98 protein-coding genes, 6 tRNA genes and 3 pseudogenes (2 of these 107 running past the window's edge) are annotated in these 112,751 nt (G+C 68.5%); 46 read left to right on the top strand and 61 right to left on the bottom strand.

From position 1 onward, the window contains the following. The 11 genes from gyrA to ACTJIL_RS05715 all read right to left on the bottom strand — a co-directional run. Window positions 1–342 carry the beginning of a DNA gyrase subunit A gene (gene gyrA, locus ACTJIL_RS05665; RefSeq protein WP_440754585.1) on the bottom strand. Its footprint begins 2,253 nt before the window's first position, so 342 of the gene's 2,595 nt are visible here — the first part of the coding sequence; its start codon is at window positions 340–342; its stop codon lies beyond the left edge, outside the window. Window positions 343–687: 345 nt separating this feature from the next. After that, entirely contained in the window at window positions 688–1,755 is a 1,068-nt protein-coding gene (mtnA, locus tag ACTJIL_RS05670; protein ID WP_440754586.1) for an S-methyl-5-thioribose-1-phosphate isomerase, read from the bottom strand. A gap of 77 nt (window positions 1,756–1,832) precedes the next feature. Next, entirely contained in the window at window positions 1,833–2,414 is a 582-nt protein-coding gene (locus ACTJIL_RS05675) for a DUF3011 domain-containing protein (RefSeq protein ID WP_440754587.1), read from the bottom strand. 95 nt (window positions 2,415–2,509) lie between these two features. Further along, on the bottom strand, window positions 2,510–3,493 hold the full coding sequence (gene epmA, locus ACTJIL_RS05680) for an EF-P lysine aminoacylase EpmA (RefSeq protein ID WP_440755856.1): 984 nt from the start codon (window positions 3,491–3,493) through the stop codon (window positions 2,510–2,512). 67 nt (window positions 3,494–3,560) lie between these two features. Continuing rightward, the gene (gene ligA / locus ACTJIL_RS05685; RefSeq protein WP_440754588.1) at window positions 3,561–5,909 is read right to left on the bottom strand and encodes an NAD-dependent DNA ligase LigA; all 2,349 of its coding nucleotides are present in this window, start codon (window positions 5,907–5,909) and stop codon (window positions 3,561–3,563) included. A 235-nt stretch (window positions 5,910–6,144) separates the two neighbouring features. Next, complete coding sequence (gene zipA / locus ACTJIL_RS05690) at window positions 6,145–6,891, bottom strand: cell division protein ZipA (protein ID WP_440754589.1); 747 nt, start codon at window positions 6,889–6,891, stop codon at window positions 6,145–6,147. Between the two features lie 13 nt (window positions 6,892–6,904). Beyond that, window positions 6,905–10,423 carry a chromosome segregation protein SMC gene (gene smc / locus ACTJIL_RS05695; RefSeq protein ID WP_440754590.1) on the bottom strand — a complete coding sequence of 1,173 codons (3,519 nt, stop codon included), beginning with the start codon at window positions 10,421–10,423 and terminating at the stop codon, window positions 6,905–6,907. 269 nt (window positions 10,424–10,692) lie between these two features. Then, window positions 10,693–12,060: an alpha,alpha-trehalose-phosphate synthase (UDP-forming) gene (gene otsA / locus ACTJIL_RS05700; protein ID WP_440754591.1), complete on the bottom strand. Its 1,368-nt coding sequence runs from the start codon at window positions 12,058–12,060 to the stop codon at window positions 10,693–10,695. Further along, window positions 12,057–13,859: a glycoside hydrolase family 15 protein gene (locus ACTJIL_RS05705; RefSeq protein WP_440754592.1), complete on the bottom strand. Its 1,803-nt coding sequence runs from the start codon at window positions 13,857–13,859 to the stop codon at window positions 12,057–12,059. Before ACTJIL_RS05705 ends, otsA begins: the two co-directional genes overlap by 4 nt. A 4-nt stretch (window positions 13,860–13,863) precedes the next feature. Then, complete coding sequence (otsB, locus tag ACTJIL_RS05710; RefSeq protein ID WP_440754593.1) at window positions 13,864–14,679, bottom strand: trehalose-phosphatase; 816 nt, start codon at window positions 14,677–14,679, stop codon at window positions 13,864–13,866. A 43-nt stretch (window positions 14,680–14,722) separates the two neighbouring features. Beyond that, window positions 14,723–15,820 (bottom strand): ABC transporter ATP-binding protein, encoded by a 1,098-nt coding sequence (locus tag ACTJIL_RS05715; RefSeq protein ID WP_440754594.1) that lies wholly within the window; start codon window positions 15,818–15,820, stop codon window positions 14,723–14,725. Between the two features lie 189 nt (window positions 15,821–16,009). Here ACTJIL_RS05715 and ACTJIL_RS05720 point away from each other — a divergent pair, with 189 nt between their 5' ends. The 4 genes from ACTJIL_RS05720 to pgl all read left to right on the top strand — a co-directional run bounded on the left by ACTJIL_RS05720 (window position 16,010) and on the right by pgl (window position 20,790). Beyond that, on the top strand, window positions 16,010–17,395 hold the full coding sequence (locus ACTJIL_RS05720; RefSeq protein ID WP_440754595.1) for a GH1 family beta-glucosidase: 1,386 nt from the start codon (window positions 16,010–16,012) through the stop codon (window positions 17,393–17,395). Between the two features lie 166 nt (window positions 17,396–17,561). Beyond that, window positions 17,562–19,028 (top strand): glucose-6-phosphate dehydrogenase, encoded by a 1,467-nt coding sequence (zwf, locus tag ACTJIL_RS05725; protein WP_440754596.1) that lies wholly within the window; start codon window positions 17,562–17,564, stop codon window positions 19,026–19,028. Beyond that, a complete protein-coding gene (gene glk, locus ACTJIL_RS05730; RefSeq protein WP_440754597.1) occupies window positions 19,025–20,050 on the top strand; it encodes a glucokinase in 1,026 nt (341 codons plus the stop codon). Before zwf ends, glk begins: the two co-directional genes overlap by 4 nt. Continuing rightward, entirely contained in the window at window positions 20,047–20,790 is a 744-nt protein-coding gene (gene pgl / locus ACTJIL_RS05735) for a 6-phosphogluconolactonase (RefSeq protein WP_440754598.1), read from the top strand. Before glk ends, pgl begins: the two co-directional genes overlap by 4 nt. Window positions 20,791–20,893: 103 nt before the next feature. Here the strand turns inward: pgl and ACTJIL_RS05740 are convergent, their stop codons facing one another. The 10 genes and pseudogenes from ACTJIL_RS05740 to ACTJIL_RS05785 all read right to left on the bottom strand — a co-directional run bounded on the left by ACTJIL_RS05740 (window position 20,894) and on the right by ACTJIL_RS05785 (window position 34,387). Next, the gene (locus tag ACTJIL_RS05740; RefSeq protein WP_440754599.1) at window positions 20,894–21,193 is read right to left on the bottom strand and encodes a hypothetical protein; all 300 of its coding nucleotides are present in this window, start codon (window positions 21,191–21,193) and stop codon (window positions 20,894–20,896) included. A 166-nt stretch (window positions 21,194–21,359) separates the two neighbouring features. After that, window positions 21,360–24,512, bottom strand: coding sequence for a discoidin domain-containing protein (locus ACTJIL_RS05745; protein ID WP_440755857.1), 3,153 nt, complete (start codon window positions 24,510–24,512; stop codon window positions 21,360–21,362). 133 nt (window positions 24,513–24,645) lie between these two features. Continuing rightward, window positions 24,646–25,467 carry a carbohydrate ABC transporter permease gene (locus ACTJIL_RS05750; RefSeq protein WP_440754600.1) on the bottom strand — a complete coding sequence of 274 codons (822 nt, stop codon included), beginning with the start codon at window positions 25,465–25,467 and terminating at the stop codon, window positions 24,646–24,648. Continuing rightward, window positions 25,464–26,342 carry a carbohydrate ABC transporter permease gene (locus ACTJIL_RS05755; RefSeq protein WP_440754601.1) on the bottom strand — a complete coding sequence of 293 codons (879 nt, stop codon included), beginning with the start codon at window positions 26,340–26,342 and terminating at the stop codon, window positions 25,464–25,466. The genes ACTJIL_RS05750 and ACTJIL_RS05755 overlap by 4 nt, the downstream gene beginning before the upstream one ends. Further along, a complete protein-coding gene (locus ACTJIL_RS05760; protein WP_440754602.1) occupies window positions 26,339–27,526 on the bottom strand; it encodes a sugar ABC transporter substrate-binding protein in 1,188 nt (395 codons plus the stop codon). Before ACTJIL_RS05760 ends, ACTJIL_RS05755 begins: the two co-directional genes overlap by 4 nt. A gap of 265 nt (window positions 27,527–27,791) precedes the next feature. Further along, window positions 27,792–29,171, bottom strand: a pseudogene (locus ACTJIL_RS05765) (glucoamylase family protein); the annotation flags it as partial. 270 nt (window positions 29,172–29,441) lie between these two features. Then, on the bottom strand, window positions 29,442–32,483 hold the full coding sequence (locus ACTJIL_RS05770; RefSeq protein WP_440754603.1) for a TonB-dependent receptor: 3,042 nt from the start codon (window positions 32,481–32,483) through the stop codon (window positions 29,442–29,444). Window positions 32,484–32,604: 121 nt separating this feature from the next. Then, complete coding sequence (locus ACTJIL_RS05775; RefSeq protein WP_440754604.1) at window positions 32,605–33,636, bottom strand: LacI family DNA-binding transcriptional regulator; 1,032 nt, start codon at window positions 33,634–33,636, stop codon at window positions 32,605–32,607. A gap of 161 nt (window positions 33,637–33,797) precedes the next feature. Beyond that, entirely contained in the window at window positions 33,798–34,091 is a 294-nt protein-coding gene (locus ACTJIL_RS05780) for a BolA family protein (protein ID WP_440754605.1), read from the bottom strand. Continuing rightward, a complete protein-coding gene (locus tag ACTJIL_RS05785) occupies window positions 34,088–34,387 on the bottom strand; it encodes a YciI family protein (protein WP_440754606.1) in 300 nt (99 codons plus the stop codon). Before ACTJIL_RS05785 ends, ACTJIL_RS05780 begins: the two co-directional genes overlap by 4 nt. A 343-nt stretch (window positions 34,388–34,730) precedes the next feature. Between ACTJIL_RS05785 and ACTJIL_RS05790 the strand changes: the two genes are divergently transcribed. The 4 genes and pseudogenes from ACTJIL_RS05790 to ACTJIL_RS05805 all read left to right on the top strand — a co-directional run bounded on the left by ACTJIL_RS05790 (window position 34,731) and on the right by ACTJIL_RS05805 (window position 38,772). Further along, on the top strand, window positions 34,731–35,645 hold the full coding sequence (locus tag ACTJIL_RS05790) for a segregation and condensation protein A (protein WP_440754607.1): 915 nt from the start codon (window positions 34,731–34,733) through the stop codon (window positions 35,643–35,645). Between the two features lie 164 nt (window positions 35,646–35,809). Then, window positions 35,810–36,736: pseudogene (gene scpB, locus ACTJIL_RS05795) on the top strand (SMC-Scp complex subunit ScpB); the annotation flags it as partial. A 38-nt stretch (window positions 36,737–36,774) separates the two neighbouring features. After that, window positions 36,775–38,349, top strand: coding sequence for a pseudouridine synthase (locus tag ACTJIL_RS05800; RefSeq protein ID WP_440754608.1), 1,575 nt, complete (start codon window positions 36,775–36,777; stop codon window positions 38,347–38,349). 12 nt (window positions 38,350–38,361) lie between these two features. Then, entirely contained in the window at window positions 38,362–38,772 is a 411-nt protein-coding gene (locus tag ACTJIL_RS05805) for a hypothetical protein (protein WP_440754609.1), read from the top strand. An 18-nt stretch (window positions 38,773–38,790) separates the two neighbouring features. Here ACTJIL_RS05805 and ACTJIL_RS05810 read toward each other — a convergent pair whose 3' ends face one another. Beyond that, a complete protein-coding gene (locus ACTJIL_RS05810) occupies window positions 38,791–39,078 on the bottom strand; it encodes a DUF3247 family protein (protein WP_440754610.1) in 288 nt (95 codons plus the stop codon). Between the two features lie 176 nt (window positions 39,079–39,254). On the opposite strand from ACTJIL_RS05810, the gene ACTJIL_RS05815 reads away from it, so the two are divergent. Beyond that, on the top strand, window positions 39,255–40,355 hold the full coding sequence (locus ACTJIL_RS05815) for an NAD(P)/FAD-dependent oxidoreductase (protein ID WP_440754611.1): 1,101 nt from the start codon (window positions 39,255–39,257) through the stop codon (window positions 40,353–40,355). Window positions 40,356–40,578: 223 nt separating this feature from the next. On the opposite strand, the gene ACTJIL_RS05820 is transcribed toward ACTJIL_RS05815, so the two are convergent. Together ACTJIL_RS05820 and ACTJIL_RS05825 are read right to left on the bottom strand one after the other, a co-directional pair. Next, window positions 40,579–41,388, bottom strand: coding sequence for an amidohydrolase (locus ACTJIL_RS05820; protein WP_440754612.1), 810 nt, complete (start codon window positions 41,386–41,388; stop codon window positions 40,579–40,581). Window positions 41,389–41,505: 117 nt separating this feature from the next. Further along, window positions 41,506–42,660: a pyridoxal phosphate-dependent aminotransferase gene (locus tag ACTJIL_RS05825; protein ID WP_440754613.1), complete on the bottom strand. Its 1,155-nt coding sequence runs from the start codon at window positions 42,658–42,660 to the stop codon at window positions 41,506–41,508. 73 nt (window positions 42,661–42,733) lie between these two features. On the opposite strand from ACTJIL_RS05825, the gene ACTJIL_RS05830 reads away from it, so the two are divergent. The 19 genes from ACTJIL_RS05830 to ACTJIL_RS05920 all read left to right on the top strand — a co-directional run bounded on the left by ACTJIL_RS05830 (window position 42,734) and on the right by ACTJIL_RS05920 (window position 59,566). Continuing rightward, entirely contained in the window at window positions 42,734–43,234 is a 501-nt protein-coding gene (locus tag ACTJIL_RS05830; RefSeq protein ID WP_440754614.1) for a DUF3293 domain-containing protein, read from the top strand. A 252-nt stretch (window positions 43,235–43,486) separates the two neighbouring features. Then, complete coding sequence (ccmA, locus tag ACTJIL_RS05835) at window positions 43,487–44,131, top strand: heme ABC exporter ATP-binding protein CcmA (RefSeq protein ID WP_440754615.1); 645 nt, start codon at window positions 43,487–43,489, stop codon at window positions 44,129–44,131. Between the two features lie 115 nt (window positions 44,132–44,246). After that, a complete protein-coding gene (gene ccmB, locus ACTJIL_RS05840; protein ID WP_440754616.1) occupies window positions 44,247–44,918 on the top strand; it encodes a heme exporter protein CcmB in 672 nt (223 codons plus the stop codon). Between the two features lie 246 nt (window positions 44,919–45,164). Next, window positions 45,165–45,608, top strand: coding sequence for an azurin (gene azu, locus ACTJIL_RS05845; protein WP_440754617.1), 444 nt, complete (start codon window positions 45,165–45,167; stop codon window positions 45,606–45,608). Between the two features lie 270 nt (window positions 45,609–45,878). Next, entirely contained in the window at window positions 45,879–46,643 is a 765-nt protein-coding gene (gene ccmC, locus ACTJIL_RS05850) for a heme ABC transporter permease CcmC (RefSeq protein ID WP_440754618.1), read from the top strand. Continuing rightward, entirely contained in the window at window positions 46,640–46,822 is a 183-nt protein-coding gene (gene ccmD / locus ACTJIL_RS05855) for a heme exporter protein CcmD (RefSeq protein ID WP_440754619.1), read from the top strand. The genes ccmC and ccmD overlap by 4 nt, the downstream gene beginning before the upstream one ends. Beyond that, window positions 46,819–47,304: a cytochrome c maturation protein CcmE gene (gene ccmE / locus ACTJIL_RS05860; RefSeq protein WP_440754620.1), complete on the top strand. Its 486-nt coding sequence runs from the start codon at window positions 46,819–46,821 to the stop codon at window positions 47,302–47,304. The genes ccmD and ccmE overlap by 4 nt, the downstream gene beginning before the upstream one ends. A gap of 14 nt (window positions 47,305–47,318) precedes the next feature. Next, window positions 47,319–49,280 (top strand): heme lyase CcmF/NrfE family subunit, encoded by a 1,962-nt coding sequence (locus ACTJIL_RS05865; protein WP_440755858.1) that lies wholly within the window; start codon window positions 47,319–47,321, stop codon window positions 49,278–49,280. Beyond that, window positions 49,277–49,849: a DsbE family thiol:disulfide interchange protein gene (locus tag ACTJIL_RS05870; RefSeq protein ID WP_440754621.1), complete on the top strand. Its 573-nt coding sequence runs from the start codon at window positions 49,277–49,279 to the stop codon at window positions 49,847–49,849. Before ACTJIL_RS05865 ends, ACTJIL_RS05870 begins: the two co-directional genes overlap by 4 nt. Window positions 49,850–49,866: 17 nt before the next feature. Further along, window positions 49,867–50,313: a cytochrome c-type biogenesis protein gene (locus ACTJIL_RS05875; protein WP_440755859.1), complete on the top strand. Its 447-nt coding sequence runs from the start codon at window positions 49,867–49,869 to the stop codon at window positions 50,311–50,313. Continuing rightward, entirely contained in the window at window positions 50,313–51,329 is a 1,017-nt protein-coding gene (locus tag ACTJIL_RS05880; RefSeq protein ID WP_440754622.1) for a tetratricopeptide repeat protein, read from the top strand. Before ACTJIL_RS05875 ends, ACTJIL_RS05880 begins: the two co-directional genes overlap by 1 nt. 126 nt (window positions 51,330–51,455) lie before the next feature. Further along, entirely contained in the window at window positions 51,456–52,571 is a 1,116-nt protein-coding gene (metX, locus tag ACTJIL_RS05885) for a homoserine O-acetyltransferase MetX (RefSeq protein ID WP_440754623.1), read from the top strand. Between the two features lie 186 nt (window positions 52,572–52,757). After that, a complete protein-coding gene (locus tag ACTJIL_RS05890) occupies window positions 52,758–53,354 on the top strand; it encodes a cysteine dioxygenase (RefSeq protein WP_440754624.1) in 597 nt (198 codons plus the stop codon). 97 nt (window positions 53,355–53,451) lie between these two features. Next, the gene (locus ACTJIL_RS05895; RefSeq protein WP_440754625.1) at window positions 53,452–54,135 is read left to right on the top strand and encodes a TetR/AcrR family transcriptional regulator; all 684 of its coding nucleotides are present in this window, start codon (window positions 53,452–53,454) and stop codon (window positions 54,133–54,135) included. 130 nt (window positions 54,136–54,265) lie between these two features. Continuing rightward, a complete protein-coding gene (locus ACTJIL_RS05900) occupies window positions 54,266–55,321 on the top strand; it encodes a DmsE family decaheme c-type cytochrome (protein WP_440754626.1) in 1,056 nt (351 codons plus the stop codon). Window positions 55,322–55,332: 11 nt separating this feature from the next. After that, window positions 55,333–57,858 carry an MtrB/PioB family outer membrane beta-barrel protein gene (locus tag ACTJIL_RS05905; protein WP_440754627.1) on the top strand — a complete coding sequence of 842 codons (2,526 nt, stop codon included), beginning with the start codon at window positions 55,333–55,335 and terminating at the stop codon, window positions 57,856–57,858. Next, complete coding sequence (locus ACTJIL_RS05910; RefSeq protein WP_440754628.1) at window positions 57,855–58,682, top strand: c-type cytochrome; 828 nt, start codon at window positions 57,855–57,857, stop codon at window positions 58,680–58,682. The genes ACTJIL_RS05905 and ACTJIL_RS05910 overlap by 4 nt, the downstream gene beginning before the upstream one ends. A 313-nt stretch (window positions 58,683–58,995) precedes the next feature. Further along, on the top strand, window positions 58,996–59,448 hold the full coding sequence (locus ACTJIL_RS05915) for a DUF2214 family protein (RefSeq protein WP_440754629.1): 453 nt from the start codon (window positions 58,996–58,998) through the stop codon (window positions 59,446–59,448). A 31-nt stretch (window positions 59,449–59,479) separates the two neighbouring features. Continuing rightward, window positions 59,480–59,566: transfer RNA gene (locus ACTJIL_RS05920), tRNA-Leu, on the top strand. Between the two features lie 43 nt (window positions 59,567–59,609). On the opposite strand, the gene ACTJIL_RS05925 is transcribed toward ACTJIL_RS05920, so the two are convergent. From ACTJIL_RS05925 to ACTJIL_RS05935, 3 genes are all read right to left on the bottom strand, one after another. Next, the gene (locus ACTJIL_RS05925) at window positions 59,610–59,822 is read right to left on the bottom strand and encodes a hypothetical protein (RefSeq protein WP_440754630.1); all 213 of its coding nucleotides are present in this window, start codon (window positions 59,820–59,822) and stop codon (window positions 59,610–59,612) included. Window positions 59,823–60,057: 235 nt separating this feature from the next. Further along, the gene (locus tag ACTJIL_RS05930) at window positions 60,058–60,327 is read right to left on the bottom strand and encodes a hypothetical protein (protein WP_440754631.1); all 270 of its coding nucleotides are present in this window, start codon (window positions 60,325–60,327) and stop codon (window positions 60,058–60,060) included. Window positions 60,328–60,438: 111 nt separating this feature from the next. Beyond that, entirely contained in the window at window positions 60,439–61,428 is a 990-nt protein-coding gene (locus tag ACTJIL_RS05935) for an RluA family pseudouridine synthase (RefSeq protein WP_440754632.1), read from the bottom strand. A 453-nt stretch (window positions 61,429–61,881) separates the two neighbouring features. Here ACTJIL_RS05935 and ACTJIL_RS05940 point away from each other — a divergent pair, with 453 nt between their 5' ends. After that, window positions 61,882–64,944 (top strand): Rne/Rng family ribonuclease, encoded by a 3,063-nt coding sequence (locus ACTJIL_RS05940; protein ID WP_440754633.1) that lies wholly within the window; start codon window positions 61,882–61,884, stop codon window positions 64,942–64,944. Window positions 64,945–65,028: 84 nt separating this feature from the next. Here the strand turns inward: ACTJIL_RS05940 and ACTJIL_RS05945 are convergent, their stop codons facing one another. The 3 genes from ACTJIL_RS05945 to ACTJIL_RS05955 form a co-directional block, all read right to left on the bottom strand. Next, window positions 65,029–65,685 carry a response regulator gene (locus ACTJIL_RS05945; RefSeq protein WP_440754634.1) on the bottom strand — a complete coding sequence of 219 codons (657 nt, stop codon included), beginning with the start codon at window positions 65,683–65,685 and terminating at the stop codon, window positions 65,029–65,031. Window positions 65,686–66,003: 318 nt separating this feature from the next. Further along, window positions 66,004–66,093 (bottom strand) — tRNA-Ser (locus ACTJIL_RS05950). Between the two features lie 36 nt (window positions 66,094–66,129). After that, window positions 66,130–67,149, bottom strand: coding sequence for a LysR family transcriptional regulator (locus tag ACTJIL_RS05955; RefSeq protein WP_440754635.1), 1,020 nt, complete (start codon window positions 67,147–67,149; stop codon window positions 66,130–66,132). Window positions 67,150–67,262: 113 nt separating this feature from the next. Between ACTJIL_RS05955 and ACTJIL_RS05960 the strand changes: the two genes are divergently transcribed. The 3 genes from ACTJIL_RS05960 (at window position 67,263) to ACTJIL_RS05970 (ending at window position 69,671) form a co-directional block, all read left to right on the top strand. Further along, the gene (locus ACTJIL_RS05960; protein ID WP_440754636.1) at window positions 67,263–67,859 is read left to right on the top strand and encodes an FMN-dependent NADH-azoreductase; all 597 of its coding nucleotides are present in this window, start codon (window positions 67,263–67,265) and stop codon (window positions 67,857–67,859) included. Between the two features lie 161 nt (window positions 67,860–68,020). Then, complete coding sequence (locus tag ACTJIL_RS05965) at window positions 68,021–68,707, top strand: hypothetical protein (protein ID WP_440754637.1); 687 nt, start codon at window positions 68,021–68,023, stop codon at window positions 68,705–68,707. Window positions 68,708–68,774: 67 nt separating this feature from the next. Beyond that, entirely contained in the window at window positions 68,775–69,671 is an 897-nt protein-coding gene (locus ACTJIL_RS05970) for a hypothetical protein (protein ID WP_440754638.1), read from the top strand. Window positions 69,672–69,692: 21 nt separating this feature from the next. Here ACTJIL_RS05970 and serS read toward each other — a convergent pair whose 3' ends face one another. Next, window positions 69,693–70,985, bottom strand: coding sequence for a serine--tRNA ligase (serS, locus tag ACTJIL_RS05975; RefSeq protein WP_440754639.1), 1,293 nt, complete (start codon window positions 70,983–70,985; stop codon window positions 69,693–69,695). Window positions 70,986–71,094: 109 nt separating this feature from the next. On the opposite strand from serS, the gene ACTJIL_RS05980 reads away from it, so the two are divergent. Together ACTJIL_RS05980 and ACTJIL_RS05985 are read left to right on the top strand one after the other, a co-directional pair. Next, window positions 71,095–71,748 (top strand): energy transducer TonB, encoded by a 654-nt coding sequence (locus ACTJIL_RS05980; protein ID WP_440754640.1) that lies wholly within the window; start codon window positions 71,095–71,097, stop codon window positions 71,746–71,748. Window positions 71,749–71,849: 101 nt separating this feature from the next. Continuing rightward, the gene (locus tag ACTJIL_RS05985) at window positions 71,850–72,395 is read left to right on the top strand and encodes an energy transducer TonB (RefSeq protein WP_440754641.1); all 546 of its coding nucleotides are present in this window, start codon (window positions 71,850–71,852) and stop codon (window positions 72,393–72,395) included. A 22-nt stretch (window positions 72,396–72,417) separates the two neighbouring features. Here ACTJIL_RS05985 and aroA read toward each other — a convergent pair whose 3' ends face one another. The 4 genes from aroA to serC all read right to left on the bottom strand — a co-directional run bounded on the left by aroA (window position 72,418) and on the right by serC (window position 77,319). After that, on the bottom strand, window positions 72,418–73,734 hold the full coding sequence (gene aroA, locus ACTJIL_RS05990) for a 3-phosphoshikimate 1-carboxyvinyltransferase (RefSeq protein WP_440754642.1): 1,317 nt from the start codon (window positions 73,732–73,734) through the stop codon (window positions 72,418–72,420). Next, window positions 73,731–74,927 (bottom strand): histidinol-phosphate transaminase, encoded by a 1,197-nt coding sequence (gene hisC, locus ACTJIL_RS05995; protein ID WP_440754643.1) that lies wholly within the window; start codon window positions 74,925–74,927, stop codon window positions 73,731–73,733. The genes aroA and hisC overlap by 4 nt, the downstream gene beginning before the upstream one ends. Window positions 74,928–74,936: 9 nt before the next feature. Beyond that, window positions 74,937–76,130 (bottom strand): prephenate dehydratase, encoded by a 1,194-nt coding sequence (gene pheA, locus ACTJIL_RS06000; RefSeq protein ID WP_440754644.1) that lies wholly within the window; start codon window positions 76,128–76,130, stop codon window positions 74,937–74,939. 91 nt (window positions 76,131–76,221) lie between these two features. Further along, window positions 76,222–77,319 (bottom strand): 3-phosphoserine/phosphohydroxythreonine transaminase, encoded by a 1,098-nt coding sequence (serC, locus tag ACTJIL_RS06005; protein WP_440754645.1) that lies wholly within the window; start codon window positions 77,317–77,319, stop codon window positions 76,222–76,224. A gap of 189 nt (window positions 77,320–77,508) precedes the next feature. Between serC and msrP the strand changes: the two genes are divergently transcribed. Continuing rightward, entirely contained in the window at window positions 77,509–78,477 is a 969-nt protein-coding gene (gene msrP / locus ACTJIL_RS06010) for a protein-methionine-sulfoxide reductase catalytic subunit MsrP (protein ID WP_440754646.1), read from the top strand. 85 nt (window positions 78,478–78,562) lie between these two features. Further along, on the top strand, window positions 78,563–79,204 hold the full coding sequence (msrQ, locus tag ACTJIL_RS06015) for a protein-methionine-sulfoxide reductase heme-binding subunit MsrQ (RefSeq protein ID WP_440754647.1): 642 nt from the start codon (window positions 78,563–78,565) through the stop codon (window positions 79,202–79,204). A 61-nt stretch (window positions 79,205–79,265) separates the two neighbouring features. Here the strand turns inward: msrQ and ACTJIL_RS06020 are convergent, their stop codons facing one another. Next, a complete protein-coding gene (locus tag ACTJIL_RS06020) occupies window positions 79,266–80,081 on the bottom strand; it encodes an FHA domain-containing protein (protein ID WP_440754648.1) in 816 nt (271 codons plus the stop codon). Between the two features lie 86 nt (window positions 80,082–80,167). Between ACTJIL_RS06020 and ACTJIL_RS06025 the strand changes: the two genes are divergently transcribed. Continuing rightward, entirely contained in the window at window positions 80,168–80,443 is a 276-nt protein-coding gene (locus tag ACTJIL_RS06025) for a polyhydroxyalkanoic acid system family protein (protein WP_440754649.1), read from the top strand. Between the two features lie 121 nt (window positions 80,444–80,564). On the opposite strand, the gene ACTJIL_RS06030 is transcribed toward ACTJIL_RS06025, so the two are convergent. Further along, window positions 80,565–81,275, bottom strand: a complete 711-nt coding sequence (locus ACTJIL_RS06030; RefSeq protein ID WP_440754650.1) for an FFLEELY motif protein — start codon at window positions 81,273–81,275, stop codon at window positions 80,565–80,567. Between the two features lie 93 nt (window positions 81,276–81,368). Between ACTJIL_RS06030 and ACTJIL_RS06035 the strand changes: the two genes are divergently transcribed. The 3 genes from ACTJIL_RS06035 to ACTJIL_RS06045 all read left to right on the top strand — a co-directional run bounded on the left by ACTJIL_RS06035 (window position 81,369) and on the right by ACTJIL_RS06045 (window position 84,469). Continuing rightward, on the top strand, window positions 81,369–82,655 hold the full coding sequence (locus ACTJIL_RS06035) for a patatin-like phospholipase family protein (protein WP_440754651.1): 1,287 nt from the start codon (window positions 81,369–81,371) through the stop codon (window positions 82,653–82,655). An 80-nt stretch (window positions 82,656–82,735) separates the two neighbouring features. Beyond that, window positions 82,736–83,314 carry a phasin family protein gene (locus tag ACTJIL_RS06040; RefSeq protein ID WP_440754652.1) on the top strand — a complete coding sequence of 193 codons (579 nt, stop codon included), beginning with the start codon at window positions 82,736–82,738 and terminating at the stop codon, window positions 83,312–83,314. Between the two features lie 207 nt (window positions 83,315–83,521). Then, a complete protein-coding gene (locus tag ACTJIL_RS06045) occupies window positions 83,522–84,469 on the top strand; it encodes a restriction endonuclease (RefSeq protein WP_440754653.1) in 948 nt (315 codons plus the stop codon). Between the two features lie 201 nt (window positions 84,470–84,670). Here the strand turns inward: ACTJIL_RS06045 and ACTJIL_RS06050 are convergent, their stop codons facing one another. Next, entirely contained in the window at window positions 84,671–86,662 is a 1,992-nt protein-coding gene (locus tag ACTJIL_RS06050; RefSeq protein WP_440754654.1) for an SDR family oxidoreductase, read from the bottom strand. A gap of 176 nt (window positions 86,663–86,838) precedes the next feature. Here ACTJIL_RS06050 and ACTJIL_RS06055 point away from each other — a divergent pair, with 176 nt between their 5' ends. Both ACTJIL_RS06055 and ACTJIL_RS06060 read left to right on the top strand, forming a co-directional pair. Continuing rightward, entirely contained in the window at window positions 86,839–87,096 is a 258-nt protein-coding gene (locus tag ACTJIL_RS06055; RefSeq protein WP_440754655.1) for an acyl-CoA-binding protein, read from the top strand. 219 nt (window positions 87,097–87,315) lie between these two features. Further along, the gene (locus tag ACTJIL_RS06060; RefSeq protein ID WP_440754656.1) at window positions 87,316–87,945 is read left to right on the top strand and encodes a TetR/AcrR family transcriptional regulator; all 630 of its coding nucleotides are present in this window, start codon (window positions 87,316–87,318) and stop codon (window positions 87,943–87,945) included. Window positions 87,946–88,221: 276 nt separating this feature from the next. Here ACTJIL_RS06060 and ACTJIL_RS06065 read toward each other — a convergent pair whose 3' ends face one another. Then, entirely contained in the window at window positions 88,222–88,650 is a 429-nt protein-coding gene (locus ACTJIL_RS06065) for a hypothetical protein (RefSeq protein ID WP_440754657.1), read from the bottom strand. 250 nt (window positions 88,651–88,900) lie between these two features. Between ACTJIL_RS06065 and ACTJIL_RS06070 the strand changes: the two genes are divergently transcribed. Next, window positions 88,901–89,752, top strand: a complete 852-nt coding sequence (locus ACTJIL_RS06070) for a hypothetical protein (RefSeq protein WP_440754658.1) — start codon at window positions 88,901–88,903, stop codon at window positions 89,750–89,752. A 211-nt stretch (window positions 89,753–89,963) separates the two neighbouring features. Here ACTJIL_RS06070 and ACTJIL_RS06075 read toward each other — a convergent pair whose 3' ends face one another. Further along, window positions 89,964–90,602, bottom strand: a complete 639-nt coding sequence (locus ACTJIL_RS06075) for a response regulator (RefSeq protein ID WP_440754659.1) — start codon at window positions 90,600–90,602, stop codon at window positions 89,964–89,966. Window positions 90,603–90,673: 71 nt separating this feature from the next. Here ACTJIL_RS06075 and ACTJIL_RS06080 point away from each other — a divergent pair, with 71 nt between their 5' ends. From ACTJIL_RS06080 to ACTJIL_RS06090, 3 genes are all read left to right on the top strand, one after another. After that, window positions 90,674–92,206: a histidine kinase gene (locus ACTJIL_RS06080; protein ID WP_440754660.1), complete on the top strand. Its 1,533-nt coding sequence runs from the start codon at window positions 90,674–90,676 to the stop codon at window positions 92,204–92,206. 251 nt (window positions 92,207–92,457) lie between these two features. After that, a tRNA-Val gene (locus tag ACTJIL_RS06085) sits at window positions 92,458–92,532 on the top strand. Between the two features lie 311 nt (window positions 92,533–92,843). Then, window positions 92,844–93,059, top strand: a complete 216-nt coding sequence (locus tag ACTJIL_RS06090; protein ID WP_440754661.1) for a hypothetical protein — start codon at window positions 92,844–92,846, stop codon at window positions 93,057–93,059. Between the two features lie 109 nt (window positions 93,060–93,168). Here the strand turns inward: ACTJIL_RS06090 and ACTJIL_RS06095 are convergent, their stop codons facing one another. The 21 genes and pseudogenes from ACTJIL_RS06095 to sdhA all read right to left on the bottom strand — a co-directional run. Beyond that, complete coding sequence (locus ACTJIL_RS06095; RefSeq protein WP_440754662.1) at window positions 93,169–94,791, bottom strand: FMN-binding glutamate synthase family protein; 1,623 nt, start codon at window positions 94,789–94,791, stop codon at window positions 93,169–93,171. Window positions 94,792–94,894: 103 nt separating this feature from the next. Further along, a tRNA-Leu gene (locus ACTJIL_RS06100) sits at window positions 94,895–94,981 on the bottom strand. Between the two features lie 158 nt (window positions 94,982–95,139). Then, a tRNA-Cys gene (locus tag ACTJIL_RS06105) sits at window positions 95,140–95,213 on the bottom strand. Window positions 95,214–95,323: 110 nt separating this feature from the next. After that, window positions 95,324–95,399 (bottom strand) — tRNA-Gly (locus ACTJIL_RS06110). Next, a complete protein-coding gene (gene pgsA / locus ACTJIL_RS06115; RefSeq protein WP_440754663.1) occupies window positions 95,390–96,034 on the bottom strand; it encodes a CDP-diacylglycerol--glycerol-3-phosphate 3-phosphatidyltransferase in 645 nt (214 codons plus the stop codon). Before pgsA ends, ACTJIL_RS06110 begins: the two co-directional genes overlap by 10 nt. A gap of 9 nt (window positions 96,035–96,043) precedes the next feature. Next, window positions 96,044–97,909 carry an excinuclease ABC subunit UvrC gene (gene uvrC / locus ACTJIL_RS06120; RefSeq protein WP_440754664.1) on the bottom strand — a complete coding sequence of 622 codons (1,866 nt, stop codon included), beginning with the start codon at window positions 97,907–97,909 and terminating at the stop codon, window positions 96,044–96,046. Between the two features lie 251 nt (window positions 97,910–98,160). After that, a complete protein-coding gene (locus tag ACTJIL_RS06125; protein ID WP_440754665.1) occupies window positions 98,161–99,585 on the bottom strand; it encodes a thioredoxin-like domain-containing protein in 1,425 nt (474 codons plus the stop codon). A gap of 42 nt (window positions 99,586–99,627) precedes the next feature. After that, window positions 99,628–100,092 carry a low molecular weight protein-tyrosine-phosphatase gene (locus ACTJIL_RS06130; RefSeq protein WP_440755860.1) on the bottom strand — a complete coding sequence of 155 codons (465 nt, stop codon included), beginning with the start codon at window positions 100,090–100,092 and terminating at the stop codon, window positions 99,628–99,630. Next, entirely contained in the window at window positions 100,092–100,868 is a 777-nt protein-coding gene (kdsB, locus tag ACTJIL_RS06135) for a 3-deoxy-manno-octulosonate cytidylyltransferase (RefSeq protein ID WP_440754666.1), read from the bottom strand. The genes ACTJIL_RS06130 and kdsB overlap by 1 nt, the downstream gene beginning before the upstream one ends. A gap of 151 nt (window positions 100,869–101,019) precedes the next feature. Further along, the gene (gene lpxK, locus ACTJIL_RS06140) at window positions 101,020–102,021 is read right to left on the bottom strand and encodes a tetraacyldisaccharide 4'-kinase (protein ID WP_440754667.1); all 1,002 of its coding nucleotides are present in this window, start codon (window positions 102,019–102,021) and stop codon (window positions 101,020–101,022) included. Window positions 102,022–102,042: 21 nt separating this feature from the next. Further along, a complete protein-coding gene (gene msbA / locus ACTJIL_RS06145) occupies window positions 102,043–103,803 on the bottom strand; it encodes a lipid A export permease/ATP-binding protein MsbA (RefSeq protein WP_440754668.1) in 1,761 nt (586 codons plus the stop codon). Continuing rightward, a complete protein-coding gene (locus ACTJIL_RS06150) occupies window positions 103,800–104,243 on the bottom strand; it encodes an ExbD/TolR family protein (protein WP_440754669.1) in 444 nt (147 codons plus the stop codon). Before ACTJIL_RS06150 ends, msbA begins: the two co-directional genes overlap by 4 nt. Before the next feature lie 6 nt (window positions 104,244–104,249). Then, window positions 104,250–104,885 (bottom strand): MotA/TolQ/ExbB proton channel family protein, encoded by a 636-nt coding sequence (locus ACTJIL_RS06155; RefSeq protein ID WP_440754670.1) that lies wholly within the window; start codon window positions 104,883–104,885, stop codon window positions 104,250–104,252. Continuing rightward, window positions 104,779–107,296: pseudogene (locus tag ACTJIL_RS06160) on the bottom strand (DNA internalization-related competence protein ComEC/Rec2); the annotation flags it as partial. The gene ACTJIL_RS06155 and the pseudogene ACTJIL_RS06160, both read right to left, overlap by 107 nt. A gap of 40 nt (window positions 107,297–107,336) precedes the next feature. After that, window positions 107,337–108,047 (bottom strand): lipoprotein-releasing ABC transporter ATP-binding protein LolD, encoded by a 711-nt coding sequence (gene lolD, locus ACTJIL_RS06165; protein WP_440754671.1) that lies wholly within the window; start codon window positions 108,045–108,047, stop codon window positions 107,337–107,339. A 19-nt stretch (window positions 108,048–108,066) separates the two neighbouring features. After that, window positions 108,067–109,308, bottom strand: coding sequence for a lipoprotein-releasing ABC transporter permease subunit (locus ACTJIL_RS06170; RefSeq protein WP_440754672.1), 1,242 nt, complete (start codon window positions 109,306–109,308; stop codon window positions 108,067–108,069). 24 nt (window positions 109,309–109,332) lie between these two features. Further along, window positions 109,333–109,785, bottom strand: coding sequence for a hypothetical protein (locus ACTJIL_RS06175; RefSeq protein ID WP_440754673.1), 453 nt, complete (start codon window positions 109,783–109,785; stop codon window positions 109,333–109,335). Continuing rightward, window positions 109,736–109,933 carry a succinate dehydrogenase assembly factor 2 gene (locus ACTJIL_RS06180; RefSeq protein WP_440755861.1) on the bottom strand — a complete coding sequence of 66 codons (198 nt, stop codon included), beginning with the start codon at window positions 109,931–109,933 and terminating at the stop codon, window positions 109,736–109,738. Before ACTJIL_RS06180 ends, ACTJIL_RS06175 begins: the two co-directional genes overlap by 50 nt. 62 nt (window positions 109,934–109,995) lie before the next feature. After that, window positions 109,996–110,415, bottom strand: a complete 420-nt coding sequence (locus tag ACTJIL_RS06185; RefSeq protein WP_440754674.1) for an MAPEG family protein — start codon at window positions 110,413–110,415, stop codon at window positions 109,996–109,998. Between the two features lie 235 nt (window positions 110,416–110,650). Further along, entirely contained in the window at window positions 110,651–111,442 is a 792-nt protein-coding gene (locus tag ACTJIL_RS06190; RefSeq protein ID WP_440754675.1) for a succinate dehydrogenase iron-sulfur subunit, read from the bottom strand. Window positions 111,443–111,549: 107 nt separating this feature from the next. Further along, window positions 111,550–112,751 carry the 3' portion of a succinate dehydrogenase flavoprotein subunit gene (sdhA, locus tag ACTJIL_RS06195; protein ID WP_440754676.1) on the bottom strand. Its footprint extends 592 nt past the window's final position, so the window shows 1,202 of its 1,794 coding nt (coding positions 593–1,794); the start codon falls outside the window, past its right edge; the stop codon is at window positions 111,550–111,552.

The following is a 112,751-nucleotide window of genomic DNA, read 5'->3' on the forward strand; positions in this document are numbered from 1 at the left end:
GCCGTCCACCGAACCGAAGTTGCCCTGCCCGTCCACCAGCATGTAGCGCAGCGAGAACGGCTGCGCCATGCGCACCAGGGTGTCGTACACCGACTGGTCGCCATGCGGGTGGTATTTGCCGATCACGTCACCGACGATGCGTGCCGACTTGAAGTACGGCTTGTTGCTGTGCGCACCAAGTTCGGTCATTGCGAACAGCACGCGGCGGTGGACGGGTTTCAGGCCGTCCCGGACATCCGGGAGCGCGCGCCCCACGATCACGCTCATGGCGTAATCGAGATAACTGCGGCGCATCTCGTCTTCGAGATTGACGGGGATGATTTCCTTGGCGAGCTCGGCCATTGCAACTCTTTTCGGTGTGGATCGGGAGCGTGTCGGGCATCGCGCGAAACGGCTCCGCGCAAGCATCGGCACAAGGGCGGAATTGTATCACAAAAGCACCCTTCGATGGCAGCCGATTCCCACGTGGAAACAAGGGTTTGCGGTGGTTTTTTGAGTGCCTGCGCGGTGCTTGCGAAAAGCAGCGCCAAGCCGGGTGACGGCTGCATGCGGAGCGGCGGGTCTGGACCCGCCCTGCGCGTCGCCAAATCCCCGTGAGAAGGGTTTCAGCCGCGTGCTCTTGATCTCGCGAACCCGTTTCCCGGAAAGCTCGCGGCTGAAGCCGCTCCCCCCGGGTTTGTCGTTGCCTTAGCCGAACATCGCGCGCATCGCGGCTTCGTCTGGATGCTCGACGATGCCCTGTTCGGTGACGATCGCATCGATCAACGCGGCCGGAGTGACGTCGAACACCGGGTTCCATGCCTGGATGCCGTCGGCAACGATGCGGTTGCCGCCGACGCCGAGCAGTTCGGCCGGGTCGCGTTCCTCGATTTCGATCAGGTCGCCGGAGGCTGTGTCCATGTCCACCGTCGACGACGGCGCCACCACCATGAACTTCCGCCCGTGGAAGCGCGCGGCGATGGCCAGCTGGTAGGTGCCAATCTTGTTGGCGACATCGCCGTTGGCGCAGATGCGGTCGGCGCCGACCACCACCCAGTCCACCTGCCCGTCTTTCATCAGGTGCGACGCCGCCGCGTCGGCGATCAGGGTGGCATCGATGCCGTCCTGCTGAAGTTCCCAGACGGTCAGGCGCGAGCCCTGCATCCATGGCCGCGTCTCGTCGGCGAACACCTTGCCGATGCGACCCTGGGCGACGCCGGCGCGGATCACGCCCAGCGCGGTGCCGAACCCCGCGGTGGCCAGCGAGCCGGTGTTGCAATGGGTGAGCACGCCGCTGCCCGGTGCGATCAGGCCGGCGCCGAGTTCGCCCATGCGGCGGTTGGCGGCCAGGTCCTCGGTTTCGATCGCGCGGGCCTCGCGTTCCAGTACGTCGCGCCAGTCCTTGCCGGTGCCGGCGAGCGCGCGCCGCATCCGCGCCAGTGCCCAGGCCAGGTTCACCGCCGTGGGTCGCGCGGCGTTGAGGCGCTGCAGTGCCGGCTCGATCGACGCCAGCGCCGTGTCGCCATCCACGGCGTCGATTTCGCGCGCCGCGAGCACCGTGCCCCAGGCCGCGGCGATGCCGATCGCCGGCGCGCCGCGCACCGCCAGCGCATGGATGGCCGCCGCCACTTCGTCGCTGGTGGTGCAGGCCACGTAGTCGACGTCGAACGGCAGGCGCCGCTGGTCGAGCAGTTCAAGCGATTGGCCCGTCCAGCGAATCGGGCGGATGCGGTCGTAGCGCGCGTAGTCGATGGTGGAAGCTGCGGTGTCGTGCATTGGGCCAGTTTACCGGGCACGACGCGACGTGGCGTGTGCCCAGGGCGGATATCAGGCCCGAAGCAGCGGAGGCCTGATCAGCGGACCCGGAACTCCGCGCGGCAACCGCCGCTGACCCAGATTCCGCCGCGGTCCCAGCCCCAGTTCTGGCCCTGCACGCAACGCGTTTTCGACAGTTGGCGAACGATGTCAACGCCGCGGCGAACGCTGACGTTGCAGCGGCGCTGGCGCCTTTCCTGCGACTCGCAGCGCACGGTCTGCCCGTAGTCGCCACCGGCCCCGGGCCGGTCGCCCGGGCGGTAACCGCCACCCGCGCCGACCACGAACTCGGCGCGGCACCCCTGGGAGACCCAGATGCCGCGGCTGTCGTAGCCCCAGCTCCGGCCCTGGACGCAGGGCGCGTCCGAGAGCCTGCGGCTGATGCGCACGCCGCCGCGCGTGTCGACGTTGCAGTGGCGGGTGCGCTTGTTGTCGGACTCGCAGCGGATGCTGCTGCCGTAGCCGTCACCCGGGTAGGCATTGCCGCCCGGATAGGCATTGCCGGGATATCCGTAGTCGCCCGGATAACCGCCGTAACTGTCCCCTGGATATCCGTAACCCACGCAGCCTGCAAGGCAGGTGGCTGCCAGGGCGATGACAATCCGAATGGCCATGTTCATGGACAACCCCTCGTGGCGGATGGGATGAATCTACAACCTCTGTGTGAACGAGAACGCAAAACCACGGGTTCCGATGACAGCGCCGATTCCGCCGTTCAGGCACGCGTAAAGTCGAACGCGAGCACGTCCGCGATCGCAGGCGTGCGCAACATCGCCATCAACAGCCGGTCGACGCCCAATGCAACGCCGGCGCACGCCGGCAGGCCATGCGCGAGCGCGTCGAGCAGGCGCGCATCGACGGCCGGCGCCTGCGCGCCGCGATTGCGCCGGACCATGAGGTCGCGTTCGAAACGGCCCCGCTGCTCATCGGCATCGGCAAGCTCGTGGTAACCGTTGGCCAGTTCCAGCGGACCGAGATAGAGCTCAAAACGCTCGGCGACCGGCGGGTCTCCTGCATTCGTGGGCGGGCGGATGCGCGCAAGCGCGCACTGCGACGCGGGATAGTCGCGGACGACGAGAATCCGGTCAGGCGACAATCCCGGCTGGATGCGATGGGTCATCAGCAGGTCGAGCCAGTCGTCGCGCACGAGGCCCTCGGGATCGATGGTGACGTCGCCGAGCGCGTTGCGCAGGGTCTCGTCCGGTGCCGTCATCGGATCGATGCCGAGCTCGCGCCGGTACAGCTCGCGGTAGGTCACCGACTCGTCGCTGGCGTCGCGCCCCACCAGCGCCAGCGCCATGCGCACGACCTCCACGGTTTCGGCAGCGAGTTGTACATGGTCCATGCCGAGGCGGTACCACTCGAGCATGGTGAACTCGGGGTTGTGGCGGCCACCGGCTTCGCCGTCACGGAACACACGACCGAGTTCGTAGCAGTCGCCGAAGCCGGCGCAAAGCAGGCGCTTGAGCGGATGTTCCGGCGACGTGCGCAGCCAACGCGTGCGCGGCGCGCCGTCGGTGCGGCCGGAGAATTCCAGCGAAAACGAGGCGATGTTGGGCTCGGTGTTGCCGGCCACGGACATCATCGGCGTTTCGACCTCGATCACGTCGCGCCGGGAGAAGAAATCGCGGACCGCGGCGTTGAGCCGGGCGCGCAGGCGCAGCGCGTCGAACGAGGCCGAGGGTTTCCAGCCGGTCATGTGCGACAGGTCACCGATTCCGGCGGCAATGGCTCCCGCCACGACTGCCATGACCCGCTTCCACTGTTCATTCGTGCTCCTGCAGGAACGCCAGCAGCTTCGCCTCGTCCCAGATCTCGACGCCCAGTTCCTGCGCCTTGGCCAGTTTGCTGCCGGCGGCCTCGCCCGCCACGACGAACGAAGTCTTCTTCGACACACCACCCGAGACCTTCGCGCCCAGCGCTTCGAGACGTTCCTTCGCACCGTCGCGCGTCAGCGATGCGAGGGTTCCGGTAAGCACCACCGTGCTGCCGTCGAGCGGGCCGGCTTCCGCTTCGCAAACGCCGGCGGTTGCTTCGCGCAGGCTGGCGAGCGCGCGCGTCGTGCGCTGGACCAGCGCAAGGCCGTCGTGTCCGGCCAGGAACGCGCGCACGGCCTCTGCGGTGTCTTGCGGCAACCCGGCTGCCGCGAGCGCTGCGACCTCGGCGCCGGCCACCGCCTCGATCGAATCGAAGCCGGCTTCGAGCTGCTCCGCGCGCTTCGCGGTCAGCCTGGGGATGTTCATCTGTGCAAGCACGCGGCCGGTCGCAAGCGCGGCGCGCAACTTCGCACTCGGCGGATGGGTGTCCGCGATCCGCACGCCACGCGCGAGCAGGTCGTCGATCACCTTCTGGTTCCCGGGCTGCTCGAAGAACGCATCGATCGCGCGCGCGACTTCGTCGCCGATGTCCGGCACCAGCTTCAGCAGCGGCCATGGCGTGTGGCGGACGAGCGCCAGATCGCCGAACCAGGCGGCGAGCGCCTTGGCGGTGCTCTCGCCGACGTGCTGGATCCCGAGTGCGTACAGGAAGCGTTCCAGCGTGGTCTGCCGGCTGGCATCGATCGCCTCGATGAGGTTCTCGGCCCACCTGGTGGCGACCTTGCCTGCCTTGACTGTTTCGGGCGTGGTGCCATCGCGCTCATCGGCGCGCCGCTTCATCTCCAACAGGTCGTCGAGTTCCAGCCGGTAGAGATCCGCGACCGATTCGAGATAGCCGAACTCGCCCAGCGCTTCGATATAGCGTTCACCGAGGCCATCGACGTCCATCGCCCGCCTGCTGGCGAAATGGAACACCGATTGCGTGCGCTGCGCGGCGCAGGCCAGCTCGCCGGTGCAGCGGGCGACGGACTGCCCTTCCTCGCGCACGATGTCGGAGCCGCAGATCGGGCAATGCGCGGGCATCGCCCACGGCGTCGTGCCCGCCGGTCGGAGCTCGGGAATCACCCGCACCACTTCCGGGATCACGTCGCCGGCGCGGCGGACGATCACGGTGTCGCCCACGCGCACGTCCAGGCGCGCGACCTGGTCGGTGTTGTGCAGCGTCGCGTTGGTGACGGTGACGCCGCCGACGAACACCGGCACCAGCTTCGCCGCCGGCGTGGCCGCGCCGGTCCTGCCGATGTTGATGATGATGTCCTCGACGACCGTCGTCTGCTCCTGCGCCGGGAACTTGTGCGCGATCGCCCAGCGCGGCGTGCGACCGACGAAGCCCAGCTCGCGCTGCGAGGCCATGTCGTCGACCTTGTAGACGACACCGTCGATGTCGAACGGCAGCGCATCGCGCTGCGCCCCGATCTTCGCGTAGTAGGCAAGGCAGCCCCTGACGCCGCGCGCCGTCGACACCAGCGGGCTGACCGGAAAGCCCCATTCGCGCAGCTTCCCCAGGACTTCGGAATGCCGGTCCGGCATCGCCCCGCCCACGACCGCGCCGAGCGCATAGGCGTAGAACGACAGTGGCCGCTGCGCGGTGATGCGCGGATCCAGCTGGCGCAGACTGCCGGCCGCGGCGTTGCGCGGGTTGACCAGCGGCTTGATGCGTCCGTCCGAGGCGCGCGCCTTCTCGTTGTAGGCCTCGAAGCCGGCACGCGGCATGTAGACCTCGCCACGCACTTCCAGCACCCGCGGCCAGTCCTCGCCGCGCAGCTTCAGCGGGATGGTCCGGATGGTGCGCAGGTTGGCGGTGACGTCCTCGCCGCTCTCTCCGTCGCCGCGCGTCGCGCCCTGCACGAACACGCCATCCTCGTAGCGCAGGCTAATCGCCAGGCCGTCGAACTTGGGTTCCACCGAGAACAACGGATCGGCCACGTCCAACCGCCCCTCGATCCTGCGTTCGAAGTCCTCGACCTCGGCCTCGCTGAAGGCGTTGGCCAGCGACAGCATGCGGACCTCGTGGCGAACCTCCGCGAACCCGCGCGACGGCGCCGCACCCACCCGCTGCGTGGGCGAGTCCGGCGTGGCCAGGCCAGGGTGTTCGGCCTCCAGCGCCTCGAGCTCGCGCATCAGACGGTCGTACTCGGCATCGGGGATGCCGGGATCGTCGAGGACGTGGTAGCGATGGTTGGCGTCGTCAATCAGGCGACGCAGTTCGGCGGCATGGGCGGCGGCTTTGGCAGGCATCGGGGAATTCTATGGCACCTGTGCCCGACACCTGTAGGAGCGGCTTCAGCCGCGAGCTTTTTGCCGTCCCGCGAAGGTCCATGGCCCCCCGCGTGACCAGACATGCGCCTGTTGAAAGCCGCGGGGATGACGGGCGGCTTGGCTTGTAGGAGCGGCTTCAGCCGCGAGCTTTCTACCGGCCTGGGAAGAGCTCGCGGCTGAAGCCGTCCCTACGAGTCCAGCAGGGTTCCGCGGGCTACCAGCGCGGCGAGCGGGTGATCGGCGGCGCTTCGTGCTGGCGGTCGTAGGTGCGCAGTTCCTCGCGCAGGTGGGCGATGCGCTGGCGGCCGAGGGCGTTGCGCGATTCGTCCAGCACCACGCCGTCAAGCAGTTCGGCCATCCGCCGGGCGGTCGGTTCCATCGCTTCCCAGGCGTCGAGCGCGTTGATCGGCGCCGGCAGGGTCAGGAAGAAAGCGATCGCGGGGGTTTCCAGCGACTGGATCTGGGCCATGTCGAAACTGCCCGGCTTCATGATGTTGGCGACGCTGAACACCGGGCCACGTTCCGGGTGGGCCTCGACCAGGCGGTGGAACACGTTCATGTGGCCGTAGGTCAGCCCGGCCTTCTCGGCAGCCACCACGATGTCCGGCCCGCGCAGCACCTCGCCGGCCTTGGCGGCGATGTACAGGGTCACGATCTTGTCGAAGTCGTCGTCGCCGCGCTTGCCCACTTCGCTGGCGGCCATCGCGGCGGTGCTGCCCACGGCGCGGTCGAGCAGTTCCATTTCCGCCTGCACCACGGTTTCGCTGCCGGTGTCCGGCGCTTCGGCCAGTTCGTTTTCGATCTGCGCGCCGAGCGTGGGCTCGGTGCGGCCGCCGCGTTCCTCCGGCTTGAGCCGGCGGCCCTGCCCCTTGCGGCGCGGCCGGCCGAAGAAATAGATCGCGGCGATCAGGACCACGCCGGCGACGAGGATCCCGAGGCGCAGCAGCCAGGCGTCGGACATTGTGCGGTTCTCCTTAGGCGGCGCCGGCCAGGCGTGCGGCTTCGGCGAGGTCGACGGATACCAGGCGGCTGACGCCCGGCTCGCGCATGGTAACGCCGGACAGCTGCTGCGCGGCTTCCATCGTTGCCTTGTTGTGGGTGACGAACAGGAACTGCACCTGCTCGCTCATCTCGGACACCATCGCGGTGAAGCGGCCGACGTTGGCTTCGTCGAGCGGCGCGTCGACCTCGTCGAGCAGGCAGAACGGCGCCGGGTTGAGGCGGAAGATCGCGAACACCAGCGCCACCGCGGTCATCGCCTTCTCGCCGCCCGACAGCAGGGTGATGTTGGACACGCGCTTGCCGGGCGGGCGCGCCATGATCGTGACGCCGGTGTCGAGCATGTCCTCGCCGGTGAGCTCGAGGTAGGCGTGGCCGCCGCCGAACAGGCGCGGATACAGCTCCTGCACGCCGGAATTGACCCGGTCGAAGGTGTCCTTGAAACGGCCGCGGGTCTCGCGGTCGATCTTGCGGATCGCGTCTTCCAGCGTCTCCAGCGCGGTGGTGAGGTCGGCGTCCTGCGCGTCGAGGTAGTCCTTGCGCTGCGCAGCTTCGGCGTGTTCGGCGATCGCAGCGAGGTTGACCGGTTCCAGCCGGCGCAGCTTGGCGTCGAAGTCGGTGACCATCTTCTCCCACGCGGAGACTTCGGCCTCGGCGGACAGGCCGGCGACCACGTCGTCGAGCACGAAGCCGGCCTCGGTCACGGCGGTCGACAGCTGTTCGGCGTGGATCACGAGCGCCTGCTGGTCGAGCTTGCGCTGCGAAATCGCCTCGCGCTGGGTGAGGGACTGCTCGTCGCGCTTGTGGCGGATCTGCTCGAACTCGCGCAGTTCGTTGTCGATGCCCTCGAGCGCGGCGCGCGCCGAGGCCAGCGCCTTCTCGGCGGTGACGCGCTGTTCGAGCACGACCTGACGCTGGCGTTCCAGCGCCTCGGCCGGGTCTTCCTCGCCCGAGGACAGCTGCGTGGCGAGTTCGCCCAGCCTGTTGTCGAGCTGGCCGCGCTGGCTGCCCATGCGCTCGAGCGACTGCGCGAGCGCATTGACCTGGGTGCGCTGCGATTCCAGGGTCAGCGCCAGCGCGTGCGCGGTTTCGCGCGACTCGCGGGCGACGGTGCGGGCCTGGTCCCGGGCATCGACCAGGCTGCGGCGTTCGGATTCCAGCGCCTGCCGCGTGCCTTCCAGCTCGGCCATGCGCGACACGGCATCTTCGAGCTTGGTGCGCGCCTCGCGCGACTGCTCGCGGCTGGTGTCGAGGGTCTCGACCAGTTGCTCGACATCGGCGTCGATCCGGGCGATGCGGTTGCGCGCGGATTCCAGTCGGCCCTGCTGGCTTTGCAGCTGGCCGGCGAGTTCGGACACGCTGCGGTGGGCCATGTACAGCCCGCGCTGCGCGTCCTCGCGCTGCTGCTCGGCGGCGAGCAGGCGGTCGCGCCAGGCGGCGATGCCGCGTTCGAGTTCGTGTTCACGTTCCTGCAGGGTTTCGATCTCGACCCGCAGTGACTGGATCTCGCGTTCGCGCAGCAGCGCACCCTGCTTCGCGGCGCCCGAGCGCAGCACGCGCACCCAGCCGGCACCGAGGCGCTCGCCGTGGCGGGTGATGACCGAATGGTCGGCGTGCCCGCCTTCGACCAGTCGCGCCTGCAGGGCGCGTGCTTCGTCCAGCGTTTCGGCGACATGCAGCCGGCCCAGCAGCTGGCGGATGGCCAGCGGGCCCTGGACCTTTGCGGCGAGCGAGGTCGGCGCGAAGTCGGCATCGCCGGCCGCGGACGACACCAGCGCGAGCCGGCCTTCGCCGAGGCCGCCAAGCGCCTCGACCAGCGCTTCCGGGCTATCGACCAGCACGCCTTCGATCAGCTGTCCGAGCGCGCCTTCGACGGCGTTCTCCCAGCCGGCTTCCACCTGCAGGCGCTCGCCCACGCGTGCAGCGGAGTCCAGGCCATGCTGGCGCAGCCACTCCACCGCGGCGCCCTGCTCCTGGCCGAGCGCGGCGTGCTGCAGGGTTTCCAGCGACGACAGACGGCCGCGTTTTTCCTGCGCCTGCTTGCGCACTTCGGCCAGCTCGGTCTGCGCGGTGCGCTGCTGGTCCTGTAGTTCGGTGACCGCCTGCTTGCGCTGTTCCAGTTCGCTGCCGAGGGTGTCGAGTGAGGCTTTCTGTTCTTCGTGCTGCACCTCGATGCCGGCGAAGGCTTCGGCCAGCGCGGCGAGGTCGAGCGCTGCGCGTTCGCTGGCCAGCTGTTCGCGGCGGCGGTCGGCTTCGAACGCCTGGCGATCGAGGTAATCGACGCGGGTGCGCTCGACGTCGCCGGCGCGCGCGGCCTCGGCCTGTTCGCGGGCGTGGGCGTCCTGGCGCTGCTGCCAGTCGGCGAGCGCGGCCTCGGCATCGCGCAGGGCATCCTGGCGGACGCTGTCTTCCTCGCGCAGCTGTTCGAGCTGCGGTTCGGCGTCCGCAATCGCTTCCTGCAGCACCTGCAAGCGCGATTCGTCGCCCTGGATGTGCTGGCCGATCTCGGCCAGCGCGGCCTGGGCCTCGTCACGGGCGCGCTGCAGGCGCTGGGCCATCTCGCGCTGGTGCGCGATCTGCTGCTCGATCCGGGCGAGGTTGCCGCCCACTTCGTAGCCTTCGGCCTGCGCCTTGTTCAGCGCTTCCATCGCTTCCTCGCGGCGCACGCGGCCGGTCTCGATCTCGCGCTCGGCCTCGCGCTGTTCGGCGATCAGTTGCTGCAGCCGGGTCTCTTCCTGCGACAGGCCCTCGCGCAATGCGGCGAGCTGGGCGTCGAGGCCACGGTATTCCAGCGCCTTCCATTCGGCGTCGCGGATCCTGCGCTCGGCCTGGATCTCGGTGTACTGCTCGGCCTGCTTCGCCTGCCGCGCGAGGTGCTGCAACTGCTTGCCGACCTCGTCGCGCAGGTCGGTCAGGCGTTCGAGGTTCTCGCGGGTGTGGCGGATGCGGGTCTCGGTTTCCTTGCGGCGCTCCTTGTACTTGGAGATGCCGGCGGCCTCCTCCAGGTACACGCGCAGATCTTCGGGGCGCGCCTCGATGATCTGGCTGATCATGCCCTGCTCGATGATCGAGTAGCTGCGCGGACCCAGGCCGGTGCCGAGGAACAGGTCGGTGATGTCGCGCCGCCGGCACTTGCCGCCGTTGAGGTAGTAGTTGCTCTGGCCGTCGCGCGAGACCGAGCGCTTGACCGAGATCTCGTTGAACGCCCCGTACTCGCCGCTGATGGCGTGGTCGGAGTTGTCGAAGATCAGCTCCACCGTGGCCTGCGACACCGGCTTGCGCGCGGTGGAGCCGGAGAAGATCACGTCGGTCAGCGAATCGCCGCGCAGGCGGCTGGCCGAGCTTTCGCCCATCACCCAGCGCACCGCGTCGATGATGTTGGACTTGCCGCAGCCGTTCGGACCGACCACGCCGGTCATGTTGGTCGGCAGGTGCAGCGTGGTGGGATCGACGAAGGATTTGAAGCCGGACAGCTTGATCGTGGACAGGCGCATGCGGCGGTCGGGTGCCTCGGCGCGGCGCCGGAAACCGGGGCTGCGCTAATGGTTGAGAATCTGGATTGTGTTCAGGCGCCAAGTCATTGATTCAACTAAGGCGCCGCAGTCAATAACCCTGCGTTGACTGCGAGTATAACGGCCCGCGCCCGGGAGCAACGGATCGGGCGCGGCGCAGGCCGCGCCGGCCTGCGGCTGGCGCCTGCGCGCCGCCGCGCCCCGGAATCATGCTGCTGGCCCCGCCGCACGCCAGGCCGCCACCGCCGCGCCTACGCGGCACCGAGGGCTTCGAGATACCGCCGGCGCCAGGCGTCGATGTCGTTCTCGCGCAGGTAATCCATCATCGCCTGCCAGCGCTCGATGCGCTGCAGCCGCGGCATGTGCGCCGCGGTGGCGATGGCATCGGCCACGCCGTCGAAGTCGTACGGGTTGACCAGCAGCGCCTGGCGCAGTTCGTAGGCCGCGCCGGCCAGCAGCGACAGCACCAGCACGCCCGGGTCTTCCGGGTCCTGGGCGGCCACGAACTCCTTCGCTACCAGGTTCATGCCGTCGCGCAGCGGGGTCACCAGGCCGATCCGCGCCATCCGGTAGAAGCCGGTCAGCGTGGCGTGCGCGAAGTTGCGGTTGACGTAGCGCAGCGGCGTCCAGTCCGGCGCCGCGTGCTGGCCGTTGATGTGGCCGGCGATCTGCTCGAGTTCGTTGCGCAGGACCTGGTATTCGGCGACCTCACCGCGCGAGATCGGCGCGATCTGCAGGTACGTCAGGCCGCCCTTCTGGTCGCCGTGCCGCGACAGGTAGCGTTCGAAGCCATGGAAGCGCTCGGGCAGCCCCTTGGAGTAATCGAGGCGGTCGACGCCGATGACCAATTGGCGCGGCTTCACGCTCTCGCGCAGCGAACGCACCGTGGGTTTCGACATCGCCTGCCGCGACTGGGCGGCGATGTGCCCGGTGTCGATGCCGATGGGAAACGCAGCAGCGCGGAAGCGGCGCCCGCCCGGCGCTTCCAGCACGCCCCCTTCGAGCACCCGGCCGCCGCCGAACAGGCGCACGTAGTCCTGGAAGCGTTCGACGTCCCGGCCAGTCTGGAAACCCACCAGGTCGTAGGCATACAGCGTCGAAAACAGGTGCGCATGGTCCGGCAGTGCCGCGGCCATGTCCGCCGAGGGCATCGGCACGTGCAGGAAGAAGCCCATCCGGCAGTCGATGCCGCGCGCGCGCAACAGGCTGGCCAGCGGGATCAGGTGGTAGTCGTGGATCCACACGATGTCGTCGTCGCGCAGCAGCGGCGCCAGCTTGTCGGCGAACAGCTCGTTGACCCGGCCGTAGCCGACCCGCGTCTTGCGGTCGTAGTCGACCAGGTCGAGCCGGAAGTGCAGCAACGGCCATAACGTGCGGTTGGAGAAGCCGTTGTAGTAGGCGTCCAGGTCGGCGCGCGACAGGTCCATGGTGACGTAGCGGATGTCGCCTTCGCGCGCTTCGTGCAACGCGCCGCTGGCTTCCCGCACGGACTTGCCGCTCCAGCCGAACCAGAGCCCGCCGCGCTCCTGCAGCGCGGCCTCCAGCGCCACCGCCAACCCGCCGGCACGGCTCACGCCCGGCGCGGCGACGCGATTGGACACGATGACCAGCCGGCTCACGAGAAATCCTGCCAGGGCCGCGACAGCCGCATCGCGGCCATCACCAGGCCGACGTGCGAGTAGGTTTGCGGGAAATTGCCCCAGGCCTCGCCGGTGTCGAACGCCAGGTCCTCCGACAGCAGCCCGAGGTGGTTGCGACGCGCCAGCACGCGTTCGAACAGCTCGCGCGCTTCGTCCTTGCGGCCGATGGCGGCGAGCGCGTCGATGTACCAGAACGTGCAGATGGTGAAGCTTGTTTCCGGCGCGCCGAAGTCGTCCTCGGCGAGGTAGCGGTACAGGCCGTCACCGCGCTTGAGGGTGCGGCCGATCGCCTCGACGGTGGCGACGAAGCGCGGATCGTCGGCCTTCACGAACCCCAGGTCCGCGAGCAGCAGCAGCGAGGCGTCCAGGCGCTCGCCGTCGAATACGTCGACAAAGTGGCCCAGCGCCTCGTTCCAGCCGCGTTCGAGCGCCAGCTTGCGGATGGCATCGGCGCGCTCGCGCCAGAGCCGGTGTCGGTCTTCCAGCCGCAGCGCGTCGGCGATCATCGCCAGCCGGTCGCAGGCGGCCCAGCACATCACGCTGGAATAGGTGTGCACGTCGGCGCGGCCGCGGAATTCCCACAGCCCCGCGTCAGGCTTGTCGTGCAGCGCCCAGGCGCGTTCGCCCAGCGGCTCCAGGCGGCGGAAGGTTGCCTCGTCGCCGGTGTTCTCCAGCCTGCGGTCGAAGAACATCTGCGCCGAGGCCAGCATCACGCTGCCGTAGGTGTCGTGCTGCTTCTGCAACCAGGCCAGGTTGCCGCGGCGCACCGGCCCCATGCCGCGGTAGCCGCGCAGCGCCGGCATTTCCTCCTCGGCCAGTTCGCCCTCGTAGGCAATGCCGTACACCGGCTGCATGTCGCCATCCTCGCCGGTGGCGAGGTTGAAGATGTAGTGGATGTATTCCTCCATTGACCGGGTCGCGCCGAGCCGGTTGAGCACCCGCACCACGAACCCGGCGTCGCGCAGCCAGCAGTAGCGGTAATCCCAGTTGCGCTGCGTGCCGGGCGCCTCGGGAATGGAAGTGGTCAGCGCGGCGATGATGCCGCCGCTGTCCTCGTACTGGCAGAGCTTGAGCGTGATCGCGCTGCGGATCACCGCCTCCTGCCATTCGGCCGGGATCGACAGGTAGCGCACCCATTCGTGCCAGTACTCGCGGGTGCGCAGCTCGGCTTCGCGAACGAATTCCGCGACCGGCCGGGTCAGGGTTTCGTCCGGGCCGAGCACGAAGTGCAGGTCGCGATCGAGCACGATCGACAGCTCGTCGCGCAGTGCGCGCAATGGCATGTCGGTGGTCACGCGCAGCACCATGCCGGGCAGCAGGAAACGCATGTGGTTGCTGCCCCAGGTGTGCTCCGGCACGCGCGCGCCCCAGTCGGCCAGCGGCCGCAGGCGCACGCGGATCCGCGGGCTTCCGGACAACACGCGCACCCGGCGCGCCAGCATCACCGGGCGATAGAAGCGCCCGTGCTGCCGCCAGCGCGGCGCGAAGTCGATGATCTCGATCGCGCCGTCGTCGCCATCGCGCAACACCGTGCGCAGGATGGCGGTGTTCTTGTCGTAGGCCTGCTCGGACGACGCCAGCCCGTCCAGTTCGATGTCCCAGGAGCCGCCATCGAGCCGCGGCTGCAGCAGCGCGCAGAACGCCGGGTCGCCGTCGAACGCGGGCAGGCAGCACCAGACCAGCCGTGCCCGGGCGTCGAACAGCGCGCCGAAGCTGCCGTTGCCGATCAGGCCGAGCGCCAGGTCCTGGGTCTGTTCGCGTTGAACGGAATCGGACATTGGCTTACCCCGCCCCGCGCTCCACGCCCAGCCACGCGCGCACCGCCGCCGGATCGCACAGCCGATGGCGCGCGACGCTGGGCGTGCGATCACCGACCAGCACGCTCAGGCCACCGTGCGCATTGACCACCTCGAAGCCGCTCTCGTCGGTGAGATCGTCGCCGGCGAAGACCGGCATTCGCCCCTGGAACGGGGGCGTATCCAGCAATTCCGCGATCGCGCCGCCCTTGTCGATCCGTTCGCCGTCGTCGGCACTGCCCGGGTACAGCTCGACGACCTGCTTGCCGTGCTGCAGCCGGTAGCCGGGCAGTTGTTCGAGCGAATGCGCGGCGAACGCGAGCAGCGCCGGCTCCGCGTCGGGCGCGCGCCGCCAGTGCAGCGCCAGTGCCGGCCCCTTGTCCTCGACCACGGTGCCGTCATAGACGGCGGCCAGGCGCGCGGCGGCCTTGCGGACGCCGGCCAGTTCCGGCGGCGCCTCCCCGGCGACGAATTCGACTCCCGCGTGACGCTGCTCCACGCCGTGCAGCCCCACGGCATTGAAACGCGACGGCACGAACAACGCGTCGAGCGTGGCGATGGTGCGGCCGCTCACCAGGGCGAGCGCGCCGTCGAGACGCGATTGCAACGCCTCGAGCCGTTCGCGCAGCCCATCCGGCACCACGACCGCATCCGGCGTGCTGGCCAGGTCGAGCAGGCAGCCATCGACATCGAGGAACAGCGCCCAGTCGTCGGCCGGCGGTGGCGGTGGCGGTAGCGCGTCGTGGAGCAACACGTCGTCGATGCCGGAAGCACCGATTTCTTTCAGATCATTGTTCTGCATCCGCACCATCATGGCGCGTGCGGCCGTAAACCGATGTGAATCGTCAGCCCAGGCGCTTCCCGCTTTCTCCATCGAAGAAGTGCGCGCGCGCGGGCACGTGGGCGAGATGCACGATATCGCCGGGCACGGGCAGGTCGTGCGGCGGCTGGCGCAGGATGATCTCGCTGTCGCCGCAGCGCAGGTTGACGAACGCTTCGTTGCCGACCGGTTCCACCGCCTCCACCTGCGCAGGCAGCACGCCTTCGCCCTCGCCGTCGATGCGCATGTCCTCGGGCCGCAGGCCCACCGTCAACGGTCGCCCGACCTGCGCCCGCAGCGCGTCGCGCACCGCATCGTGCGGGGACAGCGGCAGCTCGACGCCGTCGCCGACGCGCAGCCACAACCGCTCGCCGTCGCCTGCAAGCTCGCCCTGAAACAGGTTCATCTTCGGGCTGCCAAGGAACGTGGCGACGAAGACGTTCGCCGGCTTCTCGTACAGTGCCATCGGCGTGTCGAGCTGCTGGATCTCGCCGTCCTTGAGCACCACGATGCGCTGGCCGAGGGTCATCGCCTCGATCTGGTCGTGGGTGACGTAGACCATGGTCGCGCCGAGCTGGCGGTGCAGGCGCGCGATCTCCACCCGCATCGACATGCGCAGCTTGGCGTCGAGGTTGGACAGCGGCTCGTCGAGCAGGAACACCTGCGGCTTGCGGACCAGGGCACGGCCGAGCGCGACGCGCTGGCGCTGGCCGCCGGACAGCAGGCCGGGCTTGCGGTCGAGCAACTGGTCCAGTTCCAGCGTCTTCGCCGCCTCGGCCACGCGTCCGGCAATCGCGGCCTTGTCGTGGCCGCGCAGCTTCAGCCCGAACGCGAGGTTCTCGGCCACCGTCATGTGCGGGTACAGGGCGTAGTTCTGGAACACCATCGCGATGTCCCGGTCCTTCGGCGAAACCTCGTTGACCACGCGATCACCGATTTTCAGCGTGCCGGAAGTGATCGTTTCCAATCCCGCGATCATCCGCAGCAGCGTCGACTTGCCGCAGCCCGACGGCCCGACCAGGACCAGCAGCTCGCCGTCGGCGACCTCGAAACTGGCGTCGGCGACGCCGACGTAGCCGTTCGGATACACCTTGCGCAACTTGTCGAGCTCGACGCTGGCCATGCGTTCTCCGGTTCGCGGGTCGATGGACCCTTTGTTGTCGACCGTCGCGGTTCTGGCAACGGCCGGATGAATACGTTGTCAGCTCGCCGGTTTCCGGCCTCCCGGACATTACACTCGCGCGATTCGATACGGTATTCTGGCATGTAATCGTTTTCATGCCGCAACAGTCCACGCGAGGAATCATCACCGATGGTGCAGGCGCAACAGAAGGATTTTTCATTTCCGAAGGGATTCCTGTGGGGCGCGGCCACCGCGGCCCACCAGATCGAGGGGTCGCCACTGGCCGACGGCGCCGGGCCCAGCATCTGGACCCGCTTCGCGCACACCCCCGGCATGACCGTCAATGGCGACACCGGCGACGTGGCCTGCGATCACTACCGGCGCTGGAAGGACGACGTGCGCCTGATGCGCGACCTGGGCCTGCAGGCCTATCGCTTCAGCGTGTCGTGGTCGCGCATCCTGCCCGAGGGCACCGGCCGGGTGAACCAGGCCGGCGTGGACTTCTACTCGCGCCTGGTCGACGAACTGCTGGCCAACGACATCGAGCCCCTGCTCACCCTCTACCACTGGGACCTGCCGGCGGCGCTCGACGACCGCGGCGGCTGGCTCAACCGCGACTGCGCGGACTGGTTCGCCGAATACGGCAGCGTGCTGTATCGCGAGCTCGACGGCCGGGTGAAGAAGTGGGTCACGCTCAACGAGCCGTGGGTCGTCACCGACGGCGGCTACCTGCACGGCGCGCTGGCGCCCGGTCATCGCAGCAAGTACGAGGCGCCCATCGCCAGCCACAACCTGATGCGCGCGCACGGCGCCGCAGTGCAGGCCTATCGCGCCTCCGGCAAACACGAGATCGGGCTGGTGGTGAACATCGAACCCAAGTACGCGGCCACCGATTCGGCCGACGATGCGGCCGCGGTGAAACGCGCGCACGCCTACATGAATGAGCAGTACCTGCACCCTGCCCTGCTCGGCCGCTATCCGCCGGAACTCAAGGAGATCTTCGGCGACGCATGGCCCGAGTTCCCGCCCGACGACTTCAAGCTGATCACCCAGCCGCTGGATTTCATCGGCATCAATTACTACACCCGCAGCGTGACCAAGGCCACGGAGAGCTATCCGCTGGACGCTTGCGCCGTGAAGCAGCCGCTGGGCACGTACACCGAAACCGGCTGGGAAGTTTTCCCGCAGGGCCTGACCGACCTGCTGCTGTGGTTCAAGCAGACCTACGGCGACACGCCGCTGTACGTCACCGAAAACGGTGCGGCATTCTTCGACCCGCCGGTGGCCGGTACGGATGCCTCGGGCGCCCGCCGCGTGCGCGATCCGCTGCGCACCGACTACCTGCGCCAGCACCTGTCGGCGATCCACGACGCGATCGCCGCGGGCGTCGACATCCGCGGCTACATGGCGTGGTCGCTGATGGACAACCTTGAATGGTCGCTGGGCTACGGCAAGCGCTTCGGCCTCGTGCACGTCAACTACGGCACCCAGGAGCGCACCCCGAAGGACAGCGCACACTGGTACTCTCGGGTGATCGAGACACATGGCGGTTCACTGGCCGAACCGCTGCCGTGAGATCCGGGAATCGGAAATGAAGCATCAGGAACCGGAAGCATCGCTTCCGGCACGGACACGACCAATGCCATGCCGCGCATCCATTGGCGCGCTCGCCGCCCTGGATTCCTGATCGCTTTTCCGATTCCCCATTCCCGACTTCCCATTCCCGCGAGCGTAGCGAGCCATGCACGACACCCTGCTGCTGTTCGGCGCGACCGGTGACCTGGCCCAGCGCTACCTGTTCCCGTCGCTGCTGCACCTGCTGCGCGACCGGCTGCTGCCGCCGACGTTCCGGGTGGTGGCGGTCGGGCGCACGGAGCACGACGACGAAGGGTTCGGGCACTGGCTGCGCGAGCGACTGGGCGATGTCGATGCCCGCGACGCGGACGCACTTGACGACCTGCTCGCGCGCATCCGATACCTGTCGCTGGACCTCAACGACGCCGAGGCGATGGCCGCGGCGCTGTCGCAGTATTCGGACCGGCCCAGCGTCAGCTACCTGTCGACGCCGCCCGACCTGTTCGAACCCGCCTGCCGCGGGCTGAAGGCGGCAGGCCTGCTGGAGGGGCAGTCGCGGCTGGTGCTGGAAAAGCCCATCGGCCGCGACCTGGCCAGCGCCTGCGCGATCAACGCCACGCTCGGCTCGGCGCTCGACGAATCGCGGATCTTCCGCATCGACCATTACCTGGGCAAGGCGCCGGTACAGAACCTGCTGGCACTGCGCTTCGGCAACACGCTGATGGAAGCGGTGTGGCAGCACCGCTGGATCGCGTCGGTCGACATCCTGGTTGCCGAGACCGCCGGCGTCGACGGACGCGAGGGCTACTACGCCAACTACGGCGCCCTGCGCGACATGGTGCAGAACCACATGCTGCAGCTGCTGGCGCTGATCGCCATGGAGCCACCGTCGGAGCTGTGTGCCGACTGCGTCCGCGACGAGAAGACCAAGGTGCTGCGCGCGCTGCGGCCGATGACTGTGGCGGACGTTGCTGTCGACAGCGTCCGCGGGCGCTACGCAAACGGCGTGGTCGACGGCGAAGCGGTCAACGGCTTCACCCACGACAGCGATGTCGAAACCTTCGTCGCCCTGCGCGCCTACATCGACAACTGGCGCTGGGCCGGGGTGCCGTTCCGCCTGGTCACCGGCAAGCGCATGCCCTCGCGCACCACCGAGGTGGTGGTGTCGTTCAAGCCGGTCTCGCACTGGGTGTTCGAACGCCCCGACCGCGAACGCGCAAGGCCCAACCGCATGCGCATGCGCCTGCAGCCTGAAGAAACGATCGAACTCGGGCTGATGGGCAGCCTGGCGGCGCCGGAATGGGGCGCCACCGAACTGCAGCCGATGTCCCTGGACCTGTCGATGTCCTCGACACCCACCCGGCGCATCGCCTACGAGCGCCTGCTGGTCGACGCGCTCAAGGGCGACCAGACGCTGTTCGTGCGCGATGACGAGGTCGAGGCGGCCTGGCGCTGGATCGACAGTGTCAGCAGCGCGTGGCAAGCGGCATCGACACCTGCGCAGGACTATCCCGCCGGCTCCTGGGGACCAGCTGCGGCATCGGGCTTCCTGCCGGTGACCCTGTCGGGCAACGGGCATCGGAAACAAGCCGGGAAACAAACCGGGGGACGATCCGGAGAACTGGCAAAGTGAGCGACACCGGCCAGCACGTGCTGCTCGCCGACATCGGCGGCACCAACGCGCGCTTCGCGCTGGCCGACACCACGGCCCGGATGCCGCTGCGCGAGGACAGCGTGAAAAAATACGCTGTCGCCGATTTTCCGTCGCTGGGCGATGCCGCGCAGCACTACCTCGCCGATGGCGGCACCGCATGGGCCAGCGGCGAACCGGTCCGCAGCGGTGTCTTCGCCGTGGCCGGCCGCGTCGAGGATGGGCAGGCGCGCATCACCAACCATCCATGGGTGATCTCCGCACCGCGCATCCGCGAGATGATCGGCTTTTCCGTCCTGCGCCTGGTCAACGATTTCGCCGCGCAGTCGATGGCCATCCTGGCGCTGCGCGACAGCGACGTGGTCGCTATCGGAGGCGCGACCTGGAGCCCCGAAACCGAAGCAGCGGCCGATCGCACCTACGCCGTCATCGGCCCCGGCACCGGCCTGGGCGTCGGCATCCTGGTGGTGCGCGACGGCCACCACTGGCCGCTCGAAACCGAAGGCGGACACGTCAGCTTCCCGCCCGGGACGCCGGAGGAGATCGCCATCCTCGAACGCCTGTCGGCGCAGTTCGGCCGTGTCTCCAACGAGCGCCTGGTCTGCGGGCCCGGCCTGGTCAACATCCATCGCGCACTGAGCGAGATCGCCGGTGTCGATCCCGGTCCGATGCAACCGGCCGACGTCACCGCTGGCGCCGAGGCGGGCGATGCCCGCTGCATGCGCGCGGTCGACGTGTTCTGCGCGGTGTTCGGCGCGATCGCCGGGGACCTGGTGCTGACCACCGGCGCCTGGGACGGCGTGTTCCTCACCGGCGGCGTGGTGCCGAAGATGCTCCATGCGCTGCAACATTCCGGCTTCCGCCAGCGTTTCGAGCACAAGGGACGGTTCTCGCCGAACATGGCCCGGGTACCATCGATGGCGGTGCTGCATCCGCATGCGGGCTTGCTCGGTTGTGCGGTCATTGCACGACAATCGACGGCGACAACAATGGCCACGACATGAACGAGCACGCCGACTACAAGCCGGACATGGAGATCGCGGGCCCGCGCGTGCATTTCCTGTCCTACCAGAGCGCCGAGCAATGGGCGTGGGCAGGCGCCGTCACCCTCGCCGCCGAGCTGCGCCGCGCGCTGGAACAGCGCCCGCGCGCGCGGCTGTTGCTGTCCGGCGGCTCGACGCCGGGGCCGGTGTACCAGGCGCTTTCGCGCGCACCGCTGGCCTGGGATCGCATCGACGTGGCGTTGGTCGACGAGCGTTGGCTGCAGCCGGACGACCCCGACAGCAATTCCCACCTCGTGCGCACCACGTTGCTGCACGACAAGGCGGCCAACGCGCGCTTCGAGACGCTGACCCGCACTGGCCGCAGCATCGAGGAGGCCGTGGCCGCGGCCAACCTGCACGCCGCCCAGGTGCCTGACGCGGTGGTGCTCGGGATGGGCGACGACGGCCATACCGCATCGCTGTTTCCCGGCCTGCGCGGGCTGGACCAGCTACTCGCCAGCCCCTATCCCTATGTCTCCGTCGATGCCGCCGGCTGTGCCGGCGCCGGCCCGTGGCCGCGTCGCATCAGCCTCACGCCGGCCGGGCTGGCGCCATCGCGGATGCGGCTGCTGCTGATCCGCGGCGAGCACAAGCGCCGCCTGTTCGAACGCGCGCTGGACGGCATCGATGCGCTGGAACTCCCGATCCGCCTCGCCTTCACTACCCCCGGCGCGCGGCTGCGCGTGCACTGGTGTCCGTGACCGCGGCGCGCGCTGGCCGTCGGCGCGGTCGCTCTTTACCACATTGCCTGGAACAACCGCGGCCCTTCTTTCGAAGGGCCGCGGCATTCGTTGCCAGGGATTGCTAGAGCTCGGGCAGCGTCGGCCCACCTTCGCCCTCGCAGGCGTAGAAACTGATAGACGAATACTGGGTCCGGGAACCCCAGTCGATCGGATATGGTCCGTTACGGCAGGTTGCATCGCCGTAGACATCGACGCCCACGATCTGGTCCCGGGCGGCCGTCGCGTAGTAAGTCGTCACCAGCAGCGAGCCGTATGGCGGCATCGGCAATGCCATGCTCGCTCCCGATGACAGTGCCGCAGTAATGACCAGAGCCGGCAGCAGCTTCCTGCGGCCGGTTCCCGAAGTTTCCTTTCGTTTCATGTCGGTACTCCTCCCTTTTTGTCCGAATGGACGCGGCCACCTATAGCGCGGTCCATGCGCAAGGTTCCATGACCGTCTTCCGGTTTCGAAGCCGCTCCTCTCGTGCAACTGCGACCCCGTTCGCACTGCGGCGCGACGCGTTCGCTACAAAAGCCGCTGCCACCTGCTACTCGACCCGGATCGTCACCTTCGCCGGTACGGCATGGATCCGCAGTGCATGGATGCCCAACTCCCCGCCCTGCCAGCGCACCGGCTTGCCATTGATCGTCGCCTTGCCCGGCTCGCCGGCGTAGGGCCACGTAAACACGAGCCCCCCGGTCGGCATCTCGGTCCCGGCATCGATATCAAGCTGCAACAGGCTCCCCTCGCGTCGCAATGAGTATCCCAGCGCACCCTGCGGTGTGCGCAATCCCCGGATCGCCACACCCTTTCCTTCGAACCACTCGACCGGGATCCCCGCCGCCAGCTCGATGCTGTCGTCGGACTCGCGCGTGTACGCGAACATGTCCAGCGCAGAGCGTACGAAATCCGACGCCACCCAGGCGTGCGGCAGGTCACCGACGAAGAACGGCTTGCGCGGGGTGCGCGAGACCACTTCCGCCCACTGGTTCCAGGCCAGCGGCGCGCGATCCTCGAAGAAGAACTGCACCGCGTCCCATGCGCGTTCGCGCCACCCCAGGCGCACGAAGGCCGAGACGTTGCGCCACTCGTAGGGCGTGTAGTCCTTCCATTCGCGCTGACCCGTCTCGCGCTGGCGGAACTCGCGCCAGTAGCGTTCGAAGGTGCTCTGCAGAAGCGCGGTGTAACGCAGCCGGTCGCTGGGCCGTCCCACGGGCTCGGCGCCCAGCGCCAGTGCCATCGTGGTGGAGGTCGGATCGAAATCGCCCAGCTCGGCGGCGCCCGGCAGGTAGTCGATGTCGTGCTGCGCCACCGCCGCGAACAGGGAGGCCTGGAGGTCGGCGTGGAACTGGTCGCGCGAAGCCGCCATCCGTCGCGCGTCCTCGTCCTTGCCCAGCGCCTGCGCGATCTGGACCGCGTCCTTGTAGCCGCGCAGTGCCCAGAAGTCGTCCCAGTACGAATGCATCGGCTTGGCCGAATAGCCCTCATGGCTGATCGAGACCGGCATCAGCCCGTAGAACGCCGGATTCTTCGCGCGATTGGCTTCGGTGCGTTCGCTCAGGCGCAGCTTTTCCATGTACCCGAATGCAGCGGCCACATGCGGCCACATCTTCGCCAGGAACGCCTTGTCGCCGTCGTAGCGGTACAGCTCGGCGATGTTGAAGATCAGCTCGCCATGGCTGTCGTTCTCCGGCACCGGGTCGCTGCCGCGGTCGTCGACGCAGCACGGCACCATGCCGTCCTTGAACTGGTACGGCGCATACCAGTCCACGTACTCGCGCACCGCGTCGGTCCGGCCCATGCGCAGCAGGCCCTCGGAAATCATCGCGCCATCGCGGATCCAGCTGCGCGCGTACGAGCGCGTGCCCGGCTGCAGGCGCGGACCGATGCGCGAGATCAGCATGTGCGCGGTGGCGGTGCGCAGGGTGTCGGCAAGCGCCTGCCCTTCTGGCGGAACGTCGATGCGCACGTCGCCGAGCCGGTCGCGCCAGGCCTTCGCGGCCTGGGCCTGCAGCGCCGAGGCGTCCCACTCGTTGCTCTTGAACGGGATGTCGCCGATCAGCGGCGCGAGCAGGTCCACTTCGCGCGATTCGCCCGGCGCCAGCTGCATCCGGTAGAGCAGCGCGCCGGACGCCAGCCCGGTGGGATCCTCGACCTGCGTGGTGGCAGGCAGTTCGCCGCCGGCCAGCAGGCTGGCCGCCATGCCGGCATCGAACGTGCTCGCGAAGCGCGCATCCGGAAGCTGCCGCGCGAACAACCGCGGCTCGCCGTCGACCTCGGTCACGATGCGGCCCAGTGCAAGGCGATCAATCCGGCTCACGCCGCCGATGGTGTTGAGGAACTGGCTCGGCGGGTTCACCTGCAGCGGCCGGAGCGCCAGCGCCAGCGTGTACGTGCGCGGCTGGTCGGTGGTGTTCTCCAGGCGATAGCGCGCCACCAGCTGCGCCAACTGCGCATTGCCATGGGCGAATGCTGTGACCCGCAGGCCAAAGGCCGGATGGCTCCAGTCCACCGCCGGTATCGGCAGGTAGCCGTCCTGCAGCGACTGCGAAGCCTTCACTCCGGCCCAGCCGACGAGTTCATGGTCGAGCAGCACGAACGGTTCGATGCTGAAGCCGCCCTTCGCCACCTCGATCGCGCCGTCCTCGCCGATCAGCCCCTGCTCGCTGCCGCCGTCGACGCCGAGGATCGTCCAGTACGGCTGCTCGCCGCTGAAGCCGCGCGGGAACCAGCCACGCGGCGAATGCGCGGCCACGGACTTGATGAAATCGTTGGGAATCGCCGCGAACGCGAGCGGCTCGACCTGCACATCCTCCAGCATGCGCGCCTGCCCCGGCCCGTCCTGGACGAGGATGCCGACATAGCGCGCCTCGGATTCGGGCAGCGCGATCCAGTCCGTGCTGCCGTTGCCATCGACCACCGTGCGGACGTCGCGGAACGTTTGGGCATCGTCCGACAACTGCACGACGTAGCGCGATGCCTGCGCACCCCCGCGCCAGCGCAAGGTCAGCCCGCCGAACTCGCGCACGCTGCCCAGGTCGAGCAGGAGCCGCTCGCCATCCTTGCCGTTCCACGCAGTCTTCGCATTGCCGTCGATCGCGGCGCCCGCATCGCCGGTCGTGGCCGTCGCAGTGGCGGTCAACGGGCTGTCGTCGGCCTTTTCCAGACGCTGCATCCGCAGCGAGTCGAAGCAGACCGAGCCCTTGCCGCCAACGCGGTTGTAGACGGTGAACTCGAGCTTCGCGCTGTGGCGCAGCACGCGATCCGGGCTCGGGCCCCAGGCCTTGTCGATGTGGCGCTTCTTGTAGCGCACGCCCGTCCATCGGTCCTGGAAGTCGACGCCGGTCCGATTCACCCACCACACGTTGTCGCCGCTGTCATCGACGAACTTCATCTGCAGGTCGTTGGCCGGGGAATCGCCGCGCAACTGGAAGGTGAAGGCATAGTTCTCGGGGTAATCGATCGGCAGGTCGCGCTGGATGCCGGCGTAACCGGACACGCCATTGAAGTCGTAATCCAGGCACAGTGCCCTGCCCTCCGCGCCATCGACCAGGCGCAGCTTGCCGCTGACCTGGTTGGAGGTGACCAGGCGCCAGGGAGTGGTGTCCTCGAAGCCGTCGAGGAGCCGTGACTCGCCGATGAGCTGCTGGGCGAATGCGGGGGTGGAAACCAGAACAAGCAGCATGCCAATGATCTTCATCGCACGTTTCAATTCACACTCCTTGGATTGCTGCCATCCATGGCATGACTTCACAGGCGCGGATCGCCCGGCCCGCCCATCCGTGGCCGGGCGTTCGCCATCGCGCGAACCCATGGTTCGCAAGCGCGATGGCTCACCCCTTCACGCTCCCGAGCAGCAGCCCCTGGATGTAGTGGCGCTGAAGCGCCAGGAACAGCAGCAGCACCGGCACGATGGTCACCACCGATCCTGCCATCATCAGTTCATTGTCCTGCACGTGCTCGCGCGACAGCGAGGCCAGCGCCACCGGCAGGGTCTGCAGGCTCTGGTCGCTGAGCACGATCAGCGGCCACATGAAGTCGTTCCATGCGGCCATGAAGCTGAAGATCGCCAGCGTGACGATGATCGGCTTCAACGCCGGCAGCACGACCTGGAAGAAGATCCGCATCTCGCCGGCGCCGTCGATGCGCGCAGCCTCGAGCAGTTCGTCCGGGATCGAGCGCGCGTACTGCCGCACCAGGAAGATGCCGAAGATCGTCGCCATGCCCGGCACGATTGCGCCCATGTAGGTGTTCACCAGCCCCATCTGCTTGAGCAGCAGGAACAGCGGCATCATCGCCACCTGCGCCGGGATCACCAGCGCCGCCAGCAACAGCCGGAACGTGCGCTCGCGCCCGGCGAACTTCAACTTCGCGAACGCGTAGCCGGCCATGGTGTTGAACAGCAGCGCCAGCAGCGTGACGCAGGTCGAGACCAGGAAACTGTTGAACAGGTAACGCCCCATGCCCGCCTTGGCGAACAGTTCGTGATAGTTGCCAAGCGTGGGCGTCGCCGGTAACAGCGGCGGCGGGAAATGCGCGGCCTCGCCGGTCTGCATGAACGAGACCGACAGCATCCACAGCAGCGGCGCCAGGCTGAGCACGGCCAGTGCGAGCAGCAGGCCGTTGACCACGGCAGTGGCGAGGGGGCGATTCATTCCACCCCCTTCCTGCGTGCGAACCACAGCAACCCACTGGTCACCGCGACCATCAGCACGAACAACAGGAACGCCACCGCCGATGCGTTGCCCAGGTTCCACCACTTGAAGCCCTCGTCGTACATCAGGTAGAGCACGCTCTTGGTGCTTTCCAGCGGCCCGCCCTGGGTCATCACGTAGGGTTCGGCGAACAGCTGGAAGTAGCCGGACATGGTCAGGATGCCTACCAGCAGCAGCACAGGCCCCAGCATCGGCAGGGTCACGTGGCGGAACTGCCGCCATACACCGGCGCCGTCGATGCGCGCGGCTTCGTATAGATCTTCCGGGATCGACTGCAGCCCGGCGAGGAAGATGATCATGTTGTAGCCGAAGTTCTTCCACACCGCGAACAGGATGATGGTCGGCATCGCCCAGTGCGGGTCGCCGAGCCAGTCGACCGGTTCGATGCCGATCGACGACAGGCCCCAGTTCACCAGCCCGTAGCGGGTGTGGAACAGGTAGCGCCAGATCACCGCCACCGCGACGACGGTGGTCACCACCGGGGCGAAGAATGCGGTTCGGTAGAAGCCCTTGAAGCGTCCGAGCTTCGAATGCAGCAGCACCGCGGCGCCCAGCGACACCGCGATCGACAGCGGCACGCCGACGACCACGAAATACAGCGTATTGCCCAGCGTCTTCCAGAACAGCGGGTTGTGCAGCAGGCCGATGTAGTTGTCGAAGGCGACGAAGCGCAGGTTGTCGATGTCGGCCAGCGCGTAGATGTCGAAGTCGGTGACGCTCAACGCGAGCGCCGCGACCACCGGCAGGAAGAAGAACACCGCGATCACCAGCAGCGCCGGCGCAGCGAAGGTCCAGCCGGCGAGCGCGCGGGTCACGGCATCGCTCCGGTCGCTGCGCGACCACTGCCCTGCTCCAGCATCCACCGCCGCTTCTCCAGGATCGCATCGGTGCGCCGGTCGAGTTCCACCGCTGCCTCGTCCACGCTCAGGCGCCCGTTGGCCACCAGTTCCCCCACCAGCTTCAGCTCGGTGGCGATGCGCTCCCACTCCGGCACCTTGGGCGTCGAGACCGCGCGCTCGAGCTGGATGCGGAACGCACGCGCGTACGGATCATTCGCCAATGCCGGGTTCTCCCACGGCGACCGCCGCGGCGGCAGGTTCCCGGTCATGCCGTGGAACTTCACCTGCACCGCCGGATCGGACAGGTAGGCGATCAGCTTCCAGGCAGCCTCCTTGTGCTCCGACTTGCGGAACACGACGAAACTGGTGCCACCGGCTACCGATGCACCGGGGCCGTCGGGCCCGGGCAGCGGCATCGTCATCCAGGTGTCCGCCAGCGCCGGGGGCAGGCGCTTCTTGAACTCGGCGATGTTCCACGGACCGTTGATGTAGAACGTGTAGTAGCCCTTGCCGAACTCGTCCCAGACATTGGAGATCGCGGTGTTGCCGACCCTCGGCGCCCAGTCCTTGTCGAAGATCTCCTTGTAGAACGCCAGCGTGCGCTTGAACCCTTCGCTGCGGAAATTGCCGTAGCGACCGCCGTCGCGCAGCAGCGGGTCGTGGATGGCGAGGTTGAGCAGCGGTTCGAACTCGTTGAGCGGCAGCAGGATCGCGTAACGCTTCGGCCCGACCTCGCGCTTGACCGCGGCCATCGCCGTGCGCCATTCGTCCCAGTCCGTCGGCGGCTTGTCGATGCCCGCCTCGCGCAGCAGGTCGGCGCGGTAGAACGGCAGCCGCGTTTCCACGTACCAGGGCACGGCGTAGGTGACGCCATCGATGACGCCGCTGTCCCACGCGCCGGCGTAGTAGTCGGCGGCATCGAAACCGGGCGTGGCGGAGATCCGGTCGTCCAGCGGCGCCAGCGCGCCGAGCAGCGCGAACTCGGGGATCCAGGTGTTGCCCAGCGGCGTCACGTCCGGCAGCGAGTCGCCGGCGAACGCGGTCAACAGTTTCTCGTGCGCCGAGAGCACCGGCATCTGCTGCAATTCGACATGGATGCCGGGATTCTGCCGCTCGAATTCAGGCAGCAGCCGCGCGACCTGTTCGCCCTCGAAGCCCATGACCCAGAACGTGATGGTCTCGCGCGCCGGCTCCTGCCGTGCGCAGCCCGACAGCAGGGCGACGAGCAGGCATGCCGAAGCGCGCCAGACCGGCCAGGTTCCCGGCGCAGGAAGGGAACGGCGGCGTGGCGATGGCTTGGATTGGCGCATGTCGGCAGTGTATCCGCTGCGATTGCAGGTTCGATTTGGCGGCTTGCGGTGCCTTCAGCGGCGGCCTCACCGGCGCTGGCGCGTTGTCGCCGCCGGGCTCGCCCGCCTTCGTTCCGCCAGTCTGTCCAGGTGCCGCAGCCTCCGCATCGCCCTGCGGCTTGTCCTTCTCCGCATCCAACCAACCGCCGGTGAAGCCCGCGCGTTCCAGCCCGGCGCGGACATAGGGATCGCGCTTGATGACGTTCCAGACGAACTCGTTCCGATAGTTCGCGATCATGGTCAGGATCGGGCCCTGGTCGATGCCGATGTAATCGCTCGCCACCCAGCCCTTGTCCGGGACCAGGCGCCCGGTCTTGAGCGGGATGTCGTAGTTGAAGCTGGGATTGAAGGAATCGAGGAATCCGTAACTCGAATACAGGAAATCACCATAGCGCTCGTGCATTTCCACGGTCGCCGGGATCACCACTTCCGGCGCGAACACCAGCGAGCCGATCGCCGCGGTCGGCGCGATGGTGCCGTCGTCGTAGGCGTCGCGCAGGCCGGCGCCGCGTGCGCTGTAATGGCGGAACTCGCGCTCCTCGCCGTTGTACAGCTGCATCGTGCGCTGCGGACCGTCGCTGGCGGTCAGGCCCCAGACGTTCTCGCCGTAACCCTTCCACTTCATCGGGTTCTCGATGGCGTAGGTGCGCTGCGCCAGCGTCGCCCGGCGGCTGTTCTCGAAATAGTCGATGCCTCGCGCGCGCATGTACTCGTCCTGGATGCCGCGGAAATCGATCCACACCTCGCTGTACTGGTGGCCGAACTGTGGCGCGAAACTCAGGTATTCCTGGCCTTCGTAGTGGCCCCAGCCCCGGTCATAGGTGCTGGTCCAGGCGGCCCAGGCGTCCGGCTCGATCGGATGGGTGGGCGACCCCAGCGCCAGGATGTAGACCAGCATCGCCTCGTTGTAGCCTTCCCAGTCGTGCTCGATGAACCCGGTCTCCGGATACCAGCCCATCGAGATCAGCGGCGAGCGCACCTGCAGCCAAGGCCACTCGACACGCCGGTAAAGCTCATCGGCGATCTCCCGGATCGCCTGTTCGCGCGGGTCGTCGCGGTCGTAGTACCCGCGCGTGAACAACACGCCCATCATCATCAGCGCCGTGTCCACGCTCGACAGCTCCACCCAGGGCTCGTAGCGCTGTCCCTTCTGCATGTCGAGGAAGTGGTAGTAGAAACCGTGGTAACCCGAGGTGCCCTCCTTCTGCGGCCCCATCTTCGCGTCACGCAGGAATTCCAGCGTGGTCAACGTGCGGTCGACCGCCTGGCGCCGGCTCACCCACCCGTTTTCGATGCCGATCGGATACGCAGTCAGCGCGAACCCGATCGAGGCGATGGAAGCGAACGGCCGCGACGGGAAGCGGTCCGGCGTCATCCCGTTGACCTCGTTGGTCGTATCCCAGAAGAACTGGAACGTGCGCTTCTCGATGTCCTTGAACAGCGGCGGCAGCGCGGGCTGCGCACCAACCGCCACCTCGCCTGGCTCCTGCGACGGCGGTTGCGGCACCTGCACCACCGGCTCGGCCGGGCGCTCTTGCTGCTGCACGGATGGCCGCGCTTCCGGTTCGTCGATCTTCTTGCATGCCGCAAGCGGAAGGACAAGGCATGAAATCAGGACCAGCGTGAAGGAAAAACTGCGGTGTCGCATTGCGCCAGGGCACCTCTTGTGCATTCGTGGAACGGGAAAAGCCAGGCCGCCCGGTGCGGGCGGCCTGTCATCGATCGATCACCAGTCGAGGCCGAACGAGAGCTTGAACATCCTTGGCGGCCAGATCGTTCCAACGCCGTTTCGATTTCCGAAGTTGGGGTTGGGCGCGCCTGGCGTGCCACGCCAGTTGTCGTAGTCGGTGTAGTTCTTCCAGTTGAAGACATTGAAGACGTCGCCGCGCACGTAGAAGCTCAGGTCGGTTCCGGTGTTCCAGGTCTTCTGCAGGGCGATGTCGAGCTGCTTGAAGCCGATCGTTTCGTCGGCGATGAAGGAATCGAAGTAGCAATTGTCCGTGCTGGTGGTGTTGTAGCAGTTCGTCGAATCCTTCGGGTTCGGGCTCGCCAGCGTCAGTTTGCTCGAGAGCGTCATGCCCCAGAAATCCCCGAACGCCGTTGCGACGAGGCGATGCTTCGGAATCCCAACGGAGGTGATGAAGGGCAACCCGTCGAGGTTCGGGTAGTCGAAGGTGAAATGTTCATCGTTGTTTGCCGCGTTGAGGCGATTTTCCTTCGCATCGCTATAGGTGTACGCGATGGTGCCCCCCCACGGCGACTCCTCCGAGTAGGGCTTGTCGATCGAGAGCAGCAGCTGGTTGAGCTTGGTCTCGATGCCGTTGTCGCCGACCAGCAGCCTGCCATAGCCAGGGATCCCGAAATCCCAGGGCTGGTGCCCCCAGGTAGCGTCGGGAAAAGCCGGGTCGCGATAGCTGCCATCCGGCCAACGGTTGCCAAGCGCGAAGACGACGCCGTCGTAGCTGCGCACATGGGCGATTGTCGCCGATGTATTCCAGTCGTGGTTCCACACCGTGACCGTGTTGCGCATGCCCAGGCTGAACTGGTCCGAATACGGAGTCTCAAGATCGTTGTTGATCATGAACACCTCGGCGCCCAGGTTCGGGTTCGCCGCGACCAGTGCGTAGAGGTTGGCCGGATCGTAGTAGGCCGGATCCCATGCCACGCAGGTGCCGGTTCCGACCGTGCACGGATGGTCGGGCGTATTGAAGGAGTAGCGATAGCCCGGGAACGTCGACTTGGATTGCTCGAGCGCCAGGTAGTCGAACAGGTTGCGGTCATAGGAGCGCCCTGCGCCGCCGAAGATCACGTGGCGCTGATCCGCGAAGAGGTCGTAGGAGAAGCCCAGTCGCGGCGCCCAGTTGTTCTTGTCGGGCTTGCGGTTGCTGCCGTCGCTGATGTAGTCCTCGATGTCGTAGTCGACATTCGGCCCGTGGACGTTGCTCCAACCGCGCAATGCGGCGACCAGGCCGGGATCTGTCACGTAGTCCTCGAAGCCAGGCGTTTCTTCGTAGTCGTACCGGATGCCGAGGTTCAGCGTCAGCTTGTCCGTGACCTCCCAATCGTCCTGGAGGTAGATTCCGTACTGCTTGTTGCGTGAACTGATGTTGCGGTCGCCGATGCCGGGCAGCGGCGCGCCGAACTCCACGTCCCAAGGAATGAAGTCGTCGATCGCCGTCCGCCCTGCGTCGATGTTCTCGCCCAGGTCGTAGCGGAACTGCGGGTTGTAGGGCTGCTGCTCGAAGGCGTTGATCTTGACCGACTTGTACTTGATGCCCGCCTTGATCGTGTGCCCCTCCAGGCCAGTGAAGGTGAAGTCGTTCTGGATCGATTCGCCCTTCTGGCCCTTGTCCTGAAAGTCGCGGCCACCGCCGATGTTGAGCAGGGTGTCGCCGTCATTCTGGTTGGCCAACGTCGACCGGATGGACCTGCCCGGTCCCATCGTGATCGGGCGCGGGCTCCATTCGTCGTCCTCGGAAGTCAGGTGCAGGTCGTTCAACCAGCTCATCCCGCTCCATTGCCAGCGCAGGTCGACGCGGGTGCTGTCGTTGGTCTTGGCGGTTCCGTAGGAGGGAACATTCGGGCCGTCGCCGACACCCGTGATCTCCGTTTCCTCGCGCTTCTTCGCGGACAGCTCGACCAGATGGGCATCTCCAGCCTGCCAGGTCAGCTTGCCGAAGTAGTTGTCCTGCTTGAATGGCGCATTGGCCGCACCAAGGTAGGACAGGATCTCCGGCGTCAGGTAGGCCGGATCGAAGTTGCTGGTTCCCAGGCGAACCGTGCGCGGGCGATCGATCTCCTTCGCCTCGTATGTCACGAAGAAGAACAGGTTGTCGCGGACGATCGGCCCGCCGAACGAGGCGCCGTACTGCTCCTCCTTGGAAGGCACCTTGAAATCGCCCTTTTCTTCGGCAAACGTCGGCTGGCGCCAACCGTCGTTCGTGTAGTCCCAGAAGAAGTGGCCTTCGAATTCATTGGTGCCCGACTTCGTGACCGCCGTGACCGCGGCGCTGGAAATCTGGTCGTACTCGGCCTTGTAGTTCGACGTGATGACCTTGTACTCGCCGATGGCCAGCTGCGGGAACGGGCTGCCGCTGGAAGAGTCCTGGCCGCTGACACCGCCCTTGAGCACGTAGTTCTTCTGTCCGATGCCGTCGATGAAGACGTTGATGCCGTTGGAATTCTGCGCGCCGCCCCGCAGCTTGCTGGTACCGTCCGAACCGGTTTCGAAGATCATGCCCGGCACGGTGTCCGCGAACGCCAGGAAGTTGCGCGACGCCTGCGGCAACGCCTCGATCTGCTTCTGGGTGACATAGGTGGCCACCTCGGATGTCTTCGTTTCCACGACCATCGGCGCCGTGACGGTCACGGTCGCCAGGTCGGTCGCCTCGCCCGTCGGCGCCGTTTCGGCCACGCCGCCCACGCCCAGGTTCACCGTCGCGGTCTGGCCGATCTGCACGGTGATGTTCTGTGAACTGGTCTGGCCGTTGGCAGTGACATCCAGGCGATAGCTGCCCGGCGGCAGGCCGTTGAGCGAATAGCTGCCATTGCCCGTGCTTTGCACACTGCGTGTCAGCCCCGTCGCCAGGTTGGTTGCCGTCACCGTGGCGCCGCCCGCGGGCGTCGAATCAGCGGAGACCTGGCCGCGGATCGTGGCCGAGGTGGATTGCGCCAGGACCTGTGGCGCGGCCAGCAGCATGCAGCTGGCCAGTGCACAGGCCAGCAGCGTGCGGTTGTGTCTGCGTGTGGAACGATGCGTGGACTTCATGACGTCTCCCCTCCCAGGGCCGGTCAATGTGGGACATCTGCCATCGGTGATCTTTTTGTAGTGGCCGTGATCGTTGTGTTCACACGCCCCCGGGCCGCTCAGGCAACAACGTGTTTGCGGATTAGCGCGTCTTCCTCCCGCTCGCTCCGGCGACGCTCGAGTCGCGCACCATCAACTTCGGAACCAGAGGCTCCATCTGGCCCATGTCATCGCCCGGATCGGCGTCCGGCGCCATGCTGTCCAGGAGCGTGCGCAGGGCGCGGCCGCCGAGTTCGGCGATGTCCACGCGCATCGTGGTCAACGACGGGTGCACGTAACGCGCAAGCGGGATGTCGTCGAAGCCGGCGATGGCGATGTCGCGCGGCGCCTGGACGCCGGCGTGGTTGAGCGCGAACAGGCAACCCAGCGCCATCATGTCGTTGGCGGCGAAGACCGCGTCCGGGCGATCGGCGCCGGCCAGCAGTTCGCCGCCCGCGCGATGGCCGGAAGCCTCGTGGAAGTCGCCTTCGAGGATCCATGGCCGCGCATCGGGCAGGCTCGCGGCGAGTTCGTCGCGATAGCCACGCAGGCGCTCGGAGGCGTCGAAATTGTTGTCGGGGCCCGAGATGAAGGCGATCCGGCGATGCCCCGCCGCCACCAGGTGCCGCACCATCTCGCGTGCGCCACCATAGTTGTCCACGCTGACCGCCCGCAGGTCCGTCTCGGCGAGGCTGCTGTTCATCAGCACGGCCGGCATGCCGGGGCTGAGGTTGTCGCGGACCATCCCGGTGTCGCCCACGAACGGCGACATGACCAGCAGGCCATCGACGCGGCCACGCATGGCGCGCAGCGCCGCGCCCTGTTCGGCCGGGTTGCCGTGGTAGCTGGACACCAGCAGGTGCAGGCCGCGCTCGCGGGCGCCGTGGTCGATGCCGCGCATCAGTTCGGAGAAGAACTCGCCATACAGGTCCGGCAGCACCACGCCGATGGTGTGGGTGCGGCGGCTGCTGAGGCTGCGCGCCGCGTGGTGCGGGCTGTAGCGCAGTTCATTGGCGACGCTCAGTACGCGCTGGCGCACGGCCTCGGCCACGTTCTCGTGCCCGTTGAGGGCCCGCGAGACCGTCGCCACCGATACGTTCGCCTGCTTCGCGACGTCTTTGATCGTGACGCTCACCCGCCCTCCCGTGCCCGGTTGACTGCGGCGGACTGTAAACGTTTCCAGAGATCAAAGTAAAGCCAGGGTAAAACCCTTGAAGCCAAGGCCTCGCAGGCTACGACACCCCGTAAAAACAGGGCTCGCGCATGCTGCAACGCAGCAGCCGCCATCGCCGCCGATCACATGCCGGCGGGCGTCCGGGCGTGAATGGACAAAGCGTGGATGTCGGTTGTCATCAGGGCGCCGAGCGCGTCATAGATGGCGCGATGCCGCGCCAACGGCGACAGGCCGGCGAATGCCTCGCTGACGATTTCCACATCGAAGTGCCCGCGTCCATCACGCGCGCCGGCATGACCGGCATGGCGATGACTGTCGTCGCGCACTTCGAGCACGGTCGGCGCGAATGCCACCTGGAGGGCGTCGCGGATGGCGGCGACGCGCTGTTCGCGTGGCAACGGCCCGGCGGCGGTCATGGCAGGACGACGTTGAACGGGCGCACGTCGACCCGGGTGTAGACGCCCGCGGCAACATAGGGGTCCGCGTCGGCCCAGGTCCGCGCCTCCTCCAGCGATCCGAACTCGGCGATCACGATGCTGCCGCTGAAACCGGCCGGGCCGGGATCGACGGCATCGATGGCCGGGCACGGGCCAGCCAGCAGCAGGCGGCCGGCATCGCGCAGGGCGGTCAAACGGCCCAGGTGTTCGGGGCGGGCCTGCTTGCGCTGCGCGAGCACATCGGTGCCGTCGTGGCCTTCGATCGCATACCACATGTCGTGCGTTTCCCTGGGGACTGGAGGAAGCCGGAATTGTAGCCACCTGCGTTCAGCCACGCGCTGGACACGATCTGTGCGAGCCCGTACCCTAAACTCCAGTTCCACTGACCGGGAAACCCGCAGCGGCCCGTCCCCAGACGCCCGACCCGCTGTTTCCAACCGGTCCAGTCCGACGACCTTCCACCGTCCCACGCCGCGACATCTTGCGGCGCGAGCCGCACATGGCGTCCGGCTGCCATCCGCTTCGAATGGCGACTCCCATCGCCGCAATGCTGCAAACCGGCCGCGGCCCCGTCGCGCGCCAAAGCCCATCATGTGGCCCAAGGGGGCTGCGAACCGCATGACCGAAGACACCGCGTCCGCTACGCCTGTGCAAAGCCAGGCGGCCTTGCACCCGCAGCAGCAGGAAATGCCGCTGGCAGTGGTGCACGGCCAGGCCGTGCTGCAGATCCCGCAGGACCTGTACATCCCGCCGGACGCGCTGGAAGTCATCCTCGACGCCTTCGAGGGGCCGCTGGACCTGCTGCTGTACCTGATCCGGCGCCAGAACCTCGACATCCTCGATATCCCGGTGGCCGAGATCACCCGCCAGTACGTCGACTACATCGGCGTGATGCAGGAGATGCGCTTCGAACTGGCCGCCGAGTACCTGGTAATGGCCGCGATCCTGGCCGAGATCAAGTCGCGCATGCTGCTGCCGCGCTCGACCGAAGAGGAAGCGCTGGAGGACGATCCGCGCGCCGACCTCGTCCGGCGCCTGCAGGAGTACGAGCGCTTCAAGCAGGCCGCCGAGGACCTCGACGCCCTGCCCCGCCAGGACCGCGACACCACGCCGGCCGCCGCATTCGTTCCCGACCGCGCCAGCGTCAAGGCGCCGCCGCCGGTGGACCTGCGCGAGATGCTGCTGGCACTGCACGACGTGCTCAAGCGCGCCGAGTTGTTCACCGGCCACGCGATCAAGCGCGACGCCCTCAGCGTGCGCCAGCGCATGGGCGAGCTGCTGACCCGGCTCGAGGACGGCAGCTTCCACCGCTTCGAGTCGCTGTTCGAGGCGCGCGAAGGCAAGCTCGGCGTCGTGGTCACCTTCCTGTCGATCCTGGAGCTGGCTAAGGAGCGCCTGCTGGAGATCGTGCAGGAAGTCGCGCTCGGGCCGATCTACCTCAAGTCGCTGGCCACGCGCGACGGCGACACCGCCGCGCTGGAGCTGTCGAGCGAGTTCGACGAGGACGACGGCGCGGCCAATGACGATGCGTGACTGCTTTTCTCCTTCCCCTTCAAGGGGAAGGCCGGGATGGGGATGGGTGTCCGTGACGCCGCGACTCTGCTAGCCGCGACTGCCCCGGCGAATAACCCATCCCCACCCAACCCTCCCCTTGAAGGGGAGGGCTTTTCCACCCCATGACCCATGACCGAGTCCCGATGGACCCACAACTGATCAAACGCATCGTCGAGGCGGCCCTGCTCGCCGCCAACCAGCCGCTGACCGCGGTGCAGCTGCACGCGTTGTTCCCGCTGGATGAGCCCGCACCCGATGGCAGCATCATCCAGGCGCTCGAATCGCTGCAGGCCGACTGCGCTGAACGCGGCGTGGAGCTGGTCGAGCTGGCCTCCGGCTGGCGCTACCAGGTCCAGGCCGACGTGCACGCCTGGGTGGCGCGGCTGTGGACCGAGCGCCAGACCAAGTACACCCGCGCCACGCTGGAAACCCTGGCCCTGATCGCCTACCGCCAGCCGATCACTCGCGGCGAAATCGAACAAGTCCGCGGCGTGGCGGTGAACAGCAACATCATCAAGGCGCTGGAAGAGCGCGAGTGGATCCGCGTCGTCGGCCACCGCGACATCCCCGGCCGCCCGGAACTGCTCGGCACCACCAAGGGCTTCCTCGATTACTTCGGCCTCAAGCGCCTGGACGAACTGCCGCCGCTGTCGGAACTCAAGGACTTCGGCGAGCTCGACCCGCAACTGCAGTTCGACGGCAAGCCCGGCACGGCCATGCCGGTCGGCGACATCAGTGCCGACGGCGCGGATGCCGAACAGGCCGAAGGCGATGATGCCGATGACGGGCATGGCAAAGGGGAGGACGCGCAAGGCATCGCCACCGACGGCACCGATGGCGCCGGCAACGGTGACGACGCGGGCGACGCTTCCATCGACACGACCGACCTGGCAAGCGAAGCCGAACACGATATCGACGACCCGGACACGGGCGACGACGAAGCCGCCGCAGCGGACGCCGACGCAGGCGCGGACATGGATGCCGACAACGACACCAACAACACTGACACCGACGCTGACACCGTCGACGACCCCCACATCAATCCGTCGCAAGACGACACGAACACAGATGCCCTCGCCGACGAAGGCGACAGCACCCGGAGCACGACATGAGTGACACACAGAACAACGGCCGCAAGCTTTCCCTGAAGCGCGGCACCGACAACACCGCGGACAGCCCGCGCCTGGAAGAGCGCCTGCACAAGGTGCTGGCGCAGGCCGGGCTCGGCTCGCGCCGCGCGCTGGAGCAACGCATCGCCGACGGCCTGGTCAAGGTCAACGGCGAGCTCGCGCAGACCGGCATGAGCATCAAGGGCGGCGACCGCGTCGAGATCGACGGCAAGACCTTCGTCGCCAGCGCGCTGACCGACCCCAGCCGCGTGCTGATCTACAACAAGCCCGAGGGCGAAGTCACCACGCGCGAGGATCCTGAAGGCCGCCCGACCATTTTCGAAGCCCTGCCCGCGCTCAAGGGCGCGCGCTGGATCGCGGTCGGCCGCCTGGACATCAACACCACCGGCCTGTTGCTGCTGACCACCGACGGCGAACTGGCCAACGCGATGATGCACCCCTCGTTCGAGGTTGAACGCGAGTACGTCTGCCGCGTGCGCGCGCCCGAGGGCGAGGAGACCGTGTCGGAGAAGATCGTCGACCGCCTGCGCCGCGGCGTGGCGCTGGACGACGGCCCGGCGAAGTTCGACGAGATCAAGCGCATCGGCGGCACCGATTCCAACGAATGGTTCCAGGTGCTGGTCAAGGAAGGCCGCAACCGCGAGGTGCGCCGGCTGTGGGAGTCGCAGGGCTGCCAGGTCTCGCGCCTCAAGCGCATCCGCTACGGTTCGGTCGAACTGCCGCAGCCGCTGCTGCGCGGACATTCGCAGGAACTGGCGGACGACAAGGTCGAGGCACTGCGCCGCGAGTTGAAACTCGAGGAAGGCCCGCCGCCGGCACTGACTCTGCAGCCGGTGATCGGCCAGCGCAAGGCGAGCAAGTCGACCGTGCAGGTCGACAGCCAGCGCCGCTCGCCTGGCTATGTCGGTGGCCACAGCACCGCCGACGAAGGCCGCGAGCTGCGCCGCTTCGACCACGTGCGCGAGGATCGCAGCCGTGGCAGGAAGCCGCACAGCGGCCTCACGGTCAGCGGCGAAGCCGCGGCCAAGCAGTCGCAAAAGCCGTTCAAGCAGCGCAAGCAGAAGGGCGCCAACCCGCTTCCGGATGGCAATCCCGCCGCGTTCCGCACCTGGTACGTGCCCGACGGCGTCAGCACCGGCCCCAGCGGCCACCGCAACGCCGACGGCCGCGGCCCCAAGAAGCCTTACGGCAAGAAGCCCGGCGGCGGCCAGGGGCGGCCCGGTGCCGGCGGCAACCGCCCGTTCGGCAACGAAGGCGGCCCGCGTCGGGGGCCCGGCCGCAGCGCGGGTGCCGGCAGCGAACAACGCGGGCCGGGCCAGGGCCAGAATCGTCCCGCCCGTCCCTACGGACACCCCGGCAACGCGCCGGTGTTCCCGTCCGACCACGCCAACCCGGGCGCCAGCCCGTACGAGCGGCCGCGCAGTCCGGGCCCGCGTCCGGCCGGCAACCGTCCCAACGGCCCGCGGGGCCCGCGTCCCGCCGGACCCCGCCCCAACGGCCCCCGCCCCGGCGGTAGCCGCGGCCCGGGCGGCCATCGCGGCGGCAACCGCTGATCGGCCATGCGGGTGACGAACTCCATCCGCGCGTTGTTCATCGGCTGCCTGATGGCGATGTCGTTGCCCGTCGCGGCCGTGGAATCGCCGGTGCAAGCACCGATGGATTTCGCCGCCGCGAAGGCAGCGGCCGACGCCGATGAAGCGTCGCAGGAGGAAAGCGCCCGCGCCGCCACGCTCGAACAGCAAAGCACCTTCCTCGACGCTGGCGTCTCCGCCTGCGCCGATGGGCGCAACACTGCGCAACTGGAGGGCTTCGTGATCGTGGTCGAGCTGGACGACGCCGGCCACGTTGTCCGCACCTGGCGCCGCGGCGATTCACCGCTGGCGCTGTGCATCGAACGCCATTCGCGCGGCAAGCAGATGTTCGTGCCACCAAGGACGCCGTTTTACGCCTCGCTGGAAGTGAGCTTCACGCCCTGACCCGGGGGCCGGGTTGCCTCAGGCCGTCCCGGTGCGCTGGATGTCGACGATGTGGTCGAGCCAGAGATAATGTGCATGTTCCGGATTGGCCGCGTCGTCGATCCGCACCATCGCGTTCATGCCCTCGCGGCCGCTGCCATCGCGGAACACCTGGATCGTCGGCCGCGCGGTCACGAAGCCTTCCACCCGCGCACCGTCGGCGAGCCGGATCGCCACCTTCGCTTCGTCCTCAAGCTGTTCGGCCCACGACTCGATGCGCGCGATGTCGCGCTGTTCGGTATAGACGTTTTCGGCCAGTTGGCTCATGGCGGCGAGGCTCGGCGGATGGGGTCACGGCCATGCTGCGGGCCGCGAAGTAACCGGCGGTGAGGACGGCGTTAAACGCGCGCCAACACTTCTGGACGCGTCGCCTGCCTGACGACTTCGCGCACGCTTCACATTCGCGCCATGCCGCGCACGCGGCGTACGGGCAACGTGTCGGCATGCACGATGAATCGAGCGACGGATGCCAGTGGGACGTGGTGGTGGTGGGCGCGAGCTTTGCCGGCGCGGCATGCGCGCTCGCAGCCAGGCGCGCCGGGCTTCGCGTGTGCGTGCTCGAACGCAAGCGCGATCCTGGCATGCGCCTGCACACCACCGGGATCATCGTCCGCGAGGCCGCCGAAGGCACGCACCTGGGCCGGATGCCGCCCGCGCTATGGCGCCGTGTGGAACACGTGCGCCTGTACGCGCCGAACCTGCGCAGCCTCGCACTGCATTCGCCGGGCGATTACTTCCTCACCACCGACACGCCGAACGTGATGCGCTGGCTGGCCGACGAGATGCGCTCGGCCGGCGTGGAACTGCGACTGATGCAGTCGTTCACCGATGCCCGGCGCGATCGCGACAGCTGGCAGGTCGAAGGGCTCGGGCGCACGCGCTGGCTGGTCGGCGCCGACGGCGCCAAGTCGCGGGTGGCCGCCCGTGCCGGGCTCGGGCGCGTGCGCGATTTCCTGTATGGCGTGGAACACGAATATGCCGGGGCGCAACTGGACGAACCCGGCGCCCTGCACTGCTTCCTCAGCCGCCGGCTCGCGCCCGGTTACATCGGCTGGGCGGCGCAAAGCCCCACCGGCGTGCAGGTCGGACTGGCATTCCGACATCGCGCGACGCGCACCGGCACGCCGGACATGGACGGCCTGTTGCGCAAGGTTGGCGATGGGCTCGGTTTGCCACGCGACTCGATGCCGACGGCGGTCCGCGCAGGCCTGATCCCCTGCGGCGGCCCGGTGGCGCAGCTCGCCGGGAACGGCGTGATCCTGACCGGCGATGCGGCCGGCATCGTGTCGCCGGTGACCGCCGGCGGCATCCATTCGGCGTGGCGCCACGGCGAAGCGGTCGGCGATGCCATTGCCGCGCACGTCCTGCACGGCGGCCCCTGCCCGATGCAGGCGGCCATTGCGGCCGCGCCACGCTTCCGCGCCAAGCGTGCGCTGCGCTGGCTGTTCGACCACGCGCAGCTGGACTGGCCGTTCGACCTGCTGCTCGATACACCACCGCTGCGCTGGGCGGCGCGGCAGGTGTATTTCCGGAGGCGTGCCTGACAGGGGTGTCGATGCTGCCGAAACATCTGGCAGGAGTGGCTTCAGCCACGAGCTTTTGCATTGCCCCCCCTGCAAAGGCGGGGGGAGGTTGAGAGGGGGTACCCACGGATTGCGGTGTTGCTGAAGGCACCCCTCCCCAACCCTCCCCTGCCTTTGCAGGAGAGGGAGAAAAGCTCGCGGCTGAAGCCGCTCCTACGAGGGCAGCGGGAGCCGGGGTTGCCGGCTAGGCCAGCGTGAACCGGTCCCCGTCCAGCATCGCCGGGAAGCGTTCGCGATGGGCGGCAAGTTCGGGCGCCGGCAGCGTGGTGGTCACCACCACTTCCTCGCCGCTGCATTCGCTCAGCGGATGGCCGAGGAAATCGATCACGGCGCTGTCGCCGGAGTAGTGCAGGCCGTTGCCGTCGGTGCCGACCCGGTTGAGGCCGGCGACGAAGCACAGGTTCTCGATCGCACGCGCGCGCAGCAGCGTCTTCCACGCATACGCACGAGCCGACGGCCAGTTGGCGACGTACAGCTGCAGGTCGAAATCCATCGCACCGGCGCGCTCGACGTCGTAGCGGTTGCGTGCGAACACAGGGAAGCGCAGGTCGTAGCAGACCAGCGGATTGATCCGCCAGCCCTTCCATTCCACCACCAGCCGCTCGCGGCCCGCCGAGTAGCGCTCGTGCTCGCGCGCGTAGCGGAACAGGTGGCGCTTGTCGTAGTGGCGTACCTCGCCGTCCGGCGTGACCCAGAGCATGCGGTTGAACACGCCCGGCCCGTCCGCGGCCTCCGCGCGCAACTGCAGGCTGCCGGTGACCGCCGCGCCTAGTGCCGCGGCCTGCGCGCGCATCCATTCGACCGTGGGGCCCTCCATTGTCTCGGCCTGGTCGATCGCGTCGTTGCTGAAGCCGCTGGTGAAGGTTTCCGGCAGCATTACCACGTCAGTGATGCCGTGCAGCGGGGCGATGAGGTCGCCGTAGTAGTCGCGGTTGCCGGCTGGGTCGTGCCAGCGGGTGGCACCCTGGACGAGGGAGATTCGGAGGTCCTGCATGGTCGATGCCCCGGGGATCCTGTAGGAGCGGCTTCAGCCGCGAGCTCTTCGCCGGATTATCCGCGATCCGTGGGGAAAAGCCCCCGGCTCAAGCCGCTCCTGGAAGAGCAATGTGGTTCAGAGTTTCTGCAGGCGCTCGATCGCGGCATCCAGCGTCGCGTCGTTCTTGGCGAAGCACAGCCGCACCAGGCGCTGGCCCGGCGGCGGGCTTTCGTAGAACGGCGAAAGCGGAATCGCGGTCACGCCCTTTTCCATGGTCAGCCAGCGGCAGAACGCGAGGTCGTCCAGGTCGCTGACCGCGGAATAGTCCGCCAGCTGGAAATAACCGCCCGGCACCGGCAGCGGCTTGAGCTTCGTGCCCAGCAACTGTTCCCGGAAGCGGTCGCGCTTGGCTTCGTAGAACGCGCCGAGCTGCTCGTAGTGCTCCGGGTCGGCATCGAGCATGTCCGCGAAGGCGTGCTGCGCCGGGGCGAAAGTGCAGAACACGTTGTACTGGTGGACCTTGCGGAACTCGGCCGACAGCGCCGGCGGCGCGATGCAGTAGCCGACCTTCCAGCCGGTGCAGTGGTAGGTCTTGCCGAAACTCGAGATCACGAAGGCGCGTTCGCGCAGTTCCGGGTAGCGCAGCGCGGACTCGTGGCGCGCACCGTCGAAGACGATGTGCTCGTAGACCTCGTCCGAGAGCAGGAAGATGCCGGTGTCGCGCAGCAGGTCGGCGACGGTCTCCATGTCGGCGGCCGACAGCATCGCGCCGGACGGGTTGTGTGGACTGTTGATCATCAGCATCCGCGTCTTCGGCGAGATCGCATCCTTCACCCGCTGCCAGTCGGGCGCGAACGTGACCGGATCCAGCGCCACGTGCACGGCGCGCGCGCCCGCCAGGTCGATCGCCGGTTCGTAGCAGTCGTAGGCCGGATCGAGCACGATGACTTCGTCGCCAGCCCGGACCACGGCGTGGATGGCGTTGAAGATCGCCTCGGTAGCGCCGCTGGTCACCGTGATCTCGGTGTCGATGTCCGGACGGTGGCCATAGACGCGTTGTGTCTTGGCTGCGATCGCCTGCCGCAGCGACGGCACGCCGGTCATCGGCGCGTATTGGTTGTGGCCATCGCGCATGGCGCGGTCGAGCGCATCCACCAGACGCCCGGGTACGGAAAAATCGGGAAAGCCCTGGCCCAGGTTGACCGCGCCGTGTTCGGCCGCCAGCTGCGACATGGTGGTGAAGATCGTGGTGCCCACTTTCGGCAGCTTGGTTTCGATATGCGGGATCATTGGTTCGTCCGGAAAGATGCAAATCTTGCCAGGACGAGTTTACGGGCCAGGGGGTTTGGGTTAAACAATGGCGATGTCATCCCCCATTGCCGGCAGTGCGCCGACCGCCAATCTCGTACGCGCCTACCTGGCCGCCGAATACCGCTGGCAACACGGTGGCGACTGGCACGACCTGCGCATCGGCCTGCCCGCGCCCGCGCTGGAACTGCTGTATCCCGATGCCGGGAGCTTCGGTCTGCTCTCGGCATGGAACCCGCGCTCGGTCGAATGCACGGAACTGGTCAATCGCGAAGCCGACCGCGCGTTGCACCAGGACCTGGTCGCCACCGGCGCATCCTTCGCCGCCGCATTCGCATCCGCATCCAACCGCAGCTGGCGCGAGCCGAGCTGGGTGGTGATGGGCCTGCCCGTCGAGCGCTTCGACGCACTGTCCCGCAAGTACGGACAGCTCGGCACCCTGTGGTGGACGCGCGGCCGGCCCGGACGCCTGCGCATCGATGCGGTGCGCCCGGTCGATTTCGCCGACGACGAGGAGCATGTCGACTGGTTGCAGCCGCCGCCTGCCGGCGCATGACGCGGGCGGGCCCTGCCCTTCGCACCCGCCGTATTGCTCCATCAGCTGAAACAGCGCCTGCGCTCGGCGTGCTTTCGCTGCCGAAGGAGACAGCACGAGCCGGGGACACTGGTTCCCCGGATCGCATCCTTCCCGACATGGCGGCACCTCGGTATCTGGCCGCTTTCGCTAGCGTGGTTGGAGGCCGCAGGCCGAATCGGTAGCATGCGTGCACGCAAGATTGCCGACCGGCGATCCGCCCCAGGCGTCTGCATGACGAGTCCCCACCCCGCCCACGTTCCGCTGCTCGCCGCGCGCAGGCTATCGTTCGCGCGCAACGAGTCGCGCGTGTTCGGGCCGCTGGATTTCTCGGTCGAGGCCGGCGAGGCGCTGCTGGTGCAAGGCGACAACGGCGCCGGCAAGACCACCCTGTTGCGCGTGCTGGCCGGGCTGCTGCGGGCCGACGGCGGCGAGATCGATATCCGCGGCGAGCGAGCGCAGCCGCTGGCGCGTGCCGCGACCGTCGCCTACCTCGGCCATCTGGCCGCGCTGAAGGCCGACCTCACTGCACTCGAGAACCTGGCCTTCCTCAGCGGCCTGCACGGCCGCCGCGGCACGCAGTCGCCCGAAGGCGCCATGGCGGTGGTCGGCCTGGCCGGTTATGAAGACGCGCTGGCGCGCCAACTGTCGGCGGGACAGAAGAAGCGCCTGTCGCTCGCGCGCCTCTGGCTGTCGCCCGCGCCGCTGTGGTTGCTCGACGAGCCTTACGCCAACCTCGACCTGGCCGGGATCGAGCTGGTCAACCGCATGGTGCAGGCGCACCTGCGCGAGGGCGGCGCGGCGCTGGTCACCACGCATGGCGCCTACGCGGCGCCGCCGGTGCGCACGCGATTGCTGACGCTGGAGAAGCAGGCATGAGCCGGGCCCCATGCGGTCGCCTTGGTCTTGCCAACCCTGTCGTGGGAGCGGCCATGGCCGCGATGCTTCTCAACAAGAGCCACGGATACATGGGTTGCGGCCGGAGCCGCCGCCGATGATCTGGTCGGCCGCCCGCGCCCTGGTCGTTCGCGATCTGCGCCTGCTGTGGCGCCGTCGCGGCGATGCCCTGCAGCCGGCGCTGTTCGCGCTGCTGGTGATCGTGCTGTTCGCGCTGGCCCTGGGCAGCGAGGCGAAGACGCTGGCGAAAGTGGCACCCGGCGTGCTGTGGGTGGCGGTGCTGCTGTCGGGCCTGCTGTCGCTGGACACCCTGTTCCGCGGCGATGCCGAGGATGGCTCGCTGGAACAGTGGATGCTGGCGCCGGTGCCGCTGGCCTGGCTGGTGCTGGTGCGCACGCTCACCCACTGGGCGACGACGGCGCTGCCGCTGATCGTGTTCGCGCCGCTGCTGGCCGAACTGCTGCACCTGCCGCACGCACAGTTACCGGTGCTGCTGGCGTCGCTGCTGCTGGGCACGCCGCTGCTGAGCCTGCTGGGCGCGGTGGTCGCGGCGCTGACGGTGGGCATGCGCCGTTCCGGGATCCTCGTCGCGTTGCTTGCCCTGCCGCTGTACGTGCCGGTGCTGGTGTTCTCGGCCGGCAGCGTCGCGGCCAGCGCGCAGGGGCTCGACCCGGCCGGCGGCCTGCTCTATCTCGCCGCCGGGCTGGCGCTGGCGCTGGTGCTGGCGCCGCTGGCCACGGCTGCCGGATTGCGCATCGCCCACGCTTGAGCCGGATCAAGGCGTTGGCGCACGCGGACCCTATCCTGACGACAGCAGGCCACGGTTCTTCTCGCTCCATCCGATTGCTAACCGGCGCGGGACGCCGCGTTTCGCCAGTGAACGCCCGAAACCGCTGCGAATGGCCCGCCCGGCTGCCACCGCGCCAGCCCGACATGGATATAGAGCGTAATAAACATTATCTTAGTGTCTGCAATGGCCTGCTCCCCGTCTTCACTCCCACGAGAGGTTCTTCCCATGATCCGCAACTTCCTGGTCACCGCCGCACTGCTCATGCTGGCACCGTCCGCGTTCGCAGCCACCTGCTCGGCCAACATCGAGGGCAACGACGCGATGAAATACAACATGTCCAACATCGACATCAGCAAGAGCTGCAAGACCTTCACCATCAACCTCAAGCACAGCGGCAAGATGGCCAAGAACGTCATGGGCCACAACGTCGTCATCGCCAAGACCGCCGACATGAAGGGCATCGACGCCGACGGCATGAAGGCCGGCCTGGCCGCCGACTACGTCAAGGCGGGCGACGCGCGCGTGGTTGCCCACAGCAAGGTGGTCGGCGGCGGCGAAAGCACCTCGTTCACCGTGCCCGTGGCCAAGCTCGGCGACGGGTATTCGTTCTTCTGCAGCTTCCCGGGCCACTCGGCGCTGATGAAGGGCACGATCACGCTGGTTCCCTGACCTGACCTGACGGCGGCCGCGGGCATGCCGTTCGCGTCGCCTGCACGTCTGTTCCGCTCCGCCGCATTCCGGCTTGCCCGCGCGGGCCGGGGAGCGGCGGAATGCCTTCGATGGCGGCGGGGCTGGTATCCTCGTGTGTTGCTGTTGCGACCGGAGCGCACGGAAGTCGGGGCACGCGCATCGCGTCGCCAGCCGGCCCGGGCGGCCGACCGGTAGCGGCGGCGGCCCGCAATCCGTCGAGCTGAACCGTCCCTCCATGAACCCCCTCGCATGAATCGGTTGTTCCGCTGGTTCCACCAACTCGGTTCGCCGCCCTATTTCGACCGTTTCGCCGCGCGCTGGGCGCCCTGGGCGCATGGCATCGGGCTGCTGGTGATGGCATGGGGGATCTGGCAGGGCCTGTTCGTGGTGCCGGCCGACTACCAGCAGGGCGACAGCTTCCGCATCCTCTACATCCACGTGCCCAGCGCCTGGATGAGCCTGGCGGTGTTCGCGCTGATGGCGGTGTACGCGGCCATCGCTCTGGTCTGGCGGATCAAGCTGTGCGAGATCCTGGCCATGGCCTGCGCGCCGATCGGCGCCGGCTTCACCCTGATCACGCTCGCCACCGGTTCGATCTGGGGCAAGCCGATGTGGGGCACGTGGTGGGATTGGGATCCGCGCCTGACCACCGAACTGGTGCTGCTGTTCCTGTATCTCGGGATCATCGGCCTGTACCACGCGATCGACGACCGCCGCGCCGCCGCGCGCGCCGCCGGCCTGCTGGCCATCGTCGGCGTGGTGCTGCTGCCGGTGATCCGCTACTCGGTCGACTGGTGGAATTCGCTGCACCAGGGCCAGACCATCAGCCTGTTGGGCGAGTCGAAGATGGACCCGAGCATGCTGCCGCCGCTGTGGGCGATGGTGATAGGCACCCACGTGTGGTTCGTCGGCTCGCTGCTCGCGCGTGCGCGCGCCGACAACCTCTGGCGCGAGGCGGGCAAGGACTGGGTCCGCAAGCTCGGCCAGACCACGCCCGTCGAGGCGAAGCCATGAGTTACCAGGGTTACGTCACCGCCGCCTACCTGGTCTTCGCCGCGGTGCTGCTGTGGGACTACGTCGCCCCGCGCATCCGCATCCGGCAGCTGCTGCGCACCGCGCGCCTGCTGGCCGCGCGTCGCGCGGCGGCAGTTGCATCCTCTTCCGACAATCCCGCAGGCGAATTGCCACGATGAACCCGACCCGCAAGCGCCGCCTCTGGATGATCCTCGCACTGGTGGTTGCCGCCGGCATCGCGGCGACGCTGGTCGCGCTCGCCCTGCAGCGCAACGTCGCCTACCTCTATACGCCCGCCGAGGTGCTGAGCGGCAAGGCCGGCGAAGGCGTCGCCGCCGGCGATGCGAAGTTCCGCCTCGGCGGCATGGTCGCCGAGCATTCGGTCAAGCGCGCCGACGGCTCGATGCAGGTGCACTTCAGCGTCACCGACGGCGACGCGCAGTTGCCGGTGGTCTACACCGGCATCCTCCCGGACCTGTTTCGTGAAAACCAGGCGGTGATCGCCACCGGCCGCATGCAGGGCGGCACCTTCGTCGCCGAGCAGGTGCTGGCCAAGCACGACGAAACCTACGTACCCAAGGAAGTGGCCGACAAGATGGGCCTCGCCCACCAGAAGCACGGCGTGCAGACGCCTGCCGACGCGCCGGCGGAAACGCGCTGATGCAGTTCTCGCAGATGCTCCCGGAACTGGGACAGGTCGCGCTGATCCTGGCGCTGCTGGTCGCGCTGCTGCAGGCGGCGCTGCCGCTGGCCGGCGCGCAGCGCGGCAAGGCGTCGTGGATGGCGGTCGCGCGCCCCGCGGCATTCGCGCAGTTGCTGTTGGTGTTGTGCGCGTTCGTGGTGCTGACCATCGCGTTCGTGATGCAGGACTTCTCGGTGCGCTACGTGGCCGAGAACTCCAACTCGCTGCTGCCGGTGATCTATCGCTACACCGCCGTTTGGGGCGCGCACGAGGGCTCGCAGCTGCTGTGGGCGCTGATCCTGGCCGGCTGGACCGCGGTGGTCGCCGAGTTCTCGCGCAAATTGCCGGACGAAGTGGTTGCGCGGGTGATCGGCATCATGGGGCTGGTGAGCATCGGCTTCCTGTCGTTCCTGATCTTCACTTCCAATCCGTTCGTGCGACTGCTGCCGGCGGTGATGGAAGGCCGCGACCTCAACCCGCTGCTGCAGGATCCGGGGATGATCATCCATCCGCCGATGCTGTACGTGGGCTACGTCGGCTTCGTGGTGCCGTTCGCGTTCGCGGTCGCGGCGCTGATCGACGGCCGCATGGATGCGCGCTGGCTGCGCTGGACCCGGCCGTGGACCAACATCGCCTGGGGTTTCCTGACGCTGGGCATCGCGCTGGGCTCGTGGTGGGCGTATTACGAACTTGGCTGGGGCGGCTGGTGGTTCTGGGACCCGGTCGAGAACGCCAGCTTCATGCCCTGGCTGGTGGGCGCGGCGCTGCTGCATTCGCAGGCCGTGACGGAAAAGCGCGGCAGCTTCCGCGGCTGGACGGTGTTGCTTGCCATCGCGGCGTTCTCGCTGTCGCTGCTGGGCACGTTCCTGGTGCGTTCGGGCGTGCTGACCAGCGTGCACGCGTTCGCCGCGGACCCCGCACGCGGACTGTTCATCCTGATATTCCTGGCCATCGTGATCGGCGGCTCGCTGCTGCTGTATGCGCTGCGCGCGCCGCGCTTCGAACAGGGCGCCCCGTTCGCCGCCAGTTCGCGCGAAACGCTGCTGCTGGCCAACAACCTGCTGCTCGTGTCCGCCTGCGGCATGGTGCTGCTGGGCACGCTGTATCCGCTGCTGGCGGACGCGCTGGACTTGGGCAAGATCTCGGTCGGCCCGCCCTACTTCGGCTTCCTGTTCCTGCTGTTGATGACGCCGCTGGTGCTGCTGCTGCCGTTCGGCCCGCTGACACGCTGGCAGCGCGAACAACCGTCCAAACCGCTGGCCATGCTGCTGCCGTGGGCGATCCTCGCGCTGGTGCTGGGCGTGGTGGCGTTCTTCCTCGCCCCGCAGGGGCCGTGGAAGACGGCAGCCGGCGTCGTCGGTTCGGCATGGATCGTGTTCGGCACCGGGCGTTTTGTCTGGACCCGCCTGCGCGGCAACGGCCGTTTCACGCCCGAGATGCTCGGCATGACCCTGGCGCATACCGGCATCGCCGTGTTCCTCGTCGGCGCGCTGCTGGTCGAGGCGCAGAACGTGCAGAGCGAACTGGCGATGAAACCCGGCCAGACAGTGGAACTCGCCGGCTACGCGTTCCGCTTCGAGGGCGTGGAGGAAACGCAGGGGCCCAACTACCTCTCCGACCTGGGCCACGTGCAGCTGCTGCGCGACGGCAAGCCGCTGGCGCTGCTGCATCCTGAAAAGCGTGCCTATGCCAGCGGCGGCCAGGTGATGACCGAAGCGGGCATCCACAGCGGCCTGTTCGGCGATGTCTACGTCGCACTGGGCGAACCGCTGGGCGCAGCCGACGACCCGGACCGCGCCGCCGGCGCGTGGGCAGTGCGCCTGCACATCAAGCCGTTCGTCCGCTGGATCTGGCTGGGTGCGGCGCTGATGGCGCTGGGCGCCTTCGCCACCGCCATCGACCGGCGTTTCCGGATGAAACCCGCAGCGACCGACACTACGCGGAGGCATGCATGAACGCCCCCGCCAGTCGCCGCGGCCCGGGCCTTGCCGTCATCATCGGCGCGCTGTGCTTCCTGGGTTTTCTCGCGCTGCTGTTCTACGGCGTGCGCCAGTCCGGCCGCGGCGACCGCGAAGCGCTGCCCTCGCCGCTGATCGGCAAGCCGGCGCCGGAGTTCGTGCTGCCGCTGCTGCACGAGCCCGGCCGACTGGTGACGTCGAAGGAACTGCTCGGCACGCCCTACGTGCTCAACGTCTGGGGCAGCTGGTGCCCGGAATGCCGGGTCGAGCATGCGGTGCTGACGCGTTTCGCGCTGAGCAAGCGCGTGCGCGTGCTCGGCTACAACCTCAAGGACGAACCCGCCGACGCACTGCGCTGGCTGGAACAGTTCGGCAATCCCTACATGCTGGTGCTGGCCGACCGCGACGGGCGCGCGGCGATCGACTGGGGCATCTACGGCGCCCCGGAAACCTTCCTCGTCGACGCGAAGGGTGTCGTGCGCTGGAAGCACGTCGGCGCGCTGGACGACGCGATCATCGATGACGAGCTGGTTCCGCTGCTCGAACAGATGGAGACGGGCAAGTGAGCCGCGTTGCACACTGGATGCTCGCATGTGCGCTGGTGCTCGGGCTGGCGTTCGCGCTGGCGCCGGTACGCACTGCGTCCGCGCAGGCATCCACGGATGTCGCGCCGCTGCAGTTCCACGATGCCGCAGAGGAAACGCGCTTCCACGCGCTGACCAGCGAACTGCGCTGCGTGATGTGCCAGAACCAGTCGCTGGCCGATTCCAACGCCCAGATTGCACACGACCTGCGCCGCGAAGTCCTGGACCTGATGCGCCAGGGCAAGACCGACGACGAGGTGGTGGCGTTCCTGGTGGCGCGCTATGGCGAGTTCGTGCGCTACAAGCCGGCGATCGAACCGTCGACCTGGCTGCTGTGGTTCGGGCCGGCCCTGTTGCTGCTCGGCGGCGGCGTCGTGGTAGCGCGCATCGTCCGCGCGCGCTCGCGGCGCGAGGTGCCCGCGCCAACTGAAGACCAGGAGTGGTGATGGCCGTATTCGTCGCAATCTCGGTGCTGCTGGCGGTGGTCGTGTTCGCGACCGTGCTCTGGCCGCTGTGGCGCGAGTCGCGCGGCATCGCGCTCGGTGCGGTGCTCGCGCTCAGCCTCGCGGCGCTGGCGGCCTACCAACTGGTCGGCACGCCGGCGGCGATCGACGCACCTGCGGTCGCCGCGACGCCGCGTTCGATGGACGAGGCGGTGGTGCAGCTCAAGGCCGAGCTCGAGCGCCATCCCGAGCGCGCCGACGGCTGGCAACTGCTGGCCCGCTCCTACGAAATGCTCGACCGCCGACCCGAAGCTCGCGACGCCTACGCGCGTGCGGTCAAGCTGACCCCCGACGACCCCGACCTGCTGGTGCAGGCCGCGCAGGCGCGGCTGTTCGCCGACCCGGGCAAGAAGATCGACGCAGAGGCGGTGGCGATGCTGCGGCGTGCGCTCGAACTGCAGCCGCAGCAACAGCGCGCGCGCTGGTTCCTCGGCGTCTGGCAGCGCCAGGAAGGCCGCCCCGCGGAAGCGGCGGAAACGTGGGAACCGCTGCTGGCGCAGGTGGATGCAGCGACCGCCAACACCCTGCGGGTGCAGGTCGATGCCGCGCGCAAGGACGCCGGCTTGCCGCCGCTGCCCGCGGCGCAACCGCCGGCGGCCAGCGCCGGCTCGGCAAATGCGTTGACCGTGAAAGTCTCGCTCGACCCGGACTTCGCCTCGCGCGTGCGCCTGCGCGGCGACGCCAGCGTCTTCGTCATCGCGCGCATTCCCGACGGCCCGCCGATGCCGGTCGCCGCGGAGAAGCATGCGTTGCAGGACCTGCCGATGACGATCACCCTCGACGATGCCGACAGCCCGATGCCGACCCAGAAGCTGTCCGCATTGAAGGAAGTCGAAGTCTTCGCGCGGCTGTCGAACAGCGGCGAGGCGATGCGCCAGGAGGGCGACCTCGATTCGAAACCGGTGCGCGTGAAGCTGCCGGCGACGGGGGCAGTCGAGCTGGTCATCGGCGCGAAGTAGCTCGCAGGAGCGGCGGAAGCCGCGAGCTGTTCGGTCAGCGCTGCAGATCAAAAGCTCGCGGCTTCCGCCGCTCCTACACGAGCCACGGCACCCGCGAAGCCGCCGCCGCCCGCTAAACTGGCGCGCATGACCGAATTCATCCCGCCCGGCACGCGCTGGGTCGACCTGCCCTCGCCTTTCCCGATGAAACGCGGCGGCGAGCTGCACGGCGCGCGCATCGCCTACGAGACCTGGGGCACGCCCAACGCGGCGCGCGACAACACGCTGCTGATCCTCACCGGCCTGTCGCCCGATGCCCACGCCGCCGCCAACGAAGGCAACCCGGCGCCTGGCTGGTGGGAAGCGATGCTCGGCCCCGGCAAGCCCATCGACACCGGCCGCTGGCACGTGGTCTGCGTCAACGCGCTGGGCAGTTGCAAGGGCTCGACGGGGCCTGCGTCGATCGATCCGCGCAGCGACGAACCCTACCGGCTAGCGTTCCCGGAACTGTCGATCGAGGACGGCGCCGATGCCGCGCATGCGGTACTCCGCGCCCTCGGGATCGAGCGCCTGGCCTGCGTGATCGGCAACTCGATGGGCGGCATGAACGCGCTGGCCTTCCTCGCGCGCCATCCCGGCATCGCCCGCGCCCACGTCAACATCTCCGGCGCAGCGCGCGCGCTGCCGTTCTCGATCGCGATCCGCTCGCTGCAGCGCGAGGCGATCCGCCTCGACCCGAAATGGAACGAGGGCAACTACGACGAAGACCATTACCCGGAAAGCGGCATGCGCATGGCGCGCAAGCTCGGCGTGATCACCTACCGCTCGGCGCTGGAATGGGACGGCCGTTTCGGCCGGGTGCGACTGGATTCGGACCGCCGCGACGACGAGGATCCGTTCGGGCTGGAGTTCGAGGTCGAAAGCTACCTCGAGGGCCACGCGCGGCGCTTCGTGCGCAATTTCGACCCCAACTGCTACCTGTACCTGAGCCGCTCGATGGACTGGTACGACATCGGCGAATCCTGCGGCGGCACCACCGACCAGGGCCTGGCGCGGATCCGGGTGGAAAAGGCGCTGGCGATCGGCGTGCACACCGACATCCTGTTCCCGCTGCAGCAACAGCAGCAGATCGCCGACGGCCTGCGCGCCGGCGGCGCGCAATCGCACTTCCTGCCACTGGAGTCGCCGCAGGGCCACGACGCCTTCCTGGTCGACTTCGACCGCTTCGGCCCCGCGGTCTCCGGCTTCCTCGAATCCCTGTAGGTCGGGGCCACGCCCCCGACGCGCGGGACCTGCGGGAGCGGTCATAGCTGCGATGAGGCCTTACCAGCCAAATCCATCGCGGCCATGGCCGCTGCCAAGCACCGGATGGCGATCCCGACCTGCCGAAAGGTGGCCGCCGCACCCTGGCGGAGCCCCCCACGCAAGCACGCGCTAGAATGGCCGGCGATGAACACCGCCGCCCTCCCCAATCTTGCCTTCCCCGGTCGCGACAAGTTGATCGCCGCCGTCGATGCCGCCCTTGCCGGGAGCGACGAGCACGCGGTCACCGCCGCGTTGCGCAACAGCATGTGCGCGCTGATCCGCGACCGCGACGTGCAGTTGCCCGACTGCGTCTTCGACCCGATCGACGACCATTACGCGCGACGCGAGCTCTACCGCAGCGCCGAGCACGGCTACAGCGTCGTGGCGATGACCTGGGCGCCTGGCCAGGGCACGCCGATCCATGACCACTGCGGCCTGTGGTGCGTGGAGGGCGTGTGGGACGGCGAGCTGGAGATCACCCAGTACGAACTGCTCGAACGCGACGGTGAGCGTTTCCGCTTCCGCGCCGCCGGCGGCATGCACGCCGGCCCGGGCAGCGCCGGCAGCCTGATCCCGCCGCACGAGTACCACACCATCGCCAACGCCAGCGGCGACACCACCGCGATCTCGCTGCACATCTACAAGGCGCCGATGGAGAACTGTTCGAAATTCCAGCCGCAGTCCGACGAGTGGTTCCTGCGCATCGACAGCACGCTGAAGACCGACAACGCGCCCGCCTGACACGTCATCGCGACCGCATGGCCCGTCGACCGCGGGCCGATGTCGCCACCGTGGCCGCCAGCGGCCAATGCAACAACCGCAGATCCGGTACTTCCCAATGCCCAAGTCGCCAGCCTCGCCTTCGTCCCCATCCGAGCAGGCGCAGGCACCGTTCCGGGCGCGTCCGGACGTGGAACTGTGCCGGCGCGGCGAACTGCGCAGCGAGCGCTTCCTCGACGCGGCGACGGACGCCTTCATCGAGAAGGGCTACCGCCGTGCGTCGCTCAGCGAGATCGTCGGGCGCGCGGGCGGCTCGATGTCCACCCTCTACCGGGTCTTTGGCGACAAGGAAGGCCTGGCGCACGCGATCATCGAACGCCACATGGCGACCGTCACCGAGCGCCTGCAGGACCTGAGCCTGTCGGGGCTCCCGCCGCAGACGGCCCTGCAGCAGGTCGGCGAAAGCATCCTCGACGCCAGCATCAGTCGCGAGTCGCTGCTCGTGCACCGCATCGTGATCGGCGAAGGCCGGGATTTCCCCGAGTTGCGCGACTGGTTCTTCGCCCATGCGGTGATGCCGGCCCAGGCGATCCTGACCGACTACCTCGAAAACGAGATCGCCGCCGGCCGCCTCACGCTGCGCGCGCCCGCGGTCGCCTCGAGCCAGTTCTTCATGATGATCTTCGGCGAGTTGATCATCCGCGTGGCCAGCGGCAACCGCGCCAATCCGGATCCCGCGATCGCGCGCGAAGAAGCGCGCGCGGCCGTCGACCTGTTCCTCCACGGCGCCCTGCCGCGCTGATCGCACAGGCCGCGCCGATGCCCGCCCGGGGTTGACGCCAACTCGGCGAACCTGCACTCTCGACGTAACGAAGATTACGCCCAGCGGCTCGCCAGCAATCCGGCCCGCCAGGCGCATGGGGAATGGAACGATGCGGGTCTTCCTGGCACTCGGCTTGGCAACGGCAGGCATTTTCGCGGTGGCGGCATCGCTGGCGCCCATCGCCGCGCAGGAAAGCGCGGCCGCCGCCAATCCCTACCAACTCCCGCCCACCCACTTCGGCAGCGAAAACCCGCAGGCCGGCCACGGCTTCGACGCCGCGCCGGGCTTCGCAGACGCCCCCATTCCCGCCAATCCCCTGGCCCCGGACGCCAAGCCCGTCGGCCAGCAGGTCTGTACCGCCTGCCACAGCAAGGAAAGCCAGACCTTCGCCCACACCACGCACGCGCTGGGCATGCAGGTCGCTTTCACTGCCAATCCGAATACCGCCACCTGCGAGGCCTGCCATGGCCCGGGCTCGGCGCACGCGCAGAACCCGGCCCAGCCCGGTGCGATCATCGCCTTCACCAAGGACGGCGGCACCCCGATCAAGACCCAGACCGAAAGCTGCCTGGGCTGCCACGCCGGCGGCCCGCGCGACCACTGGCTGGGCTCGATCCACCAGCGCAACCAGCTGTCGTGCAGCGATTGCCACAACCCGATGGCGCAGTTCTCCGGCGAGGGCCTGCAGGCCAAGCAATCGATCAACGAAACCTGCGCCACCTGCCACAAGGACATCCGCCAGCAGTTCAACCGCCGCTCGCACATGCCGCTGCCCGAAGGCCAGATGGCCTGCGTGGATTGCCATAACCCGCACGGCACCATCAACACCGCGCTGCTCAAGACCGACACGGTCAACGAGACCTGCTACCAGTGCCACGCCGAGAAGCGCGGCCCATTCCTGTTCGAACACGCGCCGGTGCGCGAGAACTGCCTGAACTGCCACACCCCGCACGGCTCCAACCAGCACGCGCTGCTGGTCGCGCCGGTGCCGATGCTGTGCCAGCAATGCCATTCGCACACGCGCCACCCTAACGACATGTTCAACGAACAGATGCTCGGCAACGCCATGGCGCCCGACGAGCGCCTGATGGGCCGCGGATGCCTGACCTGCCACTCGCAGATCCACGGTTCCAACAACCCGGCGGGCCCGCGGTTCCACAAATAAGGAGCACGGCGATGCGCAAGCGCGAACGCAAGACCGTCCTGCAGCTCTCGCTGCTCGCCTCGGCGCTGTGGCTTGCGGCGCCCGCGGCCCTTGCGCAGGACTCGGGCCTGGGCACCGACCTGCAGTTCGGCAACGCGCTCGATCCCAGCGGCGGCACCGCGCTGCGGGGCTGCGACCCGGACGGCGCCACCTGGCTCACCGCGCAGCGCAAGCGCACGCCCACCGGCTTCCTCTATCCCTGCCCGCCCGCGTGGCCCGCATTCTCCGGCGACGGCGCGTGGCGCCATCGCGGTTCGCTCACGCTCGGCTACCTCGGCGTCTGGGGCGACGAGAACAACACCGATTGGCGACGCTTTTCCAACTGGGACGACGGCGTCTACGTCGGCGCGGACCTGCGCTTCGAGAACGCCGCCGATGGCCGCTACTTCGACCTGCGCGCCAGCCGCCTCAACGAGGACAGCCAGTACGTGCGCGCAGTGTTCGGCCGCGCCGGCAAGTACCGGGTGCAGGCGTTCGCGCGCAGCCAGGCCAATGTCACCAGCGCCAATGCCCGCTCCATCTGGGACGGCGTGGGCAGCAACCACCTCACCCTCACCGGTGGGCTGGTCCCGGCCGGCAGCAGCAGCGCGCAGGTCGCGGCCGTCTCCGCGGCGCTGCCCGAACGCATCCTCAAGGTGGTCCGCGAGAAGCAGGGCGTGGGCATCAGCTACATGGTCAACCGCCGCTGGACCGCCTACGCCAACGCCAGCCATGAAAGCCGCGAAGGCGCGCGTCCGTTCGGCGGGCCGTTCTTCTTCAACTATCCCTTCGCCGACAACGGCGGCATCTACGAGATCCCGCGGCCGATCGACGACAGCACGGTGAACTTCAACGGCGGCGCGCGCTTCGTCGGCAATGCCTGGCGGATGGATTTCAGCTACTCGGGCTCGGTCTTCCGCCATGCCCACCGCGCCTACGACTACGAGGTGCCGTTCGCGCTGACGCCCGTGGTGCCGGGGCTGGTGTCGCCCGCGCTCACGACCGGCCAGTTTTCCTACGAACCGGAGAACGACTACCACCACCTGCGCGCGAGCGTCAGCCGCAAGATCGCGTGGAACGGCGACTTCTCGCTCACCGCCACAGGCGGGCGGATGAGCCAGAACGACTACATCGTTGCGCCGATGACCTGCCAGGGGCAGTTCGGCATTCCGGTCATCCCCGGCGCCCTGTTCGACTGCGCGAACTGGAACACCACCGACGCCCTCTCGCGCAAGCGCTCGGACCTGGGCATCGATACCCAGATGGTCGATGCGCGCGTGGTGCTGCAGCCGACCGACACCGTGACCTGGCGCGCGAACGCCAAGTATCAGCGCGAGGACTACGACGGCACCTACTGGATGTACAACCCGCTCACCGGGCAGTGGGGCTATCCGGCCGAAAACGGCTCGCAGGGCAGCGTCGTTCCCGGGGAAGCCGGCATCTGGGACCCGGTGTTGAGCCCGGGCGCCCCCACGCGCATCCGCAACCTGCCGCTGGATCGCGAGCTGCACCAGTTCGCCGTCGGCGGAGACTGGCGACTGGGAGACAAGAACACGCTGGGCGCCACCTACACGTTCGAGCGCACCGAGCGTACGCATCGCGAGGTCGCGACCACCAACGACAACTCGCTGAAGATCAGCTGGCACAACCGAGCGCTGGACTGGCTGACGTTCCGTGCCAATTACACCTGGCTGCAACGCACCGGCAGCGAGTACGACTACGATCCGTACGAGTTCACCTTCTCCAGTTCGCTGCCCGGCTACACCGGCGAGGATGTCGCGCACACCGTCTCGGCGCTGCGCAAGTACGACGTCGGCAGCCGCACGCAGAACAAGCTCGACCTGATGGCCACCTTCACCCTGCCGCGCGAGATGACCCTCTATGCCTCGGTCCGCGGCGACTGGAACGACTACGACGCCACCCTGGGCCGCCGCGGCTACGACACCCTCGGTGGCAGCCTGCAATGGGAATGGCAACCCTCGGCCTCCACCGTGGCCAGCGCCTGGTACGGCTACGACCGTTCGGTGCTGGACATCGCCAACGTCAACGACGCCGCGCTGACCGAGGATCCGACGCTCGGTGGCGCCACCTACCCGGATGCCAACCGCTGGTGGATCCACGACCGCCAGCGCAATCACTACGCCGGCGCCAACCTGACCCAGCGCATGGGCCGGGTGACGCTGGACGCGGCGTGGGACTGGACCTATTCGCGAGGCACCACCGGCTACCGCTACAACTCGCCCGGCGCGCTCACCCTGCCGACGCTGGACCCGCTGCTGACCGGGCAGTTCCAGCCGATGATCTACCGCGTCAACGCCCTGACCGTCGGCCTGACGATCCCGCTGCATCCGCGCGTGAGCCTGCGCATTTTCGACCGCTATCAACGCGGCCGGCTGTTCGATTGGCACTACCTGGGATTCGAGGACGGCCGGGTCTACGACCATCGCGTCTACACCGATGGCGGCCCCGAGAACTACAGCGTCAACATGGTCGGCGCGCTGCTGGAGATGAGGCTATGAAGCGCCTGCCCCGCCTGCTCGCGATCATTGCCGCCTGCGCCGTCAGCGCGCTCGCCATTGCGCAGTCGCAGGAGGCGCCACCGGCGGAAGCGGCCGTCGTGGAAGCCGCACCAACGCCGGAACAGGATGCGCCCGCAACGGACACGGCCAGCGCGCCAGCTGACGAACCTGCCGGAGCCCGCTACGTCGACCTGCGCCGCGTGCGGCCGATCACCGGCGACGCGGCGGCCGGCCAGGCCAAGTCCGAACTGTGTGCCGCCTGCCACGGCCCGCAGGGCATCTCGATCGCCCCCATGTTCCCCAACCTCGCCGGCCAGCGCGCCGACTTCCTCTACTGGCAACTGGTGGAGTTCACGCGCAACCCCGACTCGCCGATGTCGCCGCTGGTGGCCGACCTCAGCGACCAGGACATGCTCGACCTCGCTGCCTACTACGCCAGCCTGACGCCGACCGCCACGCCCGCCGAGGTCGAGACCCAAGCTCCGCAGGTGGAAGCAACGCTGGCCCAACGCGGCGAACAGCTGTACCTGTCCGGCGACCCGTCCAAGGGCATCCCCCCTTGCCAGGGCTGCCACGGCCCGGATGCGGGCGGACACGTCGACGCGCTGCGCGCCGATCGCGACGGCCACACGCCATACGCCGCCTACCCCGCGCTGCGCGGCCAGCAGGCGATCTACCTGCAGACCAAGCTGGCCGAGTACCGCGACGGCAAGATGCACGATTCGACCACCGACTTCGTGATGACAGGCATCGGCGAGCAGCTCGACGACGACAGCATCCAGGCGCTGTCCACCTGGCTTTCTTCGCTGCCAGCCGCACAGTAGGGCGGCAACTGCGGACGATACCGCAGTCATTTCGGCCTTGACTGGTTCTTAAGGGAACCTCAAGGATGTCATCCCCGCGGCTTTCAACAGACGCATGTCTGGTCACGCTGGGATCCAGTGACTTCAAGTCGCTGAAGCCAAGGACGCTGACGCTGCCAGCCCACCCCGCTGAGAAGCTCGTCTTCGTTCGCGGGAATAACGATCCCCATCGCGCCCAGGCCAGGATCCCCATCCACGAAGTGACTTGCAGCACTCGTCTGCCGAGCCGACGCCGTTATCTTCGCTACTCCCCCTCGCAAGCCACATCACCACCATGCTGACCGACCTCGTCCTCGCCGCCTTCCACCACCTGCTGATCTTCGGGCTGGTCTCGATGCTCGTCGCCCAGTCCGTGCTGCTGCGCGGCCGGATGGATCGCAACGTGCTGGCGAAGCTGGGCGGCATCGACCGCGGTTACGGCATCACCGCGCTGCTGCTGTTGGTGGTCGGATTGCTGCGCGTCTTCCAGGGCGTCATGGGCCAGGGCTTCTACCTGCACAACCCCTGGTTCCACGCCAAGATCGGCGCCTTCGTGCTGGTCGGCCTGCTGTCGATCTGGCCCACGCTGCGCTTCCTGCGCTGGCGCAAGGCGCTGAAGGTCGATGCCGCCTTCCTTCCGGCCGAGGGCGAGGTCCGGCGCCTGCGGGCCATCGTCCGCTTCGAGCTGATCCTGGTCGCGCTGATCTTCGTCCTGGCCGCCGCCATGGCCCGTCATGGCGGATTCTGAGCCCCATCCATCCGCTATAATCCGCGTCCGCGCCGAAGTGGCGGAATCGGTAGACGCAGCGGACTCAAAATCCGCCGCCCTTAAAAGCGTGTGGGTTCGAGTCCCACCTTCGGCACCAGGCAAAAGGCCACGCCCGGAAGCGTGGCCTTTTTGCTGGTCGCCTAGCCGTACTGCACCTCGGTGATGCTGGTCGTGGCGTCCACGAAGACCGCCAGCGCGCTCGGGATGCCGCCGAACACGAACAACGCGTAGGCCTTCACTTCCCCGATCGCCACGGCACCCTGCCGGGTCCGGAACCACTCGACCGGCCGGCCTTCATCGATGAGCACCCAGCCGTTGCGGTCGGGCTTGACGCAGAGCATGTGACGCTGCATTTCGCACTCCACGTGCGGAAGATGTGCCCCGGCCCGGCGTACGACTTGCTCAAGGTCGCACCCATTTTTCCGTTGCTGAGCGGCATCCGATGCCGTTGCATGGGTGGGCCGCCGGGGCAAATCCAGCATCGCCGGTTTCGCGGGCCGAAACAGTCGGTAAACAGCGCGTCGTCGTGTAGGAAAAATCTTACCCCGCGCGATCCGTGACGAACCGGGATGAGTTGATCCGGCTTTCCTAACGCAGCTCCTGGATATCGACGACGCGGCCGTCGCGGATCTCGAAATTGACCTGCTTGTTGTCCAGGTAGTACTCCCAGCGCTCGCCGACCGCGGCGCCATGGTGGTTCTCGATCCTTACGATGCGATCCGGATCGCGGCCCGCCTTGCGAATCACGGTCGCCGGGCTGTCGCCGGTTGCCACCACGGCATCACCGAAACGGAACGAGAAATCGGCCATGGCCGGCATCATGGCCAGGGCAAGCACGGTCGCGATCAGCAGTTTCATGTCGTCCTCCTTGTCGGGCCCGGCCTCCGGACCCTTGCGTGTCCTGTAACGGGGCCACGATGCGGGCGGTTGACACCGGGCTTGCCGGCAGCGAAACGCTGGGGGTGGCGCTCAGCCCCCGAGGCGATCCAGCACCGCGATCAGTTCCGGCACCAGCGGCGCGTTAAGCACGTAGGGGATGCGCCCGCCGTCGAGCGCGAACTCCATCGACGCAGCATGCAGGAACAGGCGCTTGAGCCCGATCTGTTCGCGCAGGCGCTTGTTGACGTCCGGATCGCCGTACTTGTCGTCGCCGGCGACCGGGTGGCCGATGTGCTGCGCATGCACGCGGATCTGGTGAGTACGACCGGTTTCGATGCGCACCTCGCAATAGGAATGCCCGCCACGCCGTTCCAGCACGCGGAAATGGCTCAGTGATGCCTTGCCGGCATCGTTGACCTGGACGTGGCGCTCGCCGCCCTGGCGCAGGCCCACGTGCAGCGGCGCGTCAACGCTCATCACCCCGTCGGGCATGCGCCCGGCCAGCAGCGCGAGATAGCGCTTGCGCAGGCCCGCGCCGTCCTCGCGCATCAGCGCCTGCAGCTCGGTCAGCGCCGAGCGCTTCTTGGCCACCACCATCAGGCCCGAGGTGTCGCGATCGAGCCGGTGCACCAGTTCCATCGGCTGCTGGGGACGCAGCGCGCGCAGCGTTTCGATCACCCCGAAGCTGATCCCGCTGCCGCCGTGACTGGCGATGCCCGACGGCTTGCTGATCGCCAGCAGCCGGGCATCCTCGAACACGATGCTGGCAGCCATGGCTTCGAGCAGTCCCTTGCCGGGCTGGCCCTTGTCGCCGGGCTCGGTGAGACGGACGGGCGGAATGCGGACTTCGTCGCCCCCTTCGAGCCGGGTATCGGCCCGGACACGGCCGCCGTTCACCCGCACCTGGCCGCTGCGCACGATCTTGTAGACCAGCGACTTGGGCGCGCCCTTGAGCTGGCCCAGCAGGAAATTGTCCAGGCGCTGGCCGGCACGGTCGTCGGACACGCGCACCAGGCGCACGCCTCCGCCCGCGACGGCTCGTGGCGCGCCGGGCGTCACCGGGGAATCTGAATGGGCCATCGGCTCTCTTGGTCTGATACACTCGCGACGCGAGGTAAGGTTCTGATTTCGCGGGGAGTTGCTGCCGTATGCCAAGTGTCCGGCAGACGGCAAATCGGGCCGAAAGCCCACCTCCCGGCGGATAGGTCCGCGCGACACCACTGCCCCCGGGGCATTGATGTTACCAGCGACGGCCCATCGGTTCCGCGCCCTGCCCGGCTTGTCAGAGGCCGGTAGCTGAACATGTCCCGCGCGGCGCCGAGGTCCTGCCCAATGCAGGTTCGAAGCTGCCGCCGGTCCCGCAACACATTCGAACAGAACAAGCGCTCCCGCGGTCCGCCGTGGTGTCGTAGCGCTGGAAAACCAGGCCAGGGGCTGCGCATGCGCGGCCCCCGGCACAAGTCTCCAGGCGAAACGCCCCGGCGTTCCGCGCGCCTGCCGTTTTCGGCAGGGCATAGCGCGCAAGGAACGACCATGAAACGCATGTTGATCAACGCGACGCAGGCAGAAGAACTGCGCGTGGCCATCGTCGACGGACAGGCGCTCTACGATATCGATATCGAGCAGCCGTCGAAGGAACAGAAGAAGTCCAACATCTACAAGGGCCGCATCACCCGGCTCGAACCCTCGCTCGAGGCCGCCTTCGTCGAATACGGCGGCGACCGCCACGGCTTCCTGCCGCTGAAGGAAATCTCCCGCGACTATTTCCAGGCCGGCGTCGACCACAACAAGGCCGGGCTGAAGGAACTGCTGCGCGAAGGCCAGGAAGTGGTGGTCCAGGTCGACAAGGACGAGCGCGGCAACAAGGGCGCCGCCCTGACCACGTTCATCTCGCTGGCCGGCCGCTACATGGTGCTGATGCCCAACTCGCCCACCGCCGGCGGCGTCTCGCGCCGAATCGAGGGCGACGACCGCGCCGAGCTGAAGAAGGCGATGGACGCGCTGGACATCCCGGACGACATGGGCGTGATCATCCGTACCGCCGGCGTCGGCCGCGATGCCGAAGAACTGCAGTGGGACCTGGACTACCTGCTGAGCGTGTGGCGGGCGATCGCCGAGGCCGCGCTGAAGAAGCCGGCCCCGTTCCTGATCTACCAGGAGTCGCGCCTGATCATCCGCGCGCTGCGCGACTACATGCGCGCCGACATCGGCGAGATCCTGGTCGATACCCCGGAGATGTACGAGGAGGCGAAGGAATTCGTCGAGCAGGTGATGCCGCACAACCTGCGCAAGCTCAAGCACTACACCGACGACACCCCGCTGTTCAACCGCTTCCAGATCGAGTCGCAGATCGAGAGCGCCTATGAGCGCACCGTGCGCCTGCCGTCCGGCGGCGCGCTGGTGATCGACCAGACCGAGGCGCTGACCGCGATCGACGTCAACTCCGCGCGCGCCACCAAGGGCGGCGACATCGAGGAGACCGCGTTCAACACCAACCTGGAAGCGGCCGAGGAAGTCGCTCGCCAGATGCGGATCCGCGACCTCGGCGGCCTGGTGGTGATCGACTTCATCGACATGTCGAGCAACAAGCACCAGCGCGACGTCGAGAACAAGCTGCAGAACGCGCTGAAGTTCGACCGCGCGCGCGTGCAACTGGGCCGCATCTCGCGCTTCGGCCTGCTGGAGCTGTCGCGCCAGCGCCTGCGCGCGAGCCTGGGCGAATCCAGCCAGATCGTCTGCCCGCGCTGCGAAGGCCACGGCCGCATGCGCAGCATCGAATCGCTGTCGCTGTCGATCGTCCGCGTCGCCGAAGAGCATGCGATGAAGGAAAACACCGGGCAGGTCCTGGTACAGGCCCCGGTCGACATCGCCAACTACCTGCTCAACGAGAAGCGCAGCGCACTGCGCGAGATCGAGCAGCGCCACGAGGCGCCGATCGTGATCGTCGCCGACGAGCAGCTGCACACCCCGCACTACGAGGTCACGCGCCTGCGCGAGAACGAACTGGGCGAGGAATCGAGCAAGCCCAGCTACCGTCGCGGCACGCCGCGCAAAGCGGCCACCATTGCCCTGACCAAGGCCAACCTCAACGTGCCGCCGCCGGCCGCGGTCACCAACGTGCGCCCGGCCCAGCCGGCGCCGCTGCGCGAGCCGCGCCCGGAGCCGATGCCCGAGCAGGCCGCAGCGCGCCAGGCACCGGCACCCGCGGCGGCAACCGCAAGCGCGGGTGGCGTGATCGGCTGGTTGAAGAGCCTGTTCGGCGGCGACGCGCCCGCGCGCACCGCGCCGGCTAGGCAAGATCGTTCGCAGGGCGAACGCGGCAGTCGCGGCGAGCGCAGCGAACGTGGCGGCCAGCGTCGCGACGGTCGCGGCGGCAAGCCGGGACAGGGGCGTGATCGCGATCGTCCGCGCCGGGACGAACAACCCCGCGGCGATGGCCAGCGCCAGCAACCGCAGGAGGGCCAGGCCAAGGCGCCGCGACAGAACAAGCCCGCCTCCACCCGCCAGAAGCAGCCGAAGCAGAACCAGCCAAGGCAGCAGGGCCAGCCCAGGAACCGGGCCGACGAGCAGCGCAGCGACGCCGCCCAGGAAGAAGCAGCGGTCGAGAAGATCGAGAAGGGCAATTCCGTTACCGAGGTCGCGCAGGCCGTGGTCGCCACCGCAGCCGTCGCCGCACCGGTCGTGGCTGAGACAAAGGCCGCGCCGGAGCACGACACCGCCGTACAGGCCGATGCACAGGCCAGCGCGGATCCGGATTCGAACGATGCCAAGGCCGAGGAAGGCGAAGGCACCGGCCGGCGTCGCCGCGGACGTCGTGGCGGTCGCCGCCGCCGTCGTGGCAACGGCGACGCGGTTGCCGCGATGCCGGCCGACGACGACCAGGCTGCTGGCGATGACGGCGCCAAGGCTGCCGACCGCTCACAGCCGGAATTCGATTTCGACGACGATGTGAAAACGACGGCGCGATCGCCCGCCGAGCCGCCGCAGGCCACCGACATGGCGGCTGCCACACCCGCGCGCGACGAAGTGCCGGTACCCGCGCTGGAAACGCGCGAGCCCGCCGATACGGTCGTGCAGGCAGCTGCGGAAGCTTCGCAGCCGCAGCCGGAGGAAGTAGCCGCGGTGCAATCCGACGCACCCCAGGCCGATGCGACTTCAACCGTGCTCCCGACCACCACGGGCGAAAGCGAACCGCAGGCACAGCCCGCACCGCAGATCCTGCACGGCAACGCCGATCTCGCCGAGCCCATCACAAGGCCCGCGCCGACCGTCGCAGCCGAAACAGAGGCCGTGATCGATACGCCGGTATCGCAGCCAGCCCCCGTCGTCGTGGAAACGGACATCGTGCCGCCACCAGCGGTAGTGCCGGAGCCGGAGGTTGTCGCCACGTCGATGCCGATCGCCCCGGCGCCCGCACCCGCTCCGACGGCAATGGACAGCGACAACCGTGCGCCGGGCCTGTTCGACGAGCCCGTTGCCGCGGACCCCGTGCAGCAGGCAACGATCGACGACGACGCAGTTACCGCGGCAAAGCAGCCCGGCGTGCAGGACACCGCCGACGAGCCGGAAGACAAGACGGCTTCGCACGGCGCCTGAGCCTGCGATCACCCCGGGGCGGAGAAATCCGCCTCGGGGCCAGCTGTCGACTAGTGCCCGCGCCATGAAGAGCGCGGGCTTTTTTTACGGCGAGGTGGCCTGCCCTGGATCGCTGAGGCCGTACTGCTGCGCCAGTCGCGCTAGCGACATGCCATCGTCGATTCCCAGCTTCCCGAACAGCCTGGACTTGTGCGTGTTGACGGTCTTCGCGCTCAGGCTCAGGCGCTTTGCGATGTCTTCCTGGCGCAGCCCCTGCAGCAACAGCATCGCCACTTCGAGTTCACGTCGCGTCAGTGCATCGAACGGCGTGACGCCGCCGCCATTGATGCTGGAAAGCGCAAGGTTCTGTGCGATGCTGCTGGCGAGATAGCGTTTGCCCTGCGCGGCTTCGCGCACCGCGTTCACCAGTTCCATCGGATTGCCGCCCTTGCCGACGTAGGCCGACGCACCGGCCGCGATCACCCGCTTCGGGATCGGGCCGTCCTCGAGCACCGACACGATCACCACGCGCGCGCCGTAACGACCTTTGATGAGCCGCTCGGTCACCTCCAGCCCGCTGATGCCGGGCAGGTGCATGTCGCACACCACCACGTCCGGCCGCAGTTCACGGATCTGCGGCAGCGCCGCCTCGCCGGACTCCGCTTCACCGACGATGTCGATGTCCACGGTGTCCGACAGGATCATCCGGATGCCCGTGCGCACCAGCGCGTGGTCGTCCACGAGAAATGTCCGTATCGTCATTGCCTTCTCCTTTCCGCTCCCCAGCGGATGCGACCCAGACTAAGCGTCGCCCGCGGCCCGGACAAGCGCGGTTTGCCGCGACTTTCCGTCGGAAATTCCTGACAAGCGCGCCTTCCATGCGCGAAGCGCGATTGCCGTCACACCCGGCGCGCCCAGCCGCTGCGATCCGCACACTGGCCGCGCATCGTGGATCGACGGACGCCATCGTGCGCAACAGGGACCGCTGTCTCCCGGAGCCGCACGGTCAAAAACCGGATCCCGACCACCTTCATGGCAGTCGATATGCGAAGCGCCCACTACGGGGCGCTTCGGGCAATCTGGCGGAGAGAGTGGGATTCGAACCCACGGAAGGTTTGACCCTTCGCCGGTTTTCAAGACCGGTGCCTTAAACCGCTCGGCCATCTCTCCGGTGTGAGCCCTGCGCGGTCGGATTGCGCGTCCGGGTCAGCGGATTGTCGCATGCGCGACGGCGCGCGCGTCCGCCTTGCCGTGCTTTGCATTGCCTGCGGCGGCGCCCTGCCCGGCCTTCTTGTGCTCGCAGTTCTGGCAATCCAGGCGCGACTCCTCGATCAGTGCCGGCAGGCGTTCGGCGAGGAAGTCGATGAATACCCGTACTGCCGGCAGCAGCCCGCGACGCGAGGCGAACACGGCGTGGGCGATGCCTTGCGGCAGGCTCCATTCGGGCAACACCACTTCCAGCTCGCCCTTGCGCACGGCCTCGGCGCACAGGGTTTCCGGCAGCATGGTGATGCCCAGGCCCTGCTTGGCCAGTGCCATCAGCATCGGGAAATCGAATCCGGACACGCGCGGCTTGAGGTCGATGCGGCGTACCTCGCCGTCGGCGCCCTGCAGCTCCCAACGCTGGCGTACCTCGTCCTCGCTCATGGTCAGGGTGACGTGGTCATGCAGCTGCTCCGGATCGGTCGGGCGGCCGGCGCGGTCTAGGTATGCCGGGCTGGCGACCAGCAGTTCCTCGATCTGGCCGAAGCTGCGCATCACCAGGCTGCCGTCGTCGTCGAATTTCGAGCGCACGCGCACGGCGACGTCGAAGCCTTCGTTGATGACATCGACGCGCCGGTTGCTCACGTGCATCTGCACCCGCACCTGCGGGTACTTGGCGAGGAATTCGGGCAGCAGCATCGGCATCTGCTGCTGCGCCAGCCCGACCGGAATGCTCACCCGCACCACGCCGCGCGGCTCGGCGCTCAGGCGATCGACCACCTCGCGCGCGGCCTGGGCCTCGGCCAGCATCGACTGCGCGTGCCGGTTCACGCTCTGGCCGACGTCGGTCACGGCGAACCGGCGCGTGGAACGCTGCAGCAGGCGGACACCCAGCTCGTTCTCGAGCTGGCTGATGCGCCGGCTCAGCCGCGACTTGGGGATGCCCAGCGCGCGTTCGGCGGCGGCAAACCCGCCGTGCTCGACGACGGCGGAAAAGTAATAGAGATCGTTGAGATCCTGCATGACGATAGTTCCATATTCAGAACATTGAATGATATTTGATCATGTTTATTCTAGATAAGCAACAATCTACGCTTCCCACTTCGCGGCACCGCCGCATCCGGGACCCCACCACCATGAAACTGTTGCATATCGATTCCAGCGCCCTGGGCGCCAACTCTGCCACCCGTGAGCTCGGTGCGGCCATCGTCGCACGCTGGCAAGCGCAGGTCCCGGGTCTTTCGACCGAATATCGCGACCTGGATTCCGATCCGGTCCCGCACCTGACCGGGGCCTCGCTGGCCGGCGCCGACCCGGCCGCCGCGGCGGAATCCGAGCGCGTGCTGCAGCAGTTCCTCGACGCCGACATCGTGGTGCTCGGGGCGCCGATGTACAACTTCTCCATTCCCTCGACCCTCAAGGCATGGATCGACCGCGTCGCGGTCGCCGGCAAGACCTTCCGCTACACCGCCGAGGGTCCCGAGGGACTGGCGAAGGGCAAGCGCATGATCGTCGCCAGCGCCCGCGGCGGCCTGCACAGCGGCGCTCCCAGCGATTTCCAGGAGCCGTACCTGCGCTTCCTGTTCGGTTTCCTGGGCATCACCGACATCGAATTCATCCGCGCCGAAGGCATCGCGATGTCGCCGCAGCACCGCAGCGATGCGCTAGCCGCCGCACATGCGGCGATCGGTGACCAGGCGACAGTCGGCGAGCTGGTGCTGGAAGCGGCGTAAGGCTGTTCCGCGGGCTCCGCGGCGACGCATCCCCGCACCGACGCCGCACGCGTGCGCGGACTGCAATGTCACGCGTTCGCAATGACGGCCTGCTAGAAGGGACGGTCATCGCCTCCCCACCGCCCGACGTGACCCGGAGGGCGGCTGGCCAGAAGCAGACAATGACCGCCACGCTTTCCGCACTTTTCCACGCGCTTGCCCACCATCCGATCGCGCTGCTGCTCGGGCTCGTGGCCGCGGCAGCGATCGTCGGTTTCCTGGTCCGACGCCGGACCGGAAGCCAGGCGGGTTACGCACTGGTCGTGGTCTCGTTCGTCGCCGGGATGCTCAACATCTTTACCGGCCAGTGGCTCAATGCCGCCTTCCTCGAGGCGGCCGGCATCCGCGGCCAGGCGATCATCGTTGCTTCGCGCGCGACCACCTGGCAACTCAACAATGTCCCGGTGCGGGAGTACGACGCGCTGGTCACGGCCGCCGACGGAAAGGAAGTGGTGGCGACGTTCACCTCGATGTCGGCGAGCATCTGGCCGATCCGCAATGCCATCCTCATCCCGCCCGAGGGGGAGGAATTCGTCGTCAAGTACGTACCGGGGTTCGAGCGCAACATCGCCATCATGAGCGACGAGTCGGATTACGGCCGGCGCAGGTTTGCAGCCGAAGCCGCGGCCGTGGTCGAACGCGCCCGGCGCCTGCACGAAGCCAGCCCCGGCAATCCGCAATTCCTCACCGACTACCAGCGCGAACTGCTCCACTACATCGACCAGCGTCGCGGCACCGCCGACGATCCCCGGATCGCCGCCTACGAACAGGCGCTGCGCAAACTGGATTCGGACGACACCGGGCACTGATGCGGCAATGGTGAAAAGATCCACGAAACCCAAGCGCGGTCCGCTGGGCCTTTCCCGCATCGCGGGCTTGGCCTGCCAGCAGGTACTGCGGCATCGCTCGCCCGTCGTGACCCTGGAAATCCGGACGTTCGCAGGCAGCGTGCTGCACAGCTGCGAACTTCCCGAACCGGTCGCCCACCACCAGCTGCTCCCCGACGGGCATTCGGTCCTGCTCGTGGATACGGTGGGCGTTCGCGACGACCGCACGCTGCAGTACGAGGTGCGCATGCTCGACGCCCGCACGCAGGCAATCCGTCCGCTGGCCACCGCCGACAGCCTGCGCATCGCCGCGTCGGCCGACCGCTTCGCCTGCGTCCGCGGCAGCGCGATCTGCGTCCACGATCTGTCGGGCGAGCGCGTGTTCGAGACGCGCTGCACGCTGGACCCCGAGCAGCATGCGATGGCGTTCCTACCCAACGGCGATCTTGCAGTATCGACCGGCGCGCGCGGCGCGGAATGCGTGGTCGACCTCCTGGTACTCGACGGCGAGACCGGCGACACCAGGCAGGAATATCGGGCACGGCTCGCGTCGAGCTACAACCGTTTCGCACCGGCAAGCGTCCACGTGGCCCCGCACGGCAAGCTGGTGGCCATCACCGGATTCCACGCCGGGCTGGCGGTGTTCGACCTGGCATCGGGCGAACCGGTCGCCGACCGTTTTGCACCGCATCCGCTGGACCTCGCCGACGACCGGGCGACCCTGCACGACCACCACACCTATGGCGACATCGCCTTCGATGGCGACGGGCTGCGCATGGCGGCCGCCTACCGGCCCGGTTGGTTGAGCGCATGGCGCCTCGACGGCACGCCGCTGCTGCAGGCTGCGCCATTCGTCAATCCCAAGGCGGAATACTCCATCGCGTTCGACGGCGACGGGCTGCTCTACATGGACAGTTTTGGAGATCGGGCGCAGTTCGCCCTCTGAGCAACGACCAGCGGTCGTGGCTCAGGCGATGCGTTCGGCGCCGCCCATGTAGGAACGCAGCACCTCCGGCACGTCGATCGAGCCGTCAGCTTGCTGGTAGTTCTCCATCACCGCGATCAGCGCCCGGCCGATGGCCACGCCGGAGCCGTTGAGCGTATGCACGAGCTCCGGCTTGCCGGTGTCCGGATTGCGCCAGCGTGCCTGCATGCGCCGGGCCTGGAAGTCTCCGCAGTTCGAGCACGAGGAAATCTCGCGATAGGTCTCCTGCGACGGCAGCCAGACTTCGAGGTCATAGGTCTTGCGCGCCGAGAACCCCATGTCGCCGCTGCACAGCAGCACCTTGCGATACGGCAGGCCGAGCTTTTCCAGCACGACCTCGGCGCAGCGGGTCATGCGCTCGTGTTCGGCGTCGCTGTCCTCCGGGCGCGTCACCGAGACCAGCTCGACCTTCTCGAACTGGTGCTGGCGGATCATGCCGCGGGTGTCGCGGCCATAGGCGCCAGCCTCGGCACGGAAGCACAGCGAATGCGCCGCCATGCGCAGCGGGAGCGTCGTCGCGTCGACGATTTCGTCGCGCACGATGTTGGTCAGCGGCACTTCCGAGGTCGGAATCAGGTAGCGCTTCGACGCCGCCTCGCCCTCGCCGACCACGGTCGCGAACAGGTCGTCCTCGAACTTCGGCAGCTGCCCCGTGCCGCGCATCGAGTCGGCGTTGACCAGCAGCGGCACGTTGGTTTCCTCGTAGCCGTGCTCACCGGTGTGCAGGTCGAGCATGAACTGCGCCAGCGCGCGATGCAGGCGCGCGAGCTGGCCGCGCAGCACGGTGAAACGCGCGCCGGAAAGCTTCGCCGCAGTGTCGCCGTCGAGCCAGCCGTTGCGGGCGCCGAGCTCGACGTGATCGAGCACCTTGAAGTCGAAGCTGCGCGGCGTGCCCCAGCGCGACTGCTCGACGTTCTCCGACTCGTCCCTGCCGGCCGGCACCGAGTCGTCGGGCAGGTTCGGGATGCCCAGGACGATGGCCTCGAGTTCGCCACGGATACCGTCGAGCTCGGCTTCGGACGCCTTGAGCTCGTCGCCGAAGCCGGCCACCTCCGCCAGCAGGGCGGCGACGTCCTCGCCCTTCGCCTTGGCCTGGCCGATCGCCTTGCTGCGCGTGTTGCGCAGGTTCTGCAACTCCTGCGTGCGCACCTGGATGCGCTTGCGCGCCGCTTCCAGCTGCTCCACCGCGCCGGCGTCGAGGTCGAAGCCGCGCGTGGTGCGCAGGCGTTCGGCAAGGGCGGCGGGGTCTTGGCGCAACAGGCTGGGATCGAGCATGGCAGGCGTGGTCCGGACGGCGGAAGGCGCAATTATCGCGTGTCGCGGCGCAGATTGCCGCTGCAGCGCTATGCCAGAATGCGACGAGCCCCCGAATCCGGTGCGCCGAATGTCCTCACCCGCCAACCCACCATCGCCCGGCCGCCGCACCAGCGTGCTCGGTCTTTCCTTCCGCGCATGGCTCTACGTGGCCGTCGCGTTCGCGCTCGGCGTCGGGCTGTTCCTGCTGATCTGGGCCGGCCAGCGCGGTTCGGACGACTACTACCGCGCAGACAGCAGCCACAAGAGCGTGGAGGGAAGCGAGTTCGAACCGCTGCCGCAGCCGGACAGCGGCGACGCCGGCCTGGACCAGCCGCAGCCGGCGCCACAGGACGACGCCACGCAGTCGGCACGCATCGTCGAGACGTCCCCTGCCCCGGGCCCGGCGCCGACGCCGACAGCCCCTGCGCAGGCACCCGCCGCCACGGCAGCAGGTGGTGCGACCACCGGTGATACCCCGCCCATGGTCATTTCCAGCCCGCCGCCGGTCTATCCACGCGCCGCACTGCGCCGGCGCGAATCGGGCGACGTGCTGCTGCGCGTACATGTCGGCGCCGACGGCGTGCCCCATGCGGTGGATCTGATCCGCGGCAGCGGCTCGCGCTACCTCGACCGCGCCGCCTCCGATGCAGTGCGCAAATGGCGATTCCGTCCGGCCATGCGTGCGGGCCAGCCGGTCAGCGGCCAGGTTCAGGTGCCGATCTCCTTCAATCCGGGCAGATGACGCGCTCCTGAATGGGGCCTGGGGCCGTGACATGGCCTCAACCACGACTGTGGAACGCTCGCTTCGTCTGAAGCAAGAGAGCACCCCCAATGTCGGATCCGATGAACACTCCTCCCGGCAATCCGCCGCCGGACCCCTCGCGCAAGAGCAGCAGTCCGTTGATCTGGATCCTGGTCCTGATCGCGCTGATTGCCTTCGCCTGGTACTTCTACAACCGCAATGCCGGTTCCGAATCCATCAGTGACCTGACCCCGCCGCCCCCGACCAGCGATGCGATGACGCCTGCCCCGAGTTCCCCGGCCGAGGACACCGCCAAGACCGCGAAGGCCAAGGCCAAGGCGCCGAAGAAGACCGCCAGGGCGCAGCCGCGGGATCGCGATGCCGCCCTGCTCAACCAGCCCAGGCCGAGCTATCCGCCCGAAGCATTCCGCGCGCGCGAGGAAGGCACTGTGGTGGTCAGGGCGCAGGTCGACGAGCTGGGCAATGCCAGCCAAGTGGAGATTGTCAGTCGCAGCGGTTCGCGCATCCTCGATCGCGCGGCGATGAACGAAGTGCGCAAGTGGAAGTTCAACCCGGCGATCAGGAACGGCAGGACCGTCGCGTCCAGCGTGCAGGTTCCGGTCGACTACAAGCTCGACGACCAGTAGGGCCGCCAGGCCGCCTGGATCCTCAAGCCGCGCGCAGGCCGAAGCCGGCCTGCCGCGCGAGCGCGTCGAAGCCCGGAAACGACGTGGCGACGTTGGCGACATCGGCGATCGCCACGTCACCGCGTGCCAGCTGTCCGGCCACCGCGAACGCCATCGCGATGCGGTGGTCGCCCAGGCTCGCGATCGTGCCGCCGCGCAGCGCGCCGCCCTCGATCCGCACGCCATCGGGCCGCGTCTCGACCTGCCCCCCCATCGCACGCAGGCCGTCGGCCATCGCCGCGATTCGATCCGACTCCTTGACCCGCAATTCCGCTGCGCCGCTGACCACCGTCGTGCCCTGCGCGCAGGCGGCGGCGACGGCAAGGATCGGGAACTCGTCGATCATGTCCGCCACCAGGGCTTCCGGCACCGCGATGCCATGTAACGATGCGTGGCGCACCACCAGGTCCGCGACTGGTTCGCCTCCATGGCTGGCGTGGCGCTCCTCGGTGATGTCCGCGCCCATCGCGCGCAGCGCGGCCAGCAGGCCCGTGCGACGCGGATTCAGGCCCACCGCGCGCAGGCGCAGCATGGAACCGGGCACCAGCGTCGCGGCGACGATGAAGAACGCGGCCGAGGAAAAATCCGCAGGCACGGCGATATCGACCGCGCGCAGACGCTGGCCGCCGCGCAGGCGCGCAAACCCTGGCGAGAATTCGATGTCGGCGCCGAACGCCGACAGCATGCGCTCGGTGTAGTCGCGGGTCGGGTGTGGTTCGCGCACCGAGGTTTCGCCCTCGGCCTGCAGGCCGGCGAGCAGCACCGCCGACTTCACCTGCGCGCTGGCGACCGGCGATTCGAACGCGATGCCGTGCAGCCTGCGTCCGCCGCGGATGCGCAGCGGCGGCAGGCCGCCGTCTTCCGCTTCGATCCGCGCACCCATGCGCGAGAGCGGCTCGATCACGCGGCCCATCGGGCGCCGCGAGAGCGACGCGTCGCCGGCCAGCACGCTGTCGAACGCCTGCCCGGCCAGCAGGCCCGACAGCAGGCGCATGCCGGTGCCCGCGTTGCCGCAGTCCAGCACCCCGGCCGGCGCACGCAGGCCGTCGATGCCAACGCCATGGACGATCCGCCGCGATGGCGACGGCGCCTCGATGCGAACGCCCATCTGCGCGAAGATCGCCGCCGTGGCGCGCGTGTCCGCACCTTCGAGAAAGCCGTCGATGTGCGAAGTCCCGTCGGCCAGTGCGGCCAGCATCACCGCACGGTGCGAGATGGATTTGTCGCCGGGGATTCCGATCTCGCCCTGTAGCGGCGCACCCCGCGAGGCGATCCAGTCCAGGCGCTGCGATGCGGTCATCGTGCAACTCCGTGTTCATCCGTGGCAACAAGGCCGCTGTCCGAAGCGAACTCGTCCAGCGCCGCCAGCAGCGCACGGTTCTCGGCTGCATTGCCCACGCTGATCCGCGAGCACTGCGGCAGGCCGTAGCCCCCCATCGGCCGCAGCACGACGCCGCGTTCGAGCAACCCCTGCTCGATCCGTGCGGTGTGCCCGCCGAATTCGACCAGCAGGAAATTGGTCTGCGACGGCGAGACCCGCCAACCTCGCTCGCGCAGCCCCGCGGCCAGGGCTGCGCGCTGCGTGGCGTTGGCGGCCAGTGTGTCGCGCAGCCAGTCGTCGTCGCCCAGCGCCGCCCCGGCAGCCGCGAGCGCGACGGCGTTGACGTTGAAGCTCTCGCGTACGCGTTCGAGCAATGCAATCACGTCGGGATGCGCGATGGCATAACCGACGCGCAGGCCCGCCAGCGCATAGGCCTTGCTGAAGGTGCGGGTGACCACGAGGTTGCGATGCGCGGCCAGCAGCGGCAGCGCGGATCCGAAATCCGGCGCGTCGGCGATCTCGGCGTAGGCCTCGTCGACCACGACCAGCGTGTCGCCGGGCACGCGGGCAAGGAATGCGGCGAAGGCATCGTGCGCGAACCACGTCCCGGTCGGGTTGTTGGGGTTCGCCAGGTACACCAGCCGCGTCGCTGGCGTGATCGCCGCGGCGATGGCGTCGAGGTCGTGTCCGCGCGGCATGCCTGCCTCGCACGGCAACGCGGGTGCGACGCGCAGGTTCGCACCAACCGCCTGCGTCGCGATCGCGTAGACCGCGAAGCCGAACTGCGACATCACCACGTCCACGCCCGGCCCGGCGAAGACCTGCGCCAGCTGCATCAGCAGCTCGTGCGATCCGTTGCCGAGGATGATCTGCGCCGCGTCGACATCGTGCTTCGCCGCCAGCGCGCGCTTGAGGTCGCCGCCGAGCGGATCGGGATAGCGATGCAGTTCGTCCAGCGCAACCGCCGCGGCTTCACGCGCACGCGGGCTGGGGCCGTAGGGATTCTCGTTCGAGCCCAGCTCCACCAGTCCACCCGGCGCAAACCGCCGCCGCAGCGCGACCAGGTCGTGGCCCGGGTCGTAAGCCCGCAGCCCACGCACGGCCGGCATCGCGAGCGCTTCGGCCCACGCTTCGCCCGCCTTTCCGATTTCCGATTCCCGGTTCCCCATCATTCCCGGCTCCTACGGCACCGCAACCGGGTACGAACCCAGCACGCGCACATCGCCGGCATAGCGGTCGATCTCGGCCAGCGCATCCTTCAGCGGCGACTCGTCGGCGTGGCCGCCGACATCGATGAAGAATGCGTACTGCCACAACGCGCCGTGGTCGGGCCGCGACTCGATCCGGTTCATGCTGATCCCGCGCCGCGCCAGCGGTTCGAGGATCTTGTACAGCGCGCCGGGCTGGTCGCGGATCGACACCATCAGCGAGGTGCGGTCATTACCCGACGGCGGGAACGAGGCGCGGCCGATCACCAGGAAGCGGGTGGTGTTGTCGCTGCGGTCCTCGATCGGGCCGGCAACGACCTTCATCCCGTAGACGTGCGCGGCGTTCTCGCCGGCAATCGCCGCGGCATCGTCGGACTTCTTCGCCCGGCGCACCGCCTCGGCGTTGCTGGCCACAGCCTGCCTGTCGACGCCGGGCAGGTTCTTGCGCAGCCAGTTGCGGCACTGCGCCAGCGACAGGCCGTGCGAGTAGACACGCTCGATGTCCTCGACGTGGCCGGTGCGCGACATCAGGTACTGGTGCACGCGCAGTTCGACCTCGCCGCAGATCATCAAGGGCGAGGTGAGGAACAGGTCGAGCGTGGACTGGATCGTGCCCTGCCCCGAGTTCTCCACCGGCACCACGCCGAAGTCCGCCGCGCCGGAAGCGACCTCGTCGAATACCTCCTCCACGCTCGCCAGCGGCAGACCCTTGGCCGAGTGCCCGAAGTGCTTGTGAACCGCCTGCTGCGAGAACGTGCCCTCCGGGCCGAGATAACCGATCTTCAGCGGCTCCTGCTGGGCGAGGCAGGCGGACATGATTTCGCGGAACAGCCGCACCAGCACCTCGTCCGACAGCGGGCCGTCATTGCGGTCGACCACGCGCCGCAGCACCTGCGCCTCGCGTTCGGGGCGGTAATACTCGACCGCCGCGGCAAGCTTGCCCTTGGCCTTGCCGACCTGGTGCGCGAACAGCGCGCGCTCGGCGATCAGCGACTGGATCTCGCGGTCGATGCCGTCGATCTGCGCGCGCACGGCGAGCAGGTCGGGCTTCGCCGCCTTGCCGCCGCGGGGTGCGGTCGCCGCCTTCTTCGCCGGGGCTTTCGCAATCGCGGCCCTGGTCGCGGCCTTTTTCGCCGGCTTCTTCGTGGTCTTGCTCGTTGCTGTCATCGATTCGTTGCCCAGTGGGAGCGGCCATGGCCGCGATGTCTGCAAAGTGATCGGATTCGCACCCGTGGCGCACGCCGGATGCCCGCTCCGGTCAGCCGTGCCGCTGCTGGAATTCGTGCATGAAGCCGACCAGCGCCTGCACGCCCTCGACCGGCATGGCGTTGTAGATCGAAGCACGGATGCCACCGAGCACCCGATGGCCCTTGAGCGCCAGCAGCCCGGCCTCCTGCGCCTGCGAGAGGAACGCGGCAGTGAGCGCATCGTCGTGCAGGAAGAACGGCACGTTCATCCGCGAACGCACGTTTGCCGCGACCTCGTTGCGGTAGAAGCCACCCGAGCCATCGATCGCCGCGTACAGCAGCCGCGACTTCTCCGCGCTGCGGCGCGCGAACTCCTCCACGCCGCCCTCGGCCAGCATCCACTTGAACACCAGCCCGGCCAGGTACCAGTTGTAGCTGGGCGGCGTGTTGAGCATCGAATCCGCCTTCGCGTGCGAGGCGTAGTTGAAGATGTCCGCGCGCGGCTGGCCGGCGCGCTCGAGCAGGTCGCGGCGCACGATCACCACGGTGACGCCCACCGGGCCGAGGTTCTTCTGCGCGCCGGCGTAGATCAATCCGTAACGCGACACGTCCAGCGGCCCGGAGGCGATGCTGGAGCTGAAGTCGGCGAACAGCGGCACGTCGCCGGTGTCGGGCAACGGGCCCCATTCCGGCCGGAACTCGACGCCGTGGATCGTCTCGTTGGCGGTGAGGTGCACGTAGGCCGCGTCCTTCGACAGTTGCCACTGCGCCTGCGCGGGGATGTCGCGGAAACCGCCCGCCCCGCCGCTGGCCGCGATGTTCGCGGTCACGTACGGCTGCACCTGCTTCAGCGCGACCTCGCCCCAGTGGCCGCTGAGCACGTAGTCGGCCACCTGCCCGGGCGCCGCGAAGTTGAGCGCGACCAGCGCCTGCTGCGTGGTCGCACCGCCGGACAGGAACAGCACGGCGTAGTCGTCGGGGATCGACAGCAGCGTGCGCAGGTCGACCTCGGCCTCGGCCGCCACCTGCATGAACTCGGGGCTGCGATGGCTGATCTCGGCGATCGAGGCGCGCGCGTCGCGCCATTCCAGCAGTTCGGCCTGCGCCTGGCGCAGGACCGGTTCGGGGAGCGCCGCGGGACCGGCGGCGAAGTTGTAGGCACGCGACATCGGGCAGTTCCTGTTGTCCTGGTGAACGGGCGCCCGCCGCTGCGCATCGGGCGGACACCCGCGGTGCTAGGCTCGAAACCGGCCAACCACCTGCTGCGCCCCAGTATGCCGCAGCGCAACACGGATCGGCGGCGGAATTTCCTGCCGGTTCCGGCGTCTGAATTGAATCCTCCTGCCCCCGGAGCCCCCATGTCCCTGCGAGACGCCCTGCGGATCCCCTCGTCCACCATTACCGACGAATCCGTCTACCACCAGCGCCGCCGGCTGCTGGCTGCCTTCGCCACCGTGCCCGCGCTTGCCCTCAATGGCTGCGCCGAGGCCGAGCCGCCCCCGCCGCCGAAGACGGTCATCACCCCCGCGCAGGCCCGCTCGGGCTTCCGCACCGACGAGGAACTGACCCGCCTCGACGACATCACCACCTACAACAACTTCTACGAATTCGGCACCGGCAAAAACGATCCCTCGCGCGCGGCGAAGACGCTGCGCACAAGCCCGTGGTCGGTCGCGGTGGGCGGCGAATGCGCGAAGCCCGGCACGCTGTCGCTCGACGACCTGCTCAAGGGCCTGAAACCGGAGGAGCGCGTGTACCGCATGCGCTGCGTGGAAGGCTGGTCGATGGTGATCCCGTGGCTGGGCGTGCCGCTGGGCGAGGTGCTGAAAAAGTTCGAGCCGACATCGAAAGCCAAGTACGTGGCCTTCACCTCGCTCGCCGACCCGAAGCAGATGCCCGGCGTGCGCTACCGCTCGATCAACTGGCCCTACCGCGAAGGCCTGCGCATGGACGAGGCGATGCACCCGTTGACGCTGCTGGCCACCGGCCTGTACGGCAAGCCGCTGCCGCAGCAGAACGGCGCGCCGCTGCGACTGGTGGTGCCATGGAAATACGGTTTCAAGGGCATCAAGTCGATCGTCGAGATCAAGTTCGTCGAGAAGATGCCCGAGACCGCCTGGCACGACCTGCAGCCGTCGGAGTACGGCTTCTTCAGCAACGTCAACCCGAACGTCGACCACCCGCGCTGGAGCCAGAAGACCGAACGCCGGATCGCCGGCAAGGCCAGCAAGCTGTTCGCCGAACGCATCCCGACGCGCATCTACAACGGCTACGGCGGGCAGGTCGCATCGATGTATGCGGGGCTGGACCTGAAGAAGTGGTTCTGAGCGTCGACGCGCCGCGCTCCCCCTGTAGGAGCGGCGGAAGCCGCTCCTGCGGGCAGCATTCACCCACGCCATGGACGCCTGACCGATGCCGCCACGCAAGACCGCGACTTCCATCATCGCCGCCAAGACCCTCGTCCACGCGTTGGCGCTCACCCCGCTGGCGATCCTCGCGTGGCAGTTCTGGGACGTGTACAGCACCAACAGCGACGCACTGGGCGCCGACCCGGTGGCGGAGATCGAGCACCGCCTCGGCCTGTGGGCGCTGCGCCTGCTGATGGTGGCGCTGGCGATCACGCCGCTGCGCCAGCTCACCGGCAAGCCGGTGCTGGTGCGCTTCCGGCGCATGCTCGGCCTGTACGCGTTCGCCTACGCCTGCCTGCACTTCTCGGCCTATCTGATCCTCGACCTGCGCGGCTACTGGACGCAGATTTTCGAGGACATCGCCAAGCGCCCGTACATCACCGTCGGCTTCGCCGCGTGGTTATTGTTGCTGCCGCTTGCGATCACCTCGACCCAGGGCTGGATCCGCCGCCTCGGCCGCAACTGGGGCCGGCTGCACAAGCTGGTTTACGCCGTCGGCGTGCTGGCGGTGCTGCACTTCTGGTGGCTGGTGAAGTCCGACATCCGCGAGCCGGCGCTGTATGCGGCGATCCTCGCGGCATTGCTCGGCTGGCGCGCCTGGAAGTGGCTGGCGAAGCGACGCGCCATGCCCGTGCGCGTCGCGTAGGTCGGGGCCACGCCCGCCGGCGCCCCGCGCCAGGCCAGTCCCGACGGAAAACAGTCGCCAGTCAGCCGCTGCCGAACAGCAGCAGCAACGCCAGCAGCCCGGCGATCACCAGCGCCGCCAGCAGCAGCCACGGCAGCCGCCACGGCGACGCCGGCTGCGCGGATTGCACTTGATCTTCGTTGGCGGCTGCGTCGGCATGGTGCTCCTGCACCTGGTCGCGCGCGCCCCTGCCCCGCATCGGCGCCTCGACCACGAAACGGTGGTGCGCGTCGAACACCACCTGGTCGCCCGGCCGCAGCAGCGCGTCGCGCATCGGCTCGCCGTTGACCAGCGTGCCTTCGGCCGAACCCAGGTCGCGCAGGACGATGCGGTCGCCCACCAGATCCAGGCGCGCGTGCCGGTCGGCGAACGTGGGGTCGTCGATGCGGATGTCCGCCTCGGTGCTGCGACCCACCAGGCGCGGATGTTCGAGCGTGAAGCTGCGACCGTGGTATTGCCCGCCAACGCCACGCAGCACCACGCGCGGGTCGCCCGTCGTATCGGAAGCGGCCTCGTGCAGCGCCGCGCCGGGCAACTCCGGCGGCTCCGACCCGACCACCCGCATCTCGACGCCGTCGACGTAGACCGCATCGCCCACGCGCAGCATCGCCATGCGCTGGACCTCGCGCCCGTTCACGTGCACGCCGCGCGCGCCCTCGGCCACCGTCAGCCAGACGCCGCGGCGGTCGACGCAGAACCGCACCCTCGCCGCCTGTCCGTCATCGACCAGGCCGAGCCGGCCGCCGCGCCCTTCCAGCGGGCCCACGGCATGCACGCCAACGCCGAGCGGCAGCTCGGAATGGTCGTCGTCGGCGAGGCGCAACTTGAGGATTTCCATGCCGCGGCAATCTAGCATGCCACCCGGGGCTTGGATGCCGCCGCCCGCGGCCACAGAATGCGTGCATCACCTCTCCGGAGCCAGGCATGGCCGGCATCGATATCCAGCACAAGCATTCCCTCCCGCTCACCAAGGCGCGCAAGGCGGTGGAGGACGTCGCCAGGAAGCTGGCCGACCGCTTCGACTTCGAATACGGCTGGGATGGCGACGAGATGCATTTCAAGCGTCCCGGCGTCGACGGTCGCATCGCCGTGGGCAAGGACGACCTGCACGTCACCGCACGGCTGGGCATGCTGCTCTCCGCGCTGCAGGGCACGGTGGAAAAGGAAATCCGCAAGGTGCTGGACGAGAAGTTCTCGTAGGCCCCGCAGCACATGTAGGAGCGGCGGAAGCCGCGAGCTCTTCACCTTCCATTGCCGAAGGTCAAAAGCTCGCGGCTTCCGCCGCTCCTACAAGAGCCATGCGCTTCGGCCGGGACCTGAATCAGCCGAACGGATCCGGATGCCCGGCGAACAGCCGCTTCGACGCCTTGCGCTCGGCGCGTTCGATCTCGGCCACGAAGGCCTCGGCATCGCCGAGCTCCTCGAACGCCGCCACGCCACGCTCCAGGAATCCCTGCAGCTCGCTCAGCCCGGCAAGCTTCGCCGGCCCGCGCGAGAACGCCAGCAGCGCAGCGACGCCAGGCAGCTTCAGCGCACGGCCGAAGCCACCGCCGACGCGGCGGATCAGGTCGATCTGGTGCGCGCGCAGCCGAGGCAGACCGACCTCGCGATAGGCCTGCGCATATAGCGCTTCGTCGAGTTTCTTCCTCCGCGGCGCCAGCGCCTGCAGCGCCTGCGCCATCCGCAGGTCCAGCGCTTGGGTCAGCGCGCCGAGTTCGATCGCATCGGCCACCGTGCCCAGCAGTTTCTCCGGCAACAGCCGCTGCATCATCGGCAGCACGCGCGCGATGTCGGCGTCGCGGCGGGTGAAATCGCGGTCGCCGTAGACATCGTCGAGGAAGAACTCCGCCGCCGGCTTGCGGCTGGGGTCGGCGAGGAAGTGCGCAAAGCTCCGGCGCAGGCGCGCGGCCTGCCAGCGGCGCAGTTCCGGCAGCCAGCGCAGGCCGTTGCGCGGCTCGCGCGCGGGATCGTGCAGGGCCTGGTGGCTGGCGAGCCGGCGCTCGAGCCGGCTGGAGATGGACGGGCGTGGCATGCGCGCATATTCGCAGGCCGCGGGTGAAGAGCACCACCCGGCCCCGCGGCATCGATCGGCTACACTCCGGCCGACCTTTCGATCGGCGCCTGCATGCTCTCCCTACACCCGGCCCGGCAACGCGGCAAACCTTCCACCCGCACTCCGGCCCGGATCGGCCTGGCCATCGCCGGCGGCGGCCCGATCGGCGGCATGTACGAACTCGGCGCCCTACGCGCACTCGACGAGGCCCTCGACGGGCTCGACCTCACCGACCTCGACAGCTACGTCGGCGTCAGCAGCGGCGCCTTCCTCGCCGCCGGGCTGGCCAACCGCATGTCGACGGCCGACATGTGCCGCATCTTCATCACCGGCGACAGCGACGACGCCCGCTTCCGCCCCGACACGTTCCTGCGCCCGGCCCTGCTCGAATACCTGCAGCGCGCCGCCAGCCTGCCTCGGCTCACGCTCGACTGGTGGCGCAGCGTGCTGCTCGACCCGCGCGACGTGCCCTGGTCGGACCTGCTCAACCGCTTCGGCGGCCTGGTGCCCACCGGCCTGTTCGACAACACCGAGGTCGAACGCTTCCTGCGCGACATCTTCACCCGCCGCGGCCGCAGCAACGACTTCCGCGAACTCGATGCGCGGCTGTTCGTGGTCGCGGTCGAACTCGACAGCGGCGAGCCGGTGCTGTTCGGCAGCGACGGCTGGAACGACGTGCCGATCTCGCGCGCGGTGCAGGCCAGCGCCGCGCTTCCGGGGCTCTACCCGCCGGTCGAGGTCCGCGGCCGCCACCTGGTCGACGGCGCCCTGCGCCGCACGATGCACGCCTCGGTGCTGCTCGAACGCGACATCGACCTGCTGATCGGCATCAACCCGCTGGTGCCGTTCAACGCCGGTCTCGGCGACGCCCGCGGCGGCGTGCCGGTCGACGACGACAACGAAGGCCAGCGACTGGTCCACGGCGGCCTGCCCGCGGTGCTGTCGCAGACCTTCCGCACCCTGCTGCAGTCGCGCATGCACGTCGGCCTGGCTCGCTACGCGCAGCAGTATCCCGACATCGACCAGATGGTGTTCGAACCCAACGCCCACGACGGCGAGCTGTTCCACACCAACGCCTTCAGCTTTGCCGCGCGCCGCCGCGTCTGCCAGCTGGCGTGGCGCAACACCATCGACGACCTGCGCCGCCGCGCCGACGACCTGCGCCCGGTGCTCGCCGCCAACGGCATCCGCCTGCGCGACGAAATGCTGGACGACGACGACCGCACCCTACTCGACGGCCTCGCCCCGCCACCGCCGCCGAGCACGGAGACGACCGCCAGGCTGCGCCGCGCGCTCGATGCGACCGAGCGCGTCATCGCCCGCCGCAAGGCCGCTCGGACGAACGCCCGCAGCCGCTGAACCCGTGCCGCGTCTCGTGTGAATGCTCTAGACAATGGGGCGATGCTGCCCTGCAATCACACGTCCCGCCCGGAGGGCACATGGCCAAGTTCAAGAAAGCCGCAAAGAAGAAGACCGCCGCTTCCCCCTCCAGCGCCGACATGCAGGCGCAGGCCGAGAAGCTGTCGAAGACGCTGAGCGAATCCGCGCAGCAGATCTGGCTCGCCGGCGTCGGTGCGTTCGGTCGCGCTCAGGCCGAGGGCACCAAGCTGTTCGAGGGCCTGGTCAAGGAAGGCCTGAACCTGGAACAGACCGCGCGCAAGTTCGCCGGCGCCCGCACCCATGTCGTGCGTGACGTGGTCGAGAACCGCGTCGACCAGGCCCGCGAACGCGCCACCGACACTTGGGACCGCCTCGAGAAGGTGTTCGAGGATCGCGTCCAGCGCGCCCTGACCAAGCTCGGCGTGCCCGGCCGCGACGACCTCACCGACCTGAGCAAGCGCGTCGAGACGCTGACCGCCGAACTGCGTCGCCAGGGTGGCGCACCGGCCCGCAAGGTGCCGGCCCGCAAGGCACCCGCGAGCAAGAAGACCGCCAAGGCCGCGCCTGCGAAGAAGGCCACGAAGAAAGCCGCTGGCCCGCGCACAACCCCACGCAAGAAGGCCGCCCGCAAGGCCTGATGCTCCTCTGCCGTCGTGGCGCGCCCCCGCACCGCGACGGGCACCTTCTGGCCCGCCAACCCACGCAACGACCGTATGCTCCCCTCCCCTTACGGTTCCGGGTTGGCGGGCTTTTTCATGCCCTGCCGGAACGATTCCTGAATCACGGGGCACGCAGTCCGGACACGCAGCGACTATCCTTTCGTCCCCGCAAACGGACGAAACACCGTGATCGAAAGTGTCCACTGGGTCATCGCCCTCGCTGTCACGGTGCTGATCGGCACCGCCGGCACCCTGTACTTCCGCCTGGTGGTCATGCGTCGCGACGAGACCGCGGCTGGCCTGTCCGCGCTGGCGGCGATGTCCTGGCGCGAATTCATCCACCTGGTGCTCGACGCGCTCAGCCAGCGCGGCTATGCGCGCGTGTTCAACCGCGAGGCGCCGTCCGGTGACAACGACTACACGCTCGAACGCGACGGCAAGCACTTCCTGCTGTCGTGCAAGCACGGCGGCGCCTTCGTCCTGGACGGCACGCAAGTGGCGGAGCTTGCCAACGAGATCCGCCTGGCCAGTGCCGCCGGCGGCATCCTTGCCACCCAGGGCAGCATCGGCCCCGGGACACGCCCCGCAGCGACCATGCAGCGCATCGAACTGCTCGACGGCCCTGCCCTGTGGCCCGAACTGCGCGACCTGATGGAACCCGAGCAGCGCGCGGCAATCCTCGCCGGTGCCGAGCGCAAGGCGCGCCAGCGCACGGTGCTGTCATGGCTGCTGGCGCTGGTCGCGGGCGTCGCGCTGTTCCTGCTGCTGCCCGCGCCGACACCCAAGGCTGCACCCGGGCCGGCTGTTCCCCACGCTGCGGCGACAGCAGCAGAAGCGGCCGCCAAGGCAGCGGCCGCGCCGATTGCCGCCCCTGCCCCCGACGACACCGCAGCACTCGAAAAGCAACGCCAGGACGTCGCCGATGCGGTCTCGGCCCTGCCCATGGTCGATCGCGCGATGTGGTCCACGCAGTCCACGCTGCAGGTCTTCCTGCTCGAGACGCAGGCCGACGCATACCCGCACATCTGCCCGCTGCTGCTGCGCTACGACGCCCTCGCGCCCTCGCGGGTGCAACTCACTCCACCGCCCGGCAGCGACGCACGGACGCGGTTCCGGCAGTGCAGGAGTTATTGAGAGGGCCAAGCCCTTCAGCCGCGAGCTTTGCTCTGACCCCTCCCCCTGCGAAGGCAGGGGGAGGCTGGGAGGGGGTGCCCACGGATCCAGGGTGCCGCCCAAAGGCACCCCTCCCCAGCCCTCCCCTGCAGTCGCAGGGGAGGGAGCAAAGCTCGCGACTGAAGCCGCTCTGCAGGAGCCTGCTTCGCGGCGGCCCTGCCCTTACCAATGCACCCCGCGCATCAGCGAGGCGAACGCGATCTGCTCGCCACTCGGCTCGGTCTCGCCCTTGAGCGCCTTCTTGTCGCCCTTGGCGGCGGCAGAGTCCGGGAACAGTTCGAACGCAGTGTTCATCACCACTTCGTAAGCCTTCGGCGCCACCGCGTTGATCAGCGCGGCGAAGATGCCCAGGCGGGTGGCGATGCGGCTGGGGCGCTCGATGATCGCCTTCACCAACAGGTCCGCGGCCTCTTCCGGGGTCAGCGTCGGCACGCTGTCGTACATCTTGGTCGGCGCGATCATCGGCGTCTTCACCAGCGGCATGTTGATGGTGGTGAAGCTGATGCCCTTGCCCGACAGCTCGCCCTGCGCGCAGCGGCTGAATGCGTCCAGCGCCGCCTTCGACGCCACGTACGCGGAGAACCGCGGCGAGTTGGCCAGCACGCCGATCGAACTGATGTTGATGATGTGGCCCTTGCGGCGATGGGTCATCGTCGGCATGAAGCCCATGATCAGGCGGATGCTGCCGAAGTAGTTCAGCTGCATCGTGCGCTCGAAGTCGTGGAAGCGGTCGTAGCTGGCCTCGATCGAACGCCGGATCGAGCGCCCGGCGTTGTTGATCAGCACGTCGACGTGGCCATGCTCCTTGATCACGGTCGCCACCAGCCGGTCGCAGTCGGCCATGTCGGCGAGGTCCGCGGTGTAGGCGAAGACCTTGCCGCCGGCGGCCTTCATCTCGTCGCGGGCCTTGAACAGTTCTTCCTTGCCACGCGCCACGATCACCGTGATCGCACCCGCCTCGGCCACGCGCTGCGCGGTCGACAGGCCGATGCCGGACGAACCGCCGGTGATGACGACCACCTTGTTGCGCACCTTGCCCTTGAGCGTGCGATCGATGAACAGGTCCGGGTCGAGGTGGCGTTCCCAGTAGTCCCACAGCCGCCAGGCATAGCTCTCCAGGCGCGGCACGGCGATGCCGCTGCCCTTGAGCGCGCGCTCGGTCTCGCGGCTGTCGAAGCGCGTGGGATAGGTGATGAACTTGAGCACGCTTTTCGGGATCTGGAAGTCGCGCAGCAGCATGCCGATGAAACGCCGCACCGGCGGCAGGTTGCCGACCGCGCCGCGGATGCTCGGCGGCACGAAGGCGAACATGCGCGCGTCCAGGCGCATCGTCATCTCCGGCGCGTGGCCGGCTCGGCAGAACGTGTTGAGCACCTCGCCCACGCGCAGCGGTTCGGGATCGGTGAGGTGGAAGGTGTGGCCATCGAGCTTGGGCTTGTGCGCGATGTGGTCCATCGCGTCGGCGACGAAATCCACCGGCACCAGGTTGATCCGCCCGCCCTCGATGCCCAGCGTCGGCATCCACGGCGGCAACATCTCGCGCAGCTTCTTGATCAGGGTGAAGAAGTAGTAGGGGCCATCGATCTTGTCCATCTCGCCGGTCTGCGAATGGCCTACCACCATGCCGGGGCGGTAGATGCGCCACTTGATGCGCTTCTCCTCGCGCACCAGCGCCTCGGAATCATGCTTGGTGCGCAGGTAGGGATCGTCCAGGCCCTCGGCTTCGTCGAACATGTCCTCGCGGAAGATGCCCGGGTACAGCCCGGCCACGGCGATCGAACTGGCGTGGTGGAAGCGCCCGGCCTCGATCGCGGCCGCCAGGTCCAATGCGTTCTGCGTGCCCTCGACATTGGCCACCCGTTGCGCCTCGGCGCCGGCATCGAGGTCGTAGATCGCCGCCAGGTGGAAGAAGTGCTTCACCTTGCCCTTCAACGCCCGCACCTGTGCCGCGCTGAGCCCGCACCTGGCGGCGGCCATGTCGCCGTGCAGCACGGTGATGCGCTTCAGGTCCCAGCCCATCTTCTTCGCGATCGCGTCGAACTTCTTCTGCGAATCCTTGCGCACCAGTACATGGATCGTGCCCTTGCGCTTGAGCAGGTTGGCGACCAGGAAGCGTCCGATGAACCCGGTGGCGCCGGTGACGAAGTAGCTCATGTCCTTGCCCTCGTTGAAATCGCGCCGCGCGATCGCGGCTCCGGCAGCTAACTTGCCAGAGCGGCGCCGCGCCGACAATTCCCGGTGGCAGAAACCGCCCCGCTCTTGCACAAGCGCTGCCGGTTGACCCCTCCCGCCCCCGCGTGCTGTCATGCGGCCTCCCACGGAGGGCCACCATGTCCGATCTGAAAACCCGCTTCGAACAGGCAAAGCAGGACGTCCAGGCACTGTCCGAGCGCCCCGACAACGACACCCTGCTGCGTCTCTACGCGCTGTACAAGCAAGGTTCGGAAGGCGACGTCAGCGGCGCCAAGCCCGGATTTTTCGACTTCGTCGCCACCGCCAAGTACGAAGCCTGGGCCAAGCTCAAGGGCACCGCCCAGGACGACGCCAGGCAGAAGTACGTCGACCTGGTGAAGAAGCTCGGCAGTTGAACCCCTCGCCCTGCCCTGAAGCCGTCCCCTTCAAGGGGATGGTTTGGATGGGGATGGGTTTCGTGCGGGTAGCGACTGAGACCAACCCCATCCCGGCCTTCCCCTTGAAGGGGAAGGAGACAAGCAGGGCCATCCCCTTGAAGGGAACAAGCAGGCCTTACTCGTGAAGGGAAAAGAAACAGGCAGGCCCTTCCCTTGAAGGGGAAGGAGAAGACCAAGATGGCTCCCCGGCAAACACGCCAGCGCATCCTCGACTGCTCGCTTGCGATGTTCAACACGCAGGGCGAGCCCAACGTCACCACCAACCACATCGCCGACGAGCTGGAAATCAGCCCCGGCAACCTGTACTACCACTTCCGCAACAAGGACGACATCATCGAGCAGCTGTTCGCGCGCTTCGATGCGCGGATGGATGATGCGCTGGCCGCGCCGGACGGCAGGCTGCCCGGCCTGGAGGACATCTGGCTGCAGCTGCACCTGGTGTTCGAGTGCATCTGGGATTACCGCTTCCTGTATCGCGACCTGGTCGAGATCCTCAGCCGCAACCGCCGCCTGCGCGTGCGCTTCGCGCGGATCCTCCGGCGCGCCGACGACAGCGCCCACCAGGTGATGCGCGGCCTGTCGCGGGCCGGCGTGATGCGCGCCTCGGCCGCCGAACTCGACGCCGCGGCCACCAACATCCTGGTGCTGGCCACCTTCTGGCTCAACTACGCCGCCGTGCGCGGCGACAAGGACGAAAACGCCGCGATCCGCGACGGCATCGTCCAGGTGATGATGCTGCTGGCGCCCTTCCTGCGCGATGCCGAGCGCGTGCACCTGAATCAGTTGACGCAGGCATATATCGACTGAGGAAGCGCAAGGTGCGGATCGCGTCGCCCAGAACGCAGCCTCGCTCTTGTAGGAGCGGCTTCAGCCGCGAGCTCTTCTGCGTCGCGCCCAGACGCACTCCTGCGCGATGCCGAGCGAGCCGTCAGGGGTGCAGCCCCAACCTACGGAACCAGGCAAACCATCGAGGCCTAGCCCCGACCTAAAGGATCTCGAGCCCCTCTCCCGCGTGCGGGAGAGGGGTTGGGATGAGGGCGCTCTTCGCGCATCGCGATCGGCGACACGCGCACCCACCCGCAATCAGCGCCCCTTGCTGGCGACGCGCCGCTCGGCCTGCTTGCGCGCCGACATCGGCCGCGGCGTGGCCTTCTTCTTCGCGGCGGGCTTGCGGGCCGCACGGCGCGCCTGCGGCTTGCGCGCCGCCGGCTTCTTCGGTGCGCGTCCAACGCGTTCGAGCACCGGCGCTAGCCCCTGCCCTACGCGCGTCGCCACCCGTTCGATCACCGGCTCGACCTGCCCGCGCACGGTGGCCATGCCACCACGGGCGATCGCGGCCGCGTCGCCGACGATGCCGATCGCGCGCCCGCGCAGCCGGAGGACCTCATCGACGGCGCCGGCAACGGTGTCGCGCGCCTCGCGACGGGCCACGACCACCGCGCCCAACGACGCGAGCCACAGGTGACGCAGACTGGTCTGCTTGCCCTTGGGGGAAGATTTGCGGACTGCCATTTCATGACTCCTGCGAGCGGCCCCACGGCCGCGTTCCGGTGATCAGCCTGCGGCGTCGCTGTCGAGCAAACACACTATCTGGCCAGCCCGTGCAAGGACGCGGTCGCCGCCTGCCCACGCGCCGGCCAACCTCAGGAAACCATGCCGGCACGGCCGCGCGCATCACGGCGACGGCGCCATCCCGGCGCAACGCTTGCCAGCCGGCCCGCGGCGGGCAATGCTCGACGCACCGATCAGACAGGATGCGATCATGGCTTCGAAAACCTCCTGGGCCGCCTTTCCGCAAGACGCCAAGGCCTACACGTACGCAGGCGATGCACTGAAGAAGGCCTGGCCGAAACTGCACGCCGGCGACTGCGAGCCCTTCCCCGACGACAAGCGCGCCGCCGCGCTGCTCAAGGCCGCCGGCAAGGCAGCGCCGAAACTCGACGCCGCCGCCCTCGCCAACGCGCTGCAGGACGCCTGGCGCGACTTCCACCGCGGCGACTTCGAGGCCGCATTCGACGCCGGCAGCGCGCTGGGTGTGGTCGGCGCCTCGGTGGCGGCCAAGGCCCTCGGCATCCACGCCACCTACCTGGTCGATGCCGATGCCGAACAACTCAAACGCTATGAGCAGGCTGCCAGGCTCGCCGAAGCCGCGATCAAGTCGCTGCCGGGCGAAGCCAACAGCCACTACCGCCACGCCTTCGCGCTGGGGCGCTACAGCCAGGGTCTGTCGATCGCCAAGGCGCTCAAGCAGGGCATCGCCGGCAAGGTGCGCGAGTCGCTGGACCAGGCGCTGGCACTGGAGCCGAAGCACGCCGAAGCCCACACTGCGCTGGCGCTGTACCACGCCGAGATCATCGGCAAGATCGGCGCGATGATCGGCAGCCTCACCTACGGCGCCAAGGCGGCCGAGGCCGAGTCGCACATCAAGACCGCGCTCAAGCTCACTCCCGACTCGCCCATCGCCCACATCGAGCACGGCAACGTGCTGATGCTGCTGCACGGCGACAAGCAGGAAGACGCCGCGGCCGCTGCTTATGAGAAGGCGGCGAAGCTCAAGCCGCGCGACGCGATGGAAGCGCTGGACGCGGCTTATGCGAAGTCGCAGCTGGAGTAAGGCAGCGGCGCCACATGCGGTGCTCCGAAGATCTCGTTCGTCGCTGTGCGGGTGCGGCTCGTGCATCCTCCCTGCAGCACCCATGGTTTTCGGCTTCCAGAAGTCCCGCCACCCAGCCAGTGCCGGCAGACCCGGAGGGCGGTGAGATCTTCAGAAACTGGATGCTTCCCCTGCCTTCGCGGGGGATGAATTGCAGCGGAGATACGCCACTTCACGCCCGCCCGATCAAGCCCCGCTTCATGGCCAGCAGCCGCAGCTCATGATCGGAGCTGAGCCTGAGCTTGGTGTTGATGTTGGTGCGGTGCGCATACGCGGTCTTGGCGTTGATGCCGATGGTGGCCGCCACCCGTGCGACGGAGTGGCCGCGCGCCAGCAGCAGGAATACCTGGGCCTCGCGCGAGGTCAGCTCCGGCAACGCACCCTGGCTGTCTTCCGACACCGTGCCGTCGTAGTCGCGCACGTCGGTGCCCAGGTAGGTCTCGCCGCGGCCGACGGCGCGGATCGCGTCGACCAGTTCGTCCGGCGCCGAACTCTTGGTGACATAGCCGCGCGCACCGGCGGCGATCGCGTCTTGCACGTACAGCGCACCGTCGTGCATCGTCAGCACCACGATCGCCAGGTCGGGCCGCTGGGCCAGCAGGTGCCGTAGCATGACGAGCCCGTCGCCATCGGGCAGGGAAAGATCGAGCACCAGCACGTCGCAGGTGGATTGCAGCATCCAGGCCGCCAGCTCCTGCGCGCTGCCGACCTCGGCGATCACCGTCCAGCCGGGCTCGAGCTCGAGCAGCTGGCGGAAGCCGGACCGCACGATCGGATGGTCATCGACCAGGACAATACGCAGTGTCGACATCGAATTTGCCCCGGGACGGGTCTGGAAACCCGGCCATTGAAGCGCAATCGCCGAGGTGGCGTCGACCCGCGGTGATCTGGCTGGCGCTCTATCCGTTCGCATGGCTCGGGCTGTTCGGCATCGCCGGGATCTTCTGGTTCCTGCCCGCCGGGCTGCGCCTGGGCACGCTGTGGCTGCTGCCGCGACGGCTGTGGCCCGCGATGGCGATGATCGAAATCATCACCCTGCTGGCGATGGGCATCGCCCTGGACCTCTACACCTCGACCCTCGCCCTGCTCGCCGGTGCGATTCTGCCGTGGTGCATCTATGCCACGGTGCTGCGCGGCATCGGCCGCCACGGCCGCGGCACGGTGGCTCGCAGGGCGCTGCCGCGGCTGCTGGCGGTGGGATTCGTCGCCGCCGTGTTCAACAGCATCCTGCTCACCGGGATCGACCTCAACGACGACGGCAGCCTGGCCACCGGGTTGCCATCGATGCTGGTGTCGTACGCACTCGGGGATTTCGCGGGCGTGGTGCTGATGGTGCCGATCATGCTGGTGCTGGCCGACCAGTCCGGGCCCGAACGCCGCCCCTGGCCCGAGCTGCTGGCCTATGGCGTCGCGGTGGCGCCATCGGCGGCGGTGCTGGGGCTGTCCCTGCTGCCTGTGATCGAGGCGCCGGTATATCCGCTGGCGATGGCGCTGCTGCCGCTGTTCCTGATCGCGCACCGCTACGGCTGGCGGCCGGCGTCGATCGCGTACGGGCTGCTGTGCGTCGCACTGGTCGCGGCAACGCTGCCGCATGTAGACTCGCTGGCCCCCGGCCAGCTCCCGATGCTGATGGCCATGGTCGGCTGCGCGGTGCTGCTGCTGGGCGTCGCCACCGAGGCCCTGCGGGCCAAGCGCATCGAGATGGACGAAATCGTGCGCATGCTGCGCGGGCGCAGCGCGGAACTCTCCCGCGCCGCCAATCGCATGGCCGCGCTGCAGGAACAGGAACGGCGCCGGATCGGCGTCGAACTGCACGACCAGATCGGCCAGGACATGACCGCGATCGCCACCCGCCTGCGGATCGTCGAGCTCACCGCCAGCAACCCCGCGGTGCTCGAAGGCCTAGCGTCGATCAGCAGCCTGGTGACCAGCGCCCACGGCCACCTGCGCGAGGTGATCAACGAGCTGCACCCTGCGGTGCTCGACCGCTTCGGCCTCGCCCGCGCCATCGCCGAAGGCCCGTTCGCCGAACTGCTGCGCGATCGCGGCGTGCTCTACACCAGCCGCGTCCAGGGGCGGGTCGACCAATTGCCCGACAACATCGCCTCGGCGCTGTACCGCATCTGTCAGGAGGCCGCGACCAACGGCGCGCGCCACGGCTGCGGCGGGCGCATGCACATTCGCCTGACACTGATGCCCTCCGCGGTCGCCGCCGAGCTGACGCTGGAAATCGAGGACCAATTCGGCCCCATCGACATCGACCCCGACCGCCCCGGCCGCGGCCTGCTCAACATCCGCGACCGCGCCGACGCCATCGGTGCCGACTACCGCTTCAACCCCGCCAGCGGCACCCCGCGGCACCGGGTGCAGATGTGGACACCGCTGCCCGACGACGAAGCCGCGCCACTGCGCTAGGCGCAAATCGGACGAGGCGCGTTGTTGCACCAAACGGAATCGGTGGGAGCAGCCATGGCCGCGATGCCGTTTGCGGAGGCTTCCCGGAAGAGTCTCGCGGCTGAAGCCGCTCCCACAAAGGCGCCAAGTGCCGCTCCTCTCCCTGAATGCGGAGGGCGCCAAGCCCTGGACGCGGGCGATCACTTACCGGCCGGCCAACCGCCCGGGTTGGCAATACCACTCCCGTCCAAGTAAACTTCGCGCCCCGATCGGGGCGGTTAGCTCAGCGGTAGAGCATTGCCTTCACACGGCAAGGGTCACAAGTTCGAACCTTGTACCGCCCACCAAATCAGCCCATGGAATTGAATGGGTTACAAACGAAAAAGGCCACCCGCAGGGGTGGTCTTTTTTGTTGTACGAGCGCCCGTGCGGAAATGGGAATCCCTGTCCGGGGTTCGCGTCTCCACGGGACTTCCCGTCATTTGCTTTCAGGCCAGCCGCCTCCCCGACCCGACAGGACGATCCGCGACCCTTCCCGGCACCTGCGTGCCGCTGATTGTCATGGACACGCGCCATCCTGCCCGCGGGCAGGCGCTCCGCGCGCGGCACGGGACTTGCGTGCCTGTCCATCCGCAACAGGCATTCCGAGGGGGTACTCATGGAACGCGAACTGTTTTCGATCGAGCAATCGGCCCGCGGCTGGGTGGTGTACACGGCCAATGGCGGCAACGAGCCGCCGGACCCGACCCCGCTGGTGGCGCTTGAACACGCCGAGCAGCTGGCCTGCGCCCGGCATCGCAGCACGGGCCGTCCAACCGGGGTCAAGATGAAACTGCGCTGCGGCGACACGGTGCTGGTCGCCTGCCACGGGTGAGGCAACACCGGATGCGCGCCCCGGGGGTCGCATCGCATTGGCGGGCGGCGGGGCGTCGTAGCCCGACCTGCGGATACGCGGGATGCAGACGCCTCGCAATCCGCATCCGCTATCGCGCCTTCGCCTCGCGCATCGCCAGCACGCGATCGGGTGCGACGAAGGAATCACTGCGCGCGGCCGACCAGAAACTCCGGAACACCGCGTGCTCGGGCATCCGTTCCAGCAGTTCTCCCGGATCGAGGAAGCGGTAGAGCGCCGCCAGCGAGCGCACCTCGGTCTGCGAGACCCGGCGCAGGATGTGCTCCGGCCCGAGCTGGCGCGGATGCTCCAGCCCCGCCGCGCACAGCAGGTCGCGCAGCGCCTTGATGGTGTTCTCGTGGAACTGGAACACGCGCGTCGACTTGTCCGCGGTGTCGAGCCTGTGCCAGCGCTTCGGGTCCTGGGTGGCGATGCCGGTCGGGCAGCGGTCGGTGTGGCAGCTCAGCGACTGGATGCAGCCCAGCGAGAACATGAAACCGCGCGCGGCGTTGCACCAGTCCGCGCCCATCGCCATGGTGCGGGCGATGTCGAAGGCGCTGGTGATCTTGCCCGCCGCGCCGACCCGGATCCGGTCGCGCAGGCCGATGCCCACCAGGGTGTTGTGCACCAGCATCAGCGCCTCGTGCATCGGCACGCCGACGTGGTCGATGAACTCCGCCGGCGCCGCGCCGGTGCCGCCCTCGGCGCCGTCGACGACGATGAAGTCCGGCAGGATCCCGGTTTCCTGCATCGCCTTGGCCACCGCGAACCACTCCCACGGGTGGCCGATCGCCAGCTTGAAACCAGTTGGCTTGCCGCCCGACAGCTCGCGCAGGCGGGCGACGAACTCCAGCAGCCCCACCGGCGTGGAGAACGCCGAATGCCGCGACGGCGAGACGCAGTCCATGCCCTCCGGCACGCCGCGGGTGGCGGCGATCTCGGCGCTGACCTTGGGCCCGGGCAGCACGCCGCCGTGGCCGGGCTTGGCGCCCTGCGAGAGCTTGACCTCGATCATCTTCACCTGCGGGTCGCGCGCGTTGGCGGCGAAGCGTTCCTCGCTGAAGCGTCCGTCCTGCTCGCGGCAACCGAAGTAGCCCGAGCCGATTTCCCAGACCAGGTCGCCCCCGTTCTCGCGGTGGTACGGCGAGATCGAGCCTTCTCCGGTGTCGTGGTAGAAGTTGCCGCGCTTCGCCCCGGCATTGAGCGCGCGGATCGCATTCGCCGACAACGAGCCGAAGCTCATCGCCGAGATGTTGAAGACGCTGGCATCGTAAGGCTGCGCGGCGTCGGCGCCGATGCGCACGCGGAAGTCGTGCGAGGGGATGGACGTCGGCAGCAGCGAATGGTTGATCCATTCGTACTGCGGGCCGTAGACATCGCGCTCGGTGCCGAACGGCACCACGTCGACCACGTTCTTCGCGCGCTGGTACACCAGTGCGCGCTGCTGGCGCGAGAACGGCACTTCCTGGGTATCGCCCTGGATGAAGTACTGGCGGATCTCCGGGCCGATCGATTCAAGGAAATAACGGAAGTGCGCGAGGATCGGATAGTTGCGGCGCAGCGTGGTGCGCCGTTGCAGCAGGTCCCAGGTGCCCAGCAGCGCGAGCGCACCGAAGATGCCCAGCGGCCAGCGCCACTGCGGATGCCGCAGCGACATCCAGGCCGAGAACAGCGTCAGTGCGACGCTGGCGACATAAGGCAGGTAACGCGACATCCGGCGGGCCCCTTGGCTTGCGGTCGCGGGCATTGTTGCAGACCGCCACCGCCGGAGGCGAAGCCGGCATGCCCTGCTCTCGTGGGAGCCAAGTGCGGAAGCGTGGTGCCCGGAGTCGGGATCGAACCGACATGACCTTGCGGCCGAGGGATTTTAAGTCCCTTGCGTCTACCAGTTTCGCCACCCGGGCGGCGTCGCGACGAGGCGCCTTGGGGCACCTTGATGATCGCAATTCGTAGCAACGAGGAAATCCGCCGGGTCCGGCCGTCCACATGCCATCCGGCTGCGGTCGCGCACGGGAGGCCTGCTTTTCGGCCATGCGGTCCGCGAACGGATCCGCACGATGGATGGAGGCCTGGGTCGGAATTGAACCGGCGTACGCGGCTTTGCAGGCCGCTGCATAACCACTCTGCCACCAGGCCGGTGACTCGTTGTCCGGGATGACGATACCCGGATCAGGGACGGATTGCGTTGCCGCAACCTCCGTCCGGAAAAAAACGAAACCCCGGCAGTGCCGGGGTTCCGCTGGATCTGGAGCGGGAAACGAGACTCGAACTCGCGACCTCAACCTTGGCAAGGTTGCGCTCTACCAACTGAGCTATTCCCGCGGAGGAGCCGGAATTTTACCGTCACGCCCGGAACTGTCAACTGGAATTCCTTCTCCCGCACGCAAAACCGGCCAGGCCGCGCGCAAATAGGCCAGACCTGACCACAGCGTGAGCAGCGCGGCGACCGCCAGCAACCAGTCGCCGACGTGGAAAACCAGGTCGCGCATGAACAGGTCGTAGCGCTGCACCCGGTCCGGCGAGACCGAGTACAGCAGGCACAGCAATGCCAGCATCTGCGCCACGGTCTTGATCTTGCCGATCGCCGCGACCTTGACCCGCGCGCGCTGGCCCAGTTCGGCCATCCATTCGCGCAGTGCCGACACCGCGATCTCGCGGCCCACGATCACAGCCGCCCACAGCGCCATCCACGCCGTGGGGTGGCCCTGCACGATCAGGAACAGCGCCACGGCGACCATGAGCTTGTCCGCGACCGGGTCGAGGAAGGCGCCGAATGCCGAGTACTGGTGGTAGCGGCGGGCGATCCAGCCGTCGAGCCAGTCGGTGATCGCGGCCAGCGCGAACACCGCCGTGGCGGCGAAATTGGTCCACTTGTAGGGCAGGTAGAACACCAGCACCAGCACCGGGATCATCAGGATCCGCAGCAGGGTCAGCCATGTCGGGATGGTCAGCTTCATTCCTCGCCTTCAGTCCGGCTGGCGCTCGGCGCCCGGCCCTTGCAACCCGTGCAGTGTGGCGTAAATCCGCTCGGCAAGCGCGGAACTGATGCCCTCCACGTGCGCGATCTCGTCCGCACTTGCGTTCTTCAGCCCGCCCAGTCCGCCGAAATGCTTGAGCAGGCTTGCCCGCCGGCGCGGCCCGATGCCGGCGATGTCCTCGAGCCGGCTGCTGTTGCGCGCCTTCTGCCGGCGGCCGCGATGGCCGGTGATGGCGAAGCGGTGCGCCTCGTCGCGGACCTGTTGCACCAGTTGCAGCCCCGGCGATGCGCCGCCCGGATGCAGTTCGCGGTCCGGCCGGCCATCGACACCCGGCAGCAGCAGGGTTTCGTCGCCGGGCCGGCGCGCCTCGCCCTTGGCCACGCCCACCAGCACCGGGCCGTCGATGCCCAGGTCGGCCAGCACGGCCCTGGCCTGCGCCACCTGCCCTGCCCCGCCGTCGATCAGCAGCACGTCGGGCAGCACGCCGTCTTCCTCGACGGCGCGACGAAAGCGGCGCTCGAGCGCCTGGTGCATGGCCGCGTAATCGTCGCCCGGCTCGATCCCGGCGATGTTGTAGCGCCGGTACTGGCTGCGCACCGGGCCTTCGGCATCGAACACCACGCACGAAGCCACCGTCGCCTCGCCCATGGTGTGGCTGATGTCGAAGCATTCGATCCGCTGCGGCAGGTCGGCCAGTCCGAGCATCTCGCGCAGCGATTCCACGCGCGCGCGCTGCGCGGCCTGGCTGCCTAGTTCGGTGACCAGGGTCATCTGCGCGTTGCGCCGCGCCAAGTCGAGGTAACCGGCACGGTCGCCGCGCACGCTGGTCTTGACCTGCACGCGGCGGCCGGCAGCGGTGCTGAAGGCCTCCTGCAGCAGTTCGACGTCATCGATCTCGCGGTCGAGGACGATTTCGCGCGGCGGTGGCTGCTCGGCGTAGTACTGCGAGACGAACGCCGCGAGCACTTCGGCCGGGTTGTCGCTGCCGTTGGTCTTCGGGAAGAAGCTGCGGGTGCCGAGGTTGCGACCGTCGCGGAAGGCCAGCAGCAGCACGCAGGCGTGGCTGCCCTGCATCGCGCAGGCCAGGACGTCGAGGTCGGCAACCGTGCCGTCGACGTACTGCCGCGCCTGCAGCTTGCGGATCATCGAGATCTGGTCGCGCAGGCGCGCGGCCTCCTCGAAATCCAGGCGTTCGCTGGCGGCTTCCATCGCCTTGTTCAACTCGTCGCTGAGCTCGTCGCTGCGGCCGTCGAGGAACAGCGTCGCCCGGCGCACGTCCTGCGCATAGTCGCGCGCCTGCACAAGGCCCACGCATGGCGCCGTGCAGCGACCGATCTGGTACTGCAGGCACGGCCGCGAGCGGTTGCGGAATACGCTGTCCTCGCAGCTGCGCAGCTTGAACAGCTTGTGCATGAGGTTGAGCGTCTCGCGCACCGCCACCACGCTCGGGTACGGGCCGAAGTAGCGGCCCGGCACGTTGCGGGGCCCGCGGTGCAGGCTGATGCGCGGCCAGGGCTCCTGGGTCAGCAGCACGTAGGGGTAGCTCTTGTCGTCGCGCAGCAGCACGTTGTAGCGCGGCTTGAGCGACTTGATCAGCTGGTTTTCCAGCAGCAGCGCCTCGGCCTCGCTGCGGGTGACGGTGACGTCCATCCGCGCGACCTGCGCCAGCATGGCCATCGTCCGCGGCGGCTTGGGCGTATTGCTGAAGTAGCTGGCCACGCGCTTCTTCAGCGCACCGGCCTTGCCCACGTACAGCACGCTGTCGTCGGTGGCGAACATGCGGTACACGCCGGGCGCGGTGCTCAGGCCGCGCACGAAGGCCTTGCCGTCGAATGGGGGAAGCGGGTCGGTCATGAAGGACAGAAGCTGAGGGCTATCGCGTGCATGTGCAAGGCCCGCGGCAGCGGCCACGAGATGCCGACGCAGGGGCCCGCCTGCCCGATGTCGTCCTTCGTCACGCCAAGGCCTTCGTCACACCACGGGGCTTGTCATCCCAAGCGGATTGCTTGTCATCCCGAGCGCAGCGAGGGATCTGCTTCCTGCTCCCGTGCCGTGAATGGATGACAGATCCCTCGCTACGCTCGGGACGACAGGAGAGACCCCGGTCATTCGCCGATGGGAACGTGGCGCAGGGCCCCGGTCTGGATATCCAGGCGCAGCACCGCGTGGGCATCGGTGTCGGCGATCCAGACCACGCGGTCGGCGATCGCCAGGCCCGACGGCGCGTGCAGCCGCTGCGGCAGCTGGAACGTGGCCAGTTCGCCGCCGCCCAGGCGCAGCATGCGCAGCGCGTCGTTGCCGCTGTCGGCGATCCACAGCACCGGCGCGTCCGGGTCCAGCGCGATCGCCTGCGGCTGCTGCAGGCGCGCTTCCACGCGTGCGCCGTCGGCCTCGCCGAAGTTCCAGGCGTCCTCGCCGAGCAGCGTGGTGACCTGGCCGCTGCGCGCATTGACGCTGCGGATCGCCGAACCCGCGGCATCGCAGACGTACAGCATCTGCTGCACCGTCGCCAGCCCGACCGGTTCGGCGAAGTTGGCGCGCTTGCCGTTGCCGTCGGCGACGCCCAGTGCGCCGGAACCGGCCAGCAGGCGCAGCTCCCGCTTGCCCAGGTCGTAGGTCCAGACCCGGTTGTCGCCGGCGGTGGCGATGTGCATCGCCTCGGCGCTGAGCGCCAGCGCGCGCGGCTGATCCAGCGCGACGGCGCGCGGGTCGGTGACCACCCCTTCGACCGGTTCGCCGGGGCGGCCGGCGCCGCAGATCGTGTCGATGTCGCCGGTGCGCAGCTGAATCCGCCGCACGGCGTGGTTGCCGCTGTCAGCGACATACAGCATGTCACGCTGCAGGCAGATGCCCTGCGGGCGGTTGAATGCCGAGAGTTCCATCGGCCCGTCGATGAAGCCCGGGCCACCGCTGCCGAACTGGCGCAGCACGCGGCCGCCGTGGTCGCATTCGAGCACCCGGTGGTGGCCGCTGTCGGCCAGGTACAGGTAGTTGGCATTGACCGCGATGCCGACCGGGAACCGCAGCGGCAGCATCGGCTCGCGCAGCGCGCGCAGTTCGATCGGCGCGTCGTTGCGCGAACGCGGCACGATCGCGTCGTTGAGCGAGGTGACCGCCGAGTCGAGCTCGCGTACCTGGCCGTCGCCGACCCAGCGCTCGCGGATCCGTCCCTCGCCATCGAGCAGCACCACCGTCGGCCAGGCTTCGATGCCGTACTGCTGCCACAGCGTCCAGTCGGGATCGTGCGCGATCGGGAAGTCGAGCTTCTGCCGCGACAGCCGCTTGGCCACGCGCCGCGCGTCACGCTCGTGTTCGAAGCGCGGCACGTGCACCGCCACCACGTTCAGCCGCCCGCCGTGGCGGGCACGCAGGTGGGCCAGGTCGTTGAGGCGCTGCTGCGACCATGCCGAGCCGGCATTGATGAACGCCACCGCGCAGACCTTGCCGCGCAGCTGCGCCATGCGCAGCGGCTCGGACAGGTTCAGCCATTCCAGGGTTTGCGGAAATTCGGGAGCGATGCTGACGTCCATGGGCAAATCACGGGTCCCCTGTTGCCGGACCCGGATTATGCGTCAATCGGCTCGCAGTCGCGCCACCACCGCCCGCGCCGCCTCGTCCACCTGCGTCCAGACCTGTTCGAAGTGTGATTCGTCGCCGGTATAGGGGTCGGGAATCGGCCCCGCCAGCCCCGCCCATTCCATGAACAACACGCTGCGCCCGCGGCCGGTGCCCGGCGCCAGCGCCTGCACGTCGCGCAGGTTGGCGTGGTCGGCGCACAGCAGCCAGTCGAAGTCGTCGAAGTCGCGCGCCGAGAGCTGGCGCGCACGCAGTCCGCCAATGTCGACGCCGTGGCGGCGCGCAGTGGCGATCGCGCGGCTGTCCGGCGGCAGGCCGACGTGCCAATCGCCGGTGCCGGCCGAATCGACCTCCACCTGCTGCAGCCCGGCCTCCTGCAGGCGCGCGCGCAGCGCGCCCTCGGCCATCGGCGAGCGGCAGATGTTGCCGAGGCATACCACCAGCAATCGCTGCGGCTCGATCACGGTGACGTCTCCTTGAAGTGGCGCTCCGCACGCGCCAGGTCATCCGGGGTGTCGACGCCGGGCGGGAACGGCTCCGGCGTCAGCGCCACCGCGATGCGATGGCCAGCCTCGAGTGCGCGCAGCTGTTCCAGCGATTCCACCTGTTCCAGCCGGCCGGGCGGCATCGCGGCGAAACGGCGCAGGAAACCGGCGCGGTAGCCGTAGATGCCGATGTGGCGCAGCCATTGCCTGCTATCCGGCATGCGGCTGCGATCGTGCGAGAACGCATCGCGCGGCCACGGGATCGGCGCACGCGAGAAGTACAGCGCGCAACCGTCGTCGCCGCGCACCAGTTTCACGACGTTGGGGTCCAGCAGTTCGTCGACATCGGTGACAACCGCGGCCAGCGTGCTCATCGGTGCGTCCGACTCCGCCAGCGTCGCCGCAACCGCGTCGATGCCCGCAGCCGGCGCGAACGGCTCGTCGCCCTGCAGGTTGACCACGATCTGGTCGTCGTCCCAGCCTGCGATGTCGGCGCATTCGGCGAGGCGGTCTGTGCCGGACGCGTGGCGCTTGGCCGTCAATGCCACCCGCACGCCGCTGCCGGCCAGCGCCTGCACGATGCGTTCGTCGTCGGCCGCGACCCACACCTCGCGCGCGCCCGCGGCCAGCGCACGCCGCGCGACGTGCAGCACCAGCGGTTCACCGGCCAGCAGGCGCAGCGGCTTGCCCGGCAAACGCGAGGCGTCGAAGCGGGCGGGAATGGCAACAACGAAGTCAGCGGGAGCGGTCATGCCCCGATTCTAGCCGCCGGTACCCTCCGAAGAGCGACCGGCGCTTGTAGGAGCGGCGGAAGCCGCGAGCTTCTTCCTGCGGAACCTCGCGGCTCGAAAGGCTCGCGGCTTCCGCCGCTCCTACGGGCCCCCTGTATCCGTAAAAGGCAGGTCAGGACTTCTGCCTGAGAGCCGCAAGCCGATCCAGCAGCGCCACCCAGAACGCCTCCGGCAACTCCGCGCGCACCGGGACGCTGAAATGGCGGCCGGTCGCGAACGGCTGGCACTTCACCGCGTCCTTCTCGGTCATCAGCACCGGCAGGTCGCTGCCGAAACTCAGGTCTTCGGCGACATAGCGGTGATGATCGGCGAAGGCGTGCGGCACCACGGCGATGTCGTGGCTGCGCAGGGTGTCGAAGAACCGCTCCGGGTTGCCGATGCCGGCGACCGCGTGCACGCGCTTGCCGGCGAACGCCGACAGCGGCATCGGGCGGACGCCCACCAACGGCTGCGCGTGGTCGGCAACCAGCCGCATCGGCCATTCTCCGAAGCCGGCCTCGATCGCGTCGCCGCCGACGTTGAGCACGCGGAAGTCGCAGGAATCGCCGCGTTCGGCCGGCTCGCGCAAGGGGCCGGCGGGCAGCAGCTGGCCGTTGCCGTAGCGCCGGTGGCCGTCGATCACTTCGATCTCGATGTCGCGCCGCAGCCGGTAGTGCTGCAGGCCGTCGTCGCAGACGACGATGTCGCAGCCTGCTTCGACCAGCGCGCGCGCGGCGGCGGCGCGGTCGGCATCGGCGCGCACGCGCACGCCGGTGCGACGCGCGATCAGTACCGGCTCGTCGCCGCCGAGCACCGGGTCGGTCTCTTCGTCGACCCAGCGCGGCGTCCCGGCGTCGTCGCGGCCATAGCCGCGCGTGGCCACGCCGGGATTCCAGCCGGCGGCGCGCAGGCGCTCGACCAGCACGATCGCCAGCGGCGTCTTGCCGCTGCCGCCGGCAATCAGGTTTCCGACCACGACGACCGGCCGGGCGATGCGGACCCGCCGCAGCAGGTGCAGTCGGAACAGCCGCATCCGCAGCGCGATCGCGCCGCCGTAGATCTTCGACAGCAGCCGCGCATGCCAGGGCACCGGGCCCTCGAACCAGTACCGCGGGGTCTTGGCGCGCGCACTCATCGGCGTGCACTCATTGGCATGTCATGCGCTCGCCGGCTCGCGGAACTGCATCTGGTGCAGGTGCGCGTACAGCCCGCCGCGCGCGAGCAGTTCCGTATGGGTGCCCTGCTCCACCAGCCGGCCGTGGTCGAGGACCAGCACCTGGTCCGCGTGCTCGATGGTCGACAGCCGGTGGGCGATGACCAGCGTGGTGCGGTCGGGCATGAGTTTCTCGAGCGCGTCCTGCACCAGGCGCTCGGACTCGGTATCGAGCGCGGCGGTGGCCTCGTCGAGGATCAGGATCGGCGCGTCCTTGAGCATCGCCCGCGCGATCGCGACGCGCTGGCGCTGGCCACCGGACAGCCGGCCGCCGTTGGTGCCGATCCCGCTGTGCAGCCCTTCGGGCAGGCGCTCGACGAACTCCATCGCGTTGGCGCCGCGCACCGCCCGCTCCAGCGATGCCGGGTCGGCGTCGGCCATCTCGCCATAGGCGACGTTGTCCGCGACGCTGCCATCGAACAGCATCACCTGCTGCCCGACCAGCGCGATCTGGCGGCGCAGGTCGGCCAGCCGGTATTCCTCGAGCGGGTGCCCGTCGAGCAGGATCTGTCCCGATTCGATGTCATAGAAGCGCGGGATCAGCTTCACCAGCGTCGATTTGCCGCTGCCGGAGCGGCCGACGATGGCGGTGACCGTGCCCGGGCGCGCATCGAAGCTGATGCCCTGCAACGCCGGCTCCGCCTGCCCGACATAGCGGGCGCCGACGTCGCGGAACTCGATCAATCCCTTCGCGCGCTGCAGCGGCAAGGTGCCGGTATCGACCTCGTCCGGCGCATCGAGCACGCCGAACAGGCGCTCGGCCGACGCCACGCCCCGCTGCAGCATGTTCTGCACGTTGGTCAGCTGCTTGAGCGAGGGGATGATCGCCATCATCGCCAGCATCAGCGCGACGAAGCCACCGGCGCTCAGGCGCCCGGCCATCGCCTCGCGGCCGGCCACGAACAACAGCAGCGCCAGCCCCACCGAGCCCATCAGCTGCACCATCGCCGAGGAGATGCTGCGCGTGGCCTCGACCTTCAGCGACAGTTTCATGTGCTTGTCGGCGAGCGCCGAATAGCGGTCGAACTCGGCCTGCCGCGCGCCGTAGATCTTCACTTCCTGGTGGTTGCTCAGCGACTGGTCGGCCGACTGCATCAGGTGCGCGGAACTCTCCTGGATGCGGTGACTGACCCGGCGGTAGCGCTTGCCGACCTTGTCCATCACCCAGGCCAGCGGTGGCGCCAGCACCAGCACCGCCAGCGTCACCTGCCAGCTGGTCCAGAACATCACCACCAGCGCGGCGATGATCTGGAACGACTGCTGCAGCATCACCTTGGCCGCGTCGATGGTGGCCTGCGCGACCTGGTCGCTGTCCGAGCCCAGCCGTACCAGCATCGACGGCACCGGTTCGGTGTCGAAGCGCAGCCCGGGCAGGCGCAGGTACTTGCCCAGCACCTGCACCCGCATGTCGCGGGCGATGCCCCGGCCCGAACGCGCCATGTTGTAGTCGGTGAGGTAGCCGGCGATGCCGCGCAGCACGAACAGGCCGACGATCGCCAGCGGCAACCACGCGCTGTTCTTCGCGTCCTTGACCACGAACGTCTCGTTGACGATCGGCTCCATCAGCTTGGTGAACGCGCCGCCCGCCGCGGCCTCGATCACCATGCCCACCAGCGCCAGCAACAGCAGTCCGCGGTACTTCCTCGCGAATGCGGTCAGCCGGCGGTAGATCGGCCACGCCGCGGCGGGCTTGGGCCGGTTCACCTGGCCGGCTCCGCGGCGGCGGGCCGCTGTTCGGGCGCGGTGGCGTTGGCGATGCGGCGGAAGCCCAGCTGGCCCAGCGCGTCGTAGGCGGTGATCACCGCCTGCCACGGCGTGCGCGCGTCGGCGCGGATCAATACGGTGCGTTCGCGGTCGTCGCCGGCCACTTCCACGATCGTGCGCTTGAGCGATTCGACGTCGGTGCGCAGTGCCTCGCGGTCATCGACAAAGTAGCGGCCCTCGGCATTGATCAGCAGGCTCAGCTGCCTGGTCTTGGCCTCGCTGCGCTCGCCGTCGGCGCGCGGCAGTTCGAGCTTGAGCACCGAGCGCGCGTCGAACGTGGTGGTGATCACGAAGAAGATGATCAGGCACAGGATCACGTCGATCATCGGCACGAGGTTGATGTCCGGGTTGTCCTCGGCGCGGCGGTCGCGGATGCGCATGGAAGGTCAGCCCTGCGGCGCCGTGGCAGCCACGCGCTTCGCACGGGGATCGATGGCGTCCATCAGCTGGATCGCCTCGTGCTCCATGTCGACCAGGTAGCTGTCGACCCGGGCGCGGAAATAACGGTGGAACATCAGCGCCGGCACCGCGACGATCATGCCCGCGGCGGTGCACACCAGCGCCTTGCCGATGCCGCCGGCGAGCTGGTTCACGTCGCCCACGCCGTAATCCATGATCCCGAGGAACATCTGGATCATGCCGACCACGGTGCCGAACAGGCCCAGCAGCGGGCCGGCCGCGGCGATCGTGCCCAGCGCGTTGAGGTAGCGCTCCATGCGGTGCGCGAGGTGGCGGCCGACGTCTTCCACGCGCTCGCGGATCTCCTCGCGCGGGCGGCTGCGCACGTCCAGCGCCGCGGCCAGCAGCGCGCCCAGCGGCGAATTGCCGCGCAGCGAGTCGATGTGCGTCGGGTCGAGGCTGCCGCGCGCGGCCCAGGCGCGGACTTCGCCGCCCAGGCCCGGCGGCAGCACGGTCTTGCGCCGCAGCGCCCAGAATCGCTCGACGATGATCGCCAGCGCGATCGCCGACAACAACAGCAATGGCAGCATCGGCCAGCCACCCGCCTTCACCAGTTCCAGCACGCGCAGTCCCCCGGCCAACGGCCGTTTCAATCCGGCCGATAGGATACAAGGGCCGCCTGCCCCGTGCCTTCGCCCGCCAGCCGGCGCTGCCGCCGCACCGCATCCCACGGACGCGGATGCGACTGCCGTCGCGGTTCGACCGTGACTCCGCCGGCCTGCAGGCGCACGCGCAGCGCGCCGCCTTCCTGGGTGTCCTGGACCTGCGCGCCGGCCTGCTGCCAGCGTTCCACCACTTCCGGCCGCGGATGGTGGAACCGGTTGCCGTAGCCGGCCGAGATCAACGCATGGCGAGCTCCGGTGGCGGCGACGAAGCCCGGGTCGGAAGACTCGCCGCTGCCGTGGTGCGCCACCAGCACGACCTCGGCGCGCAGCGCGGCCGCGTCGCGGCGCAGCAGGTCGCGTTCGACCACTTCACCGATGTCGCCGGTCAGCAGCGCCGCGCCATGCGCGGTCTCGATCCGCAGCACGCAGCTCGATTCGTTGGCCAGGTAGGGGAAATACTCGGGCGGATGCAGGAAGCGGAAGCGCACGCCGTCCCACTGCCACTGCGTGCCGGCACGGCAGGCGCGCGTGTGTTCAACGCCGGAACCCTCCGACGACCACGCCACCGGCATCGGGTAGGCGCGTCGCACCGCGGCAAACCCGCCGGCGTGGTCGTTGTCGCCGTGGCTGACGACGGCCGCATCCAGCCGCCGCACGCCCAGCGCGCGCAGCGACGGCACGCCGATGCGTTCACCGGCATCGAAACCTTCCGGCTGCGCGGGGCCCATGTCATACAGCAGGCTGTGTCGCGCCGTGCGCACCAGCACCGACAGGCCCTGGCCGACGTCCAGCACCACCAGTTCCGCCTCACCGGGCGGCGGCAGCCCGCGCGACGGCCACAGCAGCGGCAGCCACAGCACCAGCGCCAGCACCCTGCCCGGCACGCCGCGCGGCAGCAGGCACCAGAATGCGCCGAGCAGGGCCAGCGGCAGCGCGAACCAGCGCGCCTCCGGCAGCCACCACAGCGCGAAACGGCTGCCGGCCAGCCACTGCATCAATGGCCAGGCCACGTCGAAGCACCGCGCCGCCGCGCGCCATGCCCAGTGGCCGGCACCCGAGTGCAGGGCCTCCAGCGCGGTGCCGAGCAGCGACAGCGGCACCACCACCAGGCTCCACCACGGAATGGCGATCAGGTTGGCCAGCGGCCCGGCCAGTGACGCCTGCCCGAACAGCACCGCCGTCAGCGGCAGCAGGCCGAGTGTGGCCACGCCCTGCGCGGACAGGAAGTCGCCGACGATGCGATGCCCCGCTTCGGGCAGGCACCACGCCAGCCACGCGACGCCGGCGAAGCTGAGCCAGAAACCGGCCGTCAGGGCCGCCAGTGGGTCGAACAGCAGCATCGCCAGCGCCGCCATCGCCAGCGCATCACCAACCCGCACCGGCCGGCGCAGCGCCCGCGCCGCGACCACCATCGCGATCATCAGCACCGTGCGCACCGTGGGCAGCGCGAAGCCCGCGACGGCCGCGTAACCCGCGGCCCCGGCCAGGGCCGCGAGCGCCGCCGCCTGCGGGCGCGGCAGCCGTCGGGCCAATGCCGGGAACATGCGCCACAGCCACGAGGCCAGCAGCGCGAACAGCGCCGCGACCATGCCGACGTGGAACCCGGAGATCGCGATCAGATGGGTCAGCCCGGTGGCGCGCAGGGTTTCCCAGTCGATGTCATCCAGCCCGCGGGTGTCGCCCAGGGCCAGCGCCTGGACGTAGCGGGACGAGGATGACGGCACCGCCGCCGCGATGCGCGCGGACATCGTCCCGCGCCAGGCGTCGATGCCGGCCGCGTGGGCGAGCTGCCGCGCGGTGTCCGGATGGCGCACATAGCCGGTCGCCGCGATGCGTCTGGCCAGCGCGGACTTCTCGCTGTCGAACACGCCGGGATTGCGCAAGCCGCGCGGCGCACGCAGGCGCAACTCGAATGCCCAGCGGCTGCCGGGCCGGAGTTCGAAGCGTCGCGACGGCGCGGTGTCCCTGTAACCGTCGTACCACGACAGCTGCAGCAGTTGGCCGCGCAACGGCGCGGGCACCGTGGCGTCGTCGTCCACCCGCAGCTTGAACCGCGTGCGCCTTGCTTCGTCGGCCGGCAGGTCCACCACGCGCCCGCTGACCACGACATCCTGCCGCTCCAGCGACAACGGCAGCTGCTGCGACAGCGCGTGGACGACATGCAGCCCGCACAGCGCGAAACCGAACAGGCAGGCACCAGCGACGCGTTTCCATCCCCGGCGCCACCACAGCCACGCCCCCGCGGCCAGCGGCATCGCGAACGCAGGCCAGGGCGGCAGCGCCGGCAGGCACAGGCAGGCAGTGATTCCGAGCAGCAGCGCCACCGCGGTGGCGATTCCGAATGGCGGCGTCCTTGCCGTCGTGTCCATGGTGTCTCCTTACACCTCGTGGGCTTGCACCTCGTTGGTACTACACCTCGCTGGCGGGCAGTTCCCTGAGCCTGCCCTCGTACAGCTCCAGCACCCGGTCGAGCCGGCGCGCCAGGCGGCGGTCATGCGTCACCAACACCAGGCTGGTGCGGTGGGCGCGATTGAGTTCGAGCATCAGGTCGAACACGGTCGCCGCGGTCTTCTCGTCGAGGTTGCCGGTGGGCTCGTCGCCGAGCACGCAACCCGGTCGGTTGACCAGCGCGCGCGCCACGGCCGCACGCTGGCGTTCGCCGCCCGACAGTTCGCCCGGCTTGTGCTCGAGGCGATGACCGAGGCCGACCGATTCCAGCAGCCCGCGCGCCGTCTTCGCCGCATCGGCCACCGCCGTGCCACCCAGCAGCACCGGCAGCATCACGTTCTCCAGCGCGGTGAACTCCGGCAGCAGGTGGTGGAACTGGTAGACGAAGCCCAGCGCATGGTTGCGCAGGCGGCCGCGCTCGGCATCCGACAGCGCGCTCATCTGCTGCCCGGCCACGAACACCTCGCCCGCCGTCGGCGTATCGAGGCCACCGAGCAGGTGCAGCAGCGTGCTCTTGCCGGCACCGGACGCGCCCACGATGGCCACGGTCTCGCCGGCATGCACGGCCAGGTCGAGCCCGTCGAACACCGGCGTGCGCAGCGAGCCCTCGGCGTAGGTCTTGGCCAGCGCCTCGGCGCGGATCACCTCGCCATCGTGCATGCGCTCTTCCATCTGCTTTTCCGATCCCGGGCTACTCATAGCGCAACGCCTCCGCTGGCGCCGTCCGCGCCGCGCGCCACGCCGGATACAGCGTGGCCAGGAAGGCCATCACCAGGGCGATGATCGCGATGATGGTGATGTCGCTCGCCTCCAGCTGCGTCGGCAGGCCGGTGATGTAGTAGACGTCCTCGGGCATCAACTGCACGTCGAACACGCGTTCGATCGCGCGCAGGATGTGTTCGAGGTTGAGCGTGAGCAGGATGCCGCCGACTACGCCCGAGACGGTGCCGATCAGCCCGATCAGCGACCCCTGCACCATGAACACCTGCATGACCCCGCGCGGGGTGAGCCCGAGCGTGCGCAGGATCGCGATGTCGGCCTGCTTGTCGGTCACCAGCATCACCTGCGATGACACCAGGTTGAACGCGCCCATGGCGATGATCAGCGACAGCAGGATCGCCATCATCGTCTTCTCCAGCTTCAGCGCCCGGAACATGTTGGCGTTGTCGCGGGTCCAGTCGCTGACCAGGTATGGCCCCTTGAGCCGCAGTGCCAGGTCGCGCGCCACTTCCCAGGCCAGGTCCATATCGTGCATCCGCAGGCGCACGCCGGTGACCCCCTCGCCCATGCGCATCAGCCGCTGCGCGTCGCGCAGGTTCACCACCGCCAGGCCCTTGTCGTATTCCTGGTAGCCGGCCTCGAAGATGCCGCTCACCGTGAACCGCTTCATCTGCTTGACCGCGCCCATCGGCGTGGCGCGCACGTCGGTCAGCACCAGGACCTTGTCGCCCACGCCCGCCCCGATCCACATCGCGAGCTCCCGCCCGAGCACGATGTTGAAACTGCCGGGCGTGAGGTCCTCGAGCTTGCCCTGCACCATCTTCTCGGCCAGCACCGACACCTTGCCTTCCTCGATCGGGTCGACGCCGCGGATCAACGCGCCCTGCTTCCTCGAAGCGGACAACAGCGCCTGGGTTTCGATGTAGGGCGCCGCACCGGCCACGCGCGGGTCACTGCGGGCCTCGGCGATGGCCTGCTGCCAGTTCTCCATCGCATCGCCGCTGGCGGTGACGGTGGCGTGCGCGGCCATCTGCAGCATGCGGTCGCGGATCTCGCGCTGGAAACCGCTCATCACCGCCAGCGTGGTGATCAGCGCAGCCACGCCGATGGCGATGCCGAGGATCGAGGCCAGCGAGATGAAGGAGATGAAGCCGTTGCGGCGCTTGGCCCGCAGGTAGCGCAGGCCGATGGCGACAGGAATGGGTTTGAACATGGGATCGGGTCGACGGAGCAGGCGCTATGGTGCCACCGATGCCGCCCGGCGCGCAGGCACGGGCGCCGGCGCGGCCAGCCGCAGTTCACGGCGCCGCGCGGCCGGCAGCGTATCGGGGAAGAAGACGTGCCGGCGCCGGTGGCCATCGCCATCGCGCCATTGCACGGAAGCGATCGGGCCGCGCCAGCGCACCACCAGATCATCGACGACCTTGCCATCAACCGTTGCCCGGGCGTCCGCGTGCGGGACCACGAACTCGCCGGGCACCATGCGGGCCTCGCGCCAGGCCAGCCATGCCCCATGCGCCAGCGCGGCCAGCGCCAGTGCCCACGCTGCAGCCCGGGGCATTTCCGAGACCAGCACTGCGAAAGCCGCGGCGACGGCGAGCGCCAGCAGCGCGGCGATCAGCAACGGCGACGCACGCCGTTCAAGGCGGCAGGGTGCGGATGCGCTGGACGAGCGAATCGAGTGCGGCATCGGGGGCGTTCTCGTGGCCAAGGAACCAGCGCCAGAGCTTATCGTCCTCGCAGGCCAGCAATTGTAGGAAAACCCCGCGCTCGGCTTCGGAAGATGCCGCCCATTGCTGGTCGAGCCAGCGGTTGAGGAGTTGGTCGAGCTCCCGCATCCCGCGCCGGCAGCGCCAGCGCAGGCGCCGCAGCTCCGCTTCGTCGCCGGCGGACAGACCGCTCACCGCAGGAACAACAGGTAGGCCAGCCACGCCCACAGCACCCACAACACCACGCTGCCGGCCAGATAGGCCTGGAACCGGTGCATGACCTTGTTGTAGCTGCACTGGATCGCGCTATGGACCACGCGCAGCAGCACGAACAACCAGGCCAGCGCCAGCGTCACATCCGTGGCAAGGCCGGAAACCGCGGCCACGACCAGCGCCAGGTAGAACAGCACCGGCAACTCGAACAGGTTGCGGAAGTTGTCCGCCGCGCGGCTGTCGGTGAGCCTTGCGGCCGCCTGCGCGGAGGTGGCGACGGCCTGCGGGTGGATCCGTTCGCGCTTCATCTGCGCGATGCGCACGGTGTACATGCGCAGCCAGACCACGAGGGTCAAGGCAACCATCGCGAAGGCGGGAAGGAAGATGGCGCGCGGCATGGAAATCCCCTTCGATGGATAGCGTGATGACCCGGCGTTGAGTCCCTCTCTTTCGGAGAGGGGTTGGGGTGAGGGTACGGCGAAGTCGCAAAGGTTCAAGCCTCCACGCTTCGCCGTACCCTCATCCGGCGCTACGCGCCACCTTCTCCCGAAGGGAGAAGGGCTCTCGGTGCATGAGGATGCCTGGGAAGTCCTGACCAGCGCAGAGCGCGTGCAGGCGTACCTGGCCCAGCGACTACTGCTGCCGCGCCAGCATCAACTGCTTGATCTCGCCGATCGCCTTGGCCGGGTTCAGGCCCTTCGGGCAGGTCCGGGTGCAGTTCATGATCGTGTGGCAGCGGTACAGCTTGAACGGGTCTTCGAGGTCGTCCAGGCGCGCGCCGGTGTCCTCGTCGCGGCTGTCGATGATCCAGCGATAGGCCTGCAGCAGGATTGCCGGTCCCAGGTAGCGGTCGCCGTTCCACCAGTAGCTCGGGCACGCGGTGCTGCAGCAGGCGCACAGGATGCATTCGTAGAGGCCGTCGAGCTTGGCGCGGTCTTCCTTCGACTGCAGCCGCTCGCGATCCGGCGGCGGGGAGCTCTGGGTGCGGATCCACGGCTGGATCGACGCGTACTGGGCGTAGAAATGGGTCAGGTCCGGGACCAGGTCCTTGACCACGTCCATGTGCGGCAGCGGATAGATCGGGACCTCGCCCTTGCCGCTGCCGCAATCCTCGATCGCGCGGGTGCAGGCCAGGGTGTTGGTGCCGTCGATGTTCATCGCGCACGAGCCGCAGATGCCCTCGCGGCAGGAACGGCGGAACGTCAGCGTCGGGTCGATCTCGTTTTTGATCTTGATCAGCGCGTCCAGGACCATCGGCCCGCACTTGTCGAGATCGACCTCGTAGGTATCGGTGCGCGGGTTCTCGTTGTCGTCCGGGCTCCAGCGATAGACCTTGAACTCGCGCACGCGGGTCGCGCCGGCGGGTGCGGCGAAGCGCTTGCCCTTGTGGATCTTCGAGTTCCTGGGGAGGGTGAATTCGGCCATTTCGCTATTCCTGCAACGCTCGTTTCGTGGGAGCGGCTTCAGCCGCGAGCTTTCAACAATGAATCGACGGATGCAAAGCGCTCGCGGCTGAAGCCGCTCCTACAAGATCAATAGACCCGCTTCTGCGGCGGCACGACCTCGACCTCGTCGTCGAGCGTGTACATGTGCACCGGGCGGTAGTCGATCCGGGTTTCGCCCGCGTCTCCAACCCAGCACAGCGAGTGCTTCTGCCACTGCGCGTCGTCGCGCTCGGGGAAGTCCTCGCGTGCGTGCGCGCCGCGCGATTCCTGGCGATTCTCGGCGGCGACGATGGTGGCCAGCGCCTGGCCGAGCAGGTTCTGCAGCTCGAAGGTTTCGACCAGGTCCGAGTTCCAGACCAGCGAGCGGTCGCTGACCTTCACGTCATCGAACGAGGCGCGGATCTCGCGAATCTTCTCCACGCCCTCGGCCAGCGTTTCGCCGGTGCGGAACACCGCCGCGTCGGCCTGCATGGTGCGCTGCATGCGGTCGCGGATCACCGCGGTCGGCGTGCTGCCGTTGGCATGGCGCAGGCGGTCGAGGTTGGCCAGCGAGCGGTCGCAGGCGTCGCCCGCAAGCGGCTTGTGCGCCGCGCCCGGCTTGATCGTCTCGCCGCAGCGGTTGGCCACCGCGCGGCCGAACACGACCAGGTCGAGCAGCGAGTTGGAACCCAGGCGGTTGGCGCCATGCACCGACACGCAGGCGGCCTCGCCGATCGCGTACAGCCCCGGGACGACATGGTCCGGGTTGCCGTCCTTCAGCTGCACCACTTCGCCATGGTAATTGGTCGGGACGCCGCCCATGTTGTAGTGCACGGTCGGGATCACCGGGATCGGCTGCTTCTCGACATCGACGTTGGCGAAGATCCGCGCGCTCTCGGCGATGCCGGGTAGCTTCTCGTGGATGTCTGCCGGGTTGAGGTGGGTCAGGTCGAGGTGGATGTGGTCCTTGTGCTCGCCGACGCCGCGGCCTTCGCGGATCTCAAGCGTCATCGCGCGGCTGACCACGTCGCGCGAGGCCAGGTCCTTGGCGTTGGGCGCGTAGCGCTCCATGAAGCGCTCGCCACTGTTGTTGCGCAGGATGCCGCCTTCGCCGCGCACGCCCTCGGTGATCAGGCAACCGGCGCCATAGATGCCGGTGGGGTGGAACTGCACGAATTCCATGTCCTGCAGGCCCAGGCCCGCGCGCAGCGCCATGCCGCCGCCGTCGCCGGTACAGGTGTGCGCGGAGGTCGCGGAAAAATACGCGCGGCCATAGCCGCCGGTGGCCAGCACCGTGCCATGACCACGGA

This window comes from Luteimonas sp. 22616, assembly GCF_052044325.1.
Lineage (GTDB): Bacteria > Pseudomonadota > Gammaproteobacteria > Xanthomonadales > Xanthomonadaceae > Luteimonas.

Bases quoted from the DNA above. Each gene is read 5' to 3' on its own strand.
- mtnA (WP_440754586.1), bottom strand. From the start codon at position 1,755: ATGCACGACACCGCAGCTTCCACCATCGACTACGCGCGCTACGACCGC.
- ACTJIL_RS05675 (WP_440754587.1), bottom strand. From the start codon at position 2,414: ATGAACATGGCCATTCGGATTGTCATCGCCCTGGCAGCCACCTGCCTT.
- epmA (WP_440755856.1), bottom strand. From the start codon at position 3,493: ATGACCGGCTGGAAACCCTCGGCCTCGTTCGACGCGCTGCGCCTGCGC.
- ligA (WP_440754588.1), bottom strand. From the start codon at position 5,909: ATGCCTGCCAAAGCCGCCGCCCATGCCGCCGAACTGCGTCGCCTGATT.
- zipA (WP_440754589.1), bottom strand. From the start codon at position 6,891: ATGTCCGACGCCTGGCTGCTGCGCCTCGGGATCCTCGTCGCCGGCGTG.
- smc (WP_440754590.1), bottom strand. From the start codon at position 10,423: ATGCGCCTGTCCACGATCAAGCTGTCCGGCTTCAAATCCTTCGTCGAT.
- ACTJIL_RS05705 (WP_440754592.1), bottom strand. From the start codon at position 13,859: ATGTCCGATTCCGTTCAACGCGAACAGACCCAGGACCTGGCGCTCGGC.
- otsB (WP_440754593.1), bottom strand. From the start codon at position 14,679: ATGCAGAACAATGATCTGAAAGAAATCGGTGCTTCCGGCATCGACGAC.
- ACTJIL_RS05715 (WP_440754594.1), bottom strand. From the start codon at position 15,820: ATGGCCAGCGTCGAGCTCGACAAGTTGCGCAAGGTGTATCCGAACGGC.
- ACTJIL_RS05720 (WP_440754595.1), top strand. From the start codon at position 16,010: ATGGTGCAGGCGCAACAGAAGGATTTTTCATTTCCGAAGGGATTCCTG.
- zwf (WP_440754596.1), top strand. From the start codon at position 17,562: ATGCACGACACCCTGCTGCTGTTCGGCGCGACCGGTGACCTGGCCCAG.
- pgl (WP_440754598.1), top strand. From the start codon at position 20,047: ATGAACGAGCACGCCGACTACAAGCCGGACATGGAGATCGCGGGCCCG.
- ACTJIL_RS05740 (WP_440754599.1), bottom strand. From the start codon at position 21,193: ATGAAACGAAAGGAAACTTCGGGAACCGGCCGCAGGAAGCTGCTGCCG.
- ACTJIL_RS05745 (WP_440755857.1), bottom strand. From the start codon at position 24,512: ATGAAGATCATTGGCATGCTGCTTGTTCTGGTTTCCACCCCCGCATTC.
- ACTJIL_RS05750 (WP_440754600.1), bottom strand. From the start codon at position 25,467: ATGAATCGCCCCCTCGCCACTGCCGTGGTCAACGGCCTGCTGCTCGCA.
- ACTJIL_RS05760 (WP_440754602.1), bottom strand. From the start codon at position 27,526: ATGGGCTTCGAGGGCGAACAGGTCGCGCGGCTGCTGCCTGAATTCGAG.
- ACTJIL_RS05770 (WP_440754603.1), bottom strand. From the start codon at position 32,483: ATGAAGTCCACGCATCGTTCCACACGCAGACACAACCGCACGCTGCTG.
- ACTJIL_RS05780 (WP_440754605.1), bottom strand. From the start codon at position 34,091: ATGACCGCCGCCGGGCCGTTGCCACGCGAACAGCGCGTCGCCGCCATC.
- ACTJIL_RS05785 (WP_440754606.1), bottom strand. From the start codon at position 34,387: ATGTGGTATGCGATCGAAGGCCACGACGGCACCGATGTGCTCGCGCAG.
- ACTJIL_RS05790 (WP_440754607.1), top strand. From the start codon at position 34,731: ATGACCGAAGACACCGCGTCCGCTACGCCTGTGCAAAGCCAGGCGGCC.
- ACTJIL_RS05800 (WP_440754608.1), top strand. From the start codon at position 36,775: ATGAGTGACACACAGAACAACGGCCGCAAGCTTTCCCTGAAGCGCGGC.
- ACTJIL_RS05810 (WP_440754610.1), bottom strand. From the start codon at position 39,078: ATGAGCCAACTGGCCGAAAACGTCTATACCGAACAGCGCGACATCGCG.
- ACTJIL_RS05815 (WP_440754611.1), top strand. From the start codon at position 39,255: ATGCACGATGAATCGAGCGACGGATGCCAGTGGGACGTGGTGGTGGTG.
- ACTJIL_RS05820 (WP_440754612.1), bottom strand. From the start codon at position 41,388: ATGCAGGACCTCCGAATCTCCCTCGTCCAGGGTGCCACCCGCTGGCAC.
- ACTJIL_RS05825 (WP_440754613.1), bottom strand. From the start codon at position 42,660: ATGATCCCGCATATCGAAACCAAGCTGCCGAAAGTGGGCACCACGATC.
- ACTJIL_RS05830 (WP_440754614.1), top strand. From the start codon at position 42,734: ATGTCATCCCCCATTGCCGGCAGTGCGCCGACCGCCAATCTCGTACGC.
- ccmA (WP_440754615.1), top strand. From the start codon at position 43,487: ATGACGAGTCCCCACCCCGCCCACGTTCCGCTGCTCGCCGCGCGCAGG.
- ccmB (WP_440754616.1), top strand. From the start codon at position 44,247: ATGATCTGGTCGGCCGCCCGCGCCCTGGTCGTTCGCGATCTGCGCCTG.
- azu (WP_440754617.1), top strand. From the start codon at position 45,165: ATGATCCGCAACTTCCTGGTCACCGCCGCACTGCTCATGCTGGCACCG.
- ccmC (WP_440754618.1), top strand. From the start codon at position 45,879: ATGAATCGGTTGTTCCGCTGGTTCCACCAACTCGGTTCGCCGCCCTAT.
- ccmD (WP_440754619.1), top strand. From the start codon at position 46,640: ATGAGTTACCAGGGTTACGTCACCGCCGCCTACCTGGTCTTCGCCGCG.
- ccmE (WP_440754620.1), top strand. From the start codon at position 46,819: ATGAACCCGACCCGCAAGCGCCGCCTCTGGATGATCCTCGCACTGGTG.
- ACTJIL_RS05865 (WP_440755858.1), top strand. From the start codon at position 47,319: ATGCTCCCGGAACTGGGACAGGTCGCGCTGATCCTGGCGCTGCTGGTC.
- ACTJIL_RS05870 (WP_440754621.1), top strand. From the start codon at position 49,277: ATGAACGCCCCCGCCAGTCGCCGCGGCCCGGGCCTTGCCGTCATCATC.
- ACTJIL_RS05875 (WP_440755859.1), top strand. From the start codon at position 49,867: ATGCTCGCATGTGCGCTGGTGCTCGGGCTGGCGTTCGCGCTGGCGCCG.
- ACTJIL_RS05880 (WP_440754622.1), top strand. From the start codon at position 50,313: ATGGCCGTATTCGTCGCAATCTCGGTGCTGCTGGCGGTGGTCGTGTTC.
- metX (WP_440754623.1), top strand. From the start codon at position 51,456: ATGACCGAATTCATCCCGCCCGGCACGCGCTGGGTCGACCTGCCCTCG.
- ACTJIL_RS05890 (WP_440754624.1), top strand. From the start codon at position 52,758: ATGAACACCGCCGCCCTCCCCAATCTTGCCTTCCCCGGTCGCGACAAG.
- ACTJIL_RS05895 (WP_440754625.1), top strand. From the start codon at position 53,452: ATGCCCAAGTCGCCAGCCTCGCCTTCGTCCCCATCCGAGCAGGCGCAG.
- ACTJIL_RS05900 (WP_440754626.1), top strand. From the start codon at position 54,266: ATGCGGGTCTTCCTGGCACTCGGCTTGGCAACGGCAGGCATTTTCGCG.
- ACTJIL_RS05905 (WP_440754627.1), top strand. From the start codon at position 55,333: ATGCGCAAGCGCGAACGCAAGACCGTCCTGCAGCTCTCGCTGCTCGCC.
- ACTJIL_RS05910 (WP_440754628.1), top strand. From the start codon at position 57,855: ATGAAGCGCCTGCCCCGCCTGCTCGCGATCATTGCCGCCTGCGCCGTC.
- ACTJIL_RS05915 (WP_440754629.1), top strand. From the start codon at position 58,996: ATGCTGACCGACCTCGTCCTCGCCGCCTTCCACCACCTGCTGATCTTC.
- ACTJIL_RS05925 (WP_440754630.1), bottom strand. From the start codon at position 59,822: ATGCAGCGTCACATGCTCTGCGTCAAGCCCGACCGCAACGGCTGGGTG.
- ACTJIL_RS05930 (WP_440754631.1), bottom strand. From the start codon at position 60,327: ATGAAACTGCTGATCGCGACCGTGCTTGCCCTGGCCATGATGCCGGCC.
- ACTJIL_RS05935 (WP_440754632.1), bottom strand. From the start codon at position 61,428: ATGGCCCATTCAGATTCCCCGGTGACGCCCGGCGCGCCACGAGCCGTC.
- ACTJIL_RS05940 (WP_440754633.1), top strand. From the start codon at position 61,882: ATGAAACGCATGTTGATCAACGCGACGCAGGCAGAAGAACTGCGCGTG.
- ACTJIL_RS05945 (WP_440754634.1), bottom strand. From the start codon at position 65,685: ATGACGATACGGACATTTCTCGTGGACGACCACGCGCTGGTGCGCACG.
- ACTJIL_RS05955 (WP_440754635.1), bottom strand. From the start codon at position 67,149: ATGCAGGATCTCAACGATCTCTATTACTTTTCCGCCGTCGTCGAGCAC.
- ACTJIL_RS05960 (WP_440754636.1), top strand. From the start codon at position 67,263: ATGAAACTGTTGCATATCGATTCCAGCGCCCTGGGCGCCAACTCTGCC.
- ACTJIL_RS05965 (WP_440754637.1), top strand. From the start codon at position 68,021: ATGACCGCCACGCTTTCCGCACTTTTCCACGCGCTTGCCCACCATCCG.
- serS (WP_440754639.1), bottom strand. From the start codon at position 70,985: ATGCTCGATCCCAGCCTGTTGCGCCAAGACCCCGCCGCCCTTGCCGAA.
- ACTJIL_RS05980 (WP_440754640.1), top strand. From the start codon at position 71,095: ATGTCCTCACCCGCCAACCCACCATCGCCCGGCCGCCGCACCAGCGTG.
- ACTJIL_RS05985 (WP_440754641.1), top strand. From the start codon at position 71,850: ATGAACACTCCTCCCGGCAATCCGCCGCCGGACCCCTCGCGCAAGAGC.
- aroA (WP_440754642.1), bottom strand. From the start codon at position 73,734: ATGACCGCATCGCAGCGCCTGGACTGGATCGCCTCGCGGGGTGCGCCG.
- hisC (WP_440754643.1), bottom strand. From the start codon at position 74,927: ATGATGGGGAACCGGGAATCGGAAATCGGAAAGGCGGGCGAAGCGTGG.
- pheA (WP_440754644.1), bottom strand. From the start codon at position 76,130: ATGACAGCAACGAGCAAGACCACGAAGAAGCCGGCGAAAAAGGCCGCG.
- serC (WP_440754645.1), bottom strand. From the start codon at position 77,319: ATGTCGCGTGCCTACAACTTCGCCGCCGGTCCCGCGGCGCTCCCCGAA.
- msrP (WP_440754646.1), top strand. From the start codon at position 77,509: ATGTCCCTGCGAGACGCCCTGCGGATCCCCTCGTCCACCATTACCGAC.
- msrQ (WP_440754647.1), top strand. From the start codon at position 78,563: ATGCCGCCACGCAAGACCGCGACTTCCATCATCGCCGCCAAGACCCTC.
- ACTJIL_RS06020 (WP_440754648.1), bottom strand. From the start codon at position 80,081: ATGGAAATCCTCAAGTTGCGCCTCGCCGACGACGACCATTCCGAGCTG.
- ACTJIL_RS06025 (WP_440754649.1), top strand. From the start codon at position 80,168: ATGGCCGGCATCGATATCCAGCACAAGCATTCCCTCCCGCTCACCAAG.
- ACTJIL_RS06030 (WP_440754650.1), bottom strand. From the start codon at position 81,275: ATGCCACGCCCGTCCATCTCCAGCCGGCTCGAGCGCCGGCTCGCCAGC.
- ACTJIL_RS06035 (WP_440754651.1), top strand. From the start codon at position 81,369: ATGCTCTCCCTACACCCGGCCCGGCAACGCGGCAAACCTTCCACCCGC.
- ACTJIL_RS06040 (WP_440754652.1), top strand. From the start codon at position 82,736: ATGGCCAAGTTCAAGAAAGCCGCAAAGAAGAAGACCGCCGCTTCCCCC.
- ACTJIL_RS06050 (WP_440754654.1), bottom strand. From the start codon at position 86,662: ATGAGCTACTTCGTCACCGGCGCCACCGGGTTCATCGGACGCTTCCTG.
- ACTJIL_RS06055 (WP_440754655.1), top strand. From the start codon at position 86,839: ATGTCCGATCTGAAAACCCGCTTCGAACAGGCAAAGCAGGACGTCCAG.
- ACTJIL_RS06060 (WP_440754656.1), top strand. From the start codon at position 87,316: ATGGCTCCCCGGCAAACACGCCAGCGCATCCTCGACTGCTCGCTTGCG.
- ACTJIL_RS06065 (WP_440754657.1), bottom strand. From the start codon at position 88,650: ATGGCAGTCCGCAAATCTTCCCCCAAGGGCAAGCAGACCAGTCTGCGT.
- ACTJIL_RS06070 (WP_440754658.1), top strand. From the start codon at position 88,901: ATGGCTTCGAAAACCTCCTGGGCCGCCTTTCCGCAAGACGCCAAGGCC.
- ACTJIL_RS06075 (WP_440754659.1), bottom strand. From the start codon at position 90,602: ATGTCGACACTGCGTATTGTCCTGGTCGATGACCATCCGATCGTGCGG.
- ACTJIL_RS06090 (WP_440754661.1), top strand. From the start codon at position 92,844: ATGGAACGCGAACTGTTTTCGATCGAGCAATCGGCCCGCGGCTGGGTG.
- ACTJIL_RS06095 (WP_440754662.1), bottom strand. From the start codon at position 94,791: ATGTCGCGTTACCTGCCTTATGTCGCCAGCGTCGCACTGACGCTGTTC.
- pgsA (WP_440754663.1), bottom strand. From the start codon at position 96,034: ATGAAGCTGACCATCCCGACATGGCTGACCCTGCTGCGGATCCTGATG.
- uvrC (WP_440754664.1), bottom strand. From the start codon at position 97,909: ATGACCGACCCGCTTCCCCCATTCGACGGCAAGGCCTTCGTGCGCGGC.
- ACTJIL_RS06125 (WP_440754665.1), bottom strand. From the start codon at position 99,585: ATGGACGTCAGCATCGCTCCCGAATTTCCGCAAACCCTGGAATGGCTG.
- kdsB (WP_440754666.1), bottom strand. From the start codon at position 100,868: ATGACCGCTCCCGCTGACTTCGTTGTTGCCATTCCCGCCCGCTTCGAC.
- lpxK (WP_440754667.1), bottom strand. From the start codon at position 102,021: ATGAGTGCGCGCGCCAAGACCCCGCGGTACTGGTTCGAGGGCCCGGTG.
- ACTJIL_RS06150 (WP_440754669.1), bottom strand. From the start codon at position 104,243: ATGCGCATCCGCGACCGCCGCGCCGAGGACAACCCGGACATCAACCTC.
- lolD (WP_440754671.1), bottom strand. From the start codon at position 108,047: ATGGAAGAGCGCATGCACGATGGCGAGGTGATCCGCGCCGAGGCGCTG.
- ACTJIL_RS06170 (WP_440754672.1), bottom strand. From the start codon at position 109,308: ATGTTCAAACCCATTCCTGTCGCCATCGGCCTGCGCTACCTGCGGGCC.
- ACTJIL_RS06175 (WP_440754673.1), bottom strand. From the start codon at position 109,785: ATGCCGCACTCGATTCGCTCGTCCAGCGCATCCGCACCCTGCCGCCTT.
- ACTJIL_RS06180 (WP_440755861.1), bottom strand. From the start codon at position 109,933: ATGCGGGAGCTCGACCAACTCCTCAACCGCTGGCTCGACCAGCAATGG.
- ACTJIL_RS06185 (WP_440754674.1), bottom strand. From the start codon at position 110,415: ATGCCGCGCGCCATCTTCCTTCCCGCCTTCGCGATGGTTGCCTTGACC.
- ACTJIL_RS06190 (WP_440754675.1), bottom strand. From the start codon at position 111,442: ATGGCCGAATTCACCCTCCCCAGGAACTCGAAGATCCACAAGGGCAAG.